Genomic DNA, 113,995 nt, shown 5'->3' with positions numbered 1-113,995 from the left:
TCGCGCCCAGCTTCACCGCCCGCCGCACCGAGCTGATGCGCCCGCGCGTCGAGAACATCACCGAGGAACTCCTCAAGGCCCTCGACGCGGCGCCCGACGGCGTCGTGGACCTGCGCCCCCGGTACGCCAACCAGCTCCCCATGCAGCTGATCTGTGAACTCTTCGGTGTACCGGACGAGTTGCTGGGTCCCGTCGAGCGTCTCGTCGACGCCATCATGGACACCTCGGACCCGAGCCCCGAGCACGGCGCGTTCGTGCAGCAGCAGATCGGCACCGTGCTCCCGGCGATCATCGCCCACCGCACCGAGCACCCCGGCGACGACATGACCACCGAGCTGCTGCGGGTCCGCGCGGAGGACGGCGACCGGCTCAGCGACGAGGAACTCCTGTACACCCTGCTCCTGGTGATCGGCGCGGGCTTCGAGACGACCGTCAACCTGATCGGCAACGCCGTCGTCGCCCTGCTCACCCACCCCGAGCAGCTCGCCGCGGTCCGCTCCGGCGAGATCACCTGGGACGCCGTCATCGACGAGACCCTGCGCGTGCACCCCTCGATCGCCAACCTGCCGCTGCGCTTCGCGGTCTCGGACGTGACGGTGGACGGCGTGACGATCCCGGCGGGCGACGCCATCCTCACGACGTACGCCGCCTCGGGCTACGACCCGGAGCACTACGGCCCGACGGCCGCCGAGTTCGACGCGGCCAACGCCGGAGACGACCACATGTCGTTCGGCATCGGCGTGCACCGCTGCATCGGCGCCCCGCTCGCCCGCCTGGAGGCCCGTACCGCCCTGCCCGCCCTCTTCGACCGCTTCCCGGACATCGCGCTCGCGGTCGGGCCGCAGGAGCTGCGCCAGGTGCCGTCGTTCATCGCGTACGGCTGGCAGGAGATCCCGGTGCGGCTGTTCGGCTGAGAGTCCCGGCCGACGGTGAGGAGAGCGAAGAGGCTGTTTCTTAAGAGGAAAGGTGAGAAGGAAGCCTCTTCATGGCCTCACCGGGCCGGGTCGAGGAAGGCGAAGGGACTAGGCATCAAACCCCCGACAAGGGTGGGTGGAGAAGGAAGCCCCGTCATGGCCTCGACGTGTCGAACGCTAGCAGTCACTCGGGAATGACGTCACGCAGATTTTCCGGGGTCAGGATCCGCGACTCCTGGTGCAGCCCGTCGGGGCGCCGCATCCCGAGGTACGTGACCGGCCCGTCCGGAACGCTCTCGCCGTCCCACACGGTGACGTCCGTACCGCCCTTCAGGCCGAGCAGCCAGCGCACGGTCAGGTGCTCCCGCTCGACGATGCCGCGCGCCAGCGCTTCCACCGTCACACGGGTCTCCTCGACGCGGTTCGCGGCCGGGGCGCCCTTGAGGTACAGGTGCAGCCAGTGCGCACGCCAACCGCCGTCCGCATCGCGCCGGAACACCAGCGGCAGCGCCACCCGGCCGGGCCCGCGCAGATCCGACTTCATCCGCACGGTCCGCGGCTCGAACGGCCGCCCCTTCTGCTCGCCCTCGCGGAGCATGAACCCGAAGAACGACTCCTCGACGTCCATGAACCCCTCACCGGAGTACAGCAGGACCTCCGGGACGACGAAGGTGCCGCGCACCGCCCCGAGCCGCAGCTCGATGAACTCCGAGGCACCGTCCGGCGCTTCGGTGATGTCTCCGGAGTGCCGGCCCTCCAGGTCCGTCAGCTGCGTGTACGAGAGCCAGGTGACCTCCTGGTACGCCTCGTCCAGGACCAGGGCGGACAGGTCGTAGTCGGTGGTCTCGTTCTTCTGCTTCCAGTACACGAAGAACCGCAGCAGCTCGCCCTCGACGGGTGACACCGAACCGCGCGGCAGTACCCCGAGACCGGACGACACGGCCTTGCCGCTGAGCTGCAGGGCGACATCGAGCATGTCCGGGTCGACGAGCACCGGGCCCGCGGGGTCCGGCAGCCGGCGCGCGATCTCGGCGTCGAGCAGCGCGGTCAGCCGCTCCTTGGCGGAGTCCGGCAGCGCGGGACGGGTGTCCTCCGCGACCCAGGCGCGGCCGCGCCGATTGATGAACACCCGGCGCACGCCGTCCTGTTCGAGCCGGTCGCCCCGGTTCAGCAGGTGCTGGCGCACCGAGAGCAGGACGCGCCCGGACACCTCCGGCGCCACCTCCGCCACGGCGTCGAGCACGCGGTCGCGCTCCTCCTGGGTGCGGGCGGTGCGCAGCAGCCGGTCCACGGACCGCAGCAGCACACCCGGCGCGGACGTCAGCAGCTCCACGGCGCCCGTGAGGTCGCCCTGGCCGAGCAGTTCCTCGGTGCGGCTCGCGAAGGACCGCGCCCGCTGCTCCCCGCGTGCCACCGCGAACACCTGCGCGGCGCCCGGCCACTGGGGGTACTCGTGCGGGTGCAGCCGCTCACCGAGCCGCTTCCACGCCTCCCGGTGCACGGCCACGTCGGCGAGCTTCGCGGGCGCCGCGGCGACCACCGCGTCCAGACCGGCGAGCAGCGCGCGGCGGGTGGGCCGCGACAGCTTCACGAACCGGGTGCGCTCGACGAGGGAGACGTCACCGTCCACGAGCGCGCAGGCGAGGCGCAGCACATCGGTGACGGTGTCGAGGATCAGCCCCGAACCCGCCCGCAGGCGCGCCCTGTTGACGACCGCGCGGTTCTCCCGCACCGGGATCTCCGCCGGCTGCGGAGCGTCCACGCAGTGCGTGGCCAGCGTGTCGAGGTCACCGAGGTGCTCCTCTCCCAGGGGCGTGCGGCTGCCCGCGAGCTCCAGGTACAGCGCGCGGACCTCGTCCTCCGCCTCCCGGCCGAGGTGCAGCACCGTCACCCGGTCACCGGCCGCCGCGATCAACTCGTCGTGATGGCCCAGCATCTCGGTGTACGTGTGCTGGTAGCGCCCGTACGACGGCAGCGTCAGCAGATTCACCACGCCGGTGCTGAGCTGCTTGAGGGTGCCTTCGCGGGTGTCGGTGTCGGCGAGGGCGTCACGGACGCACGCCATCCAGAAGTCGAGGGTGTCCGGCACGTTCGCCGGGAAGTCGACGAAGTACGTGTTGTGCCGCACGTGGTCGCCGACCAGCTCACGCACACCGGCCAGCGTTCGCACGGCGACGTCGATCACCGCGCCCTCGGACAGCCCCGACAGCCGCTCCAGGAGCGGCGCGGACAGCTTGAAGCCCACGGACATCAGCGCGGCGTCGAACTGCCGCGCGCAGACGGCACCGTCACCGGCCGCCCCGTCGGGAACGGGGAGCCGGTACGTGTGCCGGAGGATCAGATGCTCGAGAGGGTGGACCATGCGGGAATGGTGACAGAGGGGCACGGACCAGCGCACTCGGGTTTTCGACGCGGGCGGCGGAGCACGCCGCGCGCCCAACGCCCGCACTCGACAGCCCAGTTCGGTCGGATGTCACGGCGCCGACGTGTCCCACAGGGGACGCGTGCCCAACCCGGCGACATCCAGGGCCAGTTCCGCGTACATGGCGTTCGCCCAGGAGAACCACGGGCGGGTGAACCTGGTCGGGTCGTCCTTGTGGAAGGACTCGTGCATCGCGCCGGTGCCGCCGTCGGTGTCGAGCAGGGTGCGCAGCAGGTGGAGCCTGCGGGCGGGGTCGGTGCTGGTGAGGCCCTCCACGGCGAGGGCGATGGGCCAGATGTAGCCGTCGAACGTGTGGGGACTGCCCACGCCCTCGGCGGCGGTGCCCCGGTACCAGTACGGGTTGGCGGGGGAGAGGACGAAGGCGCGGGTGGCGAGGTACCGCGCGTCCGTCGGCGCGATGTCGGCGACCAGTGGCAGGGAGAGCAGGCCGGGCATGTTGGCGTCGTCCATCAGGAGCGCGTTGCCGTGACCGTCGACCTCGTAGGCGTAGATCGTTCCGTGGTCGGGGTGGTCGACCGTCCCATGCCGTCCGGTCGCCGCACGCAGCTCCGCCGCCAACTCGGCCGCTTCGTCCGCCAGTTCGGTGTCGGCCACGTGCCGCGCCATGGCGGCGACCCCGTCGAGTGCGGCCGCGGCACACAGGTTGGCGGGGACGTTGTATCCGTAGGTGCAGGCGTCGTCGCTGGGCCTGAATCCGCTCCAGGTCATGCCCGTCCGGGCGACGGGTGTCCCGCGCCCCGCGTTCGCGAGGGTGTCGGTCGGCGGGGCGTCGGCCCGTACGAAGCGGTACTTCGAGAGGCCCTCGTGGTCCTGCTCCGTGCGCCACACGCGCAGTGCGGAGCGCGCCGCGTCCAGCGCCCGCGCCACGTGATCGGTGCGCCCGGTCGCCCGCCAGAAGCGGTGGGCGAGCAGCAGCGGGAAGGCGAGGGAGTCGACCTCGTACTTCTCCTCCCAGACCCAGGGGTCCTCGCACAGGTCGTCCGGGTCGTGGGCGCGGCCCGAGGGTTCGGCGTTGAAGGCGTTGGCGTACGGGTTGTGCGCGATCTGCCGGAACTGGCGGAGCAGCACGGCGAGGACGAGGTCCTGAAGGGCCTCGTCGCCGTCCAGGAGTGCCAGGTACGGCATCATCTGCGTCGACGAGTCGCGCAGCCACATCGCGGGGATGTCACCCGTCACCACGAAGGCGGAGCCGTCGGGCATCGTGCGGATGGTGCGGGCCAGTGTGTCGTCCAGGCAGCGGACCAGCGTCTGTCCGAAACGGGGATCGCCGAGCTCGTCGAGACGGCCCACCACCCGCTGGACGACCGGATGGTTCTCGACGCTGGTGGGGAACGGCATCGTCGGCCTTTCGCTGGCGGCGCGTGGACGAAAAACGATGCCAAACGTAGATCACCTGCGCCCGGCGGGGAAGGGCGAGTCGCAGGCCTCCCCGGCCATGGCGGCGGGGCGCGGGGCGGGCGTGGCGCCTACAGCACTCCTCTCCACCACAATTGACACTTCGTCAGGTCTCGCCCACCGTGACGCCATGAGCCTTCTCCCGCCACCCGCCCGGTTCCTGCCCCGCGGCGCCGAGTCCTGGCGCGACCCCTACGCGATGTACGCGGCCCTGCGCGACCACGATCCGCTGCACCACGTCGAGGACGGCGACTACTGGGTGCTGTCCCGCTACGACGACGTCCTCGACGCGCTGCGACGCCCCGAAACGTTCTCCTCCCGGCAGGGGCTGACCGTGGTCCGCGACGACATGGCCGCGGCCGGCGTGGACGTCGCGCCACCGCTGGTGATGCTCGACCCGCCCGAGCACACGGAGTTCCGCAAGCTGCTCACCAGGGGGTTCACCCCGCGCCGCGTCGAGTCCGTGGCGGACGCGGTGCGCGCGTTCGTGCGCGCCCGGCTCGACGAGGTCGACGCCCTCGCGGCGGCGGGCCGCCCCGTCGACATCGTCGACGCGCTGATGCGGCCGCTGCCCTGCTTCGTCGTCGCCCACTACCTGGGTGTCGACGAGGCCGACCGGCAGCGATTCGCGGGCTGGACGCGGGCGATCGTGCAGGCGGGCGCCGAAGGGCACGCGCTCGACGCGCAGGAGGCGGTCGGCGAACTGTTCGCGTACTTCGCCGACTTGATCGAGCGGCGTCGTGCGCACCCCGCCGACGACACGGTGTCCGACCTGGTCCGGATCCTGGCCGACGACCCGCAGGCCGTGATCCGTATCCTCGGATTCGCCTTCACGATGATCGCCGGCGGCAACGACACGACCATCGGGCTGCTCACCACGGCGGCCGAACTGCTCACCGAAGAACCGGAGTTGCGCCGTCGCGTCGCCACGGATCCGGCGTCGGTCGGACCGTTCGTCGAGGAGGCGCTGCGCCTGGCGTCGCCCGTGCAGGGACTGGCCCGCACCCTCACCGCAGACCTCTCCGCGCACGGCAGGACGGCGCCCGCCGGGAGCAAGGTGCTGCTGCTGTACGGCTCCGCCAACCGCGACCCGCGCGCCTTCGGCGCCCACGCGGACGCGGTCGACCTGGAACGCACGGGCCCCCAGCACCTGGCCTTCGGGTACGGGCCGCACCACTGCCTCGGCGCCGCGGCGGCCCGCCTCCAGGGGCGGATCGCGCTCACCGAACTCCTCGCCCGCTTCCCGCGCTTCACCGTCGACGCGCCCCGAGGCACGTTCGCCGACGGCTGCTACGTACGGCGGTACGAGACGCTGCCGTTCACGCCGAATCCCTGAAGCGCGGGGGATGTCTACTCGCATCTCATTCAACTGACGTACCGCGCACGGCGGTTGGCCGTGGACGCGGAGCGCCCGGATGACTCGCGGCCATCCGGGTGATCATGGCGCATGCATATATTTTTCGGACTCTATGCTCCCGTTCCATGAAAAAGGAACAGCCCGCCCGAGCAGCCGCGGACACGGCCGACGTGGTCGTGCTCGGGGCCGGGCCCGCCGGGCTCGTGCTCGGCAATCTGCTCGTGGCGCACGGCGTCGACTGCGTCGTCCTGGAGCGCGCGGAGCGCTCGCACATCGAGACGCGGGCCCGCGCGGGCTTCCTGGCCGCGAACACCGTGAGAATCCTCAAGCGGCACGCCCTCGCCGACGGCCTGCTCCGCGACGGCCGCCCGCACAGCACCTGTGAATTCCGCACCGACGACGGCCGGTTCGCCCTGGACTACGCCACCCTCGGCCGCGGCGAACCGCACACCGTCTACCCCCAGCAGAAGCTGGTCACCGACCTGCTGGCGCGGTACCTGGAGGCCGGCGGACGGATCCGTCTGGGCACCGAGGCGGTGTCCGTGCGGGACGCCGACAGCGGCCGTCCGACGGTCGACACCCGCGACGCGGACGGCCGCCCCGGCCGCTGGCGGGCCCGCTACGTCGCGGGCTGCGACGGGCGGCACGGCGCCGCCCGCCGCTCGCTCCCGCCCGGCACCGCCCGCCACCAGCGCGACCACGGAGTGAGCTGGCTGGGGCTGCTGGCCGAGGCCCCGCCCAGCATGGACACGGTCGGCTACGCCGTCCACGAACGGGGCTTCGCCGGGCACATGGCCCGCACCCCCGACACCACCCGCTACTACCTCCAGTGCGAGCGCGGCACCCCCGCCGACGCCTGGTCCGACGACCGCGTCTGGGCCGAACTCGACCTGCGGATGCGGGCGGAGAAGTACGGCCCGCTGACCCGCGGCCGCATCGTGCGGCGCGACGTCGTCGACCTCCGCTCCGACGTGCTCGAACCGCTCGACCACGGCTCGCTGTTCCTCGCGGGCGACGCGGCGAGCCTGCTGCCCCCGGCCGCCGCCAAGGGCGCCAACCTCGCCGTCCTCGAAGCCGAACTGCTCGCCGACGCGCTCGTCGACGCCCTGCGCCACGGGGACCCGCGCGGCCTCGCCGCGTACTCGGCGCGCTGCCTGGAGCACATCTGGCGCGCCCAGGAGTTCTCGCACTGGATGATCGACCTGCTGCACGCGGCCCACGGCACGGACGACGCGACACGCTTCCACAACTCCCTGCGCCGCGCCCGCCTGTCCTCGCTGCGCACCTCGCGCAGCCGGCAGGACTGGTTCGCCGAGCACTACGTCGGCGTCTGAACCACGCCGCCCCCCCAGCCCCCGGCGCACGGCGGCACCCGCCTGCCCGGCCATCCCAGATTCCAGAATGAGGAACACCCCGCAATGATCACGACGTCGGCGGGCGACACGTCCCGCCTGCGCGCGACGGTGGAATTCGTCGCCGAGCAGGACACCGCCCGCCTGCTCCCCCTGCTGCTGCCCGGCCTCGACGGCCCGGAACTGCGCGCCCTCACCGAACGCTGCCGCTTCTCGCACGCCGCACTGCTCGTCTTCCCGCCCGACGCCCAGGCACTGGACGCCACCCTCGCCGCGTGCGGCCTGAAGCCGGACGGACCGCCGCGCCCCAGCGTCGTCGTCCGCGAGCGCCTGGCCCTGCGTCACCGCCGCCCCGTGACGGAACTCGACGTCGGCATCCTGCGCCCGGCCGTCATCGGCCACGACGGAACGCACCGCACCGTCGAGGTGTTCGCGCTGGCCGCACCGCCCGGCTCCGGCCTGGAGGCACTCGCCGCCCACGAGCGCGAGCACCAGCACGAGGCACACGTCGCCTTCGACGTCACGGCCCCCGACCCGCTGGTCCTGCGCGGCCTGTGCGCGACCTTCGGGCGGCACGGCGCCGTCCCCGACGGCGGCGGCTACAACCCGCACGAGAACGGCACGGTGTTCTACTTCGCCGCGCCCGCCGACACCAAGTCCCCCTACCGGCGCGTGGAACTCTACGTACCCGGTGACCACCGCGACGCACTGGCAGGACACCTCGACGAGCACCGCCGGCGGCAGCCCGCCGAGGCGCTGCTGCGGCTGCTCACCGGCGCCTGGACGACGCAGGCGCTCGCCGCGTTCGCACGGCTGCGGGTGGCCGACGCCCTGCGCACCGACACCGGCACACCCGTCGCGGACCTGGCGCGCGAGGTGGACGCGGCGCCCGACAGCCTGGCCACGCTGCTGCGCTACCTCGCGATGCTGAACGTGGTCGCCGAACACCCGGCGGACGGCTACCGGCTCACCGGGCTGGGCGCCCTGCTGCGCGCCGACGCCCCGGGCTCCATGCGATCCCTGGCCCTCATGTACGGCGGCCCGTTCTACGAGTCCTTCGCCGGGCTCGACCACACGGTGCGCACCGGCGAGGTCGCCTTCGACCACGTCTTCGGCGAGAACCACTTCGACCACTTCGCCCGCAGGCCCGAACTCGCCGAACTCTTCGACCAGTCCATGGCTGCCAGCTCCCGGATGTTCGACCCGCTGCCCGCCCACCCCGTCCTCGCGGCGGCCGCCCGCGAGCCCGGCGGCGGGACCGTGGTCGACATCGCCGGCGGCAACGGCACCCTGCTCGCCACCGTCCTCACCGCCCACCCGGGGCTGCGCGGCGTCCTGCTGGAGCGGCCGCACGTGATCGATGCGGCCCGCCGGGCCCTCGACGCGGCGGGCCTCGGCGCCCGCTGCGACCACCGGGCCGGGGACTTCGCCGACGTGCCCGAGGGCGGCGACGTCTACCTGCTCTCGCGGGTGCTGCACGACTGGGACGACGACCGCTGCCGCGCCATCCTGCGCGACTGCGCCCGCGCCATGCCCGACCACGCCGACCTGCTGATCGTCGAGCGGCTCCTGCCCGCCGACGGCCGGGCGTCGCTGGCCACGGCCTGGGACCTGCACATGATGTGCAACGTGGGCGGCCGCGAACGCCGCGCCGACCACTTCGCCCGGCTGCTGGCCGACGCGGGCCTCACCCTGGTCGGCAGCACGGCGCTGCCGCTGGACGCGCACGTCCTGCACGCGCGCCGAGCGGGCGCGGACGACCGCTGACGGTCAGTGCCGCAGTCCGGGCTCGACGCGCCGCCCGGTGGGCTCGGTGTCCGGGAGGGACTCCGGGCCCGGCCCCGGGTCCGAGTCCTGCAACGCGGCCAGGAGAGCGCTCTGCCCGGCCAGGAGCTCGGTGAGGATACGGCGCGCCGCGCGCAGGAGTTCGGCGACGTCGCCGCCCGCGAGGGCGTAGGTGACGGTGGTGCCCTCGCGGGTGGAGACGACGATGCCGGACCGGCGCAGCACGGCCAGTTGCTGGGAGAGGTTCGAGGGCTCGACATGGATGTCGAGGAGCAGATCCCGTACCGACACCGGGCCGTTCTGCAGCAGTTCGAGGACCCGGATGCGGACAGGGTGCCCCAGCATGCGGAAGAACTCGGCTTTGACCTGATAGAGGGGGGCCTGCACGGGATCGCTCACTTCCCTGGCTCGAAGGGGGCGGTGCGGCGGGGCGCTGCGGCCGGTCGCCGTGCCCGGGGTGCCGCCCCAGTCTCCTCGGCCGGGGCCCGGGGGTCCGGGAGTTCGGCAGATGCGGACATCAAGACTTGAAGAACTCTTCAAGTCCTCCACAAATAAAAGAGGCCGGGGCTCAGACCTCCAGTTGCCCCTCGATGCGCTTGAGGTGGTGACGGGCCATGGCGAGGTTCGCGCGGCCCTTGTCGAGGACCAGGTAGATGAACAGCCCCTTGCCCGACTTGTGGGCCACCGGCCGGATCAGGTGGTACTGGAGGCCCAGGGTGATCAGGATGTCCTCGATCGTCTCCTGGAGGCCCAGCGTTTCGAGGGTGCGCATCTTGGCGCGGATCACGTCGGTGTTGCCCGCCGCGGCGACGGTCAGGTCCAGCTCCTTGTCACCGCCCAGGGTGCCCAGGGCCATCCCGCTGTTGTAGTCGACGACGGCCGCGCCCAGAGCGCCGTCCACCTCGGTGAGCAGGGTCTTCAGGGTCACTTCCACGCTGGTCATGGACTCTCCTCTGCGAGTTCCGCCACGCATTCCTGCACGGATACGGAGTCCGGTTCTCCGGCCCCCGGCGGGAACACTAGGCAGTCGCGCGCCGCCGTGTGGGGCATATGCCGAAAACGGTTGCGCGCGGCCGCGGAGTCTGAACGCCCAGCGGCGCGCGGCCTGTTGGGGCGCCGAGCGGTCAGAGCTGCTTCCCGCGCAGGCTCTCGTAGTGATCGGCCATGGCCACGACGGACCGGGCGAGCCGCCGGGCGTGGGCGATGCCCGCGTGCAGACCGGGCCGGGGCGTCACCGTCAGGCGTCCGCGCGCCTCGCCGACCCCGATCCGGGCGCAGGAGGCGGGCACGTCGTCGGCGGGCAGCGCGGACGCCAGGCTCAGCACCTCGGGGGCGGCCAGCATGATCATGCCGCGCAGGGCGACGGTGAGCGTGTCCAACTCCTCGGCGGCGGGCGCCTCGGCGTCCTCGGCGAGCAGCCGGTGCGCGGCGGTGCGCATCGTGACCACGTCCAGCGGACGCGGGTCGTGCTCTGGTGCGGTGTGCGGGCAGGGTGCGGAATCCATGTGATCGTGCTCCTCGTACGGTTCGGCCGCGCACCGGGGCCGTCGGTGCGGTCGCCGGATACCTATGTTCTGCCGGGACCCGTGCGGCGGATGCAGTCCGCCGTCTCCCGCCTCCCCCTCATCGGTGCCGCCCGAGGTCTGGACCCCGCGAGGATCTCCGGCGAGCATGGCCGGTGCACGGTACAGCGGCCGGTGCGCGCGGCCGGTCGCGCGTGCCGTACGAGCAGCACCTCCGAGAAGGCTCGACGAGGGGACGGCCGTATGCCACTGGAACCGGTCACCCAGGCGTTCCTGGCGGAACTGGCCGAGGCCGACGGCCCGGCGATCCACGAGTCGACACCGGCGATCGCCCGTCTGCACGGCCCGGTCCTCTCCGGCCTCAGCGGCCGCGGACCGGAGGTCGGGGCGGTGGACGACGTCAAGATCGAGGGCCGGGGAGGCGGCAGGTTCCGCACCCGGGTGCTGCGCCCCGCGGGCACCCCGCGGGCGGTCCTCGTCTACTTCCACGGCGGCGGCTGGGTCCTCGGCGACATCGACCTCCAGTACGACCACGTGGGACGCCGACTCGTCGACGCGACGGGGGCCACCGTGGTCATGGTCAACTACCGCAAGGCGCCCGAGCATCCGTTCCCGACCGCGGTCGACGACAGTTGGGCCGCGCTCACTTGGGTCGCCGAGCGCGCGGCCGAACTCGCCCCCGCAGGGGCCCCGTTGATCGTCGCGGGTGACAGCGCGGGCGGCAACATCGCCGCGGTGATGTGCCGATGGGCCCGCGACCGGGGCGGCCCGCGCATCGACTACCAGGCCCTCGTCTACCCCGTCACCGACTGCGACTTCGAGCGCCCCTCGTACGTCGCGCCGGAGAACCAGCTGCTGCTCGGCCGCGACACCATGATCTGGTTCTGGGACCACTACCTCCCCGACGCGGCGGCCCGCACCCACCCCGACGCGTCCCCGCTGCGCGCCGACAGCCTCGCGGACCTGCCCCCGGCGCTCGTCCACGTCGCCGAGTACGACCCGCTGCACGACGAGGGGGTCGCCTACGCCGAGGCCCTGCGGGCCGCGGGCGTCCCGGTCGCCCTCCAGGAGGCCACGGGCCAGATGCACGCCTTCTTCCAAATGGCGGGCATCCTGCCGGGGTTCGAGGACGGCCTGCGTCTCGTGGCCGAGCACATCAACACGTTCGTCGCCGGAAGGACGGTGTGACACATGGCCGACCACGACGTCGTCGTCATCGGCGCCGGATTCGCCGGGCTCTACCAGCTTCACCGGCTGCGCGCCCTCGGCCTCGACACCCTCGTCGTCGAGGCCGGCGCGGACGTCGGCGGCACCTGGTACTGGAACCGCTACCCCGGCGCCCGCTGCGACATCGAGTCCGTCGAGTACTCCTACTCCTTCGACGCCGACCTGGAACAGGAGTGGGACTGGAGCGAGCGCTACGCCGCCCAGCCCGAGATCCTCGCCTACGTACGCCACGTGGCCGAACGCTTCGACCTGCGCAAGGACATCGTCTTCAACACCCGCGTCGAGGCACTGACCTGGGACGAACCGGAGCGCCGCTGGACGGTGACGGCCTCCGACGGCCGCGCCCGCACCGCCCGGTACGTGATCGCCGCCACCGGCTGCCTGTCCATACCGTCCCGGCCGGAGTTCGAGGGCCTCGCCGACTTCGCGGGGGAGGTGCTGTGGACCTCCGGCTGGCCCCACGAGGGCGCCGACCTGACCGGCAAACGGGTGGCCGTCATCGGCACCGGATCCTCAGGGCTCCAGACGATCACCGCCCTCGCCCCGTCCGTGGGCTCACTCACCGTCTTCCAGCGCACCCCGTCCTACGCGGTACCGGCGCACAACGGCCCCAACGCCGCCCGCCTCGCCGAGGCGCGCTCGCGCTACCCCGAACGGCGGGAGGTCTCCCGCGCCTCCTCGAAGGGCTTCGACTGCGACGAGGACGCCCAGGTGCTCCTCGTCGAGACCGAAGAGGCCGAGATCGTACGGGAGTTGGACCACCGTTGGGACACCGGCGGCCTCTGCTTCGGCAGCGGCTTCAGCGACCTGCTCAAGGACGCCGAGGCCAACGAGGCCGTCGCCGAGTACGTCCGCGCCCGGATCCGCGAGAAGGTCAAGAACCCCGAAACCGCCGAGCGGCTCACCCCGCGCACGTACCCGATCGCCAGCAAGCGGATGTGCGTCGACACCGGCTACTACGAGGTGTTCAACCAGGACAACGTCACCCTCGTCGACCTCACCGAGCAGCCCATCGCCCGGATGACCGAACGCGGCATCCTCACCCGCGACGGCACCGCGTACGACGTCGACGCCATCGTCATGGCCACCGGCTTCGACGCCATGACCGGCGCCCTCGACGCCATCGACGTCCGCGGCACCGACGGCCTCGCGCTGCGCGCCACATGGGCCCACGGACCGCGCACCTACCTCGGCCTCATGACGGCCGGATTCCCCAACCTGTTCATGGTGACCGGACCCCAGAGCCCCTCGGTCCTGTCCAACATGATGACCTCGATCGAGCACCACGTGGACTGGATCACCCGGGCCCTCGCCCACCTGCGCGAGCGCGGCCTGGACCGCATCGAGCCCGACCCCGACGCCGAGGAGAACTGGGTCAACACCACCAACGACCTCGCCGACCTCACCCTGATGCCGCAGGCCGCCTCCTGGTACATGGGCGCCAACATCCCAGGAAAACAGAGGGTGTTCATGCCCTTCATCGGCGGCGTCGGCCTCTACCGCGACCTCACCAACGGGATCGCGGTGAGCCACTACCACGGCTTCGAGCTGAGCTGACCCGGCCCCGGGGCGCGGGGCCGGGCTCAGGACCGCGTGGCCGTCCCGCACGTGTCGTCGTCGGCGCCGCGCATCCGGTCGTCCATCGTGGCGCTGCGGTCGTACGGGTCCACCGCCGGTCCCTCACCGCTGTCACGGTCGTCGGCGAAGGACGGGGTGAGGTAGCCGGTGTACGTCTCGCAGCCGGCGTTCGTGGTGCTCACCCGGTTCGAGACGACCGCGAAGGTGTCCGGCTCGGTGATCACCTTCGACGGGTCGGCCCAGTTCATCACCACCTCGCGGCGCACGATGACACGCGTGACCTCGTCGCCGCCGTCCGCGCGCGTCACGGGGTACACGTACGTGACATCGGTGGTGACCTTCACCGCGCCCTTCTCGCCCTCGCGGAACGTGATGCGGCCACGGGTCTTCACCACGTCCCCGACCAGCTTCACCCGGTCCGTGTCGAAGCGGCTGAACAGCACGAGCGGGTCGTACTTCTCGCTCGGCTCGCTCAGTGAGGTGTTCAGGAACGTGCGCTCGCCCGGCTGGTGCGGGTTGATCAGCGCGATGGCCTCGGTGGGCCGCTCGCCGCGCAGCACCCCGCGGTCCAGACTGGACGCCACGAGAAAGTCCCGGGAACGCTCCAGAGTCCGCGCGACCTGCGCCTCGGTCATCCAGCCCGTGGCACGCGCCACGGGCAGCCCGATCCCGGCGGCGCCGTCCGCCCAACGTGCGGCGGGCGAGCCCCGGAACGGCTCGTCCAGCGTGGGCCGCGCGGCCGCCTCGCTCGCCGGCGGAGCCGTCGGGCGGGCGGTCTCGACGGCGACCGGGGCCCCGTCGTCGGAACCGCCGCCGAACAGGTCCGTCACCCGCCCGGGAGCGAGCGCCACGACGAGCAGGGCCAGCGCCGTGAGCAGGCCCACCGCGTACCAGCCCCGGCGCCCACGCGGACGGGCCGGCTCGTACGTGCGCCAGCCCTGCGGCCCCGCCGACTCCTCCTGGAGGCGGCGCGTCACCATCCGGGCGCGCGCCGACGGCTCCTTCGGCGCGTCCCGGGCGCCGTCCTCGGACTCCCGGAGGAAGCGCTCCCACTCCTCGTCCGACAGCGACGAACCGCCCTGATCCCCACCCGATCTCACCGGTGATTTCCCCTTGTTCCGCTGGCTTTCCTATGGTTGCGACGGCGGCGCGCCCCTCCCCAGGGCCGCCCGTCGCCGAGGGGATGGTCGCACACCCACCAGTTCCCGGGAGCGCTCTCGGGCGGCGGGCCCGCCCGATATCCTGGACGTTCCACACGTCGTCGACCCGGCTGAGCAGCAGTCGAGGAGCGCCCGCCTTGCCCGAACCGACCACGGGGCCCCGCCCCACGCTGGAAGCCGTCGCCGCCAGAGCCGGTGTCTCCCGCGCCACGGTCTCCCGGGTGGTGAACGGGGGAGCGGGCGTGCGTACCGCGCTGGTCGACAAGGTGCGCGAGGCGGTCGACGAACTCGGCTACGTGCCCAACCACGCGGCGCGCACCCTGGTCACCCGGCGCAACGGCGCGGTCGGGGTGGTCATCGCGGAGCCCGAGTTCCGGATCTTCTCCGACCCGTTCTTCGAGAGGCAACTGCGCGGAATCAGCCGCGAGTTGACCGCGCGCGACACCCAGCTCGTGCTGCTGTGGGCCGAGGGGCCGGGGGAGTACGACCGGATCGCGAGCTATCTCAGTGGCGGCCACGTCGACGGCGCGCTCGCCTTCTCGCTGCACAACGACGACGAGCTGCCCGCCCTGATCGCGCGCGCCCGGATCCCGACCGTGTTCGGCGGCCGGCCCGCCGCGCCCCAGGAACTGACCGTGCCCTACGTCGACTGCGACAACCGCGGCGGCGCCCGCGAGGCCGTGCGCCATCTCGTCTCGCTGGGCCGCCGCCACATCGGGCACATCGCGGGCCCGCGGGACCTGATGGCCGCGCTCGACCGCGTCGACGGCTACCGCGACGTCCTGCTCGACGCCGACCCGGCGCTGATGTGCCAGGGCGACTTCACGGAGGAGAGCGGCGCCCGCGCGATGGCCGAACTCCTGGACCGCAGGCCGGAGGTGGACGCCGTCTTCGCCGCCAACGACCTGATGGCGGCGGGCGCGCTGCGGACCCTGCGGGAGCGCGGCGCGCGGGTGCCGGAGGACGTGGCCGTGGTCGGCTTCGACGACGTCGCCTCGGTGGCCGTGGCGACCCAGCCGGCGCTGACCACCGTGCACCAGGACATCGAGGGCATGGGCCGGCTCATGGTGCGGCTGTTGATGCGGCTGCTCGACGACGCCGACGGCGAGGGCGGTTCGGCGCTCGCGTCGGTGGTCACCCCGACGTCGCTGGTGCGGCGGGCCTCGGCCTGACCGCCGGTCCGCGGTCCTGTCGCTGCCCGCCGCACTTGCTTCCTCCCGTCCGGGGAGGGCTCAGCTGTACGGGATGACCAGCACGGACGTGTCCGTCCCCGTCCGGAGCTTCGACGTCCCGTTGCCGATGGCGCTCCACACCTCCAGCCGTACGGTGCCGCCCGTCATCTTCCCGAGGCTGCCCGTGGCCGACTTCAGGCCGCGCGACTGGGCGTACTCCTCCCACCCGGCCACCGGGTCGGTCGCGAAGTACTGGTAGGTCTCGACGCGGTCGAAGCTGCCGTCGCCGGTGAGGTCGTAGCTGACCCTGGCCTGCTGGCCGAGGCCGACCGTGGTGCCCGCGTCCACCGGGAGGCGGAACGCCGTCGACTTCCCGGAGTCGTAGGTGCCGCTGACGCCGCGCGCCTCGTAGACGAGCGGCTGGTACGGGCTGCCGTCGTGGTTGGCGCCGCCCGCCGAGGCGATCGTGTCGCTGCCCGCGGCCCCGTCGGTCGCCGTGGTCAGGGTGCCGCCGGAGCGCAGCCGGAAGGTGTTCCCGGACGGCGGATCCGGGTCCGTGCCGCCGCCGCTCCCGCTGCCCGTGGCCGTCGAACGGGCGGGCACGGACAGGGTCTTGCCGTCGGAGAACGTCACGGTGCGCGCGGACGAGCCGTAGTTGTGCGCGGCGTAGGTCCGGGCCGTGCCCTTGGTGAAGACGGCGGACGTGGGGATGTCGCCGGTGACGCTCGCGTCCGGGGCGCCGAGGGCGTCGAGCGTGCCGATCCAGTGGTACGTGTGCGCCTTGGACTCACCGGCTTCCGGCGTGTACGAGGCGTTGCCCGCGTCCCACTTGGACTTGGCGAGGTCCGGGTCGGCGAACGACTGGAACTCCCACAGGATGTCCCGCCACTCCTGGGCCGGACCGCCGTTCTCGCGCTCCATCTCGGCGAGGTTGCGCCGGATCGCTGCCTTCTCGCCGCCCAGGTGCAGCGAACCGCCGGTCACGGGAAGGACGTTGATGCCGTGGATCTCCTCCGGGTTGGCGGTCCACCATGTGGAGTAGGCGGCGCCGCTGCCCCAGACCATCCCGGCCGTGTCGTGCCCGAACGACGAGGGGAAGACCTGCTCGTCGGCGTCGAACCAGTACTGGGCGATCGACTCCGACTCCGTGGTCAGCAGGTAAGTGCCGAGGTCCCGCAGGGAGTTGTCCCCGGTGGCCGAGCCCCACAGCACGAGCGCCGCGCTGAGGTTGGTGGACTCCGACGACGACTCCTGGTTGTTGCCCGCGGCGAACCCCTGGTGTCCGGAGGCCCAGCTGTGCCCGGCGTAGATGTCGAAGCCGCGCAGGAACGGGAAGGCGCTGTCGGTGCGGCTCGGGTTGGCGGTGTCGCGCACCAGGGTCTTGATCATGCCGCCCCAGGCGGAGTCCGCCGCCCAGGCCTGGTCGTACTGGGCGACGATGGCGGCGGCGTAGACGTAGTAGCCGTAGTGGAAGTGATGGTCGTTCAGCTCGGTGTCGCTGCCGTAGGAGGCGGGATACCCGATGAGCGTCTTCCAGGCGGTGTCGTACGAGAACTCGCTCGCGCCGCCGGCGGTCAGCCACTCCTGGAGGCGCCCCTTGAGCAGCGCCACCAGCTTGTCGCGGATTGCGCCCTCGCCGATCTGGTCGGCCAGCGGCACCAGTTGGGCGAGCTTGCCGAGCGCCTTGCCGGTCCAGTACGTGTCCGTGGCGCCCGAGAACGGATCGGAGGCGTTCGCGACCTCGTTCAGGTGCGTCCGCAGCCGCGCGGTGTCCACGCCGGAGGACTTCGGCAGCCCGGGGAGGACCGCGGAGGCCTTCTGCGAGGTGCTGAAGGAGGCCGCCTCGCGGACCTTCATGGTGCCGCGCGGCGAGACGTACGTGTACGAGGTCAGCGGGTCGCTCGTGTGCAGCCACTGGTGGCGGTAGAGCGCCTGGAGCGTGCCGCGCTCGGTGCCCTCCTTGGCCTCGGTGCTGAGCGTGTACGTGGCGCGCACGGTGCCGCCGCTGTAGCTCCAGTTCGTCGTGGAGCCGGTGACGAAGCTGTACGCGTACTTCCGGTACGTGGCGAGGGCGTCGGTGGAGGGGAGCACGGCGAGCGAGAAGTAGTCCTTGCTCCCGAGGCCCGCCGTGATCATGGAGCCGGAGACGTTCCAGTCACTGCCGCTGGGCGCGAACAGTGCGTAGTGGTGCCCGGAGACCGTGATGCCGAGGACGTTGCCCTGGTCGGAGAAGACGCTCGGAGCGGCCGCCGTGCTGATCCGGGCGTCGCCGCCGGATCCCTTGGCGTACACGAACGGCATGCCGTGGCCGATCGTCGTGCGCAGCGTGCGGGTGCCGTCGGACCAGTACGGCGTGACCGTCCAGTCGGACCAGGCGTCGGCCTTGGTGTCGGGCGAGTTGAGGCCGCTGAGGCCGAGGGTGAGGTCGCGCTTGTGGGCGTACTCGTACTGGCGGCCCTCGCCGACGATCGCGGGGGAGGTGGGGTAGCCGACCTCCAGCCCCCCGGAGACGGCCTGGTAGGTGAGCGGGTGGCCGTACATCGGGGTCGAGTAGGGGTTGTCGCCGTAGCGCTGGTAGGCGAGCGAGGACCACCAGTCGTTGGTGGGCACCGGCTTGTCCTTGGCGGCGGCGGTGACCTTGGGGGTGACCGCCGTGCCCGTGTTGGTGGTGGGGCCGGACGTTCCGGCGGGCCGGGTGTCGGAGTAACTCCCGGCGCCCACGGGGACGGTGGCGGCGGCGGCCGGGGAGGCGGCGGGGACGATTCCTGCGGCGGCGAGGGCGGCCGCTAAGAGCAGCGCGGCGGCCGGTCGTCTTCGTCGGGGGGATGGCATGAACGGCACCTCGTGTCTTCATGGCGGGCACGGCGGGTGGGGCGGCTCCAGCTCTGCTTGAGAGCGCTCTCAAGTGGCCGGAACGTATGACCGTCCGAAGCCGGGTGTCAAGAGAACGGGCACAGATGCGTATGGCGACGCGGCCCGCCCGCTCAGCCGAGCGTGACCCTCACCTGCACTGGCAGATGGTCACTGGGGAACTGACCGTTCTTCTCGTACGTGTTGATGGCGGCGGAGTGCACGGTGACGCCCGGCGTGGCGAGGATCCAGTCGATGCGCTCGCCGTCCGGGACGAGGGGGCGGTAGCCGTGGAACGTGGCGTACGCCTTGCCGCGTTCTGCCGCCGCGTCCCAGGTGTCCTTCAGGCCCGTGGCGAGGAGCTGGTCGTAGACGGGATTGCCGTGCGCCGGCACGTTGAAGTCGCCGGTCATCAGCAGCGGCAGGGCCGGGTCCAGGGCCGCGACACGGGAGGCGATCAGCTCCGCAGACTTCACCCGGGACACCTGTACCTGGTGGTCGAAGTGGGTGTTGAGGACGTAGAACTCCCGTTCCTTGTCGGCGAGATCGGCGAACCGGACCCATGTGGCCATCCGGATCACCGAGTTGCCCCACGTCTTCGAACCGATCAGCTCCGGGGTGTCGGAGAGCCAGAAGTGGTCGTACTCGACGGGACGCAGGCGCCGCGTGTCGTAGAAGACGGCGGCGAACTCGTCCCGGCTGCCGCCCGCTCTGCCCGTGCCGATCCACGCGTAGTGCTCGCCCAAGTCGGCGTGGATGTCCTGGAGTTGGTGGTACAGACCCTCCTGTGTGCCGATGACGTGCGGTCGCTCGGCGCGCAGCAGCGCGCGCATCACGGGGCGGCGGTCGGCCCAGGAGTTGGGCGACGTGCCGGACGCGTAGCGGAGGTTGAACGACATGACGTGCAGCCGTCCGTCGCGCCGGGCCGTGGCGGGCGCGGCCGCGGTGGTCGTCACGGCCGCGGCGGCGGGCAGCGCCGCGGCCACGGCGAGCGCGGCACGCAGACCGTGGCGGCGGGTGAGGCGGGGGTGCTCGGTCATGGGTCCTCCCGGTGAGGTGGGGCGGGCAGGGCTTCACGGTGCCGGATCCGGGTGAGGCCGGGGTGAACATCCGGCGGCGGAAACGGTTCGTCGTGGCGCGCGGTTCCTCAGGGACACGAAAGGTCCCGCCGATCGTCGCACGGCGGCGCCGGATGTCCACCCGGAGCTCCACCCGCGGGTCCAGGTGCTCCGGTCGTTTCTTCAGCAGTCTTGGGGCATGACAACGACCGAGTGGATCACCGACATCGCCCTCCTCCTCGTCGTCTTCCGGCAGCTGCGGGAAGGCCGGCTGGACGTGCGGACCTTCGTCATCCCGCTGGGGATCGTGGCCTTCGTGGCCCACCAGTACCTCGACTCCGTCCCGACCGGCGGCAACGACCTGGTGCTGATCGGCACCCTGGTCGCCGTCGGCGCCGCCCTCGGCGTCGCGGGCGGCCTCTACACGCGGATCCGGGTCTCGGGGGAGCACCTGCTGATCAAGGCCGGCGCCGTGTCCGCGGCGCTGTGGGTGGTCGGCATGGGCGCCCGTATGGGGTTCCAGCTGTGGACCGAGCACGGTGGCGGCGACGACGTCGCCCGCTTCAGCCTCGCCCACCACATCACCAGCGACCAGGCGTGGGTCGCCGCGTTCGTCCTCATGGCGCTCACCGAGGTCGTCACGCGGCTGGCCACCATCCACCTCCGTGGCCGTGCGGTGGACCGTGAGCGCCGGACGGCCGGGCGGGACGCCGTCCTGAGCGCGGGCCGCGGCGCCTGATGGCGGGCCCGGCCGTGGGTTATCGTCGCGCGGTGCCAGTAGCCGAGAGCCGCCCGGACCCCGAGCCCGGCCCCGTGTCCAGCCCGCACTCCGGTGGGCGCCTCGCGGTCCCGCGCAGGGACCCCCGGCTGCACGGGGCCGTCACGCTGGTCGTCATCGCCTCCGGCTTCGCGACGGTCCGGCCGCTGGGACTCACCGGCCGCGGGCTCGCCGTCGCCGCCCTGCTCGTGCTGTGCTCGGTGGCACTGCTGGCCCGCCACCTGCCCGAGGACCGGTTCTCCCCGCGCCCCGTCTACGTCGCACTGGCCCTGGGGATCGTCGCGTCGGCCGCGCTGATCGGCGTCAGCCGCACCGGCTCCAGCTATCTGTTCGCGTACTTCCTCGTCGGCCACATCGGCTACCGCTTCCCACCCAGGTGGTCGCTCCCACTGGCCGCCATGAGCGGTCTGCTGTGCGGGGCGGTGCTGTACTTCCGGGTCGGCCCGGGACACGAGCTGCTGCCCTGGGGCCTCGGACTCACCACCGGCCTGCCCGTCGTCGCGGGCATGCTCAGCCGCAGCAAGCAGCGGGCCCTGGACGCGGTGATCGAGGCGGCCGAGTCGGCAGAACGGGCGGCGCGCGCCGAGGCCCAGGCCGCCGTGCTGACCGAGCGCGGCCGGATCGCCCGCGACGTGCACGACGTGCTGGCCCACTCGCTGGCCGGGATCAACATGCAGCTGGAGCTCGCCGACGCGCTGCTGGACACCGGCGACCTCGACCGGGTCCGGGAGGCCAACCACAAGGCGCACAGCCTGGTGAAGGAGAGCCTCACGCAGGCCCAGTGGACCGTGCACGCGCTGCGCGAGGACGCGCTGCCGCTGGTCGAGAGCCTGACCGCGATGCTGGAGTCCTCCGGTCACCGCGACGCGCTCACGGTCACCGGCACGGTCCGAACGCCCTCGGCGCGCGGCACGCAGAACCTGCTGCGGATCGCGCAGGAGGCCCTCACCAACGCGGGCCGGCACGCGCCCGGCGCGGCGGTCGCGGTGACACTCGCGTTCGCCGGGGCGACGACGACGCTGACGGTCCGCAACGGACCCGCCACCCGTAAGGTGACCGCGGGGCACGGCAGCGGGATGGGGCTGATCGGCATGCGCGAGCGGGTCGCCCTCCTCGGCGGCACCCTCACGGCGGGCCCGGTCCCCGAAGGCCCGGACGCGGGCGGCTGGCAGGTGCGGGCCGTGATGCCCGACGAGTGAGCGGGGCGATGACGACGACGAGTGGACGGGCCGAGGACGAGTGAGCGGGCACATGATGAGTGAACAGGCCGATCAGCAGCGCCGGTTGACCGTGGTCGTCGCCGACGACCAGGCCGCGGTGCGCGAGCCCCTCGCGGCGGTGCTCGCCCTGTCCGAGGACATCGACGTGACCGCGGCCGCCGCCAACGGCACGGAGGTGCTGACCGCCGTGGCGGCCGGACCGGTCGACGTCGTCCTGATGGACCTGCGGATGCCGGAGATGGACGGCATCGAGGCGACCCGCCGACTCACCGAGGACCACCCCGGCGTGGCGGTGGTCGTGCTGACCACCTTCGCCGACGACGAGTCCATCCTCGCCGCGCTGAGCGCCGGAGCCCGCGGCTACCTCACCAAGAACGCCGGCCGCCAGGACATCCTGCGGGCGATCCGCGCCGCCGCCGCGGGCCAGTCCGTCCTCGACCGCGAGGTCCAGGACCGGCTGCTGGCCACGGTCCGCACCACCGCACCGGCCGCCGCGTCCCCGCAGCCGCTGCCCGAGGACCTCACGCCGCGCGAGCGCGAAGTACTCGCCCTCATCGGCCAGGGGCTGCCGAACCGCGCCATCGCCGAGAAGCTCTTCATCAGCGAGGCCACGGTCAAGACGCACATCAACAACCTCTTCGCCAAGGCCGGCCTCCGCGACCGCGCCGACGCCGTCCGCCGCGCCATCGCCGCGGGCCTGGCCTGAGCCACCGCGGACCGTTCCGGGGGCGAGGCTAGACTCGGCCGCATGTCCGCGGCCCTCTTCACCATCACCGCCGGGTTCCGGATCCCCCGCGTCCCCACCGAGTGGGCGCCGCACTCGCACCCCTTCCACGAACTCGTCTGGGTGCGCGGCGGAACACTGACCTCCCGCGTCGACGACCGTGTTTTCACCGTGTCCGAGGGGCACGGCCTGTGGATGCCTGCCGGAGTCGCCCACGGGGGCCGGTCGACGGCGGGCGCGCGCTTCCACGACGCCTTCTTCGCCCCCGACCGCACGCCGCCCGCCTTCGCGTTCGCGGAACCGAAGGCGATCACGATGACCCCGCTGCTCGAAGCCCTGCTGAGCCATCTGTCCCGCCCCGACCTCGACGAGGCGGCCCGGACCCGCGCGGAGGCGGTCGTGTTCGACGTGATCGAGCCCTCCGAGCGGCAGTTCACCCTCCAGCTGCCCAACGACCCCCGCATCGACCCGATCGCCGAGGCCCTGCTCGACGACCCCGGTGACCCCCGCTCGCTGGAGGAGTGGGCGGCGCGGCTCGGCATCAGCGACCGCACGGTCACCCGCGCGTTCCGGCAGGCCACCGGGCTCTCCTTCGTCCAGTGGCGGCAACTGCTGCGCGTGCACCGGGCGCTGACGCTGCTGTCCGAGGGCTTCGACGTGATGACGGTCTCCGAGACGCTCGGCTACGCGCGGCCCAGCTCCTTCATCGCCACGTTCCGGCGGGTCATGAGGACGACACCCGGCGCGTTCCTCACCGCTGCGGACGACGTACCGGGCGATGTCCCGAATCCCGTATCGGGTGTCCGGAACGCGTGATTGTCGACACGGCGAGCGGAATATAACCTGCTCGGAGTTAGGTAACCCTTAGTTGTTGCTCGACGTGTACGGCGCTGCCCGTACGCGGGTGAGTTCGCGGCCCGGCCCGTACCGGCCGGACGGAGGGTGCCGCGCCCCCTCGCCCCTCCGACCCACCGGGACCCATCGATGTTCACGCGCCCCCACCGGCCCACCGGGCGTTCGGTCGCCGACACCCCCGCCGCACCGGCGGGCGCCCTCAACGGGCAGGACCTGGTGCTGCGGTACGACGGCACCCCGGTCGTCCACGGCGTGTCGATCGACCTGGCGCCCGGCCGGGCCACCGCGCTGGTCGGACCCAACGGCAGCGGCAAGTCCACGCTGCTGCGGGCCCTGTCCCGGCTGCACCGGGTGGACGGCGGCCGGGTGACGCTCGGCGGCCCCGAGGACGGGGACGGCAGGGACGCGGCGCTGCTCAGTGCCCGTCAGTTCGCCCGTGAGGTCACCCTGTTCTCCCAGTCGCGGCCCGCGCCCCAAGGACTCACCGTCACGGAGGTCGTCGCCTTCGGCCGCCACCCCTACCGCCGCGGCTTCGCGGGACCGACCGCCGAGGACCGGGCCGCCGTCGACCACGCCATGGGCGTCACCGGCGTACGCGACATGGCGGGTCGACCGGTCGGGGAACTCTCCGGCGGCGAGATGCAGCGCGTCTGGCTCGCGGCCTGCCTGGCCCAGGACACCGGCGTCGTCCTGCTCGACGAACCCACCAACCACCTCGACCTGCGCTACCAGTTCGAGACGCTCGACCTGGTGCGCGACCTCGTCGAGGAGCACGGCATCGCGGTCGGGATCGTGCTCCACGACCTCGACCAGGCCTCCCGGATCGCCGACACGCTCGTCCTCATGCACCGCGGCCGGGTGCACGCCGCCGGAACACCCGCCGACGTCCTCACCGCGCACAACATCGGCACCGTCTACGACATCCGCGTCGAGGTCACCCAGGACCCCCGCTCGGGACGGCTGCGGATCGACCCCGTCGGCCGCCACACCGCCTGACACGGCCCCTCCTCCTTCCCTCCCGCGCGCCGCGCACCCACGGCAAGGCAGCGCGAACACACCCAAGTCCTCGCGAACACGTCCCACGCGTCGCGAACACACCTCCAGAAAGAGGCCCTTCATGAACCGTGCCCGTCGCCTGGCGGCGTCAGCCTCCACCGGGCTCGTCCTCCTCGCCGCAACGGCCTGCGGCACGACCGACGTCGACAAGGCCGAGGCCAAGAGCGGCGCCAGCGCCTCGCCCGCGTCGAAGGACTGCGCCTCGGACACCACGGCCACCTCGACGAAGCCGGTCTCCTTCAAGGACGGCGTCGGCCGCACCGTGAAGCTCGACAAGCCCGCCGAGCGGATCGCCGTCCTGGAGTGGCAGCAGGTCGAGGACGCGCTCACCCTGTGCGTCACCCCCACCGCCGTGTCCGACGCCAAGGGGTACAGCACCTGGGTCAGCGCCGAGAAGCTGCCCAAGGGCGTGACCGACATCGGCACCCGCGAGGAGCCCGACCTCGACACCCTCTACGCGGCCAAGCCCGACCTCGTCGTGGTCGAGGCGTTCGACGCCGACGACGAGACCGTCAAGAAGCTGGAGAAGCGCGACGTCCCCGTGCTGGTCACGAAGGGGGCCGACCCCAAGGACCCGATCGGCAACATGCGCGACGTGTTCAGCATGATCGGCAAGGCCACCGGCCGCACCGAGCGCGCCGAGCAGGTGCTCAAGGAGTTCGACGACCACCTCGCGACGGCGAAGAAGAAGGTCGCCGACGCCGACCTGCCGACGAAGGACTTCCTGTTCTTCGACGGCTGGCTCCAGGGCGGCAACCTCACCGTCCGCCCGTACAGCGACGGCGCCCTGTTCACCGAGATAGGCAAGGAACTCGGCATGAACCCGGCGTGGACCGACGCCGTCAACAAGGACCACGGCGACGGCGGCGTCGACCCGTCGTACGGACTCGCGCAGACCGACGTCGAGGGACTCACGGCGGTCGGCGACGCCAACCTCTTCTACGCCAACGACGAGGGCGCCGGCGGCTACGTCGCGGCGCTGAAGAAGAACCCGATCTGGAAGACCATCCCCGCCGTGAAGGAAGGCCGCGCGCACTCCTTCCCGGCGCGTGTCTGGGGCGCCGGCGGCCCGCGCTCCTGCGCGCAGGCGATCGACGCGTACGTCGACGTCCTCGACAAGAAGTGAGTGCGGCGCCGGACATGAGCACCACGCACGAGGCGAAGGCGCCGCCCGCGCCGTCGTCCGGAGGGCAGCCGCTGCCGCGCGTCCAGCGCGGCGGCGGCCCCACCGGGGCGGCCGTGCTCGCCGGGCTCCTCGCCCTGACCGCCGTGGTGGGCCTGTGGCACCTGACGCAGGGCACGTCGGGCGTCGGCGTCGGCGACCTGGTGCGCTACCTCGCGGGCGACCGCGCGCGCACCGGTGGCGGCGCGGCGCCGGTCGGCGAGATCTTCACCGGCTCCCGCCTGCCCCGGCTCCTCGCGGGCGTCGCGGTCGGCTTCGCCCTCGGCGCGGCCGGAGCGCTCCTCCAGTCCGTCACGCGCAACGCCCTCGCCTCGCCCGACACCCTCGCGGTCACCGCCGGGGCCTACTTCACCCTCACCCTCGTCGCGGCGTTCGGGCTCACCGTGCCGCTGTGGGCGTCCGGCGTCGTCGCCTTCGCGGGCGGCCTGAGCGCGGCGGCGCTCGTCCTGCTGCTCGCCGGGCGGGCCGCGGGCACCTCCGGCACCCGGCTCATCCTCGCTGGATCGGCGACGGCGATGGCCCTGGACGCGGCGACCGGCGGCCTGCTCATCCTGTTCAACCAGAACACCACCGGCCTCTTCGCCTGGGGCAGCGGATCACTGGCGCAACTGAACATCGACGCCTCGGTCCGCGCCTGGCCCCTCGTGGTCGTCGTGCTGGGCGTCGCGCTCGCCCTGTCCCGGCGGCTCGACGTGATGAACCTCGGCGACGACACCGCGGCCACCCTCGGCGTCCCGATCCGCGGCACCCGCGTGACCGCCGTGCTGTGCGCGGTACTGCTGACCAGCACGGCGGTGACGCTGGCGGGCCCGATCGGCTTCGTCGGCCTCGGCGCGCCCGTGCTGGTCCGCCTGATCGCCGGGCGGGTCGGGGCGCTGCGCCGCCACCTGTACGCGGTGCCGGCCGCCGGACTGCTCGGCGCGCTGCTCATCCTGCTCGCGGACGCCGTCCTGCGCGCCGTGCAGGGCGCCGACGGGGCCGCCGCCATCCCGACCGGTGTGCCGACCGCGCTGCTCGGCGCCGTCGTGATCGTCGCCCTCGCGCTGCGCCTGCGGGACACCGGCCACGCCCCGCGACCGCCGCACGCGCGGATCGCCGCGCGCTCGCGCCGCGCGTTCCTCCTCGTCGTGCTCGGCGCGGTGGCGCTCCTCGCCGTGGCCGCCTGCGTGGCGGTGCTCGCGGGCAGTCTGTGGCTGCGTACGGGAGACATCGTGCTCTGGGCCCAGGGGGTGGCGCCGGATCTGATCGGGCAGGCGCTCGACGACCGGGTCCCGCGCGTGACCGCGGCCGTGCTCGCGGGGGCGGCGCTCGGGCTGGCCGGATGCGTCGTGCAGGGCGCGGTGCGCAACCCGCTGGCGGAGCCCGGCGTGCTGGGCATCACGGCGGGCGCCGGGCTCGGCGCGGCGAGCGTCGTCACGTCGGGGCTGCCGGGCGGACGGCCGGTCCTCATCGCGGTGGCGGTCGCGGCGGGACTCGCCACGTTCGCGGTGGTCGCGCTGCTGTCCTGGCGCGGCGGGTTCCTGCCGGACCGGTTCGTCCTGATCGGCATCGGCTGCGGGTACGGGCTGAGCGCCGTCACCACGTTCCTGCTCCTGCGGGCCGACCCGTACAACACGCCCCGCATCTTCACCTGGCTCTCCGGCACGACCTACGGCCGGACGTTCTCGGACGTCGTCCCGGTCGCCGTGGCCCTGGCGTGCGCGCTTCCCGTGCTGCTCGCGATGCGTGAGCGGCTCGACCTGCTCGCCGTCGACGAGGACACGCCGCGTGTCGTCGGCGTCCGGGTCGAACGCACCCGGCTGACCGCGCTGGCGATCGCCGCGGTCCTCGCCGCGCTCAGCGTGATCGCTGTCGGCGTCGTCGGCTTCGTGGGGCTCGTCGCCCCGCATCTCGCCCGGTCCCTGGTGGGCGCCCGGCACGGCCGCTCGATCCCGGTGGCGATGCTGCTCGGCGCCGTGCTGGTCTGCGTGGCCGACGCCCTCGGCCGGACGCTCGTCGCACCCGCCCAGATGCCGGCCGGCCTCATGATCGCGCTGGTCGGCGCGCCGTACTTCGTCTGGGTGCTCCGGCAGTCCCGCGCATGACGCCGGCCACCGACCCCCGCCCCGCCCACCCCACCTCCCAGGAAACGCCCGTGCAGAACACCACCGTCGTCACCCCGTTCGACCCCGCCACGACAGAGGAACTGTCGCGTCGGCTCGGCGGCCACCCGGTGCCGGAGCGCTGGCGCACGGTGGACCGCGCCGCGTACGGCCCGCAGCTCGTGGCGCTCGCGGGCGCCGACGACGGAGCGCGGTGGCGCGGCGCGGCGCTGGTGTCGGCGCGCCCGGACACCGCCTATCTGAAGATCGTGGACGCCCTCGGCGACGTACCGGCCGTCGTCGCGGCGGTCGTCGCCCACGCGCGCGAGCAAGGGCTCGCGCAGGTCAAGTGGGAAGGCTGGACGGCGAGTTCCGGCGACGCGGCGGCGGCCGGCTTCACCGCGCTGCGCCCACCGCTCACGCCGCCCGAGGACGGGGCGGGTCCCGCCGCGGGCTATGTGCGCTGGCTGCACGACGACGAGGTCACGGAACCCCCGTACTACGGCCAGAGCACCCACTTCACGTGCGGCGCCGTCACCGCGCTGCTCGCCCGCGCGCACGCCGGGGCGCTGCCGCCGGAGGCGGTCGACCGCGAGGCGGAGCTGACGCTGTGGCGCGACGCGACCAACTTCATGGCGTGCGAACCCGTCGGCCTCGGCGTCGCCGTCCACCGCGCCTGGCCCGCCGCGTCCGTCACGATCCACCTCGACGCGGACGGCCCCGTCCTCCTGGACCACCTCCAGGAGAACGGCGAACGGGAATGGCGCGCCCTGCTCCAGCACACCTCACGCACACAGGCCGCGCGGCTCGGCGTCCCGGTCGACGCGGACCACCTCCCGCTCCCCGCGATCCGGGCCGCCCTGGACCGCCGCGACCACGTCCTGCTCCTGCTCTCCCTCGCCGCGATGCAGGGCTTCGACGTGCCCCACTGGGTCCTCTGCCACGGCACCGTGCCCGGCGCGGTGGTGATCGAGGACCCGTGGTCCAGCACGGCCACGGGGGACACCTGGGTCGACGCCCACCTCCTGCCCGTCCCCGACCACGCGCTCGACACGATGGCGACCGTCTCGACGGAGGGCTTCCGCGGCGCGGTGACCATCGGGGGAGGCGCGGATCACAGCGGCGTACGGGAGTAGCTGGTAAGCACGGGGCATGGAAGAGCTCGTGCGACTCGGTGAGGTCGAACGTGCCGCCTGCGGCGAGGGGTTGGCGCGCTGGGCGGCCCAGGGACGGGACGGTGACCGGCTGGGTCCTGGCGTACGGGCCTGGTGCCACGGCACGGCGCTCGTGGTGGCGAGCCCGAACGCGCGGCAGAACCGGCTCGCGGTGGCGGGCGACGCCGCCGACTGCGCGGCGCTGGTGCCGCGGGCACTGGCGGAGGTCGGCCCGTCCTATCGGCTCCTCGGCACGGCCGAGTTGATCGACGAGCTGGTACGGCGGCTGCCCGGCCTGACGGCGCTGCACCGGTTCTTCTGGATGGAGACGACGTCCCCGTCCGGCGCCGATGCCGAGGGCGTGCGGTGGTTGGACGCCCGTGAGGAGAAGGAGGCGGCCTCGCTCTTCGACCGCTTCTTTCCCGACTCCTACGCCCAGCCGGGACAGCAGGGCGTGCGCCGCTGGGCCGGGATCCTCGGCACGGCGGACGGCGAGGCACACGAACCGCTCGCCGTCGCGGCGGACGCGTGGTCCGCGACCGGGTGCGGGTTCATGGGCGGCGTCCTCACGCACCCCGCCGCCCGTGGGCGCGGTCTCGCGCGGGCGGTGAGTGGATTCGTGGTCGACGCCCTCGTCCACGAGCACGGCCGCGCCGCACTCATGGTGATGACGGGTAACACTCCGGCCATCACCACGTACGAACGCCTGGGCATGACCAAGCAGTTGTACGGAGCGGCCCAGCGCGCTGCTGAGTGACCGCGCGCGCCGGTCAGGACCCCGCAGTGGGCCAGTCCAGGAGGCGGGCGCCGATGACCGCGGTCTGGAGGGTGTAGCGGTGGACGGGGTCGGCGGGGTCGGTGCCCGTGAGGTGGTGGATGCGGGCGAGGCGGTAGGTGAACGCCCGGGGGCTCAGGGACAGCCGGCGGGCCGCCTCGGCGGACACGCAGCCGGAGTCGAAGTAGGCGGTGAGGGTGTCGATCAGGGGCTGCGCGCCGCCGCGCGCCTGTCGCAGCGGGCCGAGGGTGTGGTGCACCAGGTCGGTCATGGCCTGCCGGTCCCGGGTGAGGACCGGGTAGACGAGGAGGTCGGCGGAGCGCAGCACGGGCGCGTCGAGGCCCAGACGGGCCGCCAGTTCGAGGGCGCCGAGGGCCTCCTCGTAGGACTGGACGACGCCGCCGGGGCCCGACTGCGAGCGGCCGATGGCCACCTGACCGCCGCCGGTGGCCGCGTAGGCCTGCTTGGCGAAGTGCGCGAGGACCTCGTCCTGGTCGCCCGGCGCGATGCACACCAGACGGCGGTCCTTCGTGGTCACCAGGATGTTCCGGTTGCCGAAGCGCGCGATCACGGCCCGCTCGACCTCACGGGAGACGGAGTCCCCCTCGTCGTACGCGCTGAAGCCGCGGGCCACCGCGACCGCGTGCTCGGAGGACAGGCGCAGGCCGAACCGCTCGGCGCGCTCGCCGAGTTCGCCCATGTCGCTGCGGCCGTACAGCAGGTCGTCGATGAACTCCCGCCGCGCCGCCTCTTCCTGACGCATCGTCTGGCGCTGCGCGTGCTCGTACCCTTCGGCGAACGCGTCGACGGCCTGCGCGGTCGCCGCGAGCACGGCATCCACCGTGAGCCGGGCGCCGAGCCGCTCGGTGCGGGTGTGCGCGAGGTGGGCGGCGACCAGCGCGCGCAGCCCGAGACCGGCGTCCGCAGCGCGTTCCCCCAGCGCGCGTCGCGCGTCGAGCTCGTCCCGGTTCAGCCGGCGTCCGGTGGCCGCGGCGTCCGCCACCGTCCGCACGTACCCGTCCAGGTACTCCTCGGGGACGTCCTCTCGCGACGCCATGCCCACCCCCACCGCCGTGTCGTGTTCTCGCCTTCTTATCTTCTCGTCGCATTTTTAGCGGATGCGACAAAGGGGTGTGTCAGGGGGGTGCTTGGTTGCCTGGTCAAGCAGGCATTAAAAACGCGTAAAGATTGCCGGAACCCGGCAGTTACATCCGATGGTTGCTCATGGAAACCTTGTGCCAGGCAAGGGCAACAAGAGGCGGTTCAGGGGGCCGGTGGCATGACGTTGTTTCTGGGTCTCGGCATCGCCGGAGTGGTGCTGCTCGTCCTGTCGCTGGTCCTGGACGGGGTGCTGGAAGGGCTCTTCGACGGAGTCGGGGCCCTGGACGGGCTGTTCGACGGATTGTTGTCGCTGCCGGTGATCGCGGGCTTCGTGTCGATGCTCGGGTTCGGCGGCGCGATCGTGCTCGGCACCACCGACCTCGGTGCCGGGCCCGCCACAGCGGTCGGTGCCGTCGCGGGGGGCGGCGCCGGCTGGCTGACGTGGAAGCTGACCCGCGCGCTGATGCGGGACCAGACCGCGGTGACACCACGGGGCGACGACCTCGTGGGCACCGCGGGCACCGTGGTCACGGCCATCCCGGTCGGGGGCTACGGCGAGGTGCTGGTCCAACTCGCGGGTCAGCCCACGAAGTTCGCGGCGAAGAGCGCGGCCGCCGTCGGCCGCGGCACCGAGGTGTGGGTGGCGGGCATCCTGTCGCCGACCTCGGTCGAGGTCCGCGCCGTCGACCGCTGACCCACCCGGCGCCCGGCACCGGACGGGCGATCACCGTTTTTCGTACGAACCATCATCGACCGACTGCCGTCCCACGGGAAGGGCGGGCGGGAGGCAGAGGGGGAACCATCATGAGCCCAGTCGTCATCGCCGTGGCCGGAGTCGTCGTACTCCTGGTCCTGCTGGCGCTCGTCGTCATCACCCGCTACAAGGTGGCGGGTCCCAGCGAGGCGTTCATCATCACCGGCCGGCGCGGCAAGCAGGCCACCGATCCCGAGACCGGCCGGGTCTTCACCGACAACAGCGGACAGAAGGTCGTCGTCGGCGGCGGTGTCTTCGTCGTCCCGTTCGTGCAGCAGAAGTTCACCCTCGACCTGTCCTCACGGCACATCCCGGTCGCGGTGCGCGGCGCCGTGACCCTGCGCGGGGTGAAGGCGAACCTCGAAGGCGTCGCCATCGTCAAGGTCGGCGGCACCGAGGACTCGATTCGCGCCGCCGCCCAGCGCTTCCTCATGCAGCAGGACGGCATCGTCGGCTTCACCCAGGAAGTGCTCTCCGGCGCGCTGCGCTCCATCGTCGGCCGGATGTCCGTGGAGGACGTCATCCGGGACCGGGCCGCGTTCGCCGGTCAGGTCGCCGAGGAGGCGGAGGCGTCACTGTCCGGGCAGGGCCTGGTCCTCGACGCCTTCCAGATCCAGGACATCACCACCGAGGGCTCCTACCTGGAGGACCTGGGCCGCCCCGAAGCCGCCCGCGCCCGGCAGGAGGCCGACATCGCCGAGGCCGTCGCGCGCCGCGCCGCCGAGCAGGCGCGCCTGAAGGCCGAGGAGGAGATCGCGGTCGCGCAGCGGACCCTGTACCTGCGCCAGGCCGAGATCAAGGCGGAGACCGACCGGGCCGCCGCCCAGGCGAACGCGGCGGGCCCGCTGGCCGACGCGGCCCGCCAGCAGGAGGTGCTGACCGAGCAGGAGAAGGTGGCGCAGCGTCAGGCCGCCCTGACCGACCGCGAGTTGGACACCAAGGTCCGCAAGCCCGCCGACGCCGCCCGCTACCAGGCCGAGCAGGAGGCCGAGGCCCGCCGGATCGGTCTGGTCAAGCAGGCCGAGGCGGACGCCGAGCGGGCCCGGGTGACCGGTGAGGGTGAGCGGGCGCACCGTGCCGCGCTCGCCGACGCCGTCCGCCTGGAGGGCGAGTCCGAGGCGGCGGCCATCGGGGCGAAGGGCGCGGCCGAGGCCGAGGCCATGCGCAAGAAGGCCGACGCCTTCGCGCAGTACGGCGACGCGGCCGTGCTGCAGATGCTCGTCGAGGTGCTGCCGCAGGTCGTCGCCAAGGCGTCGGAGCCGCTGGGCGCCGTCGACAAGATGACGGTGATCTCGACGGACGGGGCGAGCCAGCTGTCCCGTACGGTCGCCGACAACGTCGCCCAGGGCGTGGAGCTGCTGAACTCCACGACCGGGGTGGACCTGGCGGAACTGCTGAAGAACATCACCGGCGGCGGCAAGGGCGCGGTGCCCGCCCCGAAGACCGCCGAACCGGCCGGTGCGCAGCCGGCGAACGGCCGCATCGAGATCAGCGACTGACACCACCCGCACCGCACGACGGAGGCGGCCCGCGCTCGGCGCGGGCCGCCTCCGTCGTGTCTGCCGCCCGCCGTCCCGAGGGGCCGGATCGGCCAAGATTGCAGATCCTGCATTTTTGCGTACTATGCAAAGTGTGAACGAGAAGGCTGCCCCGGCGGACGGTTGGCGAGAGCGCAAGAAGCGGGCCACGCGCGCCGCCCTCGTGGAAGCGGCGGTACGGCTGGCCGCGGAGCACGGGGTGGAGCACGTCACCGTCGACGCGATCAGCGAGTCGGCGGGCGTCTCGCCGCGCACCTTCTTCAACTACTTCGACTCCCGTGACGAGGTCTTCGTCATGGTCGGCGCCGAGTCCAGCGCCCGCGTCCGGCGCGCCGTGCTCGACGCGCCGCCCGCCCTCCCGCCGCTCGACGCACTGCGCGACGCCCTGGCGGTGGAGCTCCAAGAGGTCGAGAAACAGCAGGAGTTGTGGAGCCTGCACGCGGAGGTGCTGCGGCGCTCCCCGGACCTGCTGGCCCGCAGCATCGGCGCGCACATGGCCGACGAGGTCGGGCTCGCCGAGACCATCGCCGAACGGATCGGCGCGGGCTCCCCGCTGTTCTCCGGCAGCCGCCGGGACGGCTCCTCGGCCGAGGAGGAGCGGCGCAGGCGCGCGCTGGGGCTGTACCCCCGGCTGCTCGCCGCCGTCGGCGCCACGGCCTGCCGGGTCGCCGTCGAGCACTGGTGCGTGCGGCAGGACGAGACCTCGTTCAGCGATGTCTTCCGCGAGGTGTTCGAGCACCTGGCCGCCGGACTGCCCGAACCCCCCTGCCACCCCTGGTGACGCCGACCGGTCGAACTGACCGCGACGCTCCGGTCGTACCTTCGAAAGAGACATTGTGACTTCAACAGCGGCGCCCGCGGAGGCGTCACCCACTGCCATGTCCAACCGGCAGATACTCCAGGCCATGTCCGGGCTGATGGCGGGCATGTTCGTCGCCATCCTGGCCGGAACCGTGGTCGCCAATGCGCTGCCGCGGATCATCGCCGACCTCGGCGCCAGCCAGTCCTCGTACACCTGGGTCGTCACCGCCGAACTGCTCGCCATGACGGCGACGGTGCCGCTGTGGGGCAAGCTGTCCGACCTCTACAACCAGAAGCTGCTGCTCCAGCTGTCGCTCGGCATGTTCGTCGTCGGCTCGCTGCTCGCCGGGTTCTCCCACGACGTCGGGCTGCTCATCTTCAGCCGCGTCGCGCAGGGCATCGGCGCGGGCGGCCTCACGGCGCTCGCGCAGGTCGTCATGGCGGCCATCATCCCGCCGCGCCGCCTCGGCAAGTACGCGGGCATCTTCGGCGCCGTGTTCGCCGTCGGCACCGTCGCGGGGCCGCTCATCGGCGGTGTCCTCGTCGACACCTCGTGGCTCGGCTGGCGCTGGTGCTTCTTCATCGGCGTGCCCTTCGCGCTGCTCGCGATCGTGCTGCTCCAGCGCACCCTGAAGCTGCCCACGGTCCGCCGCGAGGCGAAGATCGACTTCCTGGGCGCGTTCCTCATCGTCGCCGGTGTCTGCGCGCTGCTGATCTGGGTGTCGCTCGCGGGCAACCAGTTCGACTGGGCGTCCTGGCAGACCGCCGCGCTGACCGGCGCGGGCGTGGTGCTCCTGGTCGCGGCCTTCTTCGTGGAGTCCCGGGTGGCCGAGCCGATCATCCCGCTCGGCATCTTCCGCAACCGCACCGTGTCGCTGACCACGATCGCGAGCCTGCTGGTGGGTGTGGCCATGTTCGGCGGCACCGTGTTCCTGTCGCAGTACTTCCAGGTGGCCCTCGGCAAGTCCCCGACGGTCGCGGGCCTGATGAGCCTGCCCATGATCCTGGGTCTGCTGGTCTCCTCCACGGTCGCCGGGCAGATCATCAGCGCCACCGGCCGCTGGAAGGTGTACCTGATCGCCGGTGCCGTCTCCATGACGGCGGGTCTCGCCCTGCTGTCCACCATCGGCGCCGACACCCACTTCGGCCTGCTCAGCCTCTACATGGCGATCCTCGGTATCGGCGTCGGCATGCTGATGCAGAACCTCGTCCTCGCCGCGCAGAACGACGTGCCCGCGGCCGAACTCGGCGCCGCCACCTCGGTGTTGTCGTTCTTCCGCAGCATGGGCGGCACCATCGGCACCAGCGTCCTCGGCGCGATCCTCGCCAACCGGGTCGCCTCCGAGATGACCAAGGGCCTGGCCGACCTGGGCGCCGGAGCGGCGGCCGGTGCCACGGAGGGCGGCAGCCACAGCGTCCCCGACATGACCCAACTGCCCGCCCCGATGCGGGAGATCGTGGAACATGCCTACGGCGTCGCCACCGGTGACCTCTTTTTCGTGGCCACCCCGTTCGCCCTGCTCGCCCTGATCGCGGTCCTCTTCATCAAGGAGAAGCCGCTCAAGGACACCAGCGGCATGGAGCGCCTCGCCGAGGAGGCCGACGCCGAGGCCGGTACGGCGAAGTCCCCGGTCGGCTGACCGGGCGCTCCCCGAAGGGGCGGGCGGAGGCATACGTCTCCGCCCGCCCCTTCGCGTGTCAGGCGGAAGTCACCTTCAGTGTCTCGATCCGGTCCCAGCCGTGCCGCTCGAGCCGTTCGGGCAGGGAGAGTTCGGGTCCCGCCAGCAGACGCAGGGACTGCGGCGGGGTCAGCTTGCGGGCGAGCGCGACGAAGGTCTCCAGCGCGCTGTTGGCGAGGTAGCCGACGCGGGTGAGGTCGACGGTGATCTCGTCGTCCGCGGCCTTGGCGTGCTCGGTGACGGCGATCGCCAGCGGGGCTTTGTGCGCTCCGATGACTTCACCGTAAAGGCGTACGCCCTTGTCGGCTTGGAGGGGGAGGACCAACAGGAGTTCGTCTACGAAGAGTCCACGCATGGGGGCGTCCCGAGGAAAAACGCATCGCCCGTCACCAACGGAGAACAGGAGGCTCACTCATCCACACTGTGCGGGGCGGTGCTGATGAAGCGGGCTCTGTGTCCCGCGCAGAACAGCCGCTGGCGTGGAGGCACTCCTCGGGCCCGAGAGATCGCCGGAAGTGGGTCGCCGCGCTGACGGCGACGCAGATTCCACGGACTGCCTCCACCCTACTCCCGGACGGTCCGGCCGGGGAGGGGCGCAGCCGGGGCCGTCAGAGCTCCACCTCGTAGGCGAGATCGTCGTAGCGGCGCTCCGCGAGCAGCTCGCGGGTGCCCGCGATCAAGGTGAGGTAATGGTCGCCCTCGCACACCGCGCCCTCCGGAATACGGAGGAACAGCACGTCACCGCGCTCCTCCACCGGGTTCTGCCAGGCGCGGGAGTGGCCGCCGAGCTGGATGTCGTTCGTCCACCGGTGGTAGAGGATGCCGTCGAGCAGCTCCGTCAGCTTTTTGACGCGTCGTTCCCGCTCGCTGTCCCCGTCGACGTACTCCAGGGCCTCCTTGAGGTGGGTGAGTTCGTAGTTGCCGGGGCCGGTCATCCCCGGCACGGCGTAGAGCGCGAACGGCTCGTGGAACGCCGGCCGGTCCGACTCGTCGACCCCGTCCATCTCGTGTTCGACGGTCTCGGTGCCTGCCGGGACGTGCAGGACGATGCCTTCCCCCGGGTAGTCGCTGATCTCGGCGAAGACCACCAGCTGTCCGTCGGCGGGGAAGTCGATGTCGAGAACGCCGGGGGGTACGGCCGCGCAGTCGATGGTCAGGATGTGCGGCAGGGACCCGGTGGCCGCCGCCGTCCCCGGTGGCAGGTGGGGGAGCCCGGCGGCTCTGCCGACCGGGCGGGCGCCCTCCCGCATGTCCTCCGGCAGGGTTCCGTGGGCGCAGAGATGGACGCAGGGGCGCAGTTGCCCGGCGAACGCGACGGTCACGGACTCGGGGACGCCCAGCGTCCGCCCGGCATCGAGAACAGCTTTACGCACGGTTTCACGCAGAGTCGTTTCCATGGCCGCCACACTGTCATGCGCCACTGACAACTCAGAACGGCAGCACCCCGAACTGCCGCGCCCAGGACGTCACTTCGGCCACGCTCGCGTTGCCGCCGCAGACCACCAGCCCGAGCCGGGCACCCGGACCGACACGTTCCAGCACCTGACGGGCCGCGGGCAGCAGACAGCCCGCGGCGGGCTCCGCCCAGACCTTCGCGTGCTCGGCCAGGTCGAGGGTGCCCCGGACGGCCTCGGCGTCCGTGACGGTGAGGACATCCGTGAGCAGCGCCGCGACGTGGTCGTACGTCAGCTGGGAGACGCTCGGGGGAGCGAGCGTCGAGACGATCGAGGTCACCTCCACCGGCGTCGGCCGTCCGGCGGCCAGCGCCGCCGACATCGAAGGGGCGCCTTCGGGTTCGACGCCCCAGACCCGGATCCCGGGACGGCGTGCGCACAGGGCGGTGGCGACACCGGAGGCCAGCGCGCCGCCGCCGACGCTGACGACCACGTCGGTGAGTGCGTCGGCGTCCCGCGCGAACTCCAGGCCGACCGTGCCCTGCGCGGCGAGCACGAGCGGGTCGTCGAAGGGGTGCACCAAGGTGTGCCCCGCCGCCCGCAACTCCTCGACGAGGGCGAACGCCGCCGTCACGGTGTCGGTGACGCGGACCTGCGCACCCGCGGCCTCGGCGGCGCCGCGCGCGCCCGCGGAGGCGGAGCGCGGCATCACGACGGTCGCCTTGATGTCCAGCGCGCCGGCCATGACCGCGAGGGCCACCCCGTGGTTGCCTCCGCTGACCGTGACGACCCCGGCGGCACGCTCGGCCTCGCCCAGCGCCAGCAGCTTCGCGCTCGCGCCCCGCGCCTTGAACGAACCGGTGCGCTGCAACAGTTCCAGCTTCAGCGTGGTCGGAGCCCCCAGCAGCGCCGACAGCCCCGGGCTCGGCACCGTCGGCGTGGGCACGACGTGCCCCGCGATCCGCGCCGCCTGCGCCTCCACGTCCTCGACCGTGATCAGCACGTCCGCCTCCCGTCGCCCCACCCCTTGCCGCACCACGGTGCTGTCCGCGGTCGCCCGATGTCGAGTACACCGCACGACCCGCTGAGCGCGACAGACCCTAGAACATCTCCCCGGCGACACCCGCCAGGACCAGCCCGGAGGCGATGAGCAGTCCGTGCGCCAGGGCGATCCCCGACCCCAGCACCACCAGGGCGACGGTCAGCAGCAGCCAGGCGCGCGGGCGCCGGAACTCGCGCGGCCGGCACGGGCGGCCCGCTCGGAAGGCGCGGGCGAAGCGGGGGTCCTCGTGCTCCAGCAGGGCCGCGATCTCGTCGAGCCGCGTGTCCTCGGAACCAGCCATAACGCTCTCCTCCCGGTACGCCCCTCACCCACCCGTCCACGTCCCCGGTCCCACCCTCGCCCGCGCCCCGCCGCGCACACCATCGGGGCTGACACCCATTTCCGGGGGCGCCGGACATGTACGCCGCGGAAATGACGAGGCGGGCCGCGGTCGGTGATGCGCCGTCCACGGGGCGCGGCGGCGATAGTGGAGGGGCGGAGGAACGAAGACCAGCTCGACGCACAACAGCAAGGAGGCGGGACGCGGTGCCCCTGTTCTGGAGGATCTTTCTGCTCAACGCGGTGGTGCTCGTCGTCGCCACCGCGCTGCTGCTGGGCCCGGTCACCGTGTCGACCCCCGTGCTCCTCACCGAGGCCGCGATCCTCACGGCGGGCCTCGCCGCGATGCTGATCGCCAACGCACTCCTGGTGGGCGTCGCCCTCGCCCCGCTGCAACGGCTGGCCCGCGCCATGAAGACCACCGACCTGCTGCGCCCCGGCGCCCGCACCCCCGTCGGCGGCCACGGCGAGGTCGCCGCGCTCATCACCACGTTCAACACGATGCTCGACCGGCTGGAGGCGGAACGCGCGAGCAGCGCCGCCCGCGCCCTGACCGCGCAGGAAGCGGAACGCAGCCGCATCGCCCGGGAACTCCACGACGAGATCGGCCAGACCCTCACCGCCGTCCTGCTCGACCTCAAACGCGTCGCGGGCCAGGCCCCCGACCCCGTACGCGACGAACTGCACCAGGTCCAGGAGACCACCCGCACCAGCCTCGACGAGATCCGTCGCATCGCCCGCCGACTGCGCCCCGGGGTCCTGGAGGAGCTCGGGCTGACCAGCGCGCTGAAGTCCCTCGCCACCGAGTTCTCGGGACCCGCCCTCTCCGTGCGCCACCACATCGCGGCCGAGCTGCCCGCACTCGGCGACAACACCGAACTCGTGCTCTACCGCGTGGCGCAGGAGAGCCTGACCAACGCCGCCCGCCACGCGGACGCCACCCGCGTCGACCTCACCCTGGAACCGGTCGGACCCGCCGGACCCGCAGCGCCGCCCCAGTCACCCGCGAGCGTCCCGCGCGCCGTGGAGCTGCGCGTACGGGACAACGGCCGCGGCCTCGCCGGCGCGGCCGAGGGCGCCGGCCTCAGCGGCATGCGCGAACGCGCGCTCCTCATCGGCGCCGAACTCGCCCTGGAGACCGCACCCGAGGGCGGCACCCTCGTCCGCCTGACCGTCCCCACCCCTCACCGGAGCCAGTGACCATGCCCGAGCCGCAGCCCACCCGCATCCTGTTGGCCGACGACCACCACCTGGTCCGCCGCGGCGTCCGCCTCATCCTCGACGGCGAACCCGACCTCGCCGTGGTGGCCGAGGCGGGGGACGGCGCCGAGGCCGTCGAGGCCGCCCGCACCCACCGCCCCGACCTGGCGGTACTGGACATCGCCATGCCGCGCATGACCGGCCTCCAGGCCGCGCGCGAACTCATCCGCGCCCAGCCGGAACTGCGCATCCTCATGCTCACCATGTACGACAACGAGCAGTACCTCTTCGAGGCGCTCGCCGCCGGCGCCTCCGGCTACGTCCTCAAGTCGGTCGCCGACCGCGACCTCGTCGAGGCGTGCAGGGCCGCGATGCGCGGCGAGCCCTTCCTCTACCCCGGCGCGGTCGGCGCGCTCATCCGCACGTACCTCGACTGCATCCGGGAGGGCAGGTTCCCGCCCGCCCGGACCATCACCGACCGCGAGGAGGAGATCCTCAAACTCGTCGCCGAGGGACACACCTCGCAGGACATCGCGGACCTCCTCGTCATCAGCGCCAAGACGGTCGAGCGGCACCGGGCCAACCTGTTGCAGAAGCTGGGCCTCAAGGACCGTCTGGAACTGACCCGTTACGCGATCCGGGTCGGGTTGGTCGAGCCCTGATCGGCGGTGACCAGCGCGGTGATCTCCCGGGCGAGGTCCGGACCGAGCGCGCCCCAGCCGTCCTTGTAGCCGTACACGCTCGCCAGCGTCCGGGCGTCGTAGTCCCCGTTCAGGATCTCGACGTCGTCGGGCGTGATGAGCGACGGGTGGGCGACGCCGACCGCGCCGGACACCTTCAGCAACTCCCGGCGCAGCGTGCGCAGATACATCGCCGCGCGGTTCGCCTTCGACGGCGCGTCGACGCCGCGCACCAGCCAGGGGGCCTGGGTGGCGACACCGGTCGGGCACTTGTCCGTGTGGCACTTCTGCGCCTGGATGCAGCCGATGGACAGCATCGCCTCGCGGGCCACGTTGACCATGTCGACGCCGAGGGCGAAGGCGACCGTGGCGTTCTCGGGCAGGCCGAGCTTGCCGGAGCCGATGAAGGTGAGCCGGTCGGTGAGGCCGTGTTCGGCGAACGTGCTGTAGACGCGCGAGAAGCCCATCCGGAACGGCAGCGACACCGAGTCGCTGAAGATCAGGGGCGCCGCGCCGGTGCCGCCCTCGCCGCCGTCGATGGTCACGAAGTCGACGCCGCGGTCGCCCGGCGCCATGCGCGTGGCCAGCTCCTCCCAGAAGCTCATCTCCCCGACGGCGCTCTTGATGCCGACGGGCAGACCCGTCTCGGTGGCGAGCAGCTCCACGAAGTCGAGCATCGAGTCGACGTCGTGGAACGCGGTGTGCCGGGAGGGCGAAGCGCAGTCCTTGCCGGCGGGGATACCCCGTATCTCCGCGATCTCGGGCGTCACCTTCGCGCCCGGCAGCATCCCGCCGAGGCCCGGCTTGGCGCCCTGCGAGAGCTTGATCTCCAGCGCCTTGACGGGGGCGCCGTCGACGACCGCCTTGAGCTTGTCGAGGTTGAAGGTGCCGTCCTCGTTGCGGCAGCCGAAGTACGAGGTGCCGATCTGGAGGACGAGGTCGCCCCCGCCGCGGTGGTACGAGGAGAGGCCGCCCTCGCCCGTGTTGTGCATCGCCCCGGCCAGCGCGGCGCCCTTGTTGAGCGCCGTGATGGCCGCGCCGGACAGCGAACCGAAGCTCATCGCGGAGATGTTGACGACGCTCGCCGGGCGGAACGCCTTGGCGCGCCCGCGCGGCCCGCCCAGCACCTTCGCCGAGGGCAGCGGTGCCTGCGGGTCGTGCAGGTCGGGCAGCGCCCCCGCGAACGTGCGCTGCTTGACGTACGCGTGGCCCTGGATGTGTTCCACGTCGTTGTCGGTGCCGAAGCCGAAGTAGTTGTTCTCCTCCTTCGCCGACGCGTAGATCCAGCTGCGCTGGTCCCGGCTGAACGGGCGCTCCTCGTCGTTGGAGGTCACGACGTACTGCCGCAGCTCCGGGCCGATCGTCTCCAGCAGGTACCGGGCGTGCCCGAGCACGGGGAAGTTGCGCAGCAGTGCGTGCTTCTTCTGTGTGAGGTCGCGGGCGGCCACCAGCGCCAGGGCTGTCGCGGCGGCCGCACCGATGTTCCGAGCACGCATGACGTTCCTCTCCTCGTTCCTTGACCTGTTCGACCCGGACGGCACCGCCGTCCGGGTCGAAACGCCACCTGATGGTAGAGGCCGCGCGTCGGTCGTCGAGTCTTCGGGTGTCACGCCTCTTGCAATGCTTGAACGCGCAACCTACTTTGAAGGCGCTCCGGTGATGCATCGCTTCACAGCATGAAGACGAAACCCCCCTGCGCCACTGCCCGTTGGGCGGTGAACCGGCTGCGGGAGGGCCTGTACGCGCTCAAGTGGACCTCGATGGAGAGGAACGCATGCGTTCACGCAATCACCCCACGGGCGGCCGGCGAAGACTGGCCGTCGGGGCCGCCGTCACCACCGTCGCCGCCCTTCTCGCCCAGCCCGGCCTGCTCCCCGCGTCCGCCGACGCCCGGGGAAGGCCGCCCGCGCCGCCCCGGCTGGAGTCGCGCGACGCGCCGATCCTGGAGCGCGGCGGCATCCGCTTCCGCGACCTGGACCGCGACGGCCGGCTCACCCCCTACGAGGACTGGCGGCTGAGCGCCGCGGCCCGCGCCCGCGACCTGCTGGCCCGGATGACCCTGGAGGAGAAGGCCGGCCTCCTCGTCCACGGCAACCTCGCCAACGCAGGTGACGGGTACGACCCGGCGGGCACGGCCCAACTGGTCGGCGACCGGCACGTCACCACCGCCATCACCCGCCTCTCCGCGTCCCCCGAGAAGGTCGCCGCCGCCAACAACGCCGTCCAGGCGATCGCCGAGAAGCAGCGCCTCGGCATCCCCGTGGTCGTCTCCACCGACCCGCGCAACGGGTTCGCCGTGGTGGAGGGCCAGACCGTCGCGGGCGCCGGGACGACGGCCATGCCCGACGCCATCGGCATGGGCGCCGCGCACGACCCGCGGCTCACCGAGCAGCTGGGCGACATCGTCCGGCGCGAGTACCGGGCCGTCGGCATCACCGAGGGCCTCTCGCCGCAGGCCGACATCGCCACCGAGCCCCGCTGGACCCGGATCAACGGCACCTTCGGCTCGGACCCGGACGCCGCGGGCCGCCAGGTCAACGCGTACGTCAAGGGAATGCAGCGCGGCGCGGACGGGCTCGGCCCGGACAGTGTCGCCACCGTCACCAAGCACTGGGTGGGCTACGGCGCCCAGGCCCAGGGCTACGACAGCCACTACTACTACGGCCGCTACGCCACGTTCCCCGGCGACAACTTCGCGGACCACATCACGCCGTTCAAGGGCGCGTTCGCCGCGGGCACCTCCGGCATCATGCCCACGTACTCCATCCTCAAGGACCTCACCCACAAGGGCCACAAACTGGACCAGGTGGGGGCGGGCTTCAACTCGTACCTGCTCAAGGACCTGTTGCGGGGCACCTACAGGTTCGACGGAGTCATCGTCTCCGACTGGGGCATCACCGGCGACTGCCCCGAGCAGTGCCGCGCCAACCGGCCCCCGGCCTCCTTCATCGGCCCGTGGGGCGTGGGCATGCCCTGGGGCGTGGAGGACCAGTCGATCCTGCGGCGCACGGCGCTCACCCTCAACGCGGGCGTCGACCAGATCGGCGGCAGCGACCAACCCGCGTACGTCGTGCAGGCCGTACGGCAGAAGCTCGTCAGCGAAAAGCGGGTCGACGAGGCGGCCCGCCGCGTGCTGGAGCAGAAGTTCCGCCTCGGCCTGTTCGAGGACCCGTACGTGGACGAGGCGGCGGCCGGGCGGCTGGTCGGCAACGCCGCGTTCCAGGCCGTCGGCGACCGGGCGCAGGCCGACTCGCTGACCCTGCTGAAGAACGGCGACCGCACCCTGCCCGCCCACCGCGGCACGGTGCGCACCGTCTACCTGCACGGTGTCTCCGCCGACGAGGCCGAGGCGCGCGGACTGACCGTGGTGGACGACCCGGCCGACGCCGACCTCGCGCTCGTGCGCCTGGCGGACCCGCGGGGCGGCGCCGACCTCACCGGCCTCGACTTCCCCGACTCCGACCCCGACTACAAAGCCCTGCGCACGGCCGCGGCGAGCGGCACCCCGACCGTCGCCGTCCCCAAACTGGACCGCCCGCTGATCCTGACGGGCGTCGCGCGCACCGCCGACGCGGTCGTGGCCAACTTCGGCGTCTCCGACGCCGTCCTCCTCGACACGGTCTTCGGCAAGCGCGCCCCGGGCGGCCGGCTCCCCTTCGAACTCCCCTCCTCCCAGAAGGAGGTGGAGGCACAACGGGGCGACGTCCCCGACGACACGACCCACCCGCTGTACGAGCGCGGGTTCGGTCTCGACTACCGCTGAGCGCGCCGCGGGCGGCATGAACTTTCCGCTACGCACAGGTGGAGTCGCGGCGGGCGTCGGCCGAGGGGCGGATGGACGGTGCTGGTCAGGGCGGTGGGAGCCGGTCCGGGCAGGGGAGAGGAGGGAAGAAGCGGGCGCAACCCCGCAAGGGCTTTCCGTGTCCCAACCGGGTGTCAACGCCACACAGTTCGTACGGAGGCTCCACCATGCACAGCCGTCCCACCGCACGCCGTCGCGTCCTGCGCACCGCCTCGCTGCTCCCGCTGCTCCTCGGCGCGGGCCTCGTCGCCGCCCCGGCCGCGCTCGCCGCGCCGGGCGCCCCGGCCACCGCCGGGTTCGACACCACCGGCCGGACCGTCGTCTACGCCGCCGCCGACGGCCAGGCCAACGAGGCCACCGTCACCGCGACCGCCGCGGGACCGGACCGGATCACCTACGTCATCGACGACGTGGTCCCCATCGACGTCACCACCGGCTGCGCCCACCCCGATGCCGCCGACCCCACCCGGGTCAGCTGCACCGTCACCACCGTCGAGAGCCAGGACCCGTACGCGGGGCTGAAGTTGGGCCTCGGCGACGGCGACGACCGTGTCACCTACGCCAACGACACCGACCAGACCTATTACTTCGCCTCCGTCGACCTCGGCGACGGCGCCGACACCCTCACCGACACCGGGAGCGTCGACGGCAACGCCGTGCGCGGCGGCGCGGGCGACGACACCCTTGCCGTCGGCGAGGCCGCGGTCGTCCTCGGCGACGACGGCGCCGACACCGTGACCGCGAAGGGCGGCGGGGCCGTCGTGCTCGGCGGCGCCGGTGACGACATCCTCACCGCCACCGGTGACGGTTCCTCCGTCAGCGGCGGCGAGGGCGACGACGACATCCGCGGCGGCGCCCAGGGCCAGAACCTGGCCGGTGACGCGGGCGACGACCTCATCAACGGCGGGGACGGCAACGACTTCCTCGACGGCGGCGACGGCGCCGACACCCTCTACGGGGGCAAGGGCGACGACACGCTGCACGGCGGCCCGGGGGTGGACCTGCTGATCGGCGGTCCCGGCGCGGACGTCGTCGCGCAGGACTGAGGCACGGGGCGGGCCCGGCCCCCGTCGGGCCCGCCCCGTGCCTCGTACGTCACGCCGCCTGGGTGCGGGCCCGCAGCGCGAAGAGGATCGTCGCGGCGTCCGCCGGGCGCGTGGGCCGGTAGCCGGTCAGGGCCTCGAAGCGGGCCAGCCGGTTCAGGACCGTGTTGCGGTGGCAGTACAGCTCGCGCGCGGCAGCGCTCGCCGACCCCGTGTCGCAGTACGTGGTGACCGCCTCGACCAGCCGGTCCCGCTCGTGCGGCGCCAGGTCGGCGAGCCCGGCGAGCACCGTACGGGCCAGGACCGCGGCCGTGGGGCCGAGACGGGCCACCGCCACCGGCATCCAGGCGTCCGCGAGGGTGACGGGACCCGCGGCGTCCGGGGCCAGCACCGAGGCGATGGCCTCGGTGATGCGCACCGCCTCCGGCACCCGCGCCAGCCCGTGCGCGGTCGGCCCGAACGCGCACGCCACCTCCGCGAGCCAGCGCGGCGGCCGGCCCTCCGACCCGGGCGGCAGCGCGGTGATCAGCACGAGCATGCCGTGGTGCTGCTGGAGGTGGGTGCCCCGGTCGGTGAGATGCGCGTCGACCGCCTCGCGCAGCCGGACCTGGGAGTCGGGCGGCGCGATGGCGACCGCGAAGTCGTCGGTGGGCTCCACCTGGAGCAACGTGGCAGTCTGCGCGAGGAGTTGAGAGTCACGGCCGTCCGACGACAGCAGCCGGCCGATCAGCGTGGCCCGCTCCCGGGCGCGCTCGCGGTCCATCACGGCGATCTCGTCGACGTACGCGGCATGGGTGTGCACCGCGTGGTACTCGACGGCCTCCCACACCCGCACCGCGCTCCTCGTCAGATCCGGCAGCCCGGCGGCCGGGGTGCGGTCCAGGAACTCGGTCCACAGCACCCGGAAGTCCGTGCGGATCGCCTGCATCAGCGCGTCCAGCGGCACGCCCTGGTGGGCGCGGCGGCGGCCCAGCTGCTCCGAGGTGGCCAGCAGCTCGGGGGACGTGGGCAGGTCCGCGATGAGGCGCAGCAGCAGTTCGTAGCAGGTGCGCCCGATCTGCGTCAGCTCCGGCCGGTCGACGGCCCCCTGGTACCCCTCGAACTGCGAGATCTCGTCCACGTAGCGCTCGACGAGGCGGTCCAGGTCGTCGAGGCAGTCACGGACGAGGGTGTGCAGGGCCCGCGTCACCGGCTCGGACGTGCCGCGCTCACGGGGCGGACCCGTGGCGGTGTCCGGGGCCGCGGCCGGGTGCGGGGCCGATCCCGGGTTCGGGCCGGAGCTCGCGTCGGGTGGATTGTGCATCTGCCCATTATGGCGTCGTGAACCGTAAGCGGTCCGCCACTGTTCGTGGCGCTGTTCACCAGGCATTCTGCTGGTTGTGCGCGGAGCGCGTGCTCGGACGCCCCGGAAGTTCACTGGCCATTGCCCAATCGGGCCGCCGCCCGGCTCCGGCGCCCCGTCCGCCGTCCGTCCGCTCCCCTCGTCCGTGTCCGTCCCGCCGCCGGTTCCGCGCGTCCGGCCGCACCACCAGGCTGCCTGAGGCTCATGATCGATCTGAAACTCACCAACGCCCGTATCCGCACCGTCGACGACCGGCGGCCCACCGCCCACACGCTCGGGGTGCTGAACGGCCGGATCGTCGGCCTGGACGACGACGTCGCACACCTCCCCGCGCGCACCACCCTGGACTGCCACGGCGCCACCGTGGTGCCCGGCTTCGCCGACGCGCACAATCACATGGCGTGGTTCGGACAGAGCCTCGGTGAACTGGACCTGTCCGGCGCCGCCACCCTCGACGCCCTCTACGACGCCGTCGCCGACCGGGCCGCCGCGCTGCCCGCCGACGCGTGGGTGGTCGGCGCCGGCTACGACGACACCGTGATGGGCGGGCACCCCCACCGGTCCGCCCTCGACCGGGCCGCCGGGGGCCGCCCGGTGTGGCTCAAGCACCGCTCCGGGCACATGTGCGCGGTCAGCAGCGCCGTGCTCGACCAGGTGGGCGTGCTCGACGGCAGCGTGCCCGAGCCGGACGGCGGTGTCGTCGTACGGGACGGCGACGGCGCGCCCACCGGGCTCCTCCAGGAACGCGCCCAGAACCTGGTCACCTCTCTCACCCTGCCGGTGTCCGTGGAGGACCTGGCCGGTGCGATCTCCACGGCGGCCGCCGTCTACACCGCCGAGGGCCTCACCCATGTCACCGAGGCGGGCATCGGCCAGGGCCTGATCGGGCGCAGCCCCGTCGAGGCCGCCGCCTACCAACTCGCCCGCGAGCGCGGCACGTTGCCGGTGCGCGTCGAGCTGATGGTCGCGGGGGACAACCTGCACTCCCTCGCCGCCCACGCCTCGGACGGCATCACCACCGGCATCGACCTCGGCCTGCGCACCGGGTTCGGCGACGACCGGCTGCGGATCGGTCCGGTGAAGCTGTGGCTCGACGGATCCCTGATCGGCCGCACCGCGGCCGTCACCGAGCCGCTGTGCGGGCACGGCCACCACGGCGTGTACCAGGACAGCCCCGACGACATGCGCGACCTGATGGTCGCCGCGCACCGGGCCGGCTGGCGGGTCGCCGCCCACGCCATCGGCGACGAGGCCATCGACCTCGCCCTCGACGCCTTCGCCCGCGCCCAGGAGGCACTGCCGCGGCCCGACGCGCGCCACCGCATCGAGCACTCCGGAGTCGTCCGCCCCGACCAGCTCGCCCGCTACGCCGACCTCGGCGTGGTCCCCGTACCGCAGCCGCACTTCCTGTACGCGGTCGGCGACACGATGGCCGAGGCGCTGGGACCCGACCGGGTCGGCTGGATGTACCGGCACCGCTCGTTCCTGGAGCACGGGCTGCGGGTGCCCGGCAGTTCGGACCGGCCGGTCGCCGCGGGCGCGCCGCTGCTCGGCATGCAGTCGATGGTGCAACGGCTCAGCCGCGCGGGCGTACTGCTCGCGGGCGACGAGCGGGCCACCGCCGAGCAGGCGCTGCGCGCCTACACGCTGGACGCCGCGTGGGCGAGCCACGAGGAGGACCGCCGGGGCAGTCTGACGCCCGGCAAGTACGCCGACTTCGTGGTGCTGTCCGACGACCCCGTGGCCGTGGACCCGGCCCGGATCGCGGCCGTCGAGGTCCTGGCCACCTTCGTCGAGGGCGCGTGCGTGCACGGCGCCGACTCCCTGGACGGCCTCGGCCGCCTCGCCGGCGCCATCCCCACCGTCCCCGCCCCCGCTTCCGCGCAGCCCCGCGCGTGACACCGCACAAGGAGCACTGACATGACGCAACTCGACCGCACCCGGGCCGAGTCGGGCCAGGCGCCACCGGGCGGCGGGGCCGGGCCCGTCGTCACCGGCAAGGAGGCCGGACGCGTGGCGTTCGCCGCGTTCGTCGGCACCGCCCTCGAGTGGTACGACTACTTCCTGTTCGGCACGGCCGCCGCGATCGTCTTCGACAGCCAGTTCTTCTCGTCGCTCGACCCCGCGACGGCGACGCTCGCCGCGTTCGGCACCTTCGGTGTCGGCTTCGCCGCCCGCCCCCTCGGCGCCGTCCTGTTCGGCTGGCTCGGCGACCGCATGGGCCGCCGCCCCGCCCTGCTCATCACGGTGATCAGCATCGGCGTGGCGACCGGTTTCATCGGTCTGCTGCCGGGCTACGCGACGATCGGCCTCGCCGCACCGCTGCTGCTGGTCTTCCTGCGCCTGTTGCAGGGCGTCGCCGTCGGCGGCGAGTGGGGCGGCGCCGTCACGCTCGCCGTGGAGCACGCGCCGCCCGAGAAGCGCGGCCGGTACGCCGCGCTGCCGCAGATCGGCTCGCCCGTCGGCACGCTGATGTCCTCCGGCGCGTTCGCCCTGGTGCTGATGCTGCCCTCCGACTCGTTCGACTCCTGGGGCTGGCGCCTGCCGTTCCTGTTCGCCTTCCCGCTGACCGCGCTCGCGTACTTCTTCCGCCGCAAGGTCGAGGAGTCCCCGCTCTTCGACGAACTGCTCCGCAAGGACCAGCGGGCCAAGGTCCCGGCCGTCGAGGTGTTCCGCACGGCCTGGGGCCGCCTCCTCGTCGCGATCTGCTCCGCCCTGCTGGGCGTCGGCGGCTTCTACCTGCTGACCACCTTCGTCATCAGCTACGGCACCGGCACCCTCGGCCTGCCCAAGAGCCTGATGGTCAACGCGACGCTGATCGCCGCCGTGGTGGAGATCTTCGTCATCCTGGCGATGGGCCGGGTGGCCGAGCGGGTCGGTCCGGGCCGCGTCACCCTGTGGGGCGGCATCGCCTCCGCGGTGTGCGCGTTCCCGCTGTACTGGCTGATCGACACCGGCAACCACGCCGCGGTCGTCGTCGCGGTGGCGCTCGGCATCGCGCTCCTCGCGGTGACCTACGCCGTGTCGGGCGCGCTCCTCACCGAGATGTTCCCCGCCCATCTCCGCTACAGCGGCGTGGCGCTGGCCTACAACATCGCCGGCGCCGTGACGGGCTTCCTGCCGATGATCGCCACCGCCCTGCTGGACGCGGCGGGCGGCTCGGCGTCCTGGCCCGCCGCGATCCTCCTCGCGGGAATCTCGCTGCTCACCGCGGTGGGCGGCCTGCTGGGGGAGCGGCTGCGGGTCCGCGACGACGTGGTGACCGCCCCCTGACGCCGGCCCCGGCCGACTCATGGGCAGCGAACCGACACCCCGTTCATCCGGCGCGGTCGAAAGCCGGGCGAACGGGGTGCGGTCGCAGCGCAGCCCCAACTTCTCCGCACACACGCTCCGTTGACACCTCCAGGCCCCGCGTGCTTGCATCGCGCCATGCCTTCGCCGGAGCCCCTGACGCGCCGCCGCGCCGTGGACCTCGTCCGCGTGGCCGCCGCGCTGTGTCGCCGCTCCCGCTGATCACGCGCTGCTCCGGCAGCCGCTTCCACGGGCCTGCGTAACACCCCTGCCGCACGCGCCATCGACGTAGGCCGCCCTGCGCGCACGCCGCGCTCTCCCGCTCCTCGCCGATGACAAGGACCCGCCATGTCCGCTTCCGCCGTGCCCCCGCCCCGCCCCGCGCCCCGACTCGACGAAACGGCGTACGACCGGCGCAGACTGCGCCAGTACCTGGCCGGGGAGGCGCGCGCGGACGGCGTCAGCCGCCGACGGCTGCTCACGCTGCTCGCCGCCACGGCCGCCGCCACCGCTCTTCCGGCGCCGCGTCCGGCCCACGCCGCCGACACCCCCATCGTCAAACCGCTGCCGCCCGAGTGGTTCATCCAGCGCGGCACCAACGCCGAGACCCGCTGGGAGGCCCTGCGCGGCACCGGCCACCACACGCCCAACGAGCGGTTCTTCGTGCGCAACCACACCGCGACCCCCGTCCTCGACGCGCACGACTGGCGATTGCGGCTGTGGGGCAGCGGGCTCAAGGGCGCACCGGGGGAGGACCGGCCGGTGCAGTTCGGCTACGACGATCTCAGGGCCCTGCCCGCCGTCACCCGCACCGCGTTCGTCGAGTGCGCGGGCAACGGCCGCAGCCACTACACGTCCCAGCAGGGCGAGACGGTCACCGGCACCGCGTGGACCCTGGGCGCGATCGGTGTCGCCCGGTGGCGAGGCGTGCGCCTGGGGGACGTACTGCGCAGGGCCGGACTGTCGTCGCGGGCCGTCGACGTGCAGCCGCGGGGCCTCGACGCCGAGTACGTCAGCGGCGGGGAGAACCTCGGCCGGGTGCGGCGCCCGCTGCCGCTGGCCAAGGCGCTGGACGACGTCCTGCTCGCGTACGAGATGAACGGCGAACCGCTGCCGCACGACCACGGGTACCCGGTGCGGGTGCTGGTGCCGTCGTGGGTGGGCATCGCGTCCATCAAGTGGGTCGGTGACATCGAGGTGTCCGCGCAGCCGCTGTTCTCCCCGTGGAACACCACGTTCTACCGGCTGTTCGGCCCCGGCCACCCGCCGGAGGGCAGCGCGCCGCTGACCCGGCAGACCGTCAAGAGCGCCTTCGAGCTGGCCGACGGTGCCACGTTCCCCGTGGGTGCCGGACAGGTGCTGCACGGCCGGTCCTGGTCGGGCGCGGGCGCCGTCGCACGGGTCGACGTGAGCACCGACGGCGGCGCGAACTGGCGCCCGGCCCGGCTCCACGACCGCCCACGGTCCGGCACGTGGACCCGCTGGTCCGTACCCTGGACCCCCGACACCCCGGGCGCCACCCACGTGCTGGCCCGCGCCACCGACACCACGGGCCGCAGCCAGCCGGACCTCGCCGTACCCAACACGCAGGGCTATCTGTTCGACGCGGTGGTGCGGCATTCCGTGACCGTGGTCTGAAGGGGCCGGAATTTCACGCCGCCGCAACGATCCACGGCTCAACTCCCTGCTACACATGGTCGGGTGAGCCCTTCAACGCTGTACCGCAGGCTGTACGTGGACCTGGCGCGCGTCGCCACGTCCACGTGTCGACGGACCTGACGTCGCCTCGGCCACCCTGTGCGAGGCGACCCTCCGCGTGTCATTCCTGAAACGGCAGCACTGAGAGGGGACAGCCATGACCACCACTGTCGCGCGCCACGAGATCCGGCGGGCGGGACCCCGGTTCGGCGCCGAGGTCACCGGTGTCGATCTGACGAGCAACGTCGACGAGGCAACCGCCGAAGCGCTGCGCCGGGCGTTCCTGGAGCACAAGGTACTGGTCTTCCGCGACCAGCACCTCACCCCGGAGCAGCACGTCGAGGCCGTACGCATCTTCGCCGAGCCCTTCGACCACCCGACGGCGCTGAAGCACGCCGACCATCCACTGGTCTACCCCTACGACGTCCGGCACACCGGCAAGGCCAGCACCTGGCACATCGGCGGACTGTGGCGGCGGCCGGTGTTCGCGATCGAGTCACTGACGTACGACGCCGTGCCCGCGCTCGGCGGACACACCCTGTGGGCCGACCTCCAGGCGGCGTACGACGACCTGTCCGAGCCGTTCAAGGAACTGCTCGCCTCGGTGAGCGCTGTCTACGACGCGAACGCGGGGAACTACGCGCAGGGCAGCAAGCGCGAGCGCGTCGAGGACACCGTCGAGCACCCCCTCGTGCTGGCCCATCCCGAGACGGGCCGCAAGGGCCTGTTCCTCAGCACCTCCGCGCTGCGCCTGACCGGCGTCAGCGCGCAGGAGGGCAAGGTGCTGCTCGACCACCTGCTGCGGCACGCCTCGTCGCCCGACTACACCATCCGCTTCGGCTGGCACCCCGGTGACTTCGTGCTCTGGGACAACCGGGCCACCTGGCACTACGCCGTGGACGACTACGGCGACGGCGCCCGCGTCTACCGCAAGGTGATCGGCACGGAACCGGTGCGGCAGCCCGCCGCCGAGCGGGTCGCCCCGTGAAGTTCCTCGCCATCACGCTGATCACCCACCGACCCGACCCGGTCACCGGCGTCCAGCTCTCCACCCACGACCGGTTCCGCGAGGTCCTCGACCACGCGGTGCTCGCCGAGGAACTGGGCTTCGACGGGTTCGGGGTGGGGGAGCGGCACGAGCGGCCGTTCATCTCCTCGTCGCCGACCGTCGTGCTCAGCCACATCGCCGCACTGACCCGGCGCATCCGCCTGTTCACCGCGGTGACGACGCTCAGCCTGCTCGACCCGGTGCGCGCCTACGAGGACTACGCCACGCTCGACCACCTCTCCGGCGGGCGCCTCGACCTCATCATCGGCAAGGGCAACGGAACCGCCCAGCGCGAGCTGTTCCGGGTCACGCCCGAGGACCAGTGGGAGCGCAACGCCGAGAGCTACGAGGTGTTCCGCAGGCTCTGGCGGAACGGCCGGGTCACCGTGGCGACCCGGTTCCGCCCGCCCCTCACCGACGCCGAGGTGTGGCCGCGCCCGTACCAGCGGCCGGTCCGGGTCTGGCACGGCAGCGCCACCAGCAAGGAGTCCGTCGACCTCGCCGCCCGCTACGGCGACCCGCTGTTCTCGGCGAACGTCACCCACCCGATCGAGCCGTACGCCGAGCTGGTCCGCCACTACCGCGAACGCTGGGAGCACTACGGACACGATCCCGCGCGGATCGCCGTCGGAGCCGGAACGGCCGGCCTGTACGTGGCCCCCACCTCGCAGGAGGCGGTGGCGGTGTACCGGCCGGTCTTCGAGGCGAACCTCGCGTTCCAGCGGCAGTCCGGCCTTCCGGTGGCCTTCGAGACCGTGGAGGACTTCGTCGAGCGCAGCTCGGCCCTGATCGGCAGCCCGCAGCAGGTCGTCGACAAGGTCGCCCGCTACCACCAGCAGTTCGGGCACTCGGTGCTGCATGTGCACGCGGACGCCGCGGGATTGACGGGACGTCAGCACCGGGACTCCCTCGAACTGTTCCAGTCCGAGGTGGCCCCGGTCCTGCGCGACAAGCTCCCCGATCCCCCGTTCGCCTGGGAGCCCGTCGGGATCTGACACCCGTCAGGGCGTGCCCCGCCTCAGTCAGGGCGCGTCCGCCCCCGACCGCGCCAGGTCGGTGAGCGGTACCGCCGGCGGACGCTCGGCGCGGCTCTGCACCGCGGTGGACGTGCCGGTCGCCGCCGAGTCGAGCAGTGACTCCATGACCTCCAGTACGTGGTACGCGAGCTCGCCGGACGCCCGTGGCAGGCGGGCCGGAGGTGTCGCGGCGAGGTCGGCGATCCCGTAGCCGCGGCCCGAGCCGAGGTAGCCCGCCGACACGGGCAGGGTCTCCCAGTCCCGCGCGCCGAGGCGGAACAGCCGGGTGTCGCCGGAGAAGTGGTTCGGGTCGGGGACGGCCAACGTGCCGCGCGGGCCGTGGACCTCGATGTGCGCGGAAGTCGTCGCGACCGCGTCGAAGCTCATCACGAGCGTCGACAGCGCCCCGGACTCGTGCACCAGCACACCCGAGACATGGGTGTCGACCCCGACCGGCACCCGTTCACCGGCCCGCGGCCCGCTGCCGATCTCCCGCTCCGACCGGGGCCGGCTCGCCGCGCCGACCACCGAGGCGACCGGGCCGAGGAGGGTGACGAGGGCCGTGACGTAGTACGGGCCCATGTCGAGCAGCGGGCCGCCGCCCGGCGCGTAGTAGAAGTCGGGCTGGGGGTGCCAGCGCTCGTGGCCGGGGGTGACCATCGTCGCCGTGGCCGCCACCGGCGCCCCGATGAGGCCGTCGTCGATGGCCTTCCGCGCGGTCTGGATGCCGGTGCCGAGCACCGTGTCCGGCGCGCAGCCGACGACGACGCCCGCCTCCCGGGCGGCCGCCAGCACCTCTCGGGCCTCGCGTGCGGTGGCCGCGAGGGGCTTCTCGCCGTAGACGTGCTTCCCGGCCGCGATCGCCTTGCGCGCGATCTCGCCGTGCGCGGCGGGAACCGTGAGGTTGAGGACGAGGTCCACGTCCTCGGCGGCGATCAGCGCGTCGACGCCGACCGCGCGCACGTCACCGCCCCACTCCTCGGCGACCGCCCGCGCCCGCGCGTCGTCGAGGTCGGCGACGGCGACGAGCGCCACGCCGTCGAGCCCGCGCAGGCTCGCGAGGTACTGGCCGACGATGGTGCCGCATCCGACGATGCCCACGTTCAGCGGCTTGCCCACAGCAGGCCCCTCTCCACGACGGTGCGCACGCTCGGGTGCTCCAGGTCCTCGACGTGGTGGCCCGGCGTGCACACGAAGACGCGGCCCTTGCCCCACTGCCGCGTCCAGATCGCCGGGGAGGTGACCTCACGGTGCCACGGGTCCCAGGGCCGGACCTTCTGGGTGGTGGTGGCGAGGACGTCGATGTAGTCGTCGGCGAGCACCCAGTACTGCTCGGTGACCAGGTCGAAGTCGTCGATGCCCCGGGTGACGGGATGCTCGGCGGCGGCCGGGAGCATGGTGACGGTGTACGGGACGTAGTTGTCCGCCTGCTCACCCGTGCGCTCGTCCGGGTGCTTGCCCGGATGACAGGCGAACTGGCCGCCGATGAGGTGCAGATAGTCCGCGGAGTTCCGGTAGGAGTCGGCGATGCCGCCGTGCCATCCGGCGAGCCCCGTGCCGTTCTCCACGGCGGCCCGCAGCCCCGCGCACTCCGCTGCCTCGATCGTGGACATCGTCACGCACTGCATCACGAGGTCGACCCCGGCCATGTACGCGGCGTCCGCGTAGACCTTGGGCGAGTCCTCGACACGAATCTCGTAGCCGTGGGCCTTCAGATGCGGGATGAACAGGTCGGTGGCCCGGACGGGTTGATGCCCGTCCCAGCCGCCGCGTACGACGAGCGCCTTCTTGCCGGCGGTGGTGTTCACTGAACTCCTTCGCTGGAGCACGTCCCGGCCGTCGAGGAACGCGACCGAAATATTTCGAGGACTCTTCGAGACCCCGGAACCGTAGAAGCGCCGGAGGTGCCGGTCAAGAGGCCGTGCCGCGGGGAGGTTTGGCGCAATGGGTTGACGCGGGGCGTGCCGGATCACAAGCTGCCGTCACCGAAAGATTTCGGCACCCACCCCTCAGTCCCAGGAAGCCCCATGCCGCCGACCCCGTCCTCCCCGGCCAGGCCGACCCTGTCCGCCATCGCGCACCGCACCGGCGTCTCCACGGCCACGGTCTCCAAGGTCGTCAACGGGCGGGCGGACGTGTCCGACGAGACCCGGGCGAGGGTTCTCGCCGCGCTGGAGGAAGCCGGCTACCGCTCGCCGTCGCAGCGCCGGGCGCCCTCCGGTCCCGCCGTCGTCGAGGTCGCCTTCGACGCCATCGACTCCGCGTACCCCTCGGCCCTCCTGGGCGGCATCCTCGACCACGCCGCGCGCTCCGGCGTCGAGGTCGTCGTCAGCACCACGGGCGGTCGGCGCCCCACCGAATCCGGCCTCGGCCGCAAGGCCCAACGCCTGCTCAACGAGGGCCGGGCCGGGGTGATCGTCGTGACCTCCGCCTACGACGAGGCGGGCCTCGCGGCCTTCCGGCGCCGCCGCATCCCCGTCGTCGTCATCGACTCCTTCAACCCGCCGCCCGCGGACGTCGTCAGCGTCGGCGCCGCCAACTGGGCGGGCGGCAGGGCCGCCACCGAACACCTCCTGGACCTCGGCCACCGCCGCATCGGCTACCTCGGCGGACCCGAGGCGATTGAATGCAATCAGGCGCGCCTGCACGGCCACCTCTCCGCGCTCGCAGCCCGCGGCGTACCCGCCGATCCCGGCCTCGTCCGGCACGGCCGCTTCCACGCCGAGTCCGGCGTCGAGGGGCTGAGCGCGCTGCTGTCCGGGCCCCGGCCGCCGACCGCGCTCTTCGCGGGCAACGACGCCATCGCCGTCGGCGTCCTGCGCGAGGCCCGCAGGCGCGGAATCCGCGTTCCCGAGCAGCTCAGCCTGGTCGGCTTCGACGGCACCGCACTCGCCCGCGACTGCGTCCCGGCCCTCACCTCCGTCGCCCAACCCCTCCCGGAAATGGGCCGAGCGGCCCTGCGTGCCGTGCTGCGGCAGGCGCGCGGCGAGCAACCCGACACGCACCGCGTGGAGTTGGCGACCCGGCTCGTCGTCCGGGATTCAACGGCCGCGCCACGCTGAGTCATTGACGCGCTGCGCGTCGACTTGTGTACACGAAGTGATTGCCTGGCGTTAACAGTGTGGGCTACAGTCACCGCGCTGGCGACCTCGCATCACCTGCTCCGGCCGCCAGTTGAGCAACGGGGCTCTCCCGGACTTTCACGGAACAGGTGTACCGACCTCCCTCCCACCTGCGGTTCTGGCCGCGCGTGGCCGTCCCGTGTCCGCCCGGCGCATTTCACGCTGGTTCCTTCCGCTGTCCGTCATGTGGCGCTCGCTGACGATCGCCCGCGTCAAGTCACGTCTTCACAAGGGAATCGCAGATGGGCCTTCTTCGTGCCGAAGGGTTCGACAAGTTACTCGAGACGGTTGCCGCCGAGGCCGCCGCGCACAGCGACGCCGGCAAGGCCGTACGCCATCTGGCCACCATCGGCGAGCGGTTGGCGTCCGAAGTCGCCATCGCCGCGTTACGGCCCGCCGAACGCCACCTGCTCGACGCGGCGGAAGCCGCGGGAGCCACGGTCGACACGACCGCCGTCGACGACCCGAGCGGCCACCGGTTCGGACAGCTGAAGCCGGGCAAGGCCCGCGTGCTGCGCCCCGGTGAGCCCGCCGACCCCGACCTGCGCCTCGTCGCGGCCGTCCGATGGCCGGACGGACCGCCGCAGGACCTCGAAGCCGAGTGCGCCGCGCTCGTCGAGGCCGAGGCCGCGGAGATCGAAGCCTGCCGGACCTGGCTGCTCGCCCAGGGCGAGGAGCACGCGGCGGGCCTGGTGGACCGCCTGCGGTTCCTGTTCCGGCACGTCGGCCCGATCCGCCTCTACATCGGCGACGACTGCTACACCAATCTCGGCAAGGGCGGGAACCTCGTCGGTAAGTCCATCGCCGCCGAGTCCGACCGCTGCCGCATGAAGGTGCTCTCCGGCACGCCGCTACGCGCGTGGAGCGCCGCCGACGCCTGCTTCGTCGTCTGCATGTCGGCGCTCATCTCCTCCGGAACTCCCTCGCGCACCGAGGAGTTCAGCGGCACCCAGCTGACGCCGGGCCGCCTCACGGCCTTCATCGAGGACCGCATACGGGCCTACGGGCAGCAGGTCCCGGACCCCGCCGCGGCGGCCTCGCCGATCGGCCGGCTCTTCGAACTCGCCGACCTGGCACGGGAGTCGAGAGTGCGCGCCCTCGCCTCGGGCGCCGTGGTCTACCGCACGGTCCAGGCGATGACCATCAACAAGCAGGAACACCTCTTCGACACCCCGGTGACCGGCGCGGACGTCCCGGAGGCCTTCCTCGACGTCCTCGCCGCCCTCGTGCCGGGAGCCGCCGACGCCGTACGCGGCGGCGCCCTCGACGTGGACTGGCGGCCGGTGCTCGACGGCGGCCAGTCCACCGAACCCGGCTTCGGCAGCCGATTCGAGGAAGTGCTGCACCGCCTCGTGGGCGCCGCCGCGGACGGCACCGGATCCGACGTCAGCATGTCCCGCGGCCCGCGCGACATCCAGCGGCTCAGCACCCTGCTCGCCGAGGGCAGCATCGAACCGGGACACTGGAAGACCAGCGAGTACTACTGCTGCGTGGTGCCCGCCGCGCCCTTCCGGCAGCGGCTCACCGACGCCGGCGCCGCCGCCGAACTGCCGCAGGTCGTACGGGCCATCGCCGCCCGCATGCGCTGGAACGGCTGGCACTTCATGCCGCACGCCGCGGCGGTCACCGACGACGAGAGCTTCGCCGAACGCGACTGGTTCTTCGCCCCGTCCATGCCCGACATGACGGAGTGGACCTCGCACCACCACCAGGGCCACGTGGCCAACGGCGTACGGCACGCCATCCGCGTCCCCTTCGGCATCACCCTGGCCGGAGCCCACCGCGCCGGCGTGCACGACCTGCGGCTGATGCGCACCCAGGGCGACACCTACGAACTCGCCGAGCTGCGCGCCGCCATCGCGATGGGCGAGATCCTGCGCGGCTACTACCAGGAACACGCGAGCCGCCAGGAGAAGCGCGAGGAGACCTTCGTCGTCGACGACTTCGGCAACACCTGGTACCAGGGCCGGTACGGTGCCGAGGCCGACGCACGGACCAGCACGGCGCACGAGCACACGAACGAGAACGGTGTCTGACCCATGACCTCTCCCGCGAACCCCCACGCGCCGGCCGAAGGACCCCGCACGGTCCTCTACCTGGGCCTGCGCCGTTCCCCACTGGAATGGCGGGCCGAACTGGAGGCCGCCGCCGCGCGCGGCCTGCGCGTCCACGTCTCCTCCGACGCCGACGTCTCGCACACCGGACTTCCCTCCCGGCAGCTCGGCACCTTCGACCGCAAGGCCCCGCTCGACGAGCAGGCCGCGCAGGCCGTGGCCGGTGTGGAACCCGCCGCCGTGGCCTGCTGGGGCGACAAGTACGTGGGCCTCACGGCGCTGCTCGCCGAGCGGTTCGAGGCGCGCGGCATCGGCGCCGCCGCCGCTGCCGTCGCCACGGACAAGATCGCCCAGCGCCGCGCCATGGCGCCCTACGCCCTCAACCCCGCCTGGCGGTCCGGCAGTTCGCTGGAGGACCTGCGCGAGGCGGCGGCCGAACTGGGCGCCGCAGGCCGCACCCTCGTGTTCAAGCCCGCGCACTGCTCCGGCGGCCGCGGCATGGCGCTCATCGGCGCGGACACGGACCTCGCCGAGGTGTACGCGCTGACCTCCACCAACTACTCCGGGACCACCGACTTCCTCGTCGAGGAGTACGTCGACGGCACGGAGCATTCCGTCTCCGGCGTGGTGCGCGACGGCGTCGTCCGGATCTTCGGCGTCACCGACAAGAGCGTCGACGGTCCGCTGACCCCCTCGTGGGCCACGGCCGTGCCGTCCGCGCGCACCGACGCCCAGGTCAAGGAGGTGCGGCAGGCCGCCGAGCAGGCGGTCCTCGCCGTGGGCCTGCGCTCCGGCGGCTTCCACGTCGACCTGCGGTTCGCCCCCGGTGGCCCGGTCGTCCTGGAGGTCGGCGGCCGCCTCGGCGGCGACCTGATCAACTCGCACCTGATCCCGTACGCGCACCAGGACGCCGTCCGCCCCTACGAGAGCCTGCTCGGCCTCCTCGCCGACGGGGAACTGCCGGGCGAGACGCCCGAGCCGGAGCGCGGCGCGGCGATGGTGCTGCTGCCGAAGGCCGGGCGCGACACCCAGGAACTCGCCGACGCCGTCCGCGCGCACCCGAAGGTGGTCATCGCCGAGGACTGGCCCGGCACCGACACCGTGGTCGCCGTCGTCGTCACCGACGATCCGGCCGCACTGCCGGGCCTCGTGACCGAAGTGCGGGAGTACCCCGGCGCGACGGCACGGGAGTCGGCCGGGTGAGCGCGGGCACGTCGCGACGGCCGCTGGTCGGGATCCTCGCCTGCCGCAAGGAGCGGGCCAACGGCACGACGTACTCACGCGTCAACGACCACCTGACCGCACCCCTCCTGGAGCACGCGGGCGTCGCCGCCGTGCTGCTGCACACCGTGCGGCCCGAGCACGCCGACGACGTCCTGGCGCGGCTCGACGGCCTGGTGCTGCCGGGCAGCGGCTCGTATCTCCACCCGGAGCGCTACGGGGGGCAGGACGCCGACGCGGTGCCCGGCCGGGAGTACGACCGCGCCAGGGACGCGGCCGCCGCCGCGCTGCTGCGGGCCGCCGACCGGCTCCCCGGGCTGCCGGTGCTCGCCAGCTGCCGGGGCCTGCAGGAACTGGTCGCGCACCACGGGGGCACGCTCGAAACGGTGCCCGCGTCCCCGGTCAAGCACCGGCTGACGGCGGGCGTCGACGGCCCCGACCGCTGGGCGCCCGCGCACACCGTCGCCCTCGCCCCCGGCGGGCTGCTCGCCGCGCTGGCCGGACCCGGGCTCGACCCGGCGGCCGTGCCGGTCAACTCGCAGCACAGCGACCGCGTGGCGAAGCTCCCCGGACACGCCTTCGTGGAGGCCACCGCCCCGGACGGCACCGTCGAGGCGGTCAGCGTGGCCGCGCCGGTCCGGTTCGTCCTGGGCATCCAGTGGCACTTCGAGCACCACACCGATCAATCACCCCTGGACCGCGCGGTACTGGCGGAGTTCGGCCGTCGCTGCCGGTCCTGGACGGAGTCGAGGCAACAGCAGTGAACGCGTCACCCACCACCACCGACCACGAGGCGCTCGCCGCCACCGCCCTGGCCGCCGCCGGCCGCGGTGGCGACGAGCTGCTGTTCCTCGCGGGCTCGACGACCGACGGACTCGCCAACCGCAACTCCGACCTCGACCTGTACGTCGTCGGCGACTGCCGGGTGGCCGGCTCGGAGACGGCCGCCCGCCAGGGGGAGCGCACCGCCACCGTCGCGTACCACGAGGGCCGCGAGGTCAACGTCGCGGTGCTCGAACCGGCAGGACTCGACCGGCTGCGGGAGGCGTTCCGCGCCGCCGTCGCGAGCCTCGCGGAGGAACGCGGCATCGCCCAGCTCGTCGACGAGGACAACCTCAAGATCCTGCACCGCGTCCGCACCGGCGTCGCGCTGCGCCGCCCGGACCGGCTCCAGGAGCTCCGCGACGACCTCGGCACGGACGATCTGCCCCGCTACCTCCTGAACGTCGCCGCGGTCGCCGCCGTCAACCGGCTCACGGACGTGGCCGGTGAACTCGCCGACGGGCACGCCGACTCGGCCGCCTGGATGTACCGCGAGGCGCTGGTCCACACCGGCCAGTGCGCCCTCGCCGCCGCCGGTGTCACGGTGCCCTCGGTCAAGTGGCTGGTCCGGCTCCTCCAGCGCGAGACCGCCGCCGCGGGAGACACCGCGTTCACCCGCTGCGCCGACCACACCGCCCGCCACCTGCTGGCCCCGCCCGCCGACACCGCGGCCGCCGTCACGGAGACCCGGGCCGCCCTCGCGGCGGTGCTCGACGCCGCCGGGGACCGGGCCGGAGCCTACGTACGCCTCGTGGCCCGACCGAAGCTGGGATGACGCCGATGCCGCCCCTCACCACCGCAACACCGCTCGGCGGGCGGGAGTTCACCCCCGTCGAGCTGTACGACATACCCGACGCCGTACTGCCCCGCGAACCGCGGATCGGCGGCGGCTGCGTCGCCGTCCCCGAGGACCGCCTCGCCGCGCTCGCCCGCTCGGGACCCGCCGTCCTCGGCCTGACGCCCGGCTTCCCCCACGTCGACGGCTTCATCGCCTCGCTCCTGAAGGAACTGCGCGCGCTCGTCCGGCTGCCGGACGGGCATGACTGCCTCCTCGTCCCCGCCCCGCCGCGCACCGTGTCCCGGCTGCTCGCCCGCGAGAAGTGGGCCGTGCACCACGACGCGGTGCCCCGGCCGGTGGGTGACGCGGACCTCACCAACAGCGCACCGGACAGCGGACGTTGGTCCGCCGCCGACCTCTCCGGCACCACCTGGCCACTGGCCGGGAACGCGCTCGAAGGACTCGACGTGGCCGCCTTCGACCCGGGCCCGCTGCTCGGCGTCGTCCCCGGCACCACCGTCCTCGCCCTGTCCCCGCGCGCCGCCGCGGCCGCCCGCGCCGGGGAGGACGGCGGCCCCTTCGGCCTGAAGGACCTCCTCGCGCCCGACCCCGACACACCACGGCCCACCGCATCGGACCTGATGATGCTGGCCCACGGCGTGCGCACCCTCGCCGAGTCCCACCCCGAACACCTCGACGCCGAGGTCGAGTCCGGACTCGACCTGGTCCGCGAGCACACCACCGGACGCTCCTGGCTCGCCGCACCCGCGCACCGGCCGGGCCGCGACCTGGCCTGCGTCCTGCCCACCACCCTCGCCCCGGGCGCCGTGGCGGACCTCGTCGGCTTCCTGGAGAGCCGGGCGCTGGCCTACGGACTCGCCGACCCGGAGCGGCCGACGGCGCTGCGCGTCCACCTCGGCCGCACCCGCACCGACGACGACCTGGTGCGCCTCATCGGACTGCTCGACGTCCTGCTGAAGGAGAACCGATGACCGCGGGCGCCCTCCTGATCCTCAAGCCCGACATCCTCGCGGGCCCCAGCGCGCACTGCCCCGCCGCCCTGGCCCGCGACACCGTGCGCGGCCTGCTCTGCGTGTACGAGCCCACGGCGGCGTACACCTACGAGGCGGACACCTCCGAGCAGGCCGTGGCGTGGGCGGTGCGCAACATCGACCGCAAGGTCCGGGCACGCGACTGGTACGTGCGCACCCTCCACGAGCCGGACCGCCATCTCGCCGCCCTCGACGCCCTGTTGACCGGCCCGGTGCTCGCCCCGGCCGGGGCGGACACCGTCCGCACCGCCGACCTCGTGCGCGCCGTGACGCAGGCGCTCGGCTTCACCGCCGCCGACGTGCGGCGCACCCGCTGCACGCGCCGCGACTTCCTCGGCCTGTACGCGGACAACACCCACTTCACCCGGCTCGCCGGCAGCCTGCACACCTACCTGGTCGACCAGGAAGTGGAGATCTACCGGTACACGGGCGACCAGGAGCTGTCCACGCTGCACATCTTCAAGGAACTGGTGCGCCGCGTCGTGCGCTACCCCACCACCCACTACGACGCCGTGGAGAACCTGCTGCACGTCTCCGACCCCGGCGCCCCCGACTGGACGTACTTCCTCCACTCGGCCTTCGCCGAGCGGGAGCGGGGGAGCGCCGCGTGAGCGCGCCACGGGAACCGGGCCGCCGCTTCGCCGCGGCCGACGCGCTGATCCTGCTCAACGGTGTGTCGACCTTCGGTTCCGGCCTGGTCTACCCCTACACGGCGCTGTACCTGTCGGGCCTGCCGGAGATGGGCACCGCGGGCGTCAGCGTCTTCTACGGGGTCGCCGCCGCGGCCAACCTGGCGACCGCCACGGTGCTCGCCACCGGCTGGCTGAAACCGCCCCCGGCGCTCCTCGGGTTCCTCGGCACACTGATGCTCGCCCTCGGATTCCTGGGCACGGCGGCGGCCGGCTCGATCGCCGCGCTGGCCGCGACCGTCCTCTTCATCGGCTGCGGCCAGGGCTGTCTGCTCGTCGCGATGGTGCCGGTGCTGAACTCCCTGACGTCGCAGGAGCAGCGCCGTTCGGTGTTCGCGCGACGCTACCGCGCCATCAACGTGGGCCTCGGCCTCGGCGCCGTCGTCGCGGGCCTCACCACCGGCTTCTTCGCGACCTCGGCCGTGCCCTGGCTGTTCGTCTGCAACGCGCTGAGCTACCTGCCGCTCTCGTACACCTTCTACCGGCTGCGGACGCGCGAGCGCGCCGAGGCGGCGGCACCCAAGGAAGCCGGGGACGAGCCCGCACAGCGGCCCGACGAGACCGGCGGACGGCTGCGGTGGCTCGGCGTCGCGGGCGCGCTCGCCGTCCTGTTCCAGCTCGGCTCCTACCTCTTCGGGCACAGCCAGTTCGAGGCCACCGCGCCGCTCGTCGCCGTCCGCCTCATGGGCATCGGCCTCGGCACCGTGTCCGCGCTGCTGCTCGTCAACACCGCCGTCGTCGCCCTCGGGCAGCGCTGGGTCACCGGCCTGCTCGCCCGCCGCGACGAGGCGTACGGGCTGCGCGTGTCGGTCGTGCTGTGGGCCGCCTCGTACGCCGTGGCCATGGCGTCCTCGTTCGGCCCGCTGCCCGTCCGGTACGCGGGACTGCTGCTGTTCGCCGTCGTGTTCGCGCTCGGCGAGTGCGCCTACTCCTGCTCCTTCCACCCCTACCTGATCGACTCGGTCGCGCCGCAGGACGTCACCCGCGTCTCCGCGCTCGCCGGCGGCGCCATGGGCATCGGCACGGCGGCGGGCCCCTCCATCGGCGTGGCCCTGACCCTCACCGGCGAGGCCTCCCTCGTCTGGCTCGGCCTCTGTGCCCTCAGCCTGCTGTTGCTGCTCACCCTCGGCCGGCGCCGCACCCCGGTGCCCGCACCGGCCGCCGAAGCCACACCGGAACAGACACCCGCGTCACACACAGGGGAATCGACATGACGGACACACTGCTGCTGGTCGGCGCGGGCATCATGGGGCGCGGCCATGTCACCGCCGCCCGCGAGCTCGGGCTGCGGACCGTGCTCATCGACGACGAGGCCTGGCGCGGACACCACGAGCGCCACGTCGCCCACTTCGAGACCCCTCCCGGAGCCACCGAGACGCACTGGCTGGAGGCCGCCCTCGACGCCGCCGCACGGTACGCCCCGCACGGCGTCGTGCCCTTCGCCGAACAGCACGTCCTGGCCGCCGCCCGCGTGCAGGACCGGCACGGCCTGCCCGGCCCCTCGCTCGCCGCCGCCGAGGCCAGCCGCAACAAGGCCGTGCAGCGCGCCCTGTTCGCGCACGCCGGACTTCCGCAGCCCGAGTACGCGGTCGTCGACGACGCCGACCGGGCCGCCGAGTGGAGCCGCGACCGCTACCCCGTCGTCGTGAAACCGTTGCGCGGCGCGGGCAGCGCAGGGGTCCGCCGCGTCGCCGACGAGGCCGCGCTGCGCGCCGACCTCGCCGCCCGCGACGTGGCTGAACAGGTGCTGATCGAGGAGTACCTGGATGCCCCCGAGTTCAGCTGGGAGGCGCTCGTCCAGGACGGCACGGTCGTCTTCGGCAACCACACCCGCAAAGTGACCACCGGGCCACCGGAGTTCGTCGAGCTGCGCCACCAACTGCCCCACCAGCACACCGACCGGGACCGCGTGGACGCGCAGGCCGCCGCGCTCGTCGCCGCCGCCGGCATCCGCACCGGCATCGTGCACCTGGAGTACCGCGACGACGGCCGCGTGCTCAAGCCCATGGAGTTCGCCGTGCGCACCCCCGGGGACCACATCCTGGAGCTGATGTGCCGGGCCTACGGACACGACTTCTTCCGCAGCGTCGTCGAACTGTCCCTCGGCCGGGAGGTCAGCCTCCCGGCCGGGCGCCCGCGCACCGCGGGCGTGCTCTTCCTGCCCGCCCCCGCCCCCGGCCGCATCACGGCCGTGGACGGCGTCGACGCGGCGGCCGAGCGGCCCGAGGTGGTACGGGTCGGGCAGAAGAAGCACGTCGGTGACGTCGTCGCCGGACTCCACTCCTCCGGCGACCGGGTCGCCCACGCGCTGCTCCTCGCCGACACCCCCGCCGAGGTGGACGCCGCGGCCGAGGCGGTGCTCGGGCAGATCGACATCCGCGTCGAGCCGGCCGACGCCGGTCCGCCCCCGGCGCCCGCCGAACCGCCCCGGATCGCCGAGGACGGCCCCGTGGTCGTCCTGTGCAAGTGGCGCCCCGACATGGTCAGGTCACTGCTCGCCGCGACACCGCACCTCCATCTCGTCCTGGAGGAGAAGGAGTTGGCGGCCGCCGACCGGGCGCCCGAACTCCTCGGCGCCGCCCGCGCCGTCTACCGCGTCGGCAGCATCGACTCCGTCGAGGAACTGACCGGGGTGGCCGTCGACCTCGCCGTGCGCGGCGTCGAGGTCGACCAGGTGCTGTCGTTCTCCGAGGACGGGCAGCTCGGCGCCGCCCAGCTCCGTGCCCTGCTCGGCTGCGACGACACCAGCGCCGCCATGCGGGCGGCCGTCCGCGACAAGCGGATGATGAAGCGGCTGGTGGCCGCCGCCGGGGTGCCCGTCACCGAGTGGGCCTCCCTGCCCACCGGCGCCACCTTCGCCGACGGCGGGGCCCTGCCCGACGTCGGCTTCCCCGCCGTCGTCAAACCCGCCTTCGGCTTCGGCACGATGAGCACCGTCCGCGTCGAGAACGCGCAGGACATCGCCGACGTGCTGCGCGACCTGCCCAAGCCCGAACGGCTCGCCTCCGGACACCTCATCGTCGAACGCTTCGTGCCCGGCCGCGAACTCCACATCGACGCGCTGTGGCGGGAGGGCAAGCCGCTCTTCCTCAACGTCAGCGCCTACTACGTGCCCCGCCTCGACCACGTCCCCACCGACGGCGCCCCGCACGACGTCCCGCCGACCCGCGACGGCTCGTACATGCTGGCGCCCGAGGAACACCCCGAACTCCACGAACGCATACGGGCGTTGCACACCACCGTCAACGAGGCCCTCGGCATCGACACCGCCGTCACGCACCTGGAGGTCTTCGAGACACCCGCGGGCGACCTCGTGTTCTCCGAGATCGCCACCCGCATCGGCGGCGGCTGGATCCCCGACATGCTCACGGCCCGCCTCGGGCGCAGCGTCTTCGACACCGTCGCCACCGGCCTGCTGTACGGGAACATCGGGTCCGACGGGCCCGCCCAGTCGCCGCACCGGCACATCGGCGCGCTCCACCTGCGCCCCTCCCGGGCCGGCACGGTCACCTCCGTACCCACCAAGGAGCAGATCGAGGCCGTGGAAGGAGTGCTCGGCTGGCGCCTCATGAAGAAGGCGGGGGACACCGTCGGCTTCGCGCACACCATGGACTGGTGCCTGCTGGTCGTCCTCGGCGCGGACACCGCCGAGGAGTTCGAGGCGCTCCTCGACCGCGTCGAGGCCGAGCTGACCATCGAGGTGGAGTGACCGTGACCGAACGCCCTGACACACCGCCCACGCCACGCCCCGTCGTCCTCTTCGTCGGCCTGCGCAAGAACCCGCTCGAACACCGCCCCGCGTTCGAGGCCGCCCACCGCGAGGGCTGCTCCGTCGTGCTCCTCGCCGCCCGGCCGCCCGCCGACCTGCCCCGTGAACTCCTCGCCGACGTACGGGCCGTCGACCCGCACGACACCCCCGCGTTCGACGCGGCGGTCGACGAGGTGGCGGCCGCGCACTCCGTGGCCGGGGTCGTCACCTGGTCCGACGCGGGCGTGGAACCGGCCGCCCGCGCCGCCCGCCGCCTCGGCCTGCCCGGCATCGCGCCCGAGGCGGCCCGCCTGGCGCGCAACAAGTACCTCATGCGCCAGGCCCTCGCCGACCGGCCGCACCTCATCCCGCGCTACGCCCGCGTACGCACCCTGCCGGAGGCCGGGGCCGCCCTGCGGCAGGTGGGGCTCCCGGCCGTCCTGAAGCCCGCGGCGGGCAGCGGCAGCAAGGGCATCTTCCTGCTGCGCACCGAGGCGGAACTGGCGCCCGCCTTCGCCGAACTGGCCCGGCTCACCGGCGCCGACGGCGACAGCATCTTCCGCCACGACCGCGGCGAACTCGTCCTGGAGGAACTGCTCGGCGGCACCGAGCACAGCGTCGAGGGATGCGTGCACCAAGGAGAGGTGACCGTCAGCGGGATCACCGACAAGACGACCACCGAACCCTTCCGCCTGGAACTCGCCCACCTGCACCCCAGCGCCCTGCCCGCCCCTGCGCGCGCCGCCGTGCACGCGCTCACCCGCGAGGTCGTCACCGCCCTCGGATTCGACGACTGCGCGTTCCACCTGGAGTGCATGTACGACCCCGGTACGGGCGCCCGGCTCGTCGAGGTCGCCGCACGCGCGGGCGGCGACTTCATCGCCTCGCACCTCGTCGGCCTCGCCACCGGCGTCCCGTTCCACGAGAACGTGATCCGCGTCGCCACCGGCCGCCCGCCCCGCCAGCCCGACCGGCCCACGCTCCACGCCGGGCTGCGCAAGCTGATGGCTGAGGAGGCGGGCAAGCTGGTGCGGGTCGACGGGGTGGACACCGCGCTCGGCGTGCCGGGCGTCCAGCACGTCGTGCTCGACCGGGCCCCCGGCACGACGATCAGGCTGCCGCCCGCGCACTTCTCCTCCAGCGCCGTCGGCGCGGTCATCGCCACCGGCGACAGCGCCGCCTCGGTGCGGGCGACGCTGGCGAAGGCGACGGACGCCGTCCGCGTGGAGATCGCGCCGTAGACCTCACCCCGGGCGGCCGTCCTTCGCCAACTGCCGGGCGATCACCCGCAGGGCGAGGACCTCGTCCGCGCCCTCGAAGATCGACAGCACCCGGGCGTCGACGAACAGCCGGGACACCACGTACTCCTCGGCGTAGCCGTACCCGCCGTGCAGCTGCTGCGCCTCGCGCGTGACCCACTCCGCGGAGCGGCAGGCGAGCTGCTTGACCTGCGCGGCGGGCAGCGTGCCCGTGCCCGCCGCGACGGCGCGGGCGGCGGTGGCCGTGAAGGCGCGGCAGGCCGCGACGTGGGCCGCCATCCGGGCCAGCTTGGCGCGCGTCAGCTGGAACGCGGTGAGCGGCTGACCGAACACCGGCCGCCGGCGCGCGTGCTCCACCGCGAGTTCCAGCGCCGCCTGCATGACACCGACCGCGCGCGCCGCCGTCTGGAGACGGGCGTTGGCGAACGCCTGCATCTGAAGGTAGAAGCCCCGGCCCAGCCCCTCGTCGAGGCCGATGAGATGCTCCGCCGGTACCCGCCAGTTGTCGAAGGTGACCTCGAAGGAGTGCATCCCGCGGTAGCCGAGAGTGCGGATCGCGCGGCCGGTGGCCGACCCGGCGCCGCCCTCCTGCGTGACCTGCCACTCATGACCGGGGAAGGACGGCTTCTCGACCACGAACAGGGACAGGCCGCGATGGCCCGCCGCACGGTCCGGCTGCGTACGGGCCAGCACCAGCAGGTAGTGGGCGCGCCCGGCGAACGTGCACCACGTCTTCACCCCGTTGAGGACCCAGTCGTCGCCGTCGCGCACGGCGGTCGTCGTGATGCCGCCGACGTCCGACCCGTGGTCCGGCTCGGTGACGGCGACGCCGCACAGCCGCTCGCCGGTCGCGATCCGGGGCAGCCAGCGGCGGCGCTGCTCCTCGGTGCCGCCGCGCGCGATCGCCGTACCGATGATCTCGGGCCGGGTGATGAGCGAACCCGCGGCGCCGAGCGAGGCCCGGGACAGTTCCTCCGTCACCACGACCATGCTCAGCAGCTCGTCGGCGCCGCCCTCGGCGAAGCCGCCGTACTCGGCGGGGATCGACAGGCCGAAGCAGCCCATGGCGGAGAGGCCGTCGAGGATCGACTCCGGTACGTCCTCGTCGTGCCGGTGGACGGCGTCGGCCACCGGCCGCACCCTGTCCTCCGCGAAGTCGCGGAACGTGCCGCGCACCAGCTGGAGTTCGTCCGACAGGTGGCGCGGGGCCGCCTCCCCGCCCGCCGCGACGACCCGGTCCGCGACGGCGTCCAGGAACGCCGGGGCCCGCCCGGCGGCGACGTGCCCGGCGACCGCGTCGAGCACCGACCCGCCCGCGCCCCACAGGTGTTCGCGGCCGAAGGCCCGGCCCGCCAGATCGGCGGCCGTGTCGGCGGCGAACAGCAGCGCCAGGTCCGCCTCCGCCTCGCTGCGCGCACCGAGATCGAGGAGCCGGCGGGCGGCGGCGACCGACGACGACACCGACGCGATGTCGTACGGGACGGTCTGGTCGTCGTCCGTGGCGGGCGCGGCGGCGAGCCGCGCGGAAGCCGTGTCGACGACCTCTTCCAGCGCCTCGACGAGCGCCGTCGCCCGCGCCAGGGAACTGGGTCCGGTGTCCGTCACGCCGTCACCCGCTCGAAGACGGCCGCCAGGCCCTGACCGCCGCCGATGCACATGGTCTCCAGGCCGTACCGGGCCTCACGGCGGTGGAGTTCGCGGGAGAGCGTGGCGAGCATCCGGACGCCGGTCGCGCCGACCGGGTGGCCGAGGGAGATCCCGGAACCGTGCACGTTGGTGCGCTCCAGGTCCTTCTCGCCGAACTCCCACACGCGCATCACGGCGAGCGCCTGCGCGGCGAACGCCTCGTTCAGCTCGATCAGGTCCATGTCGGCGAGCGTGAGCCCGGCCCGGTCGAGCGCGACGGCACTGGCCGGGACCGGGCCGATGCCCATCGTCCTCGGCGGCACCCCGGCCACACCCCAGGAGACCAGCCGCACCAGCGGCCGCAGCCCCAACTGGGCGGCCCGCTCGGGGGTGGTGACGACGCACATGGCAGCGGCGTCGTTCTGCCCGCTCGCGTTGCCCGCCGTGACGGTGGCCTCCGGGTCGGCGTGGCGCAGGATCGGCTTGAGACGGCCCAGCGACTCCAGCGACGTGTCGGCGCGCGGGTGTTCGTCGGTGTCGATCACCACGCTCTCGTCGCCGCGCCGCCTGCCGGGCACCGTCACCGGGACGATCTCCTCGGCGAGGACACCGTCCGCCTGCGCCCGCACCGCGCGCTGGTGCGAGGCGAGGGCGAGACGGTCCTGCTCCTCGCGGCCGATGGCGTACTCGCGGCGCAGGTTCTCGGCCGTCTCCAACATGCCGCCCGGAACGGGGTGGTTGCGGCCCCCGGCGGTGGAGCGGGCGCGCGCGAGACCGTCGTGCAACTGGATGGCGGCGCCCTTGGCGCCCCAGCGCATCTCGGTCGAGTAGAAGACGGCGTTGCTCATGGACTCCGTGCCGCCCGCCACGACGACCTCGTGCGCCCCGGTCTGCACCTGCTGGGCGGCGTAGAGCACGGCCTGGAGGCCGGAACCGCAGCGGCGGTCCAGGTGGAGGCCCGGGACGGTGACCGGCAGGCCCGCGTCGAGCGCGACGACGCGGCCGATGGCGGGGGCCTCGCTGTTGCCGTTGCAGTGGCCGAGGACGACGTCCTCGATGATCTCGGGGTCGATGCCGGTGCGCTCGATGAGCCCCTTGAGCGCGGCGACGCCGAGGTCCACGGCGGTCAGCGCCGTGAACATGCCGCCGTAGCGGCCGATGGGGGTGCGGACGGGTTCGCAGACGACGGCTTCACGCATGGAGTGCTCCTGACGGGGTGCGGGTGGACGGGCGGACGGCCGGGCTACATGAACCTGCCGCCCGTGACCTCCAGGACGGTCCCGGTCATGTACGAGGAGAGGTCGCAGGCGAGGAAGAGGGCGACGGAGGCGACCTCGTCGACCTCGCCCGCGCGGCGCATCGGGATCTCGGCCATCTTCTGGTCCCAGGCCTTTTGCGGCATCGCCTCGGTCATGGCGCTGCGGATCAGACCGGGCTGGATCGCGTTGACACGCACGCCGTGGTGGGCCATCTCCTTCGCCGCCGCCTTCGACAGGCCGACGATGCCGGCCTTCGCGGCGGAGTAGTTGGTCTGCCCGACCATGCCGACCTTCCCGGACAGCGAGGAGATGTTGACGATCGCGCCGCGCTTCTGCTCGCGCATCACGGCCGCCGCCTTCCGGGTGCCGTTCCAGGTGCCCTTCAGATGCACGTCGATGACCTGGTCGAACTGGTCCTCGGTCATGGTCCGCAGCGTGGCGTCACGCGTGATGCCCGCGTTGTTGACCATGACGTCGAGGGAGCCGAACGTGTCGATCGCCGCCCGGATCAGGGCGTCGACCTCAGCGGCCTCGGTGATGTCGCAGCGCACCGCGCGTGCGACGGCGGGGCCGCCCAACTCCTTCGCGGCGGCCTCGGCGGCCTCCAGGTTGAGGTCGCCGAGGACGACCCTCGCGCCCTCGCGGACGTAGGTGCGGGCGATGGCGAGCCCGATGCCCTGGGCGCCGCCCGTGATGACGGCGGTCTTGCCGGCCAGTAGAGCCATGATGTCTTCAGCCTTCCGTGGGGGACGATGACGGGACAGTGGGCCCGGCGGGACGGATCACGCCCGCCTCGCCGAGCTTGCGCACGTCGGCGGCGTCCAGACCGAGTTCGGTGCGCAGCACGTCCTCGGTGTGCTGCCCGACGGCGGGCGACGCCTCCGGCGGCGTCTGCTCGCCTCCCATGACGAGCGGGGAGCCGGGCGCCCAGTGCTCGGGGATGCCGTCCTGGCCCACCCTGGCCATCAGCGGGTTCTCGCGCAGCAGCCGCGCGCCGTCGGCCGCCAGGTCCGCGAAACTCCGGAACGTGGACCACAGCACGCGGGTGCGGCCCAGCGCCTCCTGGGCCTCGGCGAGGGTGTGCGCCGCGAACCACCCGGCGAGCAGTTCGCCGAGGACCCTGCGGTGGGCGTAGCGCTCGGCCTCGTCGGACAGGTCGGCGCCGAGCGCGCGGGCCAGCCCGTCGACCGCGTCGCCGAGCCCGGTGGCGGCCAGCAGGCCCTGCCAGTGCCGCGCGGTGAGCGCGACGACCATGAGGCGGCCGCCGTCGGCGGTGGCGAAGTCCCGGCCGAACGTGCCGTACACGTAGTTGCCCGCGCGGGCGCGCGGCGCCGGGGCGAGCTGGGCCTCCGCCAGGTAGCCGAGGCTGCCCGCGGTCGCGAGCGCCACGTCCTCCAGGGCGACCCGGACCTCCTGCCCCTCGCCCGTCCGCAGCCGTCGGCGCTCGGCGGCGAGCAGCCCGACGGCGAGGTGGAGACCGGCGGCGACGTCCCAGGCGGGCATCACGTGATTGACCGGATCGGGCGTGGACTCGGGGCCGGTGAGCTGCGGGAACCCGGTGGCGGCCTGCACGGTGTAGTCGACGGCCGCGGAACCGTCGCGGCGGCCGGTGAGCGTCACGTGGATCAGATCGGGGCGGCGGGCCGCCAGCGCCTCGTACGAAAGGTCCCTGTAGCGCTCGGAGTTGGTGAGGACGACGCCCGCGCCGAGGACGAGGTCGGCGACGAGGGCCCGCCCGTCCACCGACCGCAGGTCGACCTCGATCGCCCGCTTGCCCCGGTTGAGCCCGGACCAGTACAGGCTCGTGCCGCTGTCCGCCAGCGGCTGCCGGGTCCGGTCCGGTGCCCCGCCCAGCGGCTCGACGCGGATCACGTCGGCGCCCAGCTGGGCCAGCGTCATCCCGCCGAGCGGGCTGGCCACGTAGCTGGAGAGCTCGACGATCCGCAGGCCCTCAAGAGGCCGGGACGGCGTGTGGTGCGGCATGCGTTCTCCTTGACGTGTACGGCCGGTCGACCTGTACGGCCGGTCGCTCAAGCGGGGAAGACCGGCCTGCGGCGTTCCAGGAACGCCGCCCGGCCCTCGGCGAACCCGTCACCCGCCAGCAGGTCGAGCTGCGCCTCCGTCTCGGCGGCCAGCACCGCGTCCAGGTGCTGGGCCCGCTGCACGAAGATGCGTTTGGTGGCGGCGACCATGGCGGGGGAGGCGGCGGCGAGCCGCTCGGCCCGCAGCCGGGCCCGCTCCAGCACTTCGGCGTCCGGGACGATCTCGCTGACCAGGCCGATGCGTTGGGCCTGCGCGGCGTCCAGGTCCTCCGCGAAGAGGATCAGCTCCTTGGCGCGGCCGGGACCGATCCGCTGGGCGAGGCTCCAGCTGAGCCCGGTGTCGGCGGTGAGCCCGATCCTGGCGAAGGAGGCCGCGAACCGTGCGCCCTCGCCCGCCACGACGCAGTCGCAGGCGGCGGCGAGGCCGAGACCGAGCCCGTACGCGCCGCCGCGCACGGCCGCGACGACCGGTTTCGCGGAACCGGCGAGGGCCCGCGCGATGTCGTTCACGACGTCGAGGCGCTGCCGGGCGGTGGCCGGGTCCTGCGACATGGAGCGGATGTCGCCGCCCGCGCAGAACACCTCTCCGGCGCCGGTCAGCACGATCGCGCGGCAGCCCGGGTCCCGCTCGGACTCCCGCAGCGCGGCGCGCAGTTCGAGCCGGTCGGCGAGGTCGAGGGCGTTGCGGCGGGCGGGCCGGTCGAGGGTGAGCGTGTGCACCGGTCCTTCGCGCTCGACGGCCACCGCGGGGCCGGTCATGAGCGGGCCTCGCGCAGCAGCTGCTTGGCGATGATGACCTTCTGGATCTCGCTGGTGCCCTCGTAGATCCGGAAGAGCCGGGCGTCGCGGAAGCAGCGCTCGACGACGGTGCCGCGCATGTAGCCCATGCCGCCGTGGATCTGCACGGCCAGGTCGGCGGCCTTGGAGACCATCTCGGAGCAGAACAGCTTGGCGGCGGAGGGCCGGATCCTGCGGTCCTCCCCGGAGTCGTACTTCTCGGCGGCGTCCAGGACCATCGCCCGGCCCGCGAGGACACCGGTCTGGATGTCGGCGAGCATGCCCTGCACGAGCTGGAAGTCGCCGATCGGGTGGCCGCCCTGCTTGCTGGTCGCGGCGTGCGCGACGGACTCCTCCAGGACCCGCTCGGCCATCCCGACGCACAGCGCCGCGATGTGCACCCGCCCGCGCACCAGCGACCGCATGGCGGTGCCGAACCCGGCGCCCTCCTCGCCGCCGACGAGGGCCGCCCTGCCGACGCGCACGTCGTCGAGGAACACCTCGGCGGTCCAGGCGCCCGCCTGTCCGGTCTTGGCGTCCTTCGGTCCGACGGTGACCCCGGGCAGCCCCGCCTCGACGAGGAACACCGAGATGCCCTTCGTTCCGTGACTCTCCTCGCCGGTGCGGGCGAAGACGACGAACAGGTCGGCGAGCGGGGCGTTGGTGATGAACCGCTTGGCGCCGTTGATGACGTAGCCGTCGCCGTCGCGCACGGCGCGCGTGGTGAGCCCCGACGGGTCCGAACCCGCCTCGGCCTCGGTCAGCGCGAACGACGCGACGGCGCCCTCGGCGAGCCGCGGCAGCCAGTGCTTCTTCTGCTCCTCGGTGCCCGCGTTGTCGAGGACCTTGCCCGCGATGCCGTTGTTGGTGCCGAACATCGAGCGGAACGCGGGCGTCGTGTAACCGAACTCGAAGGCGAGCCGTACGTCCTCCGACAGACTGGCCCCGAGCCCGCCGTACGCCTCCGGCAGCGTGTACCCGAACAGGCCCATGTCGGCGGCCTTGCGGCGGATGTCCGCCGGGATGGCGTCGGTCTCCTCGATCTCGTCCTCGCGCGGCACCACGTCCTCGCGCACGAGCCTGCGCACGGCGGCGAGGACCGCCTCGAACTCCTCTGACTCCATCGTCGATCTCCTTGTCCTGCGCGTCAGTTGCGGATGGTCAGGTGCGCCAGCGCGTCCACGGCCAGGACGCCTTCGCCCGCCGCGCCCAGCAGCAGCGGGTTGACGTCCAGCTCGGCCAGTTCGTCGGCGAGGTCGGCGGCCAGCCAGGAGAGGCGGGCCACGGTGTCGGCGGCGGCCGCGACGTCGCGGGCCGGCTTGCCGCGTACGGGGCCGAGCAGGCGGCTGCCGCGCAGGTCGTGCAGCATGCGGTGGGCGCCCGCCGTGTCGACGGGGGCGACGGCGACCCGGCTGTCGGCGAGCGCCTCGACGAGGATGCCGCCGAGCCCGGTGACCACGACGGGGCCGAACACCGGGTCGTGCTTGACGCCGACGATCAGCTCGGTGCCGCCGCCGTCGGCCATCCGCTGCACGAGTACGCGGGCGTCGTCCACGCCCGCCTCACGCGCGACGCGCAGCACGTCGGCGGCGGCCTCGCGGACGGCGTCCGCGCCTTCGAGGCCGAGGCGGACGCCGCCGATGTCGCTCTTGTGCGCGATCCGCTCGGACAGCAGCTTCACGGCGACCTGGCCGCCCAACTCCTGTGCCACGGCGGCAGCTTGCTCCGGGTCCGCGGCCGGGCGGGAGGCGGCGGTGGGCACCCCGTAGGCGGCGATGAGCCGTGTCGACTCGTGCTCGTCGAGCTGGGTGCGGCCCTCGGCGCGGGCGCGGGCGACGACGGCGCGGGCCGCGCCGGTGTCGACGTCGGCGGGCCGCTCGGGCGCGGGCAGGGCGGGGCGCAGGCTGAAGTCGGCGAGCAGGCCGAGGGCGCGGGCCGCCTGGGCGGGATCGGTGCAGCAGGGGATGCCCAGCTCGCGCAGCCGGAACCGGGGGCGGCCGCTGCCACCGGTCCACACGACGACGAAGGGCCGCTCGGTGGACCGGTAGGCCTCGTCGAGAGCGTCGATGAGGGTGTCGGCGCAGTTGTCCGCGCAGCCGAGCAGCACGGCGATCATGTCGGTGCCCGGGTGCTCGACGGCCACCTTCAACGCCCTGCGCAGGATGTCGGGTTCGGCGACGAGCGTGCCGGTGAGGTCGACGGGGTTGCGCGGCGAGCCGTACACGGGGATCGCGGCGGCCATGGTGCGCTGCCACTCCTCGTCCCAGGGGCGGACCTCGATGCCGTGCGCGGCGGCCGCGTCGGCCATCAGGGCGCCCGCCCCGCCGGACACGGACAGCGAGGTGAGGCGGCGTCCCGCCGCGCGTCGGCCCGTGGCGAAGACCTGCGCGGCCTCCAGCATCGACTCGGGGCCGTCGACGCGCAGGATGCCGTACTGGCGCACCGCCCCGTCGAACACGGCGTCCTCTCCGGCCAGCGAGGCGGTGTGGGACTGGGCGGCGCGGGCCCCGGCCTCGGAACGGCCCACCTTCACGGCGATGATCGGCTTGTCCCGTTCGTGGGCCTCGCGGGCGGCCTCCAGCAGCCGGCGACCCCCGGTGACCCCTTCGAGGTAGGCGAGGATCACCTCCGTGTCGTCGCTGCGGACCAGTCCGTCGACCAGTTCGGCGACCGACAGGTCCACCTCGTTGCCGGTGTTGAGGTAGTGGGAGATCCCGATGCGCAGGTGCTGGGCCGCGTTGAACACGAACCCGCCGAAGGCGCCGCTCTGGCTGAGGAAGGCGATCGGGCCCTCGACCAGGTCGGCGTCCTCGTCGAGCGCGGAGGTGAACGTCGGCAGCGCCCGCTCCCGGGAGGCGATCATGCCGAGGCAGTTGGGGCCGAGCACCCGTACACCGCTCTCGGCGATCGCGGCCTTCAGGTCCTCCTGGAGCTCCACCCCCCGGCCGCCGACCTCGGCGAACCCGGAGGCGCCCAGGATGGCGGCCCGGATGCCGCGCCTGCCGCAGGCGCGGACGGCGTCGGCGGACTGCTCGGCCGACAGCATGATCATGGCGAGGTCGATGTCGCCCTCGACGGCGTCGAGGCTGCGGTAGGCGGTCAGGCCCTGCACCCGGTCGCGCTTCGCGTTGACCGGCAGGATCCGGCCCGTGAAGCCGAACCGCTTGAGGTAGTCGACGGGCCGGCCCGACAGCTTGCTCGGGGTGTCGGAGGCGCCGAGGATCGCGATGGAGCGGGGGTGGAGAAGCGCGTTCAGGGCGTCGTCTGTGCGGGAGCGGGCTGCGTGCTGCACGGTTTCTCCTCGGGGCGACGAGTCACGAAGTACGGGTAGGGAAGAGTCAGTTGACGGCGGCGGGCGCGGTCTCGGCCCGCTGCTCCTCGGCGGCGGTCCTGGCCGACAGGGTGAGGAAGGCGCGGGCCGCGACGAGCGAGACGAGGCCGAGGAGGACCACGAACACGACCGGCAGGACGATCGTCCCGGAGGCCGACAGCAGCGACTGGAGGATCACCGGGGCCAGACCGCCGAGCACGCCCGCGAGCCCGTACGCCGTGGAGATGCCGGTGTAGCGGACCTTCGCGGGGAAGGCCTGGGCGAACATGCCCGCGATGATCGCGTAGTACATGACGTCCGGGATCGTCGCGAGGACCGCGCCGGTCACGGCGAGCGGGAAGCTCCCGGTGCCGATCAGGGCGAACATGACGGGAATCGTGGGGATCTGACAGGCCAGGATGACGGTGACGGCCCGGCGCACGCCCCAGCGGGTGGCGAGCACGGCGCCGAGGGGCTGCACGAAGAACTGCACGATGCTGGCGATCAGGATGACGGTGAGGAAGTCCTGCCGGTCCATCCCGACCTCGCCGGTCGCCCACGACAGCGCGAAGGTGTCACGGGCGTAGACGATGGCGAAGACGGTGAACGCGGCGCCCACACCGAGCAGCAGCAGCTTCAAGTGGCTGCGGACGAGGGTGACGACCGGCACCTTCACGGTCTGGTCGGAGGCCCGCAGGGACACCATCGCCGGAGACTCCTCCAGGCTGAGCCGGATGACGAGGCCGATGACGACGAGCAGCGCGGACGCCAGGAACGGGATCCGCCACGCCCAGGCGAGGAGGGCCTCGTCGGACAGCTGCCCGACGGCGAGGAACGACAGGGTGGCCAGGATGCGCCCGGTGGGGGAGCCCTGCTGGGCGAACGCCGCGAACAGGAACCCGCGCTCCTTCTTGGCGTGTTCGGTGGTGATCAGGACGGACCCGCCCCACTCGCCGCCGAGCGCCACGCCCTGCACCGTGCGGAACAGGGTCAGCAAAATCGGCGCGGCCACGCCGATCTGCCCGTACGTCGGCAGACACCCGATGCCGACCGTGCTGACGCCCATCAGCAGCAGCGTGGCCACGAGCGCCTTCTTGCGGCCGATGCGGTCGCCGAGGTGACCGAAGAGGATGCCGCCGAGCGGGCGGGCGAGGAAGCCCACCCAGAAGGTGACGAAGGAGAGGAGCACGCCGACCGCCGGGGGCACGTCGGCGAAGAACAGCGGGGCGAACACCAGGGCGGATGCGGTGCCGTAGACGTAGAAGTCGTACCACTCGATCGTCGAGCCGAGGTAGGAGGCCCAACCCGCCCGGCGGGCCATCTTCTCCTCTTCGGGAAGCCGTCTGCTCGGCATCTCGTCCCGTCCTTCCGGTCGGCCACGGACGTCGTCGTCCGGGCGTACACAGGGCAACTCCGTTGCGTGGCAACGTGATCGCGCTCACAGGGGAAGCTATGACGACCGAATGGTTTCGTCTAACACCAAACTTCCGTACCTTTGAGTCGGCGAGGCGACACAATCCCCGTTGACCTGCGAAGCAGGGCCCGGCGCGGGGTGCCGCCAACGGGCTGGTTCGGGACGGGAGTTCGGGTGGAGCTGCGGCATCTGCAGTCGTTCGTGACGGTTGCGGAGGAGCTCAACTTCCGGCGCGCGGCGGAGCGCCTGCGGATGTCGCAGCCGCCGCTGTCCCAGCAGATCAAGCGCCTGGAGCACGAGGTCGGGGTGGAGCTGCTGCGCCGTACGACCCGGCAGGTGGCGCTCACGGCGGCGGGCGAGGCGTTCCTCGCGGAGGCGCGGCGCGCGCTGCGGGCCGCCCAGGAGGCGCCGCTGGCCGCCCGCCGCGCCGCGAGCGGACAGACCGGGGTGGTGCGGCTCGGGTTCAGCGGCCCGACGTCGCACGAGGTGCTGATCCTCATGACCCGCAAGTTCCGCGAGCACCGGCCGCGCGTGCGGCTGGAGATCCACGGGCCGGTGTACGGCGGGGAGTTGGTGACCCGGCTGACCGAGGACGAGATCGACGCGGGCCTGATGCGGCTGCCGGTCGCGGGCACCGGCATCCAGGCCCGCGAACTCACCCGGCACAGCATCGTGGTGGCGCTCCCGGCGGACCACCGGCTCGCGTCGCGCACGGAGATCTCCCTGGCCGACATCCAGGAAGAGCCCGTGGTCAGCCACCCCACCGACCGGGGCGCGGGCATCGTCGCCCTGATCCACAGCGCCTACCTGGCGCACGGCTCCAGCCCGCGCATCGTCCAGGAGGCCCCCGACACCCACACCATCCTGACCCTGGTGGGTGCGGGCGTGGGCATCGGCTTCGTCCCCTCCTCCGCCGGCCACCTCAAGGTCCCCGGAGTCCTCCTCATCCCCTCCCGCGACATCCCGCCCCTGCCGCTGGCACTGGCCTGGCGCGCGGGCGACCCGAACCCGGCGCTGCACGCGCTGATCGGCCTGCTGGACGAGATCGCGGCGGACTGCGGTTCAGGGGCCGTGGGTTGACGGGACGACCACCTGACGGGCCGACCGGCCGATGAGGCAGGATGCCGCCATGGAGATCAACGCCCCCACCGTCCGCCGCGCGACCGGCTCCGACGCCACCGCGCTCGCCGAGGTGTGGCTCGCCTCCTTCGCGGCGGCGCTTCCGGGCGTGCGCCGGGCCCACACGGACGACCAGGTCCGCGCCTGGTTCCGGGAGGTGGTCCTGCCCGGCCAGGAGACCTGGGTGGCGACCGTCGGCGGCGCTGTCGTCGGGCTGCTGGTGCTGGACGACGACGAACTCGACCAGCTCTACCTCGCCCCCGCCTGGCAGGGCCGCGGTATCGGCGGCCGTCTCGTGGACCTGGCGAAGCGGCGCCGCCCGGCCGGTCTGACGCTCTGGACGTTCCAGGTCAACGCGCCGGCACGGCGCTTCTACGAACGGCACGGCTTCGTCGCGGCCGAGCACACCGACGGCCACCGCAACGAGGAACGCGAGCCGGACGTGCGGTACGTGTGGCGGCCTGCCGCGTCCGCGGCGGACGCACAGGTCGGTTCACGGGCGGAGTCACCCCGCGACCTATAGTCGGGCGCATGAGTCGTTGGCAGGAACTGACCGGTGGGACGTCCGGGAACGAGTACGCGGCCCGCTTCGAGGCACTGGCCCGCAGCGGGAAGGACGTGCACGGGGAGGCGGCGTTCTGCGCGGCTCTCGTGTCCGAGGGGGCCCGGGTGCTGGACGCCGGGTGCGGCACCGGACGGGTGATGATCCGTCTCGCCGAGCTCGGGTACGACTGCGTGGGGATCGACCTGGACGCCTCCATGCTGGAGGTGGCTCGGGGGCAGGCGCCTCGGCTGCCGTGGTTCCAGGTGGACCTCGCCGCGTTCGATCCGGCGCGGCTCGGCATCGAGGCCGATTTCGACCTGGTCGTCGCCGCGGGCAATGTGTTCCCGCTGCTCACCCCCGGGACGGAGGCCACGGTCGTGGAGCGCCTCGCCGGGGCCCTGCGCCCGGGGGGACTGCTCGTCGCGGGCTTCGGCCTCGACGCCGCGCACCTCCCGGTGCCACCCACCCTCACACTCGCGGAGTACGACACGTACTGCGCCGCCGCCGGCCTGACCCTCGTCGACCGCTTCTCCACCTGGGAAGCCACCCCCTACGACAACGGGGGCTACGCGGTCAGCGTCCACCGCACGGGTGCCTGAAACCGCCGACAGGCGGCCCCGCCGGAGCGGGGCCGCCTGCGTCATGCGTCACGCGTCACGCGAAGGGGCTGAGCGTGAGGCGCACTCAGTGGCCGGGGAAGTCGGCCTGCCAGTGGCTGTTGCCCCAGGCGTCGAGGTGCTGCTGGAAGTCCGTCGAGGTGGCGACGGTGACACCGTCGGGGCCGCCGACGTTGGTGAAGCCCTGGTTGGCGAGCTGCGTGTCGGTGGTCACCTGGCCACTGTCGTGGCTGCTGTGGTCCACGTCGGCCACTGCCGGTCCGGCTGCCAGGAATCCGGCCACCGAAGCGACGGCGACAGCGGCTGCGATGCGACGCACCATGAACTTTCTCCTTCTGAGAGGGATCAAGTGATCACTCAGAACACCATCAGACCCTGAGGTCCCTCGCATCTCGGGCAGCCACAGAACACCCACGTGCAGCAACGCGGCATCGGCGTAGCCCGCCCCCGCCCGGCTCAGTCCTCCGGCGGGGGCGGCGGCACCGGGGCACCGGCGGGCGGTGCGATCTTCGCGTACGTACGGGAGACGGGCGTCTCGCCGCCCGCGGCCTCGTCGTGCTGCTCGGGCCGGTCCTCCGGCGGCAGCAGCGCCGCGCGCTTGGCGCCCGGGTCCCAGCCGGTGTCCACGACCCGCTTCTGCCACGTGATGGCACCGGCCAGGATCACCAGGCCGACCACGAGCATCAGGATCACCCCCGCGACGTCGCCCACCTTCGCGACGTTGCCGAGGATCAGGCCCAGCCAGCCGAAGTCGGCGTCGCCGAACGTGGTGTTGGCCGAGCCGAACGAGCCGAGGACGCCCAGCAGGAACGCGGGCAGGAACGTGATCAGCACACCGTTCAGGAACGATCCGAGGGCCGCCCCGCGGCGCCCGCCCGTCGCGTTGCCGAAGACACCCGCCGCACCACCGGTGAAGAAGTGCGGGACGAGCCCCGGAAGCACCAGCGCCGTACCGAACGCGGGCTTGAAGACACCGACCAGCAGACCGAGGCTGACCAGACCGCCGACGAACGAGCAGATGAAGCCGACGAGCACCGCGTTCTGCGCGTACGGGAAGACGATCGGCGCGTCCAGGGCGGGGATGGCGCCGGGCACCACCTTCTGCGCGATGCCCTGGAAGGCGGGCACCAGCTCACCGAGGATCGTGCGGACACCGAAGAGGATGACCGCGACGGCGATACCGAACTGAAGACCCTGGTTGACCGAGGCCATCAGGTAGTTGCCGACCCCCGTGGAGCCCGCGCCGCCGTCCGTCGCGAACGCCTTGAACGCCTCCGTCCGGCCCACCTTCGCCAGGAAGACGATCGCCATGATCATGTAGATGAGCAGCATCGACAGGGCGGTCGCCACCATCGAGTCACGCAGGAAGCGCAGGCCCTCCGGCAGGTTCATCTCCTCCGTCGAGCGGCTCTTCTTGCCGACGGCCTGGCCGGTGGCACCGGAGACGATGTACCCCGCCGTACCGAAGTGCCCGACCGCGACGGTGTTGTTGCCGGTGACCCGCTTCGTCCACGGATGGGCGAAGGCCGGCATCGCGACGAGCATGATGCCGAGCAGCACCGCGCCCGCGACGACCACGACCCACGACGTCACGCCCGCGGTCGCCATCACCATCGTCAACAGCGTTGCCATGAACAGCATGTGATGGCCGGTCAGGAAGACGTACGACAGCGGGGTGAAGCGGGCGAGCAGCAGGCTGACGAGGAAGCCGAGGATCATCAGCCAGGCCACGCGCGAGCCGTACTCGGCCTGTGCGATGCCGACGATCGCCTCGTTGGTGGGGATCACACCGTGCGAACCGGTGGCGCCCGTGATCATCGTGCCGAGCGGCGCCAGCGAGTTGGTGACCAGCGTCGCGCCCGCGCCGATCAGCAGAAAGCCGAGCGTCGCCTTGATGGCTCCGCCGATGACCTGGCCCGCGGTCTTCTTCAGCGCGATCAGGCCGACGGCCGTGATGATGCCGATGAGATACGCGGGGACGCTGAGGATCTCGTTGACGATGAATTTCGCGATGTCCACGAGGGTGTTCATGGGGACTCCTGGGGGGAGGGAGCGGCGGGAATCAGACGTCGTAGAGGTCGCGCAGCGCGGCGTCGACCTCCTTGGTGCTGGTGAAGTCCTCGATCACCCGCACCGGCACACCCACGTCCCCGAGCGTCCGCGCGATCTCCCGGGACGTCATGATGGCCACCGCCTCCGACGCCTTGCCCTTCGCGGAGATGGTGTCGGTCGCCTCGGTGGTGATGTACCGGCCCCACTTCCAGCGGTCGAGCACCTTGTCCAGCGTCGACTTCAGGAAGAGGCTCGTGCCGACGCCGTTGCCGCACACCGTCAGGATCTTGTGCATGCCGTGACCGGAGCCCTTGGCGGCGGAGCCCTGCTGAGGTGCCTCGGCGGCCGCCGGCTCCGAGGGCTCCGTGTCTCCGGCGAGGATGCGTCGCAGCGCCTGAGGCGTCGGCGCGCGGTCGAGCGCCGCGGAGGTGTCCGCGTCGGCGAGGAGCCGGGCGAGCGCGCCCATCGCCTGGGTGTGCGCCCCGGCGTCCTCGGCGGCGAGCGCGACGACGAGGTGCACCGGGTCGTTCGTCTCGTGCCCGAAGTTCACCGGCGTCGACAGCCGGACCCACGACATGCCCGTGCGCAGGACGGCGGGCGAGGGACGCGCGTGCGCGAAGGCGAAGCCGGGCGCGATGACGATGTAGGGCCCGTTCTCCTCGACGTTGCGGAGCATCTCCTGGGTGTACGTGTCGGTGCTGACGTCCGTGTCGACCAGCAGGTCACCGGCGGTGCGCACGGCGGCCTGCCAGTCGGGGACGGCCACGTCGAGGCGGACGGCCTCGACGGGAATCAGATCGCTGAGTTCACTCATACGAGCAGTGGTCCCGAGCGGTCGCCCCGTGTCACCGCGACACGCCGGGCGATGGTGTCTTCGTTACGCCCAGGGCAGGTCGAGTACGCCCGAAGGTGTGTCGAGCCGGGCCGCGAGGCGCGCCGGGCCCTCGGTGACGTCGAGCGCGGTGCCGAGCGCGGCCAGCCGGTCGCGGACCCCGGCCGGGTCCGGGGCGCCGGCCGACACCGACACGAGGGTGACGGCGGGCAGCCCCACCGCGGGGTGCGGGGTGTCACCCCAGTCGATGAGGAACGGGACGACGCCCGCGCTCCCGTCGAGCGTGAGGCGCCACTCCAGGAGCGTCCCGTCCGGCCGCCGCCGGCTCATGGCCCGCACCGGCCCGACGCCCTGCCCGGCCGCGGCCGTGGCGTCCAGGTCGGCCGGGCGGATCGCCCAGGTCACCATGGCCGGCGCCGCCAGAGTGTCGATGCCGAAGGGGCGCGGGCGCTGCGGCTCGGGCTGCTCCGGGTCCGGGCCGACGATCTCCAGGTACGTCGAACCGCCCAGCCCCACCAGGTGGTTGCGCGTGCCGAGCCCGATGTGCGGGCCGCCCGGCGCGGGCGTGACACCGGTGCGCCGGGCGAACTCGGCGACGGTCGCCGCCAAGTCCGGGGTGGCGTAGACGAGATGGTCCAGAAGCGGAGGTATGGCGGCCATGCGGGCAGGCTAACAGCCGCCCGCCGGGGACTCCCCGCCGCTCGGGGCCGCGCCGCGCGCCGCCATCACACCGAACCCGGCGATGTACTCCTTGATGGGCCGGTAGAAGGAGTGCGTCACCTCGTAGGGGCCCGCCGCGCCGAGCGCCGCGAAGGCGGCCACCCACGTGCGTACCTCGTGGGCGGAGTTGCCCGCGTCCTCGGCCATCCGCTCGGGAGTCATCGCGTCGACGGGGGAGAGGTCGCCCGAGGCGAGCGTCGCCATCAGGGCCCGGTCCCACTCGGGGTTGAGGTCCCGGATGCCGGCCGTGCCCGCGGCGAACGCCTTCGCCGTGTCGATGACCCGCTGCTGTCGGGCGTCGCGCGCCTCGGCCGTCGGATGGCGTCCGTTGAGCAGCAGCGCGCGGGCGGCGTCGTCGGCGGTGGCCCACTGGGGGACCGGCGGGTCGTGCGAGAGGCCGCCGGAGCCGATGACGAGGACCCGCTCGTCCTCCAGGGTGGCGAGGAAGGAGCCGATGGCCTCGCCGAGGCGCCGTACCCGGCGCATCGTCACGAAGGGCTTGGCCACACCGTTCACGAAGACGGGGATGGTGGGCACCCGGTCGATGCCGTCGAAGAGGATCTCCAGCGGCTGGACCGCACCGTGGTCGACCTCCATGCGGCGGGAGATCGCCACGTCGATGTCGCGCTCCGCCACCCACTGGGCGAGTTCCTCGGCGCGCCCGGTCGGCACGTTCAGCGGGCCCTCCGTGGTGCCGTAGTCGCCGACGCCGAGGGCCTCGTAACCGATGCAGAACGGCGGCATCAGATCGTAGAAGAAGCCGTTGTAGTGGTCGGGCGCGAAGGAGACCACCAGTGTGGGGTCGTACTCCCGGACGAAGGTGCGCGCGGCGGAGAAGGCGCCCTGCACCGCGGCGTTCACCTCGGCGGGCGGGTCCGCGTACTCCAGCAGCGGGCTGTGCGACATGGTGACGAGGGCGACGGTCATGCCGGGGTTCCTTCCAGGGCCGGTTCGTTGACGGGTGCGGTGGTGAGCGACGCCGCCGTGCACAGGGCCGCGAGGGCGCGGGACGCCTGGCGGGTGAGGGAGGCCGCGGCCACGAAGTGGTCGGGGCGCAGCACGACGAGGCCGCAGGCGCGCACGTCGAACCAGTCCTTGAGGGCGCCGGTGCTGTCGCCGACGACGGTGACGGGCTCCGGGGAGTCCGCGAACTTCGCCTCGGCCCACGGGCGTTGGGTCTCGGGCATGAACGAGACCAGCTTGATCCGGTGGCGGCGCACCAGCGCGAGGTCGGCCTCGGAGAGGAACGCCGTCGGGTTCGTGCCCCACGTGGCCAGCGTCCACCAGTCGCCGGTGACGTCGTCGAGCAGCACGTCCGCGAAGTCCGCCGTGGTGACGCGCGGCTGGATGAACTGGAGCCCGACCGGGGAGAGTTCACCGGCGGAGTCGACGAACGGGGCGAGCCGCGCGCCGAGCGCGCCACCGCGCTTGAACCCGGCCGCCGCCCGGCCCGGCCGGAGCGTCGCCTGGTCGACCACGACCCCGGCGGCGTAGCGCGGCATGGGCTTGAAGCGCAGCTCCGTGAAGTACGACTTCCACTTCGGGACGAGGTTGAGCGCGGACGCGGCGACATCGCGGACCGCGCCGCCGAAGCGGCCCATCTTCATGACGGTGCCCGCCGCCATGTTCACATCGATCATGTCCGCGGCGTGCTTGCGGCGTTCCTCGGTGTACGTGTCGAGGAGCGCGTCGCCCGCGTCACCGGCGAGGACGGAGCTGAGCTTCCACGCGAGGTTCGTCGCGTCGCGGATCCCGGAGTTCCAGCCCTGGCCGAGCCACACCGGCATCAGGTGCGCGGCGTCCCCGGCGAGGAAGACACGTCCCTTGCGGAAGTCGGAGGCCACGCGGCCGTGGTGGGTGAAGGTGCGCTGGTTGATGATGTTCAGCGCGGCCGGGTCGGGGACGTGCCGCTCCAGCAGGGAGTGCATGAAGGCCGGGTCGTCGCACAGCGTGGTCGGCTCGTCGTCGTGCAGCATGAACTCCCAGCGGCGGATGCCCCGCGGCAGGCCGATGGAGACGTACGGGCGGCGCGGGTCGGCGCCGAGGTACACCGACGGCGTGCCGATCGGGTCGTCGGCGACGTCGACGACGACCCAGCGGGTCGAGGGCGACTTCCCCTCGAAGTCCACGCCCATCCACTTGCGGGTGAAGGAGCTGCCGCCCTCGCAGCCGACGGCGTACCGGGCGGTGACCGTGACCGTGTTGACCAACTCGCCCTCAGTGTCCCGCCGTTCGGCGGTCACGGCGACGTGGTCGCCGCGGTCCTCCAGACCGGTGACCCTGTGGCTGAAGCGCAGCTCGGTGTCGGGGAACCGGGCGAGTCCCGCGGCGAGTTCCTTGTCGACCAGCGGCTGCACGAAGCCGTGCTTGCGCGGGTGGCCGAACTCCTGGGTGCGCGGGTTGTTGGTGGCGAGGACCCGGCCGGTGCCGTTGACGAGCCGCACCACGTGGTGCGGGACCGTGAACGGCTGTACGCGCTCCCACAGGCCCGCGGTGTGCAGGGTGCGGATGGACTCGTCGTCGAGGCCGACGCCGCGCGGGTAGTCGATCAGCTCGTGGCGGGCTTCCAGGACGGTGGCCCGGTGGCCGCGGACGCCGAGCAGATTGGCGAGGGTGAGGCCGACGGGCCCCGCTCCGATGACAACGACGTCGGTGTCGAAGGTGGTCATGGGGTGTTCCGATCGATTCAGTGCCGGCGTGAGGCGCCGGTGTGCGGGCGGCTCAGTTGTGCGACAGGAAGTCGACGACCAGGCGGTTGAACTCGGCGGCGTGCTCGATCATCGCCCAGTGGCCGCACCGGTTGAGCAGCACCAGACGGGAGTCGGGGATGTTGGCCAGCAGCCACAGGCTGGTCTCGTAGTGCAGGACGCGGTCGTCCTTGCCGTGGATCAGCAGGGTCGGCGTCGTGATGCCGGGGATCAGCCCGCGGTCGACCTTGATCGGGATGGGCGCGCCGTGCGCGAGGCCCTCGACGTAGTTCGCCAGGTGGTCGGGGCGGGCGAGCGCCGCCTCCGAGCGCGCCTTGGTCAGCTCCGGCGTCGCGAAGCGCTCCTTGTCGTACGTCATGATCTCGACGAGCGCCCGCATGTTCTCCGGGCTCGCGTCCTTGTACGCCTTGACCAGGACCTTCAGGCCTTCGCTGGGGCCGTCGCCGGGGCCGAAGAGGGAGGCGGGGCCGCGGCCGAGGGAGGCGCCCATCGTCACCAGGTGGGTCATGCGTTCCGGGTGCAGCGTGGCGAACCGGACCGCGGTGTGCCCGCCCATGGAGTTGCCGACGAGGGCGGCCTTCTCGAGGCCCAGGGCGTCGAGGAACTCCACCAGCGTCGCGTCGTGGTCCATGTCCTTGGTGGCCTGGGCGTCGGAGTCGCCCCAGCCCGGCATGTCGGGGGCGACGACATGGAATCCGGCGTCGGCGATCGCACCGATGTTGCCCGAGAAGTTCGACCAGCCCGTCGCGCCGGGGCCCGAGCCGTGCAGCAGCACGACGGGGGTGGCGCCGGGCTCCCCGGCCTCGTAGTAGCGCATCCGCAGGCCCGACGGAAGGGCGATGTCGCGCGAGGCGGCTTCCTTGGTGAGGGACATGACCTGACTCCTCGTTCTTTATCTGCACTCATGAGAGCGTTATTTACACACCCGACATCCTGATGGAACGCTGGCCCACGAGGAATGTCAAGGGGTGTCCGGTCACGCGATTCATCCCCCGAGTCCCCTGTGACCTGGGGCGGAGCCGGTCGTGTGCGGGCACGTCGAACAGGGCCGGGAGCTCCTGCCCTCCCGGCCCTGCGTCGTACGAGGTGTCAGCTCGCCTCGGCGAGTCCCAGCGCCACGTCGACGATCATGTCCTCCTGGCCGCCGACCAGGCCGCGCTTGCCGACCTCGACGAGGATCGTGCGGACGTCGACGCCGTAGCGCTCGGCCGCCGCCTCCGCGTGCCGCAGGAAGGAGCCGTAGACCCCGGCGTATCCGAGGGTGAGTGTCTCGCGGTCGACGCGGACCGGCCGGTCCTGGAGCGGGCGCACCAGGTCCTCGGCGGCGTCCTGGAGGGCGAACAGGTCGCAGCCGTGCTGCCAGCCGTTGAGGTCGGCGACCGCGACGAAGGGCTCGATGGGGCAGTTGCCCGCGCCCGCGCCCTGACCGGCCAGCGACGCGTCCACGCGGGTCACGCCCTCCTCCACCGCGACCATCGAGTTGGCGACGGCGAGCGAGAGGTTCTCGTGGGCGTGGATGCCGATCTCGGTGGCGGGGTCGAGGACGTCGCGGTAGGCGCGCATCCGCTCGCGGACGCCGTCCATCATCAGGCGGCCGCCGGAGTCGGTGACGTAGACGCAGTGGGCGCCGTAGGACTCCATGAGCCCTGCCTGCGCCGCGAGTGTCTTCGCGTCGGCCATGTGACTCATCATCAGGAAGCCGGACACGTCCATGCCCAACTCGCGTGCGGTGGCGATGTGCTGGGCCGAGACGTCGGCCTCGGTGCAGTGCGTGGCGACGCGTACGGAGCGCACTCCGAGCGCGTACGCCTGCTTCAGTTCCTCGATGGTGCCGATGCCGGGCAGCAGGAGGGTGGTCAGGCGGGCGTTCTTGACGTGCGCGGCGGCGGTCTCGATCCACTCCCAGTCGGTGTGGCTGCCGGGGCCGTAGTTGAGGGAGCCGCCGGCGAGCCCGTCGCCGTGCGACACCTCGATGCCGTCGACGCCGGCCGCGTCGAGGGCGGCGACGATCCTCCCGACCTGCTCGGGCTCGATGCGGTGCCGGATGGCGTGCATGCCGTCGCGCAGGGTGACGTCCTGGATGAACAGCTTGGTGTCACCCGCGGTGGTGTCAGTGGTGTCACTCATGCGTCGGCTCCCTGGAGTTCGGTGGCGCGGGCGGCCATGGCCTCGGCCATCCGAAGGGCCGCGCTGGTCATGATGTCGAGGTTCCCGGCGTACGCCGGCAGGTAGTGGGCGGCCCCCTCGACCTCGAGGAAGACCGACACCTGGTGGGTGACCGGGGACTCGGTGAGGGTGTGCACGGGCTGGTCGGCGGGGACCGGCGTGATCTGCACCTGCTGCTTGAGCCGGTAGCCGGGCACGTACGCGGACACCTCGTCGACGCGGCGGGCGATCGCCGCGCGGATCGCGTCGTGGGTGGCCTCGTCCGGCGCGTTCACCAGCGCGAGCACGGTGTCCCGCATGATCAGCGGGGGCTCGGCCGGGTTGAGGATGATGACGGCCTTGCCGCGGTCCGCGCCGCCCACCGTCTCGATGGCGTGACTGGTCGTCTCGGTGAACTCGTCGATGTTCGCCCGGGTGCCGGGACCCGCGCTCTTCGACGCGATCGACGCGACGATCTCCGCGTACGGCACCGGGGCCACGGAGGAGACGGCCGCGACGATCGGAATGGTGGCCTGGCCGCCGCACGTCACCATGTTCACGTCGTCCGCGCCGACGTGGTCGTCGAGGTTGACCGCCGGGATCACCATCGGGCCGATGGCCGCGGGGGTCAGGTCGACGAGCTGCTTGCCGTACGGGGCGAGCGCGGCGGCGTTGGCGACGTGCGCCTTCGCGGAGGTGGCGTCGAAGACGATCCTGATGTCGTCGAAGCCGTCCATCGCGATGAGCCCCTGCACGCCCTCGGCGGTGACCGGAACGCCGAGCCGCTCGGCGCGGGCGAGGCCGTCGGAGGCGGGGTCGATGCCGACCATCGCACCCATTTCGAGGGTGTCCGAGAGCCGGAGCACCTTGATCATCAGGTCGGTGCCGATGTTGCCCGAGCCGATGACGGCGACCTTGGTCTTCATGCGGTGGCTCCCTCAGGGGTGGAGGCGTGGAAGCGGACGGAGACGGAGCCGAGTCCGCCGATGTCCGCGGTGAACGTGTCCCCGGCCGTGGCGGGCACCATCGGGCCGAGCGCGCCGGACAGCACGACCTGGCCCGCGCGCAGCGGATCGCCGACGTCGCGGGCGGTCCGGGCGAGCCAGGCGAGGGCGGTCAACGGATCGCCCAGGCAGGCCGCGCCGTTCCCGGTGGAGACGGTCTCCTCGCCGCGCTTCATGGACATCGCGGCCTCGACCGGCTCGAACTCGGCGAGCGGCTTGGCCGGGGAGCCGAGGACGTAGAGCGCGGAGGAGCCGTTGTCGGCGACGGTGTCACCGAAGGTGATGTCCCAGTCGGCGATCCGGCTGTCCACGATCTCCAGCGCGGGCACGGCGTGCGCCACGGCGGCCCGGATCTGCGCGGCGTCGAGCGGGCCCTCGGCGAGGTCCGCGCCCAGCACGAACGCGATCTCCGCCTCGACCTTCGGCTGGAGCAGCGTCCCGACCGCCACGGACGCCCCGTCCTCGACGCTCATGTCGTCGAACAGCACCCCGAAGTCCGGCTGGTCCACGCCGAGTTGCCGCTGCACGGCGGGCGAGGTGAGGCCGATCTTGCGGCCGGTGACCCGGCCGCCCGCCTCCAGGTGATGGGCGGTGATCAGCTCCTGGACGGCGTAGGCCGCCTTCACGTCGTCGCTGCCGATCAGGTCGCGGACCGGGGCACAGGGCACGCGGTCGGCGGCGGCGCGCAGCAGGCGCCCAGCGGCCTGCGCGACGGCGTCGTCGCCGGAGCCCTGGCGGTTGCCGTTGCCGGGGGAAGTCTCGTTCATGCCCTCAGCTTGGACAACGGGAGCGCTCACGGCCCAGCGCCGAGTTCCGTCTGGCGGAACTCGCGGGGGAATCAGTGTCCGCGCAGCTCCGCGCGGCGCCCGAGCGTCGCGGAGATCCCCGCCGCGGCGGCGCGCACGCTGGTGGCGTGCCGGGCCGGCTGGAAGCGGTGCACCGGGCCCGTCACGCTGACCGCCGCCACGATCTCGTCCGCCGGACCGAAGATCCCGGCCGCGACGCACACGATGCCGACCGCCGACTCCTCGTACTCGAAGGCCACGCCCTTGGTGACGACGTCGGAGAGCTGGCGCGTCAGGACGTCGACGTTGGTAATGGTCCGCGGCGCCTTGCGCGTCAGGGGGCCGCGCAAAGCGGTCTCGCGCACGTCGGTGGGGGCGTGGGCCAGCAGCACCTTGCCGATCGCCGTCGCGTGCAGCGGCATGCGGCCGCCGAGCCGGGAGGGCGAGTCGGCCTGCTGGTGGCCGCCCATCTTCGCGACGTAGACGACCTCGGTGCCCTCGCGCGTGCCGAGGTGGACGAGCTCGTGCGTGCGCACGTACAGGTCCTCCAGGAACGGCGTGGCCACTTCGAGCAGTCCGCGCTCGACCGAGGCGCGCATGCCCAGCTCGAAGACGAGACCGGACAGCCGGTAGCGCCCCTGGACCCGGTCGAGGAGCCGGGCCGCCACGAGATCGCCGAGGACCCGGTGCAGGGTGCTCTTCGCGAAGTCCGTGCGCCGCTGCAACTCGGCGAAGCCCAGCGTGGTGTCCTCGACGGTGAAGGCCTGGAGCACGGTGAGGGCCTTGGCCAGGACGCCGCTCGGCGCGTCGTCGCTCACGGGATCTTCCTTCCGGGGATCTTCCTTCCCGGGGTGTGCCGTCCGGGGGATCGCAACGCCCCGACTCTACGGGAGGGTGCGCGCGGGCGCCGGGCCGCGCGCCCGTACCGGAGTGACGGTGTGTCACCACCGCGCACGTAGACTGGCCGGATGAGCGACAAGCAGGCGGGCAAGGCCGTTGGGTCCCAGACCCTTTCACGGGGACTGCGCGCCCTCGAACTGGTCGCCGGGCAGCCGCAGGGGCTCGCCGTGCAGGACGTCGCCGAGCGCCTCGGCGTCCACCGCACGATCGCGTACCGGATGCTGGTCACGCTCGCCGAGCACCACCTCGTCGTCCGCGCCTCCGACGGCCGCTACCGGGCCGGTTCCGGCACGGTGACGCTGGCGCGCGGCTACGCGGCGGGGGTCCGCGAGGCGGCCCTGCCGGTGCTGCGCCGCACGGCCGACGAGCTCGGCGCCACCGTCGCGCTGATCGCGGCGGAGGGGGACGAGGCCGTCGCCGTCGCCGTGGTCGAACCGTGGTCCGTGGACTACCACATCGGCTACCGGGTCGGCAGCCGTCACCCCGTCGGGGTCGGCGCCGCAGGGGTGGCGCTCGCCACGCTGCGGCTTCCCTCACCCGCGGAGCCGGCCGAGGTGACGCGGGCCCGCGAGCAGGGCTACGCCCGCACCTTCGGCCAGATCGAACCGGGTGCGCACGGCGTCGCCGTGCCCCTGCACACGGCGGACCCGGCGCTGCACATGTGCGTCAACCTGATCACCTCGCGCGAGGACCTGGCCGACGCCTCCGTGGCCGCGATGCGTGCGGTCGCCGAGGAGATCTCGGCGCTGGGCTGAGCCCCGCCACCGCACCCGGCAAGACACCCGACAGGCCCCCACGTCCCCCGTGGGGGCCTGTGTCGTGCGGGCGCCGACAGCTTTGATCGATCATCCGGGCGGCTCTTGACACCCTCCCGGACCCCACGCATCGTGTTCGCTATCTACAAGCGCTCGTGCGGAAAATGCACACGAGGCGGGTGGTGGCCGTGGACGACCGGCCGCCGCCCAGGTGCCCCAGCCTCCGCAGCACGCCGAACCCCCGGAGCGAAGATGCCCCTCAACGACGCCGCGCGTCGCGCCGAGTCACGCCGGATCGCCCTGTCCAGCTTTGTCGGCAGCGCCATCGAGTTCTACGACTTCCTGCTGTACGGCGCCGCCGCCTCGCTCGTCTTCAACGAGCTGTTCTTCACCGACCTGAACCCGCTCGCCGGGACCGTCGCCGCCTTCGGCACCCTCGCCGTCGGCTACGTCGCCCGCCCGCTCGGCGGCATCGTCTTCGGACACTTCGGCGACCGCGTCGGCCGCAAGTCCATGCTGGTGCTGACCATGACGCTGATGGCACTCGCCAGCTTCGCCATCGGCCTGCTGCCCACCTACGACACCATCGGCATCTGGGCGCCGATGCTGCTCGTCGCCTGCCGCCTGGTCCAGGGCATCGCGGTCGGCGGCGAATGGGGCGGAGCCGCCCTGATGGCCATGGAGCACGCGAGCGCCGAACGCCGCGGCCTGATGGCGTCGTTCGCGAACATGGGCGGCCCCGCGGGCGCCGTGCTCGCCACCGCCGTCTTCGCCGCGTTCTCCGCGCTGCCCGAGGACGACTTCCTCGCCTGGGGCTGGCGCGTGCCGTTCCTGCTCAGCCTGTTGCTCATGGCGATCGGCCTGTTCATCCGCATGAAGGTGAGCGAGAGCCCGGTGTTCGCCGAGGCGCAGCGCCGGGCCGAGCGCGAGACGGCCGAGCGGAAGGCGGCCAAGCAGGAGGCGCCGCTGCTCACCGTGTTGCGCCGCTACCGCAAGAACATCGTGCTGTCCTGCCTCGGCGGCTGCGCGGCCCTCGTCCTCCAGTCACTGCTCGCCACCTTCATGCTCACCTACGCCACCGGGGTCGGCTTCGAGCGCTCGACCGTGCTGCTCGCCCAGACCGTGTCGTCGGCGCTGCACATCTTCACGATCCCCGCGTTCGCGATCCTCTCGGACCGGGTGGGCCGCCGCCCCGTCATGATCACCGGCGCGCTGGTCACCGCCGCTGCCGCGTTCCCGCTGTTCGCCCTGGTCAACAGCGGTTCCGTGGCGCTCCTGTTCACGGCGTACATCATCGGCAACCCGATCCTCCAGGCCTCGATGTACGGGCCGATGGCGGCGTTCGTCAGCGAGATGTTCGGCACGCGCGCCCGTTACACCGGCGCCTCGCTCGGCTACCAGCTGGCCTCGACGCTGGGCGCGGGCACGGCGCCGCTGATCGCCAGCAGCCTGCTCGCCGGGGCGGGCGGAGGCACCCACTCCGGGCCGGTCAGCGTCTACTTGATCGGCGTCTGCCTGGTCAGCGCGGCGGCGATCGCGCTGACCCGCGAGTCGCACCGCGCGGACATCACGGACGCAGAACCGGACGCGCCGCGGCCCGAACGCAGTGCGTCGGCCGCGGCGCGCTGACCCCCGGTCGGTGCGGTACCGGGCGGCGGGTGACGGGCCAGCGGGTGAGCGGGTGACGGATCAGCGGGTGACCAGCAGCCCCCGCCCGCGCAGCACCCGCCGCTCCAGCGGACTGAAGATGAGCAGGTCGATGGCGATGCCGACCAGCAGGATCAGGAAGATGGCCAGGAACACCTGCGGCATGCTGCTGTTGTTCCGGCCGTTCTCCAGCAACTGCCCCAGCCCCACGCCGAGATCGGGCGAGGAGGCGATGATCTCGGCGGCCATCAGGGACCGCCAGGAGAACGCCCAGCCCTGCTTCAGACCGGCCAGGTACCCGGGCAGCGCCCCCGGCATCACGATGTGCCAGGCCCCGCGCAGCCCGGTCGCGCCCAGCGTGCGGCCGGCGCGCAGGTACAGCGGCGGGATCTGGTCGATGCCCGCTACCAGACCGTTGGCGATGGACGGTACGGCGCCGAGCAGGATCACCGCGTACATCATCGAGTCGTTGAGCCCCAGCCAGATCACCGCGGGCGGCACCCACGCCACCGACGGCAGCGCCTGGAGGCCGGACAGGATCGGACCGATGGCGGAGCGCACGAACCGCACCCGGGCGACCAGCAGTCCGAGCGGGGTCCCGATGACGAGCGCCAGCAGGAAGCCGAACAGGCCGCGCGAGACGGACGTCCAGATGTACTCCAGGAGCGTGCCCTCCAGCCAGGCCGCCCGGACCTCGTCCCCCACCTCGGCCGGTGAGGGCAGCTTGTAGTCGGGCACCACCCCGGACCACACCAGCGCCTGCCAGACGGCGAGCACCACCACGATCGCGGTGAGCGGCGGCAGCACCTTGCGGCGCAGTGTCTCGCGCAGCGGCGTACGGACGGTCTGCACCGAGTCCAGCGCGTCGAGCCCTGCCTCCAGGCCCGCCAGGTCGTTCGGGCCCCGCGTCACCTTCTCATCGGTGGCTATGGCGTTGTCAGTTGCGGCCATGGCGGCGGATCTCCCCACGCAGTTCTTCGGTGATCTCGGCGGACAGTTCGGCGACCGCGGGGTCCTCCAGGCGTCGCGGCTGCGGCAGGTCCACCGTCCACTCCCGGGCCACGCGGCCCGGACGGGACGACAGCAGGACGACGCGCTGCGCCAGCCGCACCGCCTCACGGACGTTGTGCGTCACGAACAGCACCGACACCCCCGTCTCCCGCCAGATCCGGGTCAGTTCGTCGTGCAGTACGTCGCGGGTGATGGCGTCGAGCGCGGCGAACGGCTCGTCCATCAGCAGCAGCCGGCTGTCCTGGGCCAGCGCGCGGGCCAGCGCGACGCGCTGGCGCATGCCGCCGGACAGCTCGTGCACCCGCTTGCCGTGCGCGCCCTCCAGCCGCACGACTTCGAGCAGACGTTCCGCCTCGGCGCGACGCTCCTGCGCCGCGACGCCGCGCAGCTTCAGCGCCAGCTCGATGTTCTTGCCCGCGGTCAGCCACGGGAACAGGGCGTGCTCCTGGAACATCAGGGCGGGCCTGCCGTCCGTGGCGATGGAGCCGGCGGACGGCAGGTCGAGACCCGCGACCAGGTTGAGCAGGGTGGACTTTCCGCAGCCGGAGGCCCCCAGGAGGGTCACGAACTCACCCGGCGCGACATCGAGGGTGATGTCGTCGAGGACGAGCTGCGCTCCGCCGGGCGTACCCGGTGCGGGGAAGGACTTCGAGACGTGCTCGATACGGGTGGCGGATGCCTGCGCCCCGGGCGATGTCTCGGTCGGCTTCGAGAACGTGGTGGCCATGGGCGTCACCTCCTGAGGGGTTGTCGACTCGGCTGCGTGGTCGGGGTGTTACTCGGCGCCGAGACCGGCGTCGTCGACCTCGTCCGCGCCCTCGGCCTTCAGCACCTTGTTGAGCGGCTCAAGGTCGTAGATGCCCTTGAGGTCGGGCTTCTCCAGCAGGCCGGACTTCACGGCGTGCCGCGCCTCGGCGTCGAGGGTCGAGGCCAGCGGGTCGTCGAGGAAGGTGATGGACTTCCAGGCCGGGTCGAGGACCTCGGCGGGCAGCGCCTTGCCGGACAGCTTCTTCAGCGCCTCGTTGGCGGAGGCCTTGGCCTTGTCCGGGTTGGCGTTGATCCACTTGTTGGTCTTCACCGAGCCGCGCAGCACGGCCTCGACGACGTCCGGGTGCTCCTTCAGGAACTTCTGCGACACGATCATGTTCGTGATCACGAACTTCTTGTCCGGCCACAGGTCGGCCTCGTCGAGCAGCTCCTTGGCGCCCTCGGCGACGAGCTTGGACGCGGTCGGCTCCGGCACCCAGGCGCCGTCGATCGAACCGGACTTGTAGGCGTCCGGCGTGATCTTGTTGTCCGTGCGGACGACGGAGACATCGCCCTTGCCGCTCTGCGCGTCGACCTTCCAGCCCTTCTCCGCGATCCAGTTGAGGAACGCGACGTCCTGCGTGTTGCCGAACTGGGGGGTGGCGATCTTCTTGCCCTTGAGGTCGTCCAGGGTCTTGATCTTCTTCGGGTCGACGACCAGCTTCACGCCGCCGGAGGCCGAACCGCCGATGATCCGGAGGGACTTGCTGTTCGACTTGGTGTAGCCGTTGATGGCGGGGGAGGGGCCGATCCAGCCGATGTCGATGGACCCGGCGTTGAGCGCCTCGATCTCGGAGGGGCCCGCGTTGAAGGTCGAGGCCTTGATCTGCGTGCCGCCGAGCTCCTTCTGCAACAGGCCCTCCTGGACGCCGACCAGAGCGGTGCCGTGCGTCAGGTTCGGGAAGTAGCCGATCTTCACCGTGTCGGCGGAGAGCTTCTTGGCGCCCGAAGCGGCCTTGGCCTGGTCGCCGTCGTCCGTGGACTCGGACCCGTAACCGCAGGCGCTCAGCACGAGGGGGAGCGCGGCTATGACGGCGAGGGTGCGCAGGGTGGTACGGGGTCGTGCGGCAGACACGGTGGTGTCCTCTCGGGGTTCGAGTGGGGGAGGTGGGTGTGTGGTGGTGCGAAGAGCGCGGGACGTCCTGCGGCCGCGCCGGGGTGGTGGGGTGCCCCGGTCGGCCGGGCGGGCTGCTGCGGCGGTTTCCCCCGGCGGATCGCTGCCGGCCGGGCGCTTCCGGGCAGGGGCGAGCGGCGCTTGAGCAGGCCTGGTCGCCGGTCGAAGGCGGCCCGGCCGAGGCCCCGAGGGGTGTCGGCGGCAGCCCCGGTGGTCCGAGGAGTGGACTCAGGTCGTCCGACAGATGGCGCTGGACGTACGGGCGAAGTCGATGTGGCGACGCGAGGTCAGGAACGGGCGCGGCAGCACTGCGGTACGGCTGTGCGCTTCCATGGCCACCCCCTGGTGTTCCCCAGTTTTCCTACCTGACAGATAGGGATCCTGGCAGAAGGTCGCGCCCTCCCCAAGGGGGTGTCCACAGAATGGACAGAGGGGTCTCGTATGGCGAGAATGCTCAGGCGGGGAGGGCGAACTGAGGCTGCGCCCCGTTGAGGAAGTGGTCCCCGATGTCCCGGAGTTGGTGCCCCACCGGCTCGTACAGGGTGTGGGTGCGAGCGTGCCGCCAGAACCGGTCGAAGCCGAGGCGCGCGGAGGCCGCCCGCGGCCCGACGATGTCCAGGGCCCGCGTGGTGGACTCCTGCGCGGCGCGGGAAGCGGCGGCCTCCGCCATCGTCACGAGGGCGGACACCTCGGCGTACTCGTCGTAGGTGAGGTCGTCGCCGAGCACGACGGCCCGCCGCACCGCCTCCAGCGCCTGGTCGGCGAGGGCGGACGCGGAGCGGATGAGGACGGTCAGCTCGCCGTACGCGGTCAGCACCTGCGGGTCGTGCGGGCTGCCGACCGGCCACGCGGGGTGCAGCGGGGTCCGGCCCGTCCTGCTGTACTCGCGCGCCTCCGCGAGCGTCCCCTCGGCGGTGCCGAGCAGCACCTGTACGGAGAAGAGGTGCGCGACCGGCGAGGCCAGGGCGGTCCGGGGCGGCAGGAAGTCCTCGTCCGCGGACAGCGGCCCCAGTACGTCGTCGGCGTCGACCGCCACGTCGTCGAACTCCACGCTGCCCCCGGCCGCCAGCCGCAGCCCGAACGTGTCGGCGCCGCCGTCGACCACGACGCCGGGACGGCCGGGGTCCACCACGACGGCGACCGGCGCGCCCGTGTCCGCCCGCACGGCACGCACGGCGAGCCGGTCGGCGACCAGCACGCCCGTGGTGTAGTCCTGGCGGCCGTTGAGCGCCAGCCCGTCCGGGGGCCCGGACAGCGTCAGCGCGGACTCCTGACGGGCCAAGCCGCCGCCCCAGCACCACTGCCGCGCCACGGACCGCTCCTCGATCCGCGCGGCGGGCGCGGGCCCCGCGAAGAAGCGCGCGCTCATCGACAAGAAGTAGTGACAGCCGAGGAGTTGACCGATCGCCCCGTCGGCCGCCGCGATCTCCCGGACGACGGCGCACGCGGCGGCCCAGTCCCCGCCGCTCGCGGCCTCGGCCGCGGCCGGCGGCGTCAGCAGGTCCGCCTCGCGCAGCCGCGACACCTCGTCGACCGGGGCCTTGCCCGCCTGCTCCCGCGCGGCCGCGTCCGTCGCGAGGTCCTCCGCCGCCTCCCGGGCCACGCGCAGCCAGTACGGCAGCTCGGGCCCGGTCCGGTCGGGCGTCGGGGCGGGGCGGTGCGACGCGGTGGCAGGGACCGTCACGGTGTTCTCCTCAAGGTCGGTGGCAGGGCGCGGAGTCGGGGCTCTCCCGGCGGTCGGACGACCGCTCGGCGCCCCGGTGCGACACCGGCCGGGCAGCGCCCGCGGCGGTCCGCGCGGACTGCCCGGCGCCCGACTGGTCGGCCGGACCGTCGGGCACGTACTTGTAGCCCACGCGCCGCACGGTGACGATGCGGTGGCGGTGGGCCTTGCCCAGCTTGCGCCGCAGGCGGGCGATGTGGACGTCGACGGTGCGGCCGTCGCCCACGTGGTCGTAGCCCCACACGGTGGTCACCAGCAGCTCGCGCGTCAGCACATGGTGGGGGTGCCGCAAGAGCTGCGCGAGGAGCGCGAACTCCAGGTAGGTCAGGTCGAGTTCCCGCCCCTCCAGCTCGGCGACGTGCCGCACCGGGTCGATCCGGACGGCGTCGTCCCCGGCCTGCCCGGCGGATTCCGGCGCGGCGGCGGCCGCCTCGGCGGGGCGCCGCGCCGATCCGCTGGCTTCCGGTACGAGCGTGGTGTCAGCGGCGGCGACCCGGTGGATCTCGGGCCGGGGCGCGCCCTCGGCGAACAGCGCGGCCGGATCGGTCCCCTCGGGGACCAGCACCAGATACGCGACGAGCGGCACCGGGCCACCCGGCCCGGCGGCGCCGTCCCGCGGGATGTCGCGCACCAGATGGAGGTGGCGCGTGTCGGTCAGCGGCTCGGTGGTGGGAGCGGTCTGGATCGGAGGTGCCGTGGTCATGGCGGATGTCCCTCGGTGGTGGTGTGTCGGGCCGCCGACCGTGGTGGGTGAACCCGTCTCGGCGGCCTGCTGGGGGCGGCGGAACGGCACGGAGCGGGCGGGTGGCCCGGGTGCCTTACGCGCGACAGCACACGGCGCTGGCGACGTGACCAAAGTCGACATGCCGACGACGAACGAGTCGTTGCTGCGTACGGGACATGGGCATCATCCTGTGCGTCCGGGGCGAGCCGGTCAAGTATTTCCTAGTAATTCGGTAGGGAAAGTGGGGAAGGCCTCACGCCGCTCACCGTTCGCCGTCGAGCGCGGGACGCGCGTCCGCGGCCGTCGCGGCACGCAACCTGGCCCGTACGGAACCGAGTTGGGCGCGCAGGCGCTGGAGCGGCGTCGGCGGCAGGGTGCGGGAGTCGCCGCGCGCGTAGTGCCGCTCCACGTAGTACTGCCCCACGCTGAGCACGCTGGTGACCGCGATGTACCAGAGGGTGGCGACCATCAGCAGCGGGATGACCTGGTACGTCTGGTTGTAGATCAACTGCACCGAGTACAGCAGGTCGTGCACGGCGAGCACGCTGATGATGCTCGTACCCTTCAATGTGCCGATCAGCATGTTCCCCGCGGTCGGCACGATGGAGCGCATCGCCTGCGGCACCACGATCCGGCGCAGGGTGCGGCGCCGGCTCAGCCCCAGCGCCTGGGCGGCCCGCGTCTGCCCGGAGTCGACGGAGAGGATTCCGCCGCGCACCACCTCGGCGGCGTAGGCGCTCTCGTGCAGCGTCAGCCCGATCACGGCGGTCAGGGTCGGGCCGAGCAGGTTCACCGTCTTGACGGTGAGGAACTGCGGGCCGAACGGGATGCCGAGGCCGAGGGTCGGATACAGGGCGCCGATGTTGAACCAGAAGAGCAGCTGCACCAGCAGCGGTGTCGACCGGAAGATCCACACGTAGCCCCAACTCAGCGTCCGCAGGACCGGGTTGGCCGACAGGCGCATGACGGCGAGGAGGGTGCCGAGCAGGAACCCGAGCACCATCACCGCGGCCGTCAGCCACACCGTAAGCAGCAGCCCGTCGAGCACGGCGGGGGTCGTGAAGTAGTCGCCCACGACCCGCCACTGGAACGCCTCGTTGCGGACGACGGAGTTCAGCACCATCGCGAGGACGAGCAGCGCGGCGGCCGCGGAGGCCCACCGCCCGAGGTGCCGCCGCGGCACGATCCGCGGGGGCGCGGCGGCGCTCGGTGTGCCGGCCCGCTCGGGCGGCGGCGGTGCGGCGGGGGTCGTCGTGACATCGGAGGACGTGGTCATCGGGAGGCTCTCCGGGGGAGGGACGGGCGGGCGTGGGTGACACCCGGCGGCACACCTTGACGCGCGGCGGAACAGTGCGCCGTACGTGTGCGGTGGCGGCCGGGGCTCGACGTCGTCACATGCGCCGCGTCCCTCAACGCGGCCGGAGAGGTCCCGCGCACCGCGGAGCCGCTCCACCGCCGATCGTATGCGCCTGCTGCGAGGAGGTGTCAACACCGCCCGGAAGCAACCGAGTCGAGCCGCCCGGCATGTGGGCGTCGCTTGACGAACGGCGTGGTGTCCTGCTCAATGGTCCGCATGACTGCCCAGCAGCGTTTGGTCTCGCGCGGCCACATCGACTTCGGTCGGGTGTGGTCCGCGGCGTGTTGCGCCTGACTCGGCAGCGGGCCCTCTGACCGGCCCTTCCCTCCCTCGGTGACCCCGTCGCGGGCCGAGCTCTCCCTTGCCGCGCGCTGCCGCAACTCCCGTGCGCACCAGCCTTCTTGACGTCCCGACCCCTCAGCAGGCCCGACGTCGTCACAGCGTCGTCCCGTCACCTCATGCCCTCATGCCCAGGTCCGCGCGGACCGGCCCCGGCGCCCCGCGCCGCCGCCCCGCGCCCTGTGCGCACACCCGAAAGGCCCCCGACCCGTGAACCTCCCCGGGACCAGAACCCGCCCGCGCGCTGCCGCCGCCGTCGCCCTGCTGCCGCTGCTCGCCCTGACCGCCTGCGGCTCGGGCGGCACCGACGGCGCTGCGCGGACCGGCGCGCAGGCGGCCGCCGCACCGAGCGGCGATCCCGTCGCCGCGGTGCGCAAGGTGGACTCCGCCGCCGCACTGCTGCCGGCCGCCGTACGCCAGAAGGGCACGCTGCGCATCGGCAGCTCGACCGGAGGCCCGCCCGCCGCGTACTACCCGAACGGCTCGGGCGAGGCGCCCGAAGGGCAGGACATCGACCTCGCCGACGCCGCCGCCAAGGTGCTCGGCATCAGGCTCCAGCGCCAGGACGCCTCGTTCGAGACGATCCTGCCGGCCCTCGAAAGCGGCAAGTACGACCTCGGCACCGGGAACTTCGGTGTCACCGCCGAACGCCTGAAGACCATCGACTTCGTCACCTACATCGACGACGGCCAGGGCTTCGCGGTCAAGACGGGCGACACCTCGTTCGGCAAGAAGATCACCGACCTGACCCAGCTGTGCGGCCGCACCGTCGGAGTCGGCGCGGGCACCACCTTCGAGGCCACCCTCGACGAGGAGAAGGCGCGGTGCGCCGAGGCGGGCGAGAAGCCGTACGACGTGAAGGTCTACTCGGACAACGGCGCCACCCTCACCGCCCTCCAGCAGGGCCGGATCGACGTGATCATGTCCACCATCAACGGGCTCCGGTACCAGGCGAGCAAGCCCGCCTCCCGGACCACCTTCCTCGGCGAGTACCACCGGCTCGACGTCGGCTTCGCCTTCAAGAAGGGCTCCCCGCTCACCCGCGCCTTCCGGGCCGCGGTGAACGAACTGATCGAGGACGGCACCTACGACCGGATCCTCACGAAGTGGGGCACGACCGCCTCCGCGATCGAGACCTCCCGCGTCAACCCGCCGGAGCAGAAGGAGAAGTCCACCGATGAGTGAGGTGATGGTGGACGTCCACGGCGTCCACAAGAGCTTCGGCCCCCTCGAAGTGCTGCGCGGCGTCGACCTGCGGGTGCACGCCGGTGAGGTCACCGTGATCCTCGGCCCGTCCGGCTCGGGAAAGTCCACGCTGCTGCGCACCATCAACCACCTGGAGAAGGTCAACAGCGGCTGGATCAGCATCGACGGCGAACTCATCGGCTACCGCCGCACCGGCGACAAGCTCCACGAGCTGCGGGAGAAGGACGTCCTGAAGCAGCGCACCCACATCGGCTTCGTCTTCCAGGACTTCCACCTCTTCCCGCACCTGACCGTCCTGGAGAACCTGATCGAGGCCCCCGTCTCCGCGCTGCGCCGCCCGCGCAGGGAGGCGGAGGCGACCGCCCGCGCCCTCCTCGACCGGGTGGGACTCGGCGACCGGGCGGCGTCGTACCCGCGCCAGCTCTCCGGCGGCCAGCAGCAGCGGGTGGCCATCGCCCGCGCGCTCGCCCTGCGACCGAAGGTGCTCCTCTTCGACGAGCCCACGTCGGCGCTCGACCCGGAGCTGGTCGGTGAAGTCCTCGACGTCATCAAGGACCTGGCGAGCACCGGCACCACCATGATCGTCGTCACCCACGAGATCGGCTTCGCCCGCGAGGTCGCGGACACCGTCGTGTTCATGGACGACGGCGTCGTGGTGGAACAGGGCCCACCCGCGGCCGTCCTGGACACACCGGCCCACGACCGTACGCGGGCCTTCCTGTCGAAGGTGCTCTGACCAGGACCTTCCCGGCATCCGCACCGTCGACGGCCCGGCCGAGGCATGACACGGCCGGTGATCTGGTACTCGTTCTCCCACGGCCGCACACCCACGGCGCATCTACGAACGGAGAGCCAGACACATGTCCCTCATCCTGGTGACGGGAGCCTCCACCGGACTCGGCTACGCGACCGCGGACGCGCTGGCCGCGGACGGACACGACGTGGTCGTCCACGCCCGTACCCCGGCGCGCGTCGCGGAGCCGACCGGGGCGAGCCGGTGGAGGGGCGCGGTGACCGGGGACCTGACCGAGACCGGTGAGATCTCCGACGTCGCCCGGCAGGCCGCCGCGTTCGGCCGCTTCGACGCGGTCGTGCACAACGCCGGCACCATGCGCACGCCGGAAACGGCGACCGTCAACGTCGTCGCGCCGTATCTGCTGACGGCCCTGATGGACAGGCCGTCCCGGCTCGTCTACCTCAGCAGTTCCATGCACCGGGACGGTTCCACCGACCTCACGCGGCTGGCCGCGGGCACGGCCACGTACAGCGACACCAAGCTGTGGGTGACCGCCTTCGCGCTGGCCGTCGCCTCCCGCTGGGCAGGGACGGCCGCGCACGCCGTCGATCCGGGATGGGTGCCGACCCGGATGGGCGGGCCGGGCGCCCCCGACGACCTGGCCGAGGGGCACCGGACCCAGACATGGCTGGCGGCGACGGAGGAGCCCGTCACCCCGGCGACCGGCGGCTACTGGTACCACCGGCGCAGCCAGGACCCGCACCCGGCGGCCCGCGACCGGCGGTTCCAGGAACAACTGGTCCGGGTCCGGGAGGACCGGACGGGCGTCGCCCTGGCATGAAACGGCGGCGGGCCCGGTCCTCATCGGCCGAGGTCCGGGCCCGCCGCCGGTGGCACACCGTGCCGAGGCGGCCGACTAGTAGATGTTCGCCGCCACGTCCGCGCCGTCCTCACGGCCGGCGTTGATCTGCGCCCGCAGCGCGATCTCGTCGTACACGCGGACCTCCTTGACGATGCGGCCGTCCTGGACGAGGAACTGCGAGACACCGAGGACGGTGACCGGCTTGCCGGTGAGCGGGCCGAAGGCGGGAATGCCGCGGTACGTGCCGTTCATCGTCCACGTCACGGCGATCCGCAGACCCGCGTACCGCTCGGCGTGGTGGGCCTGGACGTCGAGCACCGAGAAGCGCGCGTCGGGGAACGGGCCGACCATCTCCAGCAGGTCGGCCTGGTAGCGCTCGGGGCGGATGACGGTGCGGTCGCCGATGGTGTGCAGGAAGAGGTCCCGCGCCATGAAGTCCTTGACCTTGTTGAGCTCGCGCCGCGACCACACCTGCTCGATGAAGTCGAGGACCATCTCGCACTCGGCGCGGTGGAGGTCGGGGCGCGGACCGCTGACGCCCTCCAGGAGCACGTCCTTCGGCGGGGCCTCGGTCATCGATCCGGTGTAGCCCTGGAACTGGAGGCCGCGCGCGGCCTCGTCCGGGTCGATGCCCAGTTGGAGGCAGTCCGCCAGATCGTCGCGGACCACCCACTCCTCGACCATGCGGCCGCGCCGGTAGAGGCAGTTGGCGACCGTGCGCTTGCGGACGCGGACCCGGCGGCCGTCCACGAGGTGCTCGTCGGCGGAGAACACCAGGTGCGAGCTGAGGAAGGCGTCGTCCCCGCGGGCCTCCCACACCACGTCCTCGGCCTGTCCGATGTGGCCGGGCACGGCCGACATCCGCATCGTGCTGCCCTCGATCACGCCGTCCCGGCCGACCACCGTGCCGAGGCTGGCGTGGACGATCGAGTCGGGCTCGTAGTTGTCGACGATGTGGGCGATGTCGCGCTCGACCCAGATCCGGTCGGTCACCTCGCGGATGAACTCGTCCGGGTCGTTGTAGGGCTGGTACGCGACAGGGTCCAGGGCCATGGTGCTTCTTCCGTTCCAGTGCGTTGTGAATGCGTATGTAGGGTGACTGATGCGGGGTGGGCCGGGCAAGAGGTCCCGGCCCACGGGTTCAGGCGGTGGCGCGTGATGTCCTGGGTGTCTCCTGCCGGGGGAACTTGTCGGCCCCCAACTGGCTCCGGTACGTCTCCGTCATGAACGCCGTGACGACGACGAGGGCGAGGACGGCGCCGACGGCCAGGTAGGCCCACACGGCGTAGATCGTGTCGAAGGTGTCCACCAGCAGCGTCGCCACGAACGGGGTGATCCCCATGAAGATGGAGAACGAGCTGTTGTACGCGATGGCGCTCGCGCTGAACCGGGTCCGGGTCGAGAAGAGTTCCGCCGCGCACACCGTGACGATGCCGGTGAGGAAGAACTCCGGTACCAGGTAGATGAGTTGGCTGGCCACCGCGGCGCCGAAGGTGCCCCGGTCGCCCACCCGGAACGCGAGCGGGACCAGGACGATGCAGGCGATGGCGCCCGTGACGAGCATCGGCTTGCGCCCGATGCGGTCCGAGATCAGGCCGGCCAGCGGCAGGAACGGGATGAGGACGGCGATCGAGATGGCGTTGGACGCCAGGCCCATCCAGCGCGGCAGACCGAGCGTGTCGGTGAGGTACTGCGGATAGAAGGTGACCCACGTGTACGACAGGATCGCGCACATGATGGAGATGCCGCAGAAGACGAGGATGGGGCGCCACTGCGAGCGGAGCGCCTCGCGCACCGGGGACGCGACGACGTCGGTGCCGTCCTCGGTGGCCCGCACGAACTCCGGGCTCTCCGAGATGCGGCTGCGCATCCACAGGCCGACCAGGCTGAGCGGGATCGCCAGCAGGAACGGGATGCGCCAGCCCCACGAGTCCAGCGCGGGCCCCTCGAACACCCAGCTGGTCAGGGCCGCGACCCCGGCACCGGCGAGCGTGCCGACGAAACAGCTGTTGGAGGCGTACGAGGTGTAGTAGGCGCGCCGGTTGGGCTCGGCCCACTCGACGATGAAGGCGACCGCGCCGACGTACTCGCCGCCGGACACCGTCCCCTGCACCACACGGAGCACGAGGAGCAGGAGCGGCGCCAGGATGCCGACCTGGTGGTACGTGGGCAGGACGGCGACCAGGGCGGTGGCCACGCCCATGGCCATCAGGGTCCACAGGAGCGTCTTCCTGCGGCCCACCCGGTCGCCCCAGCGGCCGAGGATCGTCCCGCCGAGCGGACGGAACAGGCAGGCGATGGCGATGATCGCGTAGGTTCCGAGCACCGCGACGGTCTTGTCGCTCTCGGGGAAGAACGCCGGGGCCATGATCGGCGCCATGTAGCCGTAGAGGCCGTAGTCGAACTGCTCGACGAAGTTACCGATGCTGCCCGCGCCGATGGCCCGGCGGATCGCGCTCCGCTTCTCGGCGTCGCCCGGCGCGGCCGCCGGGGCTGAACGGGGTGGCGCTGCAGAGGACATGGCTGCTCCGATCGCGCGGTGGAGGAGAGGGATGAGGGGACCGCATGCGATGCATGCATACGTATGAACTAGGGCTGAACGTTAGGGTTCCGCCGGTGGGGCGTCAAGGGGTGCGGACAGGGTCGACACCAGGTGTCTTCGAGGCACGCATCACGGGGCGTCCGGCGGCCCCGAGGGGCGGGCCAGGGCGCCCATGGTGTCCATCAGGACCTGCGCCATGTTGAAGACGATCAGCCGGGCCCCGGCGCCCTCCGCGGAGCGCGCCGCGTCGAGGCCGGGGACGATCGTCATCACCTCGCGCCCGTTCCTGGCGGTGGCCCGATGCGCCTGCTCCATCAGGCCGTTCACCACCTCCGGACCGGGAAAGCCGCAGTCCGCGCCGAGGTCGGCGGGGCCCACCAGGACCGCGTCCACGCCCTCGGTGGCGGCGATCGCGTCGGCGGCACCGCAGGCGCGCCGCGTCTCGATCATCGCCACGACCAGCGTCTCGCGGGACGCGGCCACGTGCTCCGCCGCGCTGACGGTGCCGAACCGACCGGATCTGCTGTACGTGGCGAAGCCCCGCTCGCCCCACGGCGGATAGTGGCTCGCGGCCACGGCCCGCCGGGCGTCCTCGGCGCTGTCCACGTGCGGATGGATCAGGCCCGCCGCCCCCAGGTCGAGGCAGCGCAGCGCCAGGGCCGGCTCGGCGGTGCCCACCCGCACCAGGACGTCGATGCCATGGGCCTCGGCCGCCAGGATGTGCGCCTGGAGCAGCGCCGTGTCCGCGGGGCCGTGCTCGCAGTCGATGACCACGTAGTCGAGACCGGCGACGCCCGCCATCTCCACCAGCGTCTCGCACGGCAGCCGCAGCAGTGCGCCGCGCAGGGACTCGCCGTCCCTCAGGCGCTGCTTGAGGCCCCGGCGCGGGGTGCGCGGAACCGTCATCGTGCCACCATCCCCGCCGACAGGTCGATGTCGGCGCCGCACATGCCACGCATCCGCAGCATCGCGGTCACCGCCTCGCCGACCTCCTCCTCGGTCACCATCCGGCCGAGCGCGGCACGCGACACGAACGCCTCCTCGGCCTCCGCGTAACTGCTGCCCGTCCGCTCGGCCTCAAGACGGAAGTTGCGCTCCATGCGCGGACCCGAAACAGGGCCGGGGGACAGGGAGTTGACCGTGACACCCAGCGGACCCACCTCGCCCGCCAGGGTCGTCGTCAGGCCGATCACCGCCATCTTCGACGCGCAGTACGGGGTGCGCCGCAGCAGCGGCCGCTTGCCCGACACCGACGCCACGTTGATGACATCACCGAAGCCCCGACGGGTCATGGCGGGCAGGAAGGCGCGGCACATCAGGAACATGCCGCGCACGTTCACGGCGAACACCTCGTCCCACTCCTCGGGCGAGATGTCGGTCAGCGCCGCGACCGGGCCCGCGATCCCCGCGTTGTTGACCAGGATCGAGACCTCCTCGTCCGCGAGGGCGGAGGCGAGCGCGTCCACGTCCGCGGGCCGGGACACGTCGCACACCTGAGGGGCGACCCCCGGGCCGAGCTCGTCGGCGGTGCGCTTGAGGGTGTCCGCGTCGCGGCCCGTGATCACGACGCGCGCGCCGTCGGCCAGCAGGGAACGGGTGACGGCGCGGCCGAGGCCGCTGCCGCCGCCGGTGACCAGAGCGGTCCGCCCGGCCAGCGGCGTGGGGGTGCGGTCGCTCATGCGCCCGCCTCCGTGTTCCACGTCAGCTCCTTGTCGCCGTACTTCGCGGCGCGCACGTCGCCCGAGCGGGCGTGGCCCTCGAACAGCTCGACGCGGGCGGCCCGCCCGCACACCTCGCCGAGCAGGGCCGAGGAAGCGGTGTCGGTGACTTCCTGGTGGGTGACCGTCTTGAGGTACTTGCCGACCCACAGGCCGCCCGTGTAACGGGCGGCACCCCGGGTGGGAAGCACGTGGTTGGTGCCGATGACCTTGTCCCCGTAACTGACACACGTGCCCTCGCCGAGGAACAGGGCGCCGTAGTCACGCATCGCGTCGAGCGCCTGCCGCGGGTTCTCGGTCAGCACCTCGACGTGCTCGCTCGCGTACGAGTCGGCGACCTCGAAAGCCTCGTCGAGGGTGTCGACGACGACGATCTCGCCGTGGTCGCGCCAGGCCGGTTCCGCGAAGTCCTTCGTCGGCATGCCCGGCAGCAGCCGCTCGATGTGCCGCTCGACCTCCCGCCCCAGCTCCTCGGAGGTGGTGACGAGGACGGCGGGGGAGTCCGGGCCGTGCTCGGCCTGCGACAGCAGGTCGACGGCGACGACGAAGGGGTCCGCGTGCTCGTCCGCGATCACCAGGATCTCCGTCGGCCCGGCGAACAGGTCGATGCCCACCTCGCCGAACAACTGCCGCTTGGCCTCGGCCACGTACGCGTTGCCCGGCCCCGCCAGCATCGGCACGCTGCCGATGGTCTCGGTGCCCACGGCCAGCGCCGCGACGGCCTGCACACCACCGAGCAGGTAGATCTCGTCGGCCCCCGCGAGGTGCATCGCCGCGACGGTGGCGGCCGGGATCTCCCCGCGGATCGGCGGCGTACAGGCGGCGACCCGGGGCACGCCCGCGACCTTCGCGGTCACGATGGTCATGTGGGCCGACGCGGTCAGCGGGTAGCGGCCCCCGGGCACGTACGCGCCGGCGGCGGAGACGGGGACGTGCCGGTGGCCGAGGCGGACGCCGGGCAGCGTCTCGATCTCGACGTCGAGCAGCGCGTCCCGCTGTGCCTGGGCGAAGGTGCGCACCTGCTGCTGCACGAACCGGATGTCGTCCAGGACCTGCTCCGGGACACCGGCGACGATGCGCTCGATCTCCTCGGACGACAGCCGGAAGGACTCGGGGCTCCAGTCGTCGAACTTCTCCGAGTACTGGCGCACCGCCTCGTCGCCGCGCTCGCGGATGTCGTCGAGGATGGCGCGCACCCGGTCGGCGACGTCCGCGCGGGCGGCGGTCACCTGGGCGGCGGGAACGGGGGACCTGAGGAATCGAGGCATGACGGCTCTCTTCGACTCGTTGATGGGTGATGGGTGATGGGTGATGGGTGTTGACGTGCGTGTGACGTACTAGGCGACGGTGGCGGCGGCCGCCGGGACGAGGTCCCGCAGCGCGTCGCTCACCGCGTCCGGCCGCTGCCACGGCAGCAGGTGCCCGGCGTCCGGCAGTTCGCTCGTACGGGACCGGGGCAGCGCCTCGGCGATGGCGTGGTGGAAGGCGGGCGGGCAGAGCGCGTCCCGGCCGCCCGCGAGCACCACGGAGGGGCAGCGCGCCGAGCGCAGCGCGTCGAACGCGTCCCGGCGGGTGGCCTGGGCGGCGAGCTGGGCGCGGGCGGCGGCGGGGCCCACGGCGTGGGCCATGCGGCGGTAGCGCGCGGCGTCCGCCGGGGTCGGGAGGCGGTCGGGGAACATGTCCGGCAGCGTCCGCTCGACCACGTCCGCGAACCGGCCGGCCGCGACGAGGCCGTCCAACTCCGCCCACCCGGCGTGCTGTTCGGGGTGCGGGCCGGAGGCGTTCGTCGCCATGACGCACAGCCCCGCGACCCGCTCCGGCGCCCGGCGCAGCGCCTCGAAGCCGACGATCGCGCCGAGGCTGAGGCCGACGAGCACGAACGGCCCGTCCACCGCGGCGAGGACGTCGTCGGCGAGCGCGCCGATGTCCGGGCGGCGCAGCGCGACGTGGTGCACGGCGTGGCCCTCGGGGAAGGCCACGTCCGACCACAGGCTCGCGTCGCACAGCATGCCGGGGACCACGACCAGGGGCAGCGGCACGCCGGTCACCAGCGCCGCGCGGAGCGGGGCAGGAGCGCGTACGGGGCGACGTACCCGTTGTGGTCGAGGCCGAGGCCCGCGTCGGCGGCGGCCTTGAGGACCTCCTCGTCCCACTCCAGACGGACCCTGCCGTCACCGGCGTTGACCACCAGGAGGTCGCCCTCCTCGTCGCCCACGTTGCGCAGGGTGCGCCAGGCGTCCTGCGGCACCGACAGCATGTCGCGCGGGCCGAGCCGGACGGAGACCGGGTCGGTGCGGTTCAGCGTGACCTCCCACTCGCCGTCCTTCACGATGAGTGTCTGCGTCTCGTGCTGCCGGTGCTGCGACACACCCTGGCCGGGCTCGGCGCGCAGCCAGGCGACGTTGTGGCCGTGCGGGTTGAACACCCGCGGCTCCTGGTGCGCGTCCTCGGTCATGCCGTAGCCGATGACACAGCTCAGCCGGGCGCCGCCGCCGGGCAGGGTGCTGTCGAGGAAGGGGCGCTGCGACCACACGAGCTCGTCGGCCGCGGCGACCCGGCGCTTCATCTCCTCGGCGCTGTAGTGGCGCAGCCGGTCGATGTGCTCCTGCGCCATGGGCGTGACCCGCTCGGACTCCGGCGGGAGGGCGTCCCCGGCGACGGTGTCGACGAGCTGGTTGTCGGCGCTCAGGTACAGGCCGTGCTCGGCCGCCTCGCGCAGGACCGAGGGGCCCCAGATGATGCCGCCGGTGCGGTCCATGCCGAGCACGGTGAACAGCCAGCCGTCGTCGGGCCCCGTGTTGGTGAAGCCGCGGAAGATCCAGGTCGGCACCGAGACGATGTCCCCGGCCCTGAGCGGGAGTTCGCCCTCCTCGCCGTCGGCGCCCCAGCGCAGCAGGTACTCCCCGGCGGTGCAGACGAACACCTCGGCGGTGTAGTGCAGGTGCAGGTTGTTGGTGATGCCGTGCGGCATGGCGGCGGCGCCGATGTTGTAGCCGTGCGGCAGCCGCAGATTGACGTACTGGCCGGAGGCCTGCGAGACGCCCGGACCGATCATGGCGTAGTTCTCCTTCCGGTCCGATCCGGGCGTGCGGCAGTCGATGAAGGCCTGGTTGCAGGAGACGAAGTCACTGCGGCGGACCGTGCGCTCCTCCAGCTCGGGGGTGGAGACGACGACATCGGGCATGGGGGCTCCCTGGCGAAACGTGGCGCGGAGTGCGACTGGCGTGCGAGTGCGACTGATGTGCGAGTGCATCTGGAATACGTATGCATTGCCATGACAGGACGCGAGAGGGGTGACTGTCAAGGGGTTGGCTGGAAGAGAATTGCCGTTCCGGCGCTCGATCGCGCCCGGACGCGGCATCGGCATACGTATACTGATGGCCGGTGCCGACGAGGAGAGGGAGTCATGGGGATCACGAGTCACGACGTGGCGAGGCTCGCGGGTGTCTCGCAGCCCACGGTGTCCCGCGCCCTGCGTGACGACCCCCGTGTCTCCCTGGCCACGCGCGAAAAGGTCAAGCGGGCCGCCCAGGCGCTCAACTACGTGCCCAGCGAGGCGGGCCGCACCCTGTCGACCCGCGCCACCCGCCGCGTCGGCGTCATCGTGACCGACATGACCAACCCGTTCTACCCGCACGTCGTCGCCCCGCTCCACGACGAGCTGCGGCAGCTGGGCTACCGGATGATGCTGCTCACCGAGCGCTCCGACGAGGCGGTCGCCGAGGAGAAGCTGCTGGACCAGTCCCTCGACGGTGTCGTCCTCGCGACCGCCACCACCGACTCCCGGCTGCCCGCCCTCCTGGAGCGGCGCGGCATGCCGTACGTGTTCCTCAACCGGGACACCGGCCGGCCGGGCGACTTCGCCTCCGTCGTCGACAACGAGGGCGGTGGACGGCTCGTCGCGCGGGAGCTCGTCGCGCTCGGCCACCGGCGCATCGCCGGGATCTTCGGCGCGGTCAACACCACGACCGGCCGTGAGCGCGAGCTGGGCTTCCGGCTGGCCCTCGCGGACGCCGGGATCGGCCTGCCGGAGGACCGGGTGGTGCGCGGGGCGTTCGAGTGCGGGACCGGCTACGCGGCGCTGCCCTCGCTGCTGGCGGCGGCCGAACCCCCGACGGCCGTGTTCTGCGGCAACGACGTGGTCGCCATCGGCGTCCTCAACGCCGCGCTCGCGGCGGGCGTGAAGGTCCCCGACGACCTCACCGTCGTCGGCTTCGACGACCTGCCCATGGCCGCGTGGGAGGTGTTCCGGCTCACCACCGTCCGGCACGACCTGGGCGAACTCGCCTGCCAGGCGGCCCGGTTGCTGGTCCGGCGGATCGGCGGGGACGTCGACCCGGCGGGCGAACGACTCGTGCTGCCCACCGAGTTCGTGCCGCGCGCCACCCACGCCAAGGCCCGCTGACCGGCCGAGGACCGACCGGCCGGCGGACCCCGGCGTCACGACCGGGAGACCTCGCGGACCGGCCCGTCGACGCTCACGGGCACCTTCAGGCGGCGCTGACGCACCACCCCCACGGCCGCCAGCACGGCGGCGAGCCCCAGCGACAGCCACAACTCCAGCCGGTGCCCCGGCAGTACGGCCATCAGCACCAGCACCCCGGCGATGAACGCGATGGTGGCGAGGGTGAGCCAGGGGAAGGCCCACATGCGCACCTCGGCCGGGGTGCCGCCCTTGCGGCGCACGGCGTACTGGGTCAGCGCGATGACCATGTACATCATCAGCGCTATGGCCCCGCTGGACGCGATGAGATACGAGAACACCTCGGGGAGCAGATAGTTGGCGATCACCGCGCCGATCCCGACGACCGTCGACGCGAGGACCGCGTTGCGGGGCACACCGTGCGCGGAGGTACGGGCGAAGGCGGCCGGGGCGTCGCCGCGTCCGGCCAGCGAGAACAGCATCCGCGACGCCGTGTAGACCGCCGAGTTGAGGCAGCTGCACACGGCGACGACCAGCACCACGTCCATGATCCGTGAGGCGCCCGGGATGTTCATCCGGTCCAGGACGGCCTGGTAGGAACCGGCCGCGAGATCGTCGGCGTTCCAGGGCACGAGGCAGACCACGACGAGGATCGAGCCGATGTAGAACAGGCCGAGCCGCCACACCACCGCACGGATCGCCTTCTTGATGTTCTTGCGCGGCTCCTCGGACTCGGCGGCCGCGATGGTGACGATCTCGCTGCCCTGGAAGCTGAACATGGCCGTCAGCAGACCCGCGAGCACCGCCGTGACACCCTGCGGCGCGAAGCCACCGTGGCTCCAGAGGTTCGACACACCATGGGTGTCGGAACCGGGCAGCACACCGAGCACGGCGAGCGCCCCGAGCACCAGGAACGCCACGATCGCGACGACCTTGATCAGCGAGAACCAGTACTCGAACTCACCGTAGTTGCGCACCGCCAGCAGATTGCTGCCGGTCAGCACGAGGATCACGGCGAGCGCCG

At 72.7% G+C, this 113,995-nt stretch carries 100 protein-coding genes (2 of these 100 running past the window's edge); 50 read left to right on the top strand and 50 right to left on the bottom strand.

The window, feature by feature from the left end:
- Positions 1-914: the 3' portion of a cytochrome P450 family protein gene (locus ACYBSK_RS22680; RefSeq protein WP_457479050.1), read on the top strand. 322 nt of this gene lie to the left of the window's left edge; 914 of the gene's 1,236 nt are visible here — the last part of the coding sequence; the start codon falls outside the window, past its left edge; it ends in the stop codon at positions 912-914.
- A gap of 184 nt (positions 915-1,098) precedes the next feature.
- Here the strand turns inward: ACYBSK_RS22680 and ACYBSK_RS22675 are convergent, their stop codons facing one another.
- Both ACYBSK_RS22675 and ACYBSK_RS22670 read right to left on the bottom strand, forming a co-directional pair.
- Entirely contained in the window at positions 1,099-3,276 is a 2,178-nt protein-coding gene (locus ACYBSK_RS22675) for a TerD family protein (RefSeq protein WP_460243099.1), read from the bottom strand.
- Between the two features lie 111 nt (positions 3,277-3,387).
- Entirely contained in the window at positions 3,388-4,695 is a 1,308-nt protein-coding gene (locus ACYBSK_RS22670; RefSeq protein WP_460243098.1) for a glycoside hydrolase family 125 protein, read from the bottom strand.
- A gap of 187 nt (positions 4,696-4,882) precedes the next feature.
- Between ACYBSK_RS22670 and ACYBSK_RS22665 the strand changes: the two genes are divergently transcribed.
- From ACYBSK_RS22665 to ACYBSK_RS22655, 3 genes are all read left to right on the top strand, one after another.
- Positions 4,883-6,088 (top strand): cytochrome P450, encoded by a 1,206-nt coding sequence (locus ACYBSK_RS22665; RefSeq protein WP_460243097.1) that lies wholly within the window; start codon positions 4,883-4,885, stop codon positions 6,086-6,088.
- A gap of 146 nt (positions 6,089-6,234) precedes the next feature.
- Positions 6,235-7,443, top strand: coding sequence for a 4-hydroxybenzoate 3-monooxygenase (locus ACYBSK_RS22660; protein ID WP_460243096.1), 1,209 nt, complete (start codon positions 6,235-6,237; stop codon positions 7,441-7,443).
- Positions 7,444-7,527: 84 nt separating this feature from the next.
- Positions 7,528-9,228 carry a methyltransferase gene (locus ACYBSK_RS22655; protein WP_460243095.1) on the top strand — a complete coding sequence of 567 codons (1,701 nt, stop codon included), beginning with the start codon at positions 7,528-7,530 and terminating at the stop codon, positions 9,226-9,228.
- Positions 9,229-9,231: 3 nt separating this feature from the next.
- Here the strand turns inward: ACYBSK_RS22655 and ACYBSK_RS22650 are convergent, their stop codons facing one another.
- From ACYBSK_RS22650 to ACYBSK_RS22640, 3 genes are all read right to left on the bottom strand, one after another.
- Positions 9,232-9,633, bottom strand: a complete 402-nt coding sequence (locus tag ACYBSK_RS22650) for an ArsR/SmtB family transcription factor (protein ID WP_457479044.1) — start codon at positions 9,631-9,633, stop codon at positions 9,232-9,234.
- Positions 9,634-9,814: 181 nt separating this feature from the next.
- On the bottom strand, positions 9,815-10,189 hold the full coding sequence (locus tag ACYBSK_RS22645; protein ID WP_457479043.1) for a hypothetical protein: 375 nt from the start codon (positions 10,187-10,189) through the stop codon (positions 9,815-9,817).
- Between the two features lie 181 nt (positions 10,190-10,370).
- Entirely contained in the window at positions 10,371-10,751 is a 381-nt protein-coding gene (locus ACYBSK_RS22640) for a DUF6415 family natural product biosynthesis protein (RefSeq protein WP_460243094.1), read from the bottom strand.
- 261 nt (positions 10,752-11,012) lie between these two features.
- Between ACYBSK_RS22640 and ACYBSK_RS22635 the strand changes: the two genes are divergently transcribed.
- Both ACYBSK_RS22635 and ACYBSK_RS22630 read left to right on the top strand, forming a co-directional pair.
- Entirely contained in the window at positions 11,013-11,957 is a 945-nt protein-coding gene (locus ACYBSK_RS22635; RefSeq protein ID WP_460243093.1) for an alpha/beta hydrolase, read from the top strand.
- 3 nt (positions 11,958-11,960) lie between these two features.
- The gene (locus tag ACYBSK_RS22630) at positions 11,961-13,553 is read left to right on the top strand and encodes a flavin-containing monooxygenase (RefSeq protein WP_460243092.1); all 1,593 of its coding nucleotides are present in this window, start codon (positions 11,961-11,963) and stop codon (positions 13,551-13,553) included.
- A gap of 26 nt (positions 13,554-13,579) precedes the next feature.
- Here the strand turns inward: ACYBSK_RS22630 and ACYBSK_RS22625 are convergent, their stop codons facing one another.
- Positions 13,580-14,674, bottom strand: coding sequence for a hypothetical protein (locus ACYBSK_RS22625; protein ID WP_460243091.1), 1,095 nt, complete (start codon positions 14,672-14,674; stop codon positions 13,580-13,582).
- Positions 14,675-14,871: 197 nt separating this feature from the next.
- Here ACYBSK_RS22625 and ACYBSK_RS22620 point away from each other — a divergent pair, with 197 nt between their 5' ends.
- Entirely contained in the window at positions 14,872-15,906 is a 1,035-nt protein-coding gene (locus ACYBSK_RS22620) for a LacI family DNA-binding transcriptional regulator (RefSeq protein WP_460243090.1), read from the top strand.
- A 60-nt stretch (positions 15,907-15,966) separates the two neighbouring features.
- Here ACYBSK_RS22620 and ACYBSK_RS22615 read toward each other — a convergent pair whose 3' ends face one another.
- The gene (locus tag ACYBSK_RS22615; RefSeq protein WP_460243089.1) at positions 15,967-18,738 is read right to left on the bottom strand and encodes a glycosyl hydrolase; all 2,772 of its coding nucleotides are present in this window, start codon (positions 18,736-18,738) and stop codon (positions 15,967-15,969) included.
- A 152-nt stretch (positions 18,739-18,890) separates the two neighbouring features.
- Positions 18,891-19,796, bottom strand: a complete 906-nt coding sequence (locus ACYBSK_RS22610; RefSeq protein WP_460243088.1) for an endonuclease/exonuclease/phosphatase family protein — start codon at positions 19,794-19,796, stop codon at positions 18,891-18,893.
- 217 nt (positions 19,797-20,013) lie between these two features.
- Here ACYBSK_RS22610 and ACYBSK_RS22605 point away from each other — a divergent pair, with 217 nt between their 5' ends.
- From ACYBSK_RS22605 to ACYBSK_RS22565, 9 genes are all read left to right on the top strand, one after another.
- The gene (locus ACYBSK_RS22605; RefSeq protein WP_460243087.1) at positions 20,014-20,553 is read left to right on the top strand and encodes a hypothetical protein; all 540 of its coding nucleotides are present in this window, start codon (positions 20,014-20,016) and stop codon (positions 20,551-20,553) included.
- A 14-nt stretch (positions 20,554-20,567) separates the two neighbouring features.
- Entirely contained in the window at positions 20,568-21,791 is a 1,224-nt protein-coding gene (locus ACYBSK_RS22600; protein ID WP_460243086.1) for a sensor histidine kinase, read from the top strand.
- A gap of 55 nt (positions 21,792-21,846) precedes the next feature.
- Positions 21,847-22,518, top strand: coding sequence for a response regulator transcription factor (locus ACYBSK_RS22595; RefSeq protein WP_460247076.1), 672 nt, complete (start codon positions 21,847-21,849; stop codon positions 22,516-22,518).
- Positions 22,519-22,560: 42 nt separating this feature from the next.
- Positions 22,561-23,352 carry a helix-turn-helix domain-containing protein gene (locus ACYBSK_RS22590; protein WP_460243085.1) on the top strand — a complete coding sequence of 264 codons (792 nt, stop codon included), beginning with the start codon at positions 22,561-22,563 and terminating at the stop codon, positions 23,350-23,352.
- 168 nt (positions 23,353-23,520) lie between these two features.
- Positions 23,521-24,387 carry an ABC transporter ATP-binding protein gene (locus ACYBSK_RS22585; RefSeq protein WP_460243084.1) on the top strand — a complete coding sequence of 289 codons (867 nt, stop codon included), beginning with the start codon at positions 23,521-23,523 and terminating at the stop codon, positions 24,385-24,387.
- 121 nt (positions 24,388-24,508) lie between these two features.
- The gene (locus ACYBSK_RS22580) at positions 24,509-25,573 is read left to right on the top strand and encodes an iron-siderophore ABC transporter substrate-binding protein (protein WP_457479031.1); all 1,065 of its coding nucleotides are present in this window, start codon (positions 24,509-24,511) and stop codon (positions 25,571-25,573) included.
- A 14-nt stretch (positions 25,574-25,587) separates the two neighbouring features.
- A complete protein-coding gene (locus tag ACYBSK_RS22575) occupies positions 25,588-27,714 on the top strand; it encodes an iron ABC transporter permease (RefSeq protein ID WP_457479030.1) in 2,127 nt (708 codons plus the stop codon).
- The gene (locus ACYBSK_RS22570) at positions 27,711-28,847 is read left to right on the top strand and encodes a peptidase C39 family protein (RefSeq protein ID WP_460243083.1); all 1,137 of its coding nucleotides are present in this window, start codon (positions 27,711-27,713) and stop codon (positions 28,845-28,847) included. The genes ACYBSK_RS22575 and ACYBSK_RS22570 overlap by 4 nt, the downstream gene beginning before the upstream one ends.
- A gap of 16 nt (positions 28,848-28,863) precedes the next feature.
- Positions 28,864-29,622, top strand: coding sequence for a GNAT family N-acetyltransferase (locus ACYBSK_RS22565; protein WP_460243082.1), 759 nt, complete (start codon positions 28,864-28,866; stop codon positions 29,620-29,622).
- 13 nt (positions 29,623-29,635) lie between these two features.
- On the opposite strand, the gene ACYBSK_RS22560 is transcribed toward ACYBSK_RS22565, so the two are convergent.
- The gene (locus tag ACYBSK_RS22560) at positions 29,636-30,697 is read right to left on the bottom strand and encodes a PucR family transcriptional regulator (RefSeq protein ID WP_457479027.1); all 1,062 of its coding nucleotides are present in this window, start codon (positions 30,695-30,697) and stop codon (positions 29,636-29,638) included.
- Positions 30,698-30,919: 222 nt separating this feature from the next.
- On the opposite strand from ACYBSK_RS22560, the gene ACYBSK_RS22555 reads away from it, so the two are divergent.
- The 4 genes from ACYBSK_RS22555 (at position 30,920) to ACYBSK_RS22540 (ending at position 35,474) form a co-directional block, all read left to right on the top strand.
- Positions 30,920-31,435 (top strand): hypothetical protein, encoded by a 516-nt coding sequence (locus ACYBSK_RS22555; RefSeq protein WP_460243081.1) that lies wholly within the window; start codon positions 30,920-30,922, stop codon positions 31,433-31,435.
- Positions 31,436-31,545: 110 nt separating this feature from the next.
- Positions 31,546-32,994: a flotillin family protein gene (locus ACYBSK_RS22550; RefSeq protein WP_457479025.1), complete on the top strand. Its 1,449-nt coding sequence runs from the start codon at positions 31,546-31,548 to the stop codon at positions 32,992-32,994.
- A gap of 124 nt (positions 32,995-33,118) precedes the next feature.
- A complete protein-coding gene (locus tag ACYBSK_RS22545) occupies positions 33,119-33,814 on the top strand; it encodes a TetR family transcriptional regulator (protein ID WP_460243080.1) in 696 nt (231 codons plus the stop codon).
- A gap of 97 nt (positions 33,815-33,911) precedes the next feature.
- On the top strand, positions 33,912-35,474 hold the full coding sequence (locus ACYBSK_RS22540; protein WP_460243079.1) for an MDR family MFS transporter: 1,563 nt from the start codon (positions 33,912-33,914) through the stop codon (positions 35,472-35,474).
- A 58-nt stretch (positions 35,475-35,532) separates the two neighbouring features.
- On the opposite strand, the gene ACYBSK_RS22535 is transcribed toward ACYBSK_RS22540, so the two are convergent.
- From ACYBSK_RS22535 to ACYBSK_RS22520, 4 genes are all read right to left on the bottom strand, one after another.
- Positions 35,533-35,868 (bottom strand): hypothetical protein, encoded by a 336-nt coding sequence (locus ACYBSK_RS22535; protein ID WP_460243078.1) that lies wholly within the window; start codon positions 35,866-35,868, stop codon positions 35,533-35,535.
- A 253-nt stretch (positions 35,869-36,121) separates the two neighbouring features.
- On the bottom strand, positions 36,122-36,886 hold the full coding sequence (locus tag ACYBSK_RS22530) for a YwqG family protein (protein WP_457479021.1): 765 nt from the start codon (positions 36,884-36,886) through the stop codon (positions 36,122-36,124).
- Between the two features lie 55 nt (positions 36,887-36,941).
- The gene (locus ACYBSK_RS22525) at positions 36,942-37,907 is read right to left on the bottom strand and encodes a threonine ammonia-lyase (protein ID WP_460247075.1); all 966 of its coding nucleotides are present in this window, start codon (positions 37,905-37,907) and stop codon (positions 36,942-36,944) included.
- Positions 37,908-38,007: 100 nt separating this feature from the next.
- On the bottom strand, positions 38,008-38,250 hold the full coding sequence (locus ACYBSK_RS22520; protein ID WP_457479020.1) for a DUF3040 domain-containing protein: 243 nt from the start codon (positions 38,248-38,250) through the stop codon (positions 38,008-38,010).
- 245 nt (positions 38,251-38,495) lie between these two features.
- On the opposite strand from ACYBSK_RS22520, the gene ACYBSK_RS22515 reads away from it, so the two are divergent.
- Both ACYBSK_RS22515 and ACYBSK_RS22510 read left to right on the top strand, forming a co-directional pair.
- Complete coding sequence (locus ACYBSK_RS22515; RefSeq protein ID WP_460243077.1) at positions 38,496-39,488, top strand: HAMP domain-containing sensor histidine kinase; 993 nt, start codon at positions 38,496-38,498, stop codon at positions 39,486-39,488.
- 2 nt (positions 39,489-39,490) lie between these two features.
- Positions 39,491-40,150, top strand: a complete 660-nt coding sequence (locus tag ACYBSK_RS22510) for a response regulator (RefSeq protein WP_457479018.1) — start codon at positions 39,491-39,493, stop codon at positions 40,148-40,150.
- On the opposite strand, the gene ACYBSK_RS22505 is transcribed toward ACYBSK_RS22510, so the two are convergent.
- Positions 40,117-41,664 (bottom strand): FMN-binding glutamate synthase family protein, encoded by a 1,548-nt coding sequence (locus tag ACYBSK_RS22505; protein ID WP_460243076.1) that lies wholly within the window; start codon positions 41,662-41,664, stop codon positions 40,117-40,119. The two genes, ACYBSK_RS22510 and ACYBSK_RS22505, sit on opposite strands and share 34 nt — an antisense overlap.
- On the opposite strand from ACYBSK_RS22505, the gene ACYBSK_RS22500 reads away from it, so the two are divergent.
- From ACYBSK_RS22500 to ACYBSK_RS22490, 3 genes are all read left to right on the top strand, one after another.
- Entirely contained in the window at positions 41,663-41,848 is a 186-nt protein-coding gene (locus ACYBSK_RS22500; RefSeq protein ID WP_457479016.1) for a hypothetical protein, read from the top strand. The two genes, ACYBSK_RS22505 and ACYBSK_RS22500, sit on opposite strands and share 2 nt — an antisense overlap.
- 94 nt (positions 41,849-41,942) lie before the next feature.
- Entirely contained in the window at positions 41,943-43,931 is a 1,989-nt protein-coding gene (locus ACYBSK_RS22495) for a glycoside hydrolase family 3 protein (RefSeq protein WP_460243075.1), read from the top strand.
- Between the two features lie 206 nt (positions 43,932-44,137).
- Positions 44,138-45,016 carry a calcium-binding protein gene (locus ACYBSK_RS22490; RefSeq protein WP_460243074.1) on the top strand — a complete coding sequence of 293 codons (879 nt, stop codon included), beginning with the start codon at positions 44,138-44,140 and terminating at the stop codon, positions 45,014-45,016.
- A 49-nt stretch (positions 45,017-45,065) separates the two neighbouring features.
- Here the strand turns inward: ACYBSK_RS22490 and ACYBSK_RS22485 are convergent, their stop codons facing one another.
- Positions 45,066-46,316 carry a PucR family transcriptional regulator gene (locus ACYBSK_RS22485; RefSeq protein WP_460243073.1) on the bottom strand — a complete coding sequence of 417 codons (1,251 nt, stop codon included), beginning with the start codon at positions 46,314-46,316 and terminating at the stop codon, positions 45,066-45,068.
- 243 nt (positions 46,317-46,559) lie between these two features.
- Here ACYBSK_RS22485 and ACYBSK_RS22480 point away from each other — a divergent pair, with 243 nt between their 5' ends.
- From ACYBSK_RS22480 to ACYBSK_RS22455, 6 genes are all read left to right on the top strand, one after another.
- Entirely contained in the window at positions 46,560-48,254 is a 1,695-nt protein-coding gene (locus ACYBSK_RS22480; RefSeq protein ID WP_460243072.1) for an amidohydrolase, read from the top strand.
- A 21-nt stretch (positions 48,255-48,275) separates the two neighbouring features.
- Complete coding sequence (locus ACYBSK_RS22475; RefSeq protein ID WP_457479011.1) at positions 48,276-49,628, top strand: MFS transporter; 1,353 nt, start codon at positions 48,276-48,278, stop codon at positions 49,626-49,628.
- 366 nt (positions 49,629-49,994) lie between these two features.
- Positions 49,995-51,284, top strand: coding sequence for a sulfite oxidase (locus tag ACYBSK_RS22470; RefSeq protein WP_460243071.1), 1,290 nt, complete (start codon positions 49,995-49,997; stop codon positions 51,282-51,284).
- A gap of 63 nt (positions 51,285-51,347) precedes the next feature.
- Positions 51,348-51,425, top strand: a complete 78-nt coding sequence (locus ACYBSK_RS22465) for a putative leader peptide (RefSeq protein ID WP_457481818.1) — start codon at positions 51,348-51,350, stop codon at positions 51,423-51,425.
- Between the two features lie 76 nt (positions 51,426-51,501).
- Entirely contained in the window at positions 51,502-52,332 is an 831-nt protein-coding gene (locus ACYBSK_RS22460; RefSeq protein ID WP_460243070.1) for a TauD/TfdA dioxygenase family protein, read from the top strand.
- Positions 52,329-53,387, top strand: a complete 1,059-nt coding sequence (locus tag ACYBSK_RS22455) for an LLM class flavin-dependent oxidoreductase (RefSeq protein WP_457479008.1) — start codon at positions 52,329-52,331, stop codon at positions 53,385-53,387. Before ACYBSK_RS22460 ends, ACYBSK_RS22455 begins: the two co-directional genes overlap by 4 nt.
- Positions 53,388-53,414: 27 nt before the next feature.
- Here ACYBSK_RS22455 and ACYBSK_RS22450 read toward each other — a convergent pair whose 3' ends face one another.
- Both ACYBSK_RS22450 and ACYBSK_RS22445 read right to left on the bottom strand, forming a co-directional pair.
- Entirely contained in the window at positions 53,415-54,527 is a 1,113-nt protein-coding gene (locus ACYBSK_RS22450) for a Gfo/Idh/MocA family protein (protein ID WP_460243069.1), read from the bottom strand.
- Positions 54,512-55,216, bottom strand: coding sequence for a ThuA domain-containing protein (locus tag ACYBSK_RS22445; protein WP_460243068.1), 705 nt, complete (start codon positions 55,214-55,216; stop codon positions 54,512-54,514). The genes ACYBSK_RS22450 and ACYBSK_RS22445 overlap by 16 nt, the downstream gene beginning before the upstream one ends.
- Before the next feature lie 219 nt (positions 55,217-55,435).
- Between ACYBSK_RS22445 and ACYBSK_RS22440 the strand changes: the two genes are divergently transcribed.
- From ACYBSK_RS22440 to ACYBSK_RS22395, 10 genes are all read left to right on the top strand, one after another.
- Positions 55,436-56,470 (top strand): LacI family DNA-binding transcriptional regulator, encoded by a 1,035-nt coding sequence (locus ACYBSK_RS22440; protein ID WP_460243067.1) that lies wholly within the window; start codon positions 55,436-55,438, stop codon positions 56,468-56,470.
- 302 nt (positions 56,471-56,772) lie between these two features.
- Positions 56,773-58,566 (top strand): hypothetical protein, encoded by a 1,794-nt coding sequence (locus ACYBSK_RS22435; RefSeq protein ID WP_460243066.1) that lies wholly within the window; start codon positions 56,773-56,775, stop codon positions 58,564-58,566.
- A 3-nt stretch (positions 58,567-58,569) separates the two neighbouring features.
- Entirely contained in the window at positions 58,570-59,787 is a 1,218-nt protein-coding gene (locus ACYBSK_RS22430; protein ID WP_460243065.1) for an ATP-grasp domain-containing protein, read from the top strand.
- Positions 59,784-60,569 (top strand): gamma-glutamyl-gamma-aminobutyrate hydrolase family protein, encoded by a 786-nt coding sequence (locus tag ACYBSK_RS22425; protein WP_460243064.1) that lies wholly within the window; start codon positions 59,784-59,786, stop codon positions 60,567-60,569. The genes ACYBSK_RS22430 and ACYBSK_RS22425 overlap by 4 nt, the downstream gene beginning before the upstream one ends.
- The gene (locus tag ACYBSK_RS22420) at positions 60,566-61,402 is read left to right on the top strand and encodes a nucleotidyltransferase domain-containing protein (protein WP_460243063.1); all 837 of its coding nucleotides are present in this window, start codon (positions 60,566-60,568) and stop codon (positions 61,400-61,402) included. The genes ACYBSK_RS22425 and ACYBSK_RS22420 overlap by 4 nt, the downstream gene beginning before the upstream one ends.
- Before the next feature lie 5 nt (positions 61,403-61,407).
- Positions 61,408-62,397, top strand: coding sequence for a hypothetical protein (locus tag ACYBSK_RS22415; protein ID WP_460243062.1), 990 nt, complete (start codon positions 61,408-61,410; stop codon positions 62,395-62,397).
- Positions 62,394-63,068, top strand: coding sequence for a hypothetical protein (locus ACYBSK_RS22410; RefSeq protein ID WP_460243061.1), 675 nt, complete (start codon positions 62,394-62,396; stop codon positions 63,066-63,068). The genes ACYBSK_RS22415 and ACYBSK_RS22410 overlap by 4 nt, the downstream gene beginning before the upstream one ends.
- Positions 63,065-64,360: an MFS transporter gene (locus ACYBSK_RS22405; RefSeq protein WP_457478998.1), complete on the top strand. Its 1,296-nt coding sequence runs from the start codon at positions 63,065-63,067 to the stop codon at positions 64,358-64,360. The genes ACYBSK_RS22410 and ACYBSK_RS22405 overlap by 4 nt, the downstream gene beginning before the upstream one ends.
- Positions 64,357-66,855 (top strand): ATP-grasp domain-containing protein, encoded by a 2,499-nt coding sequence (locus ACYBSK_RS22400; RefSeq protein ID WP_460243060.1) that lies wholly within the window; start codon positions 64,357-64,359, stop codon positions 66,853-66,855. Before ACYBSK_RS22405 ends, ACYBSK_RS22400 begins: the two co-directional genes overlap by 4 nt.
- A 2-nt stretch (positions 66,856-66,857) precedes the next feature.
- Complete coding sequence (locus ACYBSK_RS22395) at positions 66,858-68,135, top strand: ATP-grasp domain-containing protein (protein WP_460243059.1); 1,278 nt, start codon at positions 66,858-66,860, stop codon at positions 68,133-68,135.
- Between the two features lie 3 nt (positions 68,136-68,138).
- Here ACYBSK_RS22395 and ACYBSK_RS22390 read toward each other — a convergent pair whose 3' ends face one another.
- The 8 genes from ACYBSK_RS22390 to ACYBSK_RS22355 are packed head-to-tail and all read right to left on the bottom strand — an operon-like array spanning position 68,139 to position 78,521.
- The gene (locus ACYBSK_RS22390) at positions 68,139-69,758 is read right to left on the bottom strand and encodes an acyl-CoA dehydrogenase family protein (RefSeq protein WP_460243058.1); all 1,620 of its coding nucleotides are present in this window, start codon (positions 69,756-69,758) and stop codon (positions 68,139-68,141) included.
- Positions 69,755-70,978 (bottom strand): acetyl-CoA C-acetyltransferase, encoded by a 1,224-nt coding sequence (locus ACYBSK_RS22385; protein ID WP_460243057.1) that lies wholly within the window; start codon positions 70,976-70,978, stop codon positions 69,755-69,757. Before ACYBSK_RS22385 ends, ACYBSK_RS22390 begins: the two co-directional genes overlap by 4 nt.
- A 44-nt stretch (positions 70,979-71,022) precedes the next feature.
- Positions 71,023-71,763: a 3-oxoacyl-ACP reductase FabG gene (gene fabG, locus ACYBSK_RS22380; protein ID WP_460243056.1), complete on the bottom strand. Its 741-nt coding sequence runs from the start codon at positions 71,761-71,763 to the stop codon at positions 71,023-71,025.
- Positions 71,764-71,770: 7 nt separating this feature from the next.
- Positions 71,771-73,021, bottom strand: coding sequence for a CoA transferase (locus tag ACYBSK_RS22375; RefSeq protein WP_460243055.1), 1,251 nt, complete (start codon positions 73,019-73,021; stop codon positions 71,771-71,773).
- A gap of 47 nt (positions 73,022-73,068) precedes the next feature.
- Entirely contained in the window at positions 73,069-73,839 is a 771-nt protein-coding gene (locus tag ACYBSK_RS22370) for an enoyl-CoA hydratase/isomerase family protein (RefSeq protein ID WP_460243054.1), read from the bottom strand.
- The gene (locus tag ACYBSK_RS22365; RefSeq protein ID WP_460243053.1) at positions 73,836-74,981 is read right to left on the bottom strand and encodes an acyl-CoA dehydrogenase family protein; all 1,146 of its coding nucleotides are present in this window, start codon (positions 74,979-74,981) and stop codon (positions 73,836-73,838) included. The genes ACYBSK_RS22370 and ACYBSK_RS22365 overlap by 4 nt, the downstream gene beginning before the upstream one ends.
- A gap of 23 nt (positions 74,982-75,004) precedes the next feature.
- A complete protein-coding gene (locus ACYBSK_RS22360) occupies positions 75,005-77,149 on the bottom strand; it encodes an acetate--CoA ligase family protein (RefSeq protein WP_460243052.1) in 2,145 nt (714 codons plus the stop codon).
- Between the two features lie 46 nt (positions 77,150-77,195).
- A complete protein-coding gene (locus ACYBSK_RS22355; protein ID WP_460243051.1) occupies positions 77,196-78,521 on the bottom strand; it encodes an MFS transporter in 1,326 nt (441 codons plus the stop codon).
- A gap of 234 nt (positions 78,522-78,755) precedes the next feature.
- Between ACYBSK_RS22355 and ACYBSK_RS22350 the strand changes: the two genes are divergently transcribed.
- From ACYBSK_RS22350 to ACYBSK_RS22340, 3 genes are read left to right on the top strand one after another with little or no spacing between them, the layout of a single operon-like run.
- Entirely contained in the window at positions 78,756-79,661 is a 906-nt protein-coding gene (locus tag ACYBSK_RS22350; RefSeq protein ID WP_460243050.1) for a LysR substrate-binding domain-containing protein, read from the top strand.
- Positions 79,662-79,710: 49 nt separating this feature from the next.
- On the top strand, positions 79,711-80,223 hold the full coding sequence (locus ACYBSK_RS22345; RefSeq protein ID WP_460243049.1) for a GNAT family N-acetyltransferase: 513 nt from the start codon (positions 79,711-79,713) through the stop codon (positions 80,221-80,223).
- Between the two features lie 8 nt (positions 80,224-80,231).
- On the top strand, positions 80,232-80,843 hold the full coding sequence (locus tag ACYBSK_RS22340; protein ID WP_457478985.1) for a class I SAM-dependent methyltransferase: 612 nt from the start codon (positions 80,232-80,234) through the stop codon (positions 80,841-80,843).
- A gap of 85 nt (positions 80,844-80,928) precedes the next feature.
- Here the strand turns inward: ACYBSK_RS22340 and ACYBSK_RS22335 are convergent, their stop codons facing one another.
- From ACYBSK_RS22335 to ACYBSK_RS22285, 11 genes are all read right to left on the bottom strand, one after another.
- Positions 80,929-81,183: a hypothetical protein gene (locus ACYBSK_RS22335; RefSeq protein ID WP_457478984.1), complete on the bottom strand. Its 255-nt coding sequence runs from the start codon at positions 81,181-81,183 to the stop codon at positions 80,929-80,931.
- A 134-nt stretch (positions 81,184-81,317) separates the two neighbouring features.
- On the bottom strand, positions 81,318-82,892 hold the full coding sequence (locus tag ACYBSK_RS22330) for a PTS ascorbate transporter subunit IIC (protein ID WP_457478980.1): 1,575 nt from the start codon (positions 82,890-82,892) through the stop codon (positions 81,318-81,320).
- 31 nt (positions 82,893-82,923) lie between these two features.
- Positions 82,924-83,727 (bottom strand): PTS sugar transporter subunit IIA, encoded by an 804-nt coding sequence (locus ACYBSK_RS22325; RefSeq protein WP_460243048.1) that lies wholly within the window; start codon positions 83,725-83,727, stop codon positions 82,924-82,926.
- A gap of 63 nt (positions 83,728-83,790) precedes the next feature.
- Positions 83,791-84,405 carry a VOC family protein gene (locus ACYBSK_RS22320; protein ID WP_457478978.1) on the bottom strand — a complete coding sequence of 205 codons (615 nt, stop codon included), beginning with the start codon at positions 84,403-84,405 and terminating at the stop codon, positions 83,791-83,793.
- A gap of 9 nt (positions 84,406-84,414) precedes the next feature.
- Positions 84,415-85,392 carry a 3-carboxyethylcatechol 2,3-dioxygenase gene (locus tag ACYBSK_RS22315; protein ID WP_460243047.1) on the bottom strand — a complete coding sequence of 326 codons (978 nt, stop codon included), beginning with the start codon at positions 85,390-85,392 and terminating at the stop codon, positions 84,415-84,417.
- Positions 85,389-87,134: a bifunctional 3-(3-hydroxy-phenyl)propionate/3-hydroxycinnamic acid hydroxylase MhpA gene (gene mhpA / locus ACYBSK_RS22310; RefSeq protein WP_460243046.1), complete on the bottom strand. Its 1,746-nt coding sequence runs from the start codon at positions 87,132-87,134 to the stop codon at positions 85,389-85,391. The genes ACYBSK_RS22315 and mhpA overlap by 4 nt, the downstream gene beginning before the upstream one ends.
- Before the next feature lie 52 nt (positions 87,135-87,186).
- Complete coding sequence (locus ACYBSK_RS22305) at positions 87,187-88,047, bottom strand: alpha/beta fold hydrolase (RefSeq protein ID WP_460243045.1); 861 nt, start codon at positions 88,045-88,047, stop codon at positions 87,187-87,189.
- Positions 88,048-88,262: 215 nt separating this feature from the next.
- A complete protein-coding gene (gene dmpG / locus ACYBSK_RS22300; RefSeq protein WP_460243044.1) occupies positions 88,263-89,300 on the bottom strand; it encodes a 4-hydroxy-2-oxovalerate aldolase in 1,038 nt (345 codons plus the stop codon).
- A complete protein-coding gene (locus tag ACYBSK_RS22295) occupies positions 89,297-90,244 on the bottom strand; it encodes an acetaldehyde dehydrogenase (acetylating) (RefSeq protein ID WP_457478973.1) in 948 nt (315 codons plus the stop codon). Before ACYBSK_RS22295 ends, dmpG begins: the two co-directional genes overlap by 4 nt.
- On the bottom strand, positions 90,241-91,089 hold the full coding sequence (locus ACYBSK_RS22290) for a 2-keto-4-pentenoate hydratase (RefSeq protein WP_460243043.1): 849 nt from the start codon (positions 91,087-91,089) through the stop codon (positions 90,241-90,243). Before ACYBSK_RS22290 ends, ACYBSK_RS22295 begins: the two co-directional genes overlap by 4 nt.
- Before the next feature lie 71 nt (positions 91,090-91,160).
- A complete protein-coding gene (locus ACYBSK_RS22285; RefSeq protein ID WP_460243041.1) occupies positions 91,161-91,925 on the bottom strand; it encodes an IclR family transcriptional regulator in 765 nt (254 codons plus the stop codon).
- A gap of 150 nt (positions 91,926-92,075) precedes the next feature.
- Here ACYBSK_RS22285 and ACYBSK_RS22280 point away from each other — a divergent pair, with 150 nt between their 5' ends.
- Together ACYBSK_RS22280 and ACYBSK_RS22275 are read left to right on the top strand one after the other, a co-directional pair.
- Positions 92,076-92,762, top strand: coding sequence for an IclR family transcriptional regulator (locus tag ACYBSK_RS22280; RefSeq protein ID WP_460243040.1), 687 nt, complete (start codon positions 92,076-92,078; stop codon positions 92,760-92,762).
- Between the two features lie 252 nt (positions 92,763-93,014).
- Positions 93,015-94,391, top strand: a complete 1,377-nt coding sequence (locus tag ACYBSK_RS22275) for an MFS transporter (protein ID WP_460243039.1) — start codon at positions 93,015-93,017, stop codon at positions 94,389-94,391.
- 60 nt (positions 94,392-94,451) lie between these two features.
- Here ACYBSK_RS22275 and ACYBSK_RS22270 read toward each other — a convergent pair whose 3' ends face one another.
- The 6 genes from ACYBSK_RS22270 to ACYBSK_RS22245 all read right to left on the bottom strand — a co-directional run bounded on the left by ACYBSK_RS22270 (position 94,452) and on the right by ACYBSK_RS22245 (position 101,064).
- Positions 94,452-95,360 (bottom strand): ABC transporter permease, encoded by a 909-nt coding sequence (locus ACYBSK_RS22270; protein ID WP_457478968.1) that lies wholly within the window; start codon positions 95,358-95,360, stop codon positions 94,452-94,454.
- A complete protein-coding gene (locus tag ACYBSK_RS22265) occupies positions 95,347-96,147 on the bottom strand; it encodes an ABC transporter ATP-binding protein (RefSeq protein ID WP_457478967.1) in 801 nt (266 codons plus the stop codon). The genes ACYBSK_RS22270 and ACYBSK_RS22265 overlap by 14 nt, the downstream gene beginning before the upstream one ends.
- 48 nt (positions 96,148-96,195) lie before the next feature.
- Positions 96,196-97,302 (bottom strand): aliphatic sulfonate ABC transporter substrate-binding protein, encoded by a 1,107-nt coding sequence (locus ACYBSK_RS22260; RefSeq protein WP_460243038.1) that lies wholly within the window; start codon positions 97,300-97,302, stop codon positions 96,196-96,198.
- A 493-nt stretch (positions 97,303-97,795) separates the two neighbouring features.
- Positions 97,796-99,025: an acyl-CoA dehydrogenase family protein gene (locus tag ACYBSK_RS22255; RefSeq protein WP_460243037.1), complete on the bottom strand. Its 1,230-nt coding sequence runs from the start codon at positions 99,023-99,025 to the stop codon at positions 97,796-97,798.
- Between the two features lie 10 nt (positions 99,026-99,035).
- Entirely contained in the window at positions 99,036-99,767 is a 732-nt protein-coding gene (locus tag ACYBSK_RS22250; protein ID WP_460243036.1) for a winged helix-turn-helix domain-containing protein, read from the bottom strand.
- 283 nt (positions 99,768-100,050) lie between these two features.
- A complete protein-coding gene (locus ACYBSK_RS22245) occupies positions 100,051-101,064 on the bottom strand; it encodes an amino acid ABC transporter permease (protein ID WP_460243035.1) in 1,014 nt (337 codons plus the stop codon).
- A gap of 630 nt (positions 101,065-101,694) precedes the next feature.
- Here ACYBSK_RS22245 and ACYBSK_RS22240 point away from each other — a divergent pair.
- The 3 genes from ACYBSK_RS22240 (at position 101,695) to ACYBSK_RS22230 (ending at position 104,267) form a co-directional block, all read left to right on the top strand.
- Positions 101,695-102,669 carry an ABC transporter substrate-binding protein gene (locus ACYBSK_RS22240; protein WP_457478961.1) on the top strand — a complete coding sequence of 325 codons (975 nt, stop codon included), beginning with the start codon at positions 101,695-101,697 and terminating at the stop codon, positions 102,667-102,669.
- Positions 102,662-103,426, top strand: coding sequence for an amino acid ABC transporter ATP-binding protein (locus ACYBSK_RS22235; RefSeq protein WP_457478960.1), 765 nt, complete (start codon positions 102,662-102,664; stop codon positions 103,424-103,426). The genes ACYBSK_RS22240 and ACYBSK_RS22235 overlap by 8 nt, the downstream gene beginning before the upstream one ends.
- 124 nt (positions 103,427-103,550) lie before the next feature.
- Complete coding sequence (locus tag ACYBSK_RS22230; protein WP_460243034.1) at positions 103,551-104,267, top strand: SDR family NAD(P)-dependent oxidoreductase; 717 nt, start codon at positions 103,551-103,553, stop codon at positions 104,265-104,267.
- A 75-nt stretch (positions 104,268-104,342) separates the two neighbouring features.
- Here the strand turns inward: ACYBSK_RS22230 and ACYBSK_RS22225 are convergent, their stop codons facing one another.
- The 7 genes from ACYBSK_RS22225 to ACYBSK_RS22195 form a co-directional block, all read right to left on the bottom strand.
- The gene (locus ACYBSK_RS22225; RefSeq protein ID WP_460243033.1) at positions 104,343-105,341 is read right to left on the bottom strand and encodes a nuclear transport factor 2 family protein; all 999 of its coding nucleotides are present in this window, start codon (positions 105,339-105,341) and stop codon (positions 104,343-104,345) included.
- 88 nt (positions 105,342-105,429) lie between these two features.
- Positions 105,430-106,809: an MFS transporter gene (locus ACYBSK_RS22220; RefSeq protein ID WP_460243032.1), complete on the bottom strand. Its 1,380-nt coding sequence runs from the start codon at positions 106,807-106,809 to the stop codon at positions 105,430-105,432.
- Positions 106,810-106,959: 150 nt separating this feature from the next.
- A complete protein-coding gene (locus ACYBSK_RS22215) occupies positions 106,960-107,736 on the bottom strand; it encodes an HpcH/HpaI aldolase family protein (protein ID WP_460243031.1) in 777 nt (258 codons plus the stop codon).
- On the bottom strand, positions 107,733-108,509 hold the full coding sequence (locus tag ACYBSK_RS22210; protein ID WP_460243030.1) for an SDR family NAD(P)-dependent oxidoreductase: 777 nt from the start codon (positions 108,507-108,509) through the stop codon (positions 107,733-107,735). Before ACYBSK_RS22210 ends, ACYBSK_RS22215 begins: the two co-directional genes overlap by 4 nt.
- Positions 108,506-109,816 carry a histidinol dehydrogenase gene (gene hisD / locus ACYBSK_RS22205; RefSeq protein ID WP_460243029.1) on the bottom strand — a complete coding sequence of 437 codons (1,311 nt, stop codon included), beginning with the start codon at positions 109,814-109,816 and terminating at the stop codon, positions 108,506-108,508. The genes ACYBSK_RS22210 and hisD overlap by 4 nt, the downstream gene beginning before the upstream one ends.
- A gap of 69 nt (positions 109,817-109,885) precedes the next feature.
- The gene (locus tag ACYBSK_RS22200; protein WP_460243028.1) at positions 109,886-110,587 is read right to left on the bottom strand and encodes an alpha/beta fold hydrolase; all 702 of its coding nucleotides are present in this window, start codon (positions 110,585-110,587) and stop codon (positions 109,886-109,888) included.
- 5 nt (positions 110,588-110,592) lie between these two features.
- Positions 110,593-111,732, bottom strand: a complete 1,140-nt coding sequence (locus ACYBSK_RS22195) for a cupin domain-containing protein (RefSeq protein ID WP_460243027.1) — start codon at positions 111,730-111,732, stop codon at positions 110,593-110,595.
- Between the two features lie 222 nt (positions 111,733-111,954).
- On the opposite strand from ACYBSK_RS22195, the gene ACYBSK_RS22190 reads away from it, so the two are divergent.
- Positions 111,955-112,953: a LacI family DNA-binding transcriptional regulator gene (locus tag ACYBSK_RS22190; protein ID WP_460243026.1), complete on the top strand. Its 999-nt coding sequence runs from the start codon at positions 111,955-111,957 to the stop codon at positions 112,951-112,953.
- Between the two features lie 35 nt (positions 112,954-112,988).
- Here ACYBSK_RS22190 and ACYBSK_RS22185 read toward each other — a convergent pair whose 3' ends face one another.
- Positions 112,989-113,995, bottom strand: partial view of an amino acid permease gene (locus ACYBSK_RS22185; protein WP_460243025.1) — the 3' portion only. Its footprint extends 400 nt past the window's final position; only the last 1,007 of its 1,407 coding nucleotides appear in the window; its start codon lies beyond the right edge, outside the window; it ends in the stop codon at positions 112,989-112,991.

The sequence above is a fragment of the Streptomyces sp. BYX5S genome, assembly GCF_054724165.1.
The sequence above is the reverse complement of the archived record's forward strand: the minus strand, read 5'-3'. Positions and strand labels throughout refer to the sequence as shown.

Coding starts and splice junctions, on each gene's coding strand:
- ACYBSK_RS22580 (WP_457479031.1), top strand. CDS start 24,509: ATGAACCGTGCCCGTCGCCTGGCGGCGTCAGCCTCCACCGGGCTCGTC.
- ACYBSK_RS22490 (WP_460243074.1), top strand. CDS start 44,138: ATGCACAGCCGTCCCACCGCACGCCGTCGCGTCCTGCGCACCGCCTCG.
- ACYBSK_RS22585 (WP_460243084.1), top strand. CDS start 23,521: ATGTTCACGCGCCCCCACCGGCCCACCGGGCGTTCGGTCGCCGACACC.
- ACYBSK_RS22215 (WP_460243031.1), bottom strand. CDS start 107,736: ATGACGGTTCCGCGCACCCCGCGCCGGGGCCTCAAGCAGCGCCTGAGG.
- ACYBSK_RS22415 (WP_460243062.1), top strand. CDS start 61,408: ATGCCGCCCCTCACCACCGCAACACCGCTCGGCGGGCGGGAGTTCACC.
- ACYBSK_RS22430 (WP_460243065.1), top strand. CDS start 58,570: ATGACCTCTCCCGCGAACCCCCACGCGCCGGCCGAAGGACCCCGCACG.
- ACYBSK_RS22560 (WP_457479027.1), bottom strand. CDS start 30,697: ATGGCGTCGCGAGAGGACGTCCCCGAGGAGTACCTGGACGGGTACGTG.
- ACYBSK_RS22230 (WP_460243034.1), top strand. CDS start 103,551: ATGTCCCTCATCCTGGTGACGGGAGCCTCCACCGGACTCGGCTACGCG.
- ACYBSK_RS22480 (WP_460243072.1), top strand. CDS start 46,560: ATGATCGATCTGAAACTCACCAACGCCCGTATCCGCACCGTCGACGAC.
- ACYBSK_RS22635 (WP_460243093.1), top strand. CDS start 11,013: ATGCCACTGGAACCGGTCACCCAGGCGTTCCTGGCGGAACTGGCCGAG.
- fabG (WP_460243056.1), bottom strand. CDS start 71,763: ATGGCTCTACTGGCCGGCAAGACCGCCGTCATCACGGGCGGCGCCCAG.
- ACYBSK_RS22345 (WP_460243049.1), top strand. CDS start 79,711: ATGGAGATCAACGCCCCCACCGTCCGCCGCGCGACCGGCTCCGACGCC.
- ACYBSK_RS22385 (WP_460243057.1), bottom strand. CDS start 70,978: ATGCGTGAAGCCGTCGTCTGCGAACCCGTCCGCACCCCCATCGGCCGC.
- ACYBSK_RS22265 (WP_457478967.1), bottom strand. CDS start 96,147: ATGGCCACCACGTTCTCGAAGCCGACCGAGACATCGCCCGGGGCGCAG.
- dmpG (WP_460243044.1), bottom strand. CDS start 89,300: ATGAGTGACACCACTGACACCACCGCGGGTGACACCAAGCTGTTCATC.
- ACYBSK_RS22645 (WP_457479043.1), bottom strand. CDS start 10,189: ATGACCAGCGTGGAAGTGACCCTGAAGACCCTGCTCACCGAGGTGGAC.
- ACYBSK_RS22320 (WP_457478978.1), bottom strand. CDS start 84,405: ATGGCCGCCATACCTCCGCTTCTGGACCATCTCGTCTACGCCACCCCG.
- ACYBSK_RS22475 (WP_457479011.1), top strand. CDS start 48,276: ATGACGCAACTCGACCGCACCCGGGCCGAGTCGGGCCAGGCGCCACCG.
- ACYBSK_RS22550 (WP_457479025.1), top strand. CDS start 31,546: ATGAGCCCAGTCGTCATCGCCGTGGCCGGAGTCGTCGTACTCCTGGTC.
- ACYBSK_RS22210 (WP_460243030.1), bottom strand. CDS start 108,509: ATGAGCGACCGCACCCCCACGCCGCTGGCCGGGCGGACCGCTCTGGTC.
- ACYBSK_RS22235 (WP_457478960.1), top strand. CDS start 102,662: ATGAGTGAGGTGATGGTGGACGTCCACGGCGTCCACAAGAGCTTCGGC.
- ACYBSK_RS22290 (WP_460243043.1), bottom strand. CDS start 91,089: ATGAACGAGACTTCCCCCGGCAACGGCAACCGCCAGGGCTCCGGCGAC.
- ACYBSK_RS22250 (WP_460243036.1), bottom strand. CDS start 99,767: ATGACCACGGCACCTCCGATCCAGACCGCTCCCACCACCGAGCCGCTG.
- ACYBSK_RS22565 (WP_460243082.1), top strand. CDS start 28,864: ATGGAAGAGCTCGTGCGACTCGGTGAGGTCGAACGTGCCGCCTGCGGC.
- ACYBSK_RS22570 (WP_460243083.1), top strand. CDS start 27,711: ATGACGCCGGCCACCGACCCCCGCCCCGCCCACCCCACCTCCCAGGAA.
- ACYBSK_RS22660 (WP_460243096.1), top strand. CDS start 6,235: ATGAAAAAGGAACAGCCCGCCCGAGCAGCCGCGGACACGGCCGACGTG.
- ACYBSK_RS22410 (WP_460243061.1), top strand. CDS start 62,394: ATGACCGCGGGCGCCCTCCTGATCCTCAAGCCCGACATCCTCGCGGGC.
- ACYBSK_RS22315 (WP_460243047.1), bottom strand. CDS start 85,392: ATGACCGTCGCCCTCGTCACCATGTCGCACAGCCCGCTGCTGGAGTAC.
- ACYBSK_RS22545 (WP_460243080.1), top strand. CDS start 33,119: ATGCAAAGTGTGAACGAGAAGGCTGCCCCGGCGGACGGTTGGCGAGAG.
- ACYBSK_RS22435 (WP_460243066.1), top strand. CDS start 56,773: ATGGGCCTTCTTCGTGCCGAAGGGTTCGACAAGTTACTCGAGACGGTT.
- hisD (WP_460243029.1), bottom strand. CDS start 109,816: ATGCCTCGATTCCTCAGGTCCCCCGTTCCCGCCGCCCAGGTGACCGCC.
- ACYBSK_RS22605 (WP_460243087.1), top strand. CDS start 20,014: ATGACAACGACCGAGTGGATCACCGACATCGCCCTCCTCCTCGTCGTC.
- ACYBSK_RS22295 (WP_457478973.1), bottom strand. CDS start 90,244: ATGAAGACCAAGGTCGCCGTCATCGGCTCGGGCAACATCGGCACCGAC.
- ACYBSK_RS22500 (WP_457479016.1), top strand. CDS start 41,663: ATGACGTTCCTCTCCTCGTTCCTTGACCTGTTCGACCCGGACGGCACC.
- ACYBSK_RS22630 (WP_460243092.1), top strand. CDS start 11,961: ATGGCCGACCACGACGTCGTCGTCATCGGCGCCGGATTCGCCGGGCTC.
- ACYBSK_RS22225 (WP_460243033.1), bottom strand. CDS start 105,341: ATGGCCCTGGACCCTGTCGCGTACCAGCCCTACAACGACCCGGACGAG.
- ACYBSK_RS22495 (WP_460243075.1), top strand. CDS start 41,943: ATGCGTTCACGCAATCACCCCACGGGCGGCCGGCGAAGACTGGCCGTC.
- ACYBSK_RS22270 (WP_457478968.1), bottom strand. CDS start 95,360: ATGGCCGCAACTGACAACGCCATAGCCACCGATGAGAAGGTGACGCGG.
- ACYBSK_RS22470 (WP_460243071.1), top strand. CDS start 49,995: ATGTCCGCTTCCGCCGTGCCCCCGCCCCGCCCCGCGCCCCGACTCGAC.
- ACYBSK_RS22485 (WP_460243073.1), bottom strand. CDS start 46,316: ATGCACAATCCACCCGACGCGAGCTCCGGCCCGAACCCGGGATCGGCC.
- ACYBSK_RS22365 (WP_460243053.1), bottom strand. CDS start 74,981: ATGGAGTCAGAGGAGTTCGAGGCGGTCCTCGCCGCCGTGCGCAGGCTC.
- ACYBSK_RS22610 (WP_460243088.1), bottom strand. CDS start 19,796: ATGACCGAGCACCCCCGCCTCACCCGCCGCCACGGTCTGCGTGCCGCG.
- ACYBSK_RS22400 (WP_460243060.1), top strand. CDS start 64,357: ATGACGGACACACTGCTGCTGGTCGGCGCGGGCATCATGGGGCGCGGC.
- ACYBSK_RS22670 (WP_460243098.1), bottom strand. CDS start 4,695: ATGCCGTTCCCCACCAGCGTCGAGAACCATCCGGTCGTCCAGCGGGTG.
- ACYBSK_RS22535 (WP_460243078.1), bottom strand. CDS start 35,868: ATGCGTGGACTCTTCGTAGACGAACTCCTGTTGGTCCTCCCCCTCCAA.
- ACYBSK_RS22440 (WP_460243067.1), top strand. CDS start 55,436: ATGCCGCCGACCCCGTCCTCCCCGGCCAGGCCGACCCTGTCCGCCATC.
- ACYBSK_RS22330 (WP_457478980.1), bottom strand. CDS start 82,892: ATGAACACCCTCGTGGACATCGCGAAATTCATCGTCAACGAGATCCTC.
- ACYBSK_RS22590 (WP_460243085.1), top strand. CDS start 22,561: ATGTCCGCGGCCCTCTTCACCATCACCGCCGGGTTCCGGATCCCCCGC.
- ACYBSK_RS22245 (WP_460243035.1), bottom strand. CDS start 101,064: ATGACCACGTCCTCCGATGTCACGACGACCCCCGCCGCACCGCCGCCG.
- ACYBSK_RS22505 (WP_460243076.1), bottom strand. CDS start 41,664: ATGCGTGCTCGGAACATCGGTGCGGCCGCCGCGACAGCCCTGGCGCTG.
- ACYBSK_RS22335 (WP_457478984.1), bottom strand. CDS start 81,183: ATGGTGCGTCGCATCGCAGCCGCTGTCGCCGTCGCTTCGGTGGCCGGA.
- ACYBSK_RS22280 (WP_460243040.1), top strand. CDS start 92,076: ATGAGCGACAAGCAGGCGGGCAAGGCCGTTGGGTCCCAGACCCTTTCA.
- ACYBSK_RS22555 (WP_460243081.1), top strand. CDS start 30,920: ATGACGTTGTTTCTGGGTCTCGGCATCGCCGGAGTGGTGCTGCTCGTC.
- ACYBSK_RS22195 (WP_460243027.1), bottom strand. CDS start 111,732: ATGCCCGATGTCGTCGTCTCCACCCCCGAGCTGGAGGAGCGCACGGTC.
- ACYBSK_RS22520 (WP_457479020.1), bottom strand. CDS start 38,250: ATGGCTGGTTCCGAGGACACGCGGCTCGACGAGATCGCGGCCCTGCTG.
- ACYBSK_RS22460 (WP_460243070.1), top strand. CDS start 51,502: ATGACCACCACTGTCGCGCGCCACGAGATCCGGCGGGCGGGACCCCGG.
- ACYBSK_RS22615 (WP_460243089.1), bottom strand. CDS start 18,738: ATGCCATCCCCCCGACGAAGACGACCGGCCGCCGCGCTGCTCTTAGCG.
- ACYBSK_RS22220 (WP_460243032.1), bottom strand. CDS start 106,809: ATGTCCTCTGCAGCGCCACCCCGTTCAGCCCCGGCGGCCGCGCCGGGC.
- ACYBSK_RS22510 (WP_457479018.1), top strand. CDS start 39,491: ATGCCCGAGCCGCAGCCCACCCGCATCCTGTTGGCCGACGACCACCAC.
- ACYBSK_RS22595 (WP_460247076.1), top strand. CDS start 21,847: ATGAGTGAACAGGCCGATCAGCAGCGCCGGTTGACCGTGGTCGTCGCC.
- ACYBSK_RS22665 (WP_460243097.1), top strand. CDS start 4,883: ATGAGCCTTCTCCCGCCACCCGCCCGGTTCCTGCCCCGCGGCGCCGAG.
- ACYBSK_RS22325 (WP_460243048.1), bottom strand. CDS start 83,727: ATGAGTGAACTCAGCGATCTGATTCCCGTCGAGGCCGTCCGCCTCGAC.
- ACYBSK_RS22340 (WP_457478985.1), top strand. CDS start 80,232: ATGAGTCGTTGGCAGGAACTGACCGGTGGGACGTCCGGGAACGAGTAC.
- ACYBSK_RS22305 (WP_460243045.1), bottom strand. CDS start 88,047: ATGTCCCTCACCAAGGAAGCCGCCTCGCGCGACATCGCCCTTCCGTCG.
- ACYBSK_RS22190 (WP_460243026.1), top strand. CDS start 111,955: ATGGGGATCACGAGTCACGACGTGGCGAGGCTCGCGGGTGTCTCGCAG.
- ACYBSK_RS22355 (WP_460243051.1), bottom strand. CDS start 78,521: ATGCCGAGCAGACGGCTTCCCGAAGAGGAGAAGATGGCCCGCCGGGCG.
- ACYBSK_RS22655 (WP_460243095.1), top strand. CDS start 7,528: ATGATCACGACGTCGGCGGGCGACACGTCCCGCCTGCGCGCGACGGTG.
- ACYBSK_RS22675 (WP_460243099.1), bottom strand. CDS start 3,276: ATGGTCCACCCTCTCGAGCATCTGATCCTCCGGCACACGTACCGGCTC.
- ACYBSK_RS22640 (WP_460243094.1), bottom strand. CDS start 10,751: ATGGATTCCGCACCCTGCCCGCACACCGCACCAGAGCACGACCCGCGT.
- ACYBSK_RS22370 (WP_460243054.1), bottom strand. CDS start 73,839: ATGACCGGCCCCGCGGTGGCCGTCGAGCGCGAAGGACCGGTGCACACG.
- mhpA (WP_460243046.1), bottom strand. CDS start 87,134: ATGACCACCTTCGACACCGACGTCGTTGTCATCGGAGCGGGGCCCGTC.
- ACYBSK_RS22275 (WP_460243039.1), top strand. CDS start 93,015: ATGCCCCTCAACGACGCCGCGCGTCGCGCCGAGTCACGCCGGATCGCC.
- ACYBSK_RS22375 (WP_460243055.1), bottom strand. CDS start 73,021: ATGCCGCACCACACGCCGTCCCGGCCTCTTGAGGGCCTGCGGATCGTC.
- ACYBSK_RS22575 (WP_457479030.1), top strand. CDS start 25,588: ATGAGCACCACGCACGAGGCGAAGGCGCCGCCCGCGCCGTCGTCCGGA.
- ACYBSK_RS22540 (WP_460243079.1), top strand. CDS start 33,912: ATGTCCAACCGGCAGATACTCCAGGCCATGTCCGGGCTGATGGCGGGC.